Genomic DNA, 115343 nt, shown 5'->3' on the forward strand with positions numbered 1-115343 from the left:
GCCGATGCGGAATGTCGTCTATGAACGGTTCGACTATGGCGGGGTTCTGGCGGCCCGGCAGGACCGTCGCCGCACCTTCGGATTCATCAGCCTGCTTCTGGGCCTGACCGCGCTGATCGCGGTGGTCACGCGCGGGCTGGTTTGACGGGAGGAAACGCAATCACGGTGACCGCCGCGTGGAAAGAGCCACGCGAAGCTGCGTGATGGCTGTGTCACAGCCCCCAGGCGCTCAAAGCCAGGGCGCTGGAGGCGGCCGAGACTGCAAGACCTGCGATAAGCCACCAACTGAAGATCCGATCGGCATCGCGATCTGATCGGATTTGCAGGGTGTTGAGTTTCTCGAAGAGGCGCTCGAAATCCGGCATCGCAAACTCCGTTTCATAAAGGTGTTGAGCAGGTGGGCACGCAGGAGGCTCACCCGGGGCGTTCCGGAGGGTCAAAGCCCCATGGACTGCAACGCCATGGGGTTTGGTTGTCCGATCACCTGTCGGAAATTGACAAAGCCCCCTGTCCGATGTGGCGCGAATATCGGGCAGGAGAGCTTTGCCAGCTGCGGGGTCAAAAATCCGGCGAAATGTGGTTGCCTGTAACTCGCTACACGGATCACTTTAGCCAGCCGGGGGCTGGGGGCGATACCGTCGGAAACTACTTACGCGGTAGATTTGTCATGACCGTCTGTGCCTGCGTCCGTGTGATCCGGGCCGCGCTGACGATCCACGGCGGGGGAGGCTTTCGGTTCCGGGGATGTGCCCGCTTGCCGAACGGGTCAGGCGCGACTGGTCCCGACCGACCACGGAACGATCCGCGATCTGTCCGGTTGAAGGAGACAGAAGTGGAGAGAGAACATGACGGAAGACAAACAATCGACCAAGGCGTTGCGCAAGAAGAACAACGTGATTGATCAGCGCCAGCAGCAGATCGACCCGGCGGGTCATCACCGCGTTGATCCCAACGAGGCCGCCAGACGGTCGCAGAAGCAGCCGGGACAGGATCTGACGGATCCGCATCGGGTGCTTGCGTCCTCGGACGACCCCAAGCGGGACACAAGCAAGCTGGATCAGCCGGGACGCCGCGAGAATGCCCAAGGGGAACATGCCGGTTCGGCACATGCGCCTGAGGCCTTCGACAGCAAGAACCCGGAGAAGCAGGGTGTCGGCGTCAAGGAACAGGGGTCCGAGCGCAAGAAGCCCGCGCAGGACGGATAGGTTGACGCTACAGGATTGCGTGATCGTGGGCGGCGGCCCCGCCGGGCTGACGGCGGCGCTGTATCTGGCGCGGTTCCTGCGGCGCGTCACGGTGTTTGACGGGGGGGACGGGCGGGCGCGCACGATTCCGCGAACGCATAACCAGCCTGCCTTTCCCGACGGAATCCCGGGGCCGGATCTGCTTGATGCGATGCGCGCCCATGCGCTGGCCTATGGGGCCCGGATCGAGACGGGGCTCGTCGCCCGCATCGAGGCATGGGAGGGCGCTTTCCGGATCACGACGGACCGGCAGATCGTTGTCGCGCGCAGCGTGATCCTGGCCATGGGGGTTTTCAACCATCGCCCGCCCCTGTCGCGCCGGGACCATGATCGGGGTCTGGCCGGGGGATTGATCCGCTATTGTCCCGTCTGCGATGCCTATGAGGTGCGTGACCAAAGGATTGCGGTCCTGGGGCAGGGTGTTCACGGATCTGACGAGGCGCGGTTCATCGCCACCTATTCCCGCAGAGTCATGTTGATCCCGCCAGCGGGTGTGCATGTCGTCGCGCAGGGCAAGATACCCACGCCGGAGGCGCCCATGCGCTGTGTCACGCTGGAAGAGGCGGAGGTAGTCGTCACGCTGGAGAACGATGAGCACCATCGCTTCGACACGCTCTATGTGGCATTGGGCACGACTCCGCGCACGGATCTGGCCAGCCAGCTTGGACTGCGGCTGACACCGGGCGGGTATGTCGTGACTGACGCAAGGCAGAGATGCAGCCTTGACGGGATATATGCCATCGGTGATCTGACCGAGGGGCTGGACCAGATCGCCGTGGCGATGGGGCAGGGGGCGCAGGGAGCGATGGCGGTTCACAATGATTTGGGCTGACGCCTGAGCACTGGGATAAGTGCGGATCATCCCTTGGGGTGCAGATGGTTGGAAGGCGCGCCGAAGCGCGCCGTCCTGTGACCTTAGAGGTCTTTGGTCGCTTCGCAGATCTCGTCCATCTGTTCGGCTGTCACGTCCAGGACGGGCATTGCGCCATCGGTCGTCGTGCCGGTGGTCGCGCCAGTGCTGCCGGTGGCCGTGCTGTCCGTGGTCGTGGCCGTGCTGCCGGTCGTGCTGTCGGTGGTCGCGGTGGAGGTGCCGCCGCTGCCGGTTGCGCTGCCAGTCGTGGTCCCGGTGGTGGACCCGGTTGTGGTGCTTGCACTGTCGGACGACTTGGCGTGCATTTCGCAATCGCGGCGGATCATGTCCTTGTCTTCGTCAGACAGGGTTGCCCACTGGTTTGCGATCTCGGACGCGTCGCGGACCTTGGTGCCCTCATCGGTGAACAGGGCCGGACGGAGGGTTTCCGACCAGTCGCTGCCATAGGTGCCGGCACCCGAACCCGCGCCGGTTGTCGCGGCTGTCGTCTGGGCGAAGGCCGGAATCGCGGCCAGTTGGGTGGCGAGTGTCAGGATGATGAACGTGCGTTTCATGTTGGTCTCCAGATTGGTGTGAGGGGTCTTGGGCTGTGGGTGCGACGGTTGCGCGACCCACGGTGAGACAATGGCAACCTGCGTCCTTCGTTCCGGCTCGGCGCGGCCCGGGGCGGGGTCTGTCGGCGGGATACTGCCACTTGCCTGTCAGGCGCCCTGCGTAATGGGGGTATCTGTCAGAGCGGCTGGTTGGCGTTGGTCCGCCGTTCCCCGTCACGGGCCTGCCATGACGGGGCTGAGGGCTGATCCGGCGGTCAGTCCTGTTTGTGCTGCAGGAAGAAGCGGACCATCTCGCGCGAGGCGTCGGGGCCCTTGGGATCCGTATAGCTGCCGCTGGACTGCCCGCCGGACCATGCGTGGCCCGCGCCGTCGATTTCCCAGTGCTCGGCCTTGCTGTTGCCGTTGGGCAGAGAATGGCGGGTCAAGCGATAGTTGCGCCCGCCTTCGGAGACACCGTCAAGCCTGGCGCGCTTGGTTCCGGGGCGGGGGCCAAGGCTTTGGGCGATGACCGCATCCCCATTGCTGGGATGGACCGTGCTGTCTGCAAGGCCGTGAAACACGATGGCGGGAATGGATTTGCCCAAGGCCGACCCCTCGGCACCGCTGCGCATCGCGCTGAAGGCAGAGGGCATGTCGCGTGCCGCGCCGACCGGCAGGCCGGAATGCACGCCGATGGCCGCGAACACTTCGGGGTAGGCCGCGCCCATGATGGCGGCGATGGCACCGCCTGCGGACAGGCCTGCGATATAGATGCGGGCCGGATCGACCTCATGGCTGGCCAGAATGTCGGTGACGATTCCGGCGATCACGCCGGGTTCGCCCCGGTCGCGCACCTGATCCTCGGGGCGAAACCAGTTCCAGCATTTCTGCATGTTGGCCCCGTTGGTCTGGGCCGGCCAGGCGATGAGGACGCCGAATTCCTCGGCCAGCTGGTTCATGCCGGTGCCGTTGGCGAAATCCTCGGGCGATTGGGTGCAGCCGTGCATCATCACGATCAGCGGAACCGGCCCCGCGGGCAAAATGGCCGGCACATAGAGGCGATAGTCGCGGCTGCCCTGTGCGGAACTGTGGGTCAGAGACAGGAATTGAGCATCCTGGGGCAGATCCGTCGCGGCTGGGGTGCGGGAGTGTGGGTTCGCCATCCCCGCCGCCGCGATGTCGCGCAGCGTCGCGCCAAGCCGCTTGCGTGCACGGCGCGTTGCGGTTGCGACCGGAGAGGCTTTCAGCGCGGCGACAGGTTCATCAAGGCGGGTGAAGCTGCCTTCGATCGCGTCATCGCCGGTGCCTGCCGTGTCGGCAGCGGGAGCCGGCGCGCCCTTGAGCAGACTCTGGATCAGGGCGGTCGCCTCGTCCAGTTTGCCGGCACGCGTGAGATCGGTGGCCCGGGACATGCCGCGGGCGAATGAATGTTTCATGGGTCTCTTTCAGAGTTGAAGATCAGATGAGGCGATCAGCCAGTGCGGTCTTGACCGCCTCGCTGGCCTGGAGTGTGCCCAGAACGGACAGGGATGAAATCGTGTCGCGGGCCAGATCCGCCGTCACATCCGGCGCGATCACGGCCAGACCCAGAATACGGATGTCCAGCATCTCCTGAGCGGTTTGCGCCGCCAGAAGTTCGTCGCGCGTGATATGGCGCAGACCAAGATCCACGCTGCGGCGGATGACGATCTGGCGCACCGTTTCGGCGTGGCGGTCGATCTGGTTGCGGATGGCCGTGCGGATGAAGTCGCTGCGGTTGGAATAGAACCCTTCGCGCACCAGAAGTTCGATCTGGCCAAGGTCAACGAAGCCGAGGTTGATGGTGATCTTTTCGGAGTCGGGTGTTTTCGGCGCGGGGGGCGGTGTTTGGGCCAAGGGAGATCCTCCATAGACCATCTGTATGGATGGTATATGGATGTTTGAAACCCGATCACAAGGGCCAATGCTACGGACAGGGGCCATCGCCCCTGTCCAGCGCGTCATTGTCAGGCGATGAAGGCGGCTTCCCGCTCCCAGAAGCGTCCTCCTTTGCATCCGGTCAGGAAATCGCTGGTCGATGCATCATCGGACAACATGTGGAAGCCGTCATCCTGAGCCTCGGACAGGCCGCAGGCCGCGAGAAGCGGTGCCGCACTGTCGGACAGGCCAAGGTGTTTGCAATGGACATAGGCGTCCTGCAGGAAGGCTATGGCGGCGGGCGAGGCGGTCAGGCTGTCATCGCCCGGCAGGACGGCGATGGCATCAAAGAGGACGGAAGGTGCGCCGCCGATCTGGTCTGTCACGGGGTGCAGATTGTCCTTGCTGCAGATCGCCCCGCCGATCCTTGGCGCGATCACCCGCAGCAGGCCACCCGCGGCCGTAACGGCCTCTTCCAGTGCCTTGAGCAAGCCACCGTCAAAGCCGTCGCTGATCATGACGCCCAGATTCCGGCCCTTGAAGTCACCGGGAGGGTTCATCTGGATGCTGAGCGCCGCCGACGCCTGCAATTCCATCATCGTGGGGCGCGCGGCGGGGGCGGGTTCGGGCATGATGCTTATGCCGAGGCGGTCCGCCGCATCCTGCGCCAGCCATTCGTCGATGTTCATCAGATGCGCGACCATGCGGACCCGGATGTCGGCTTCGTGGCATTTCGACAGTTCAAAGACGAGGGCCGACAGCAGGTGGTCCTGTTCGGACGGTGTCTGGCTGATGTAGAATTGCCGCGCCTGACTGTAGTGGTCTGCGAAACTTTCGGGCCGCAGGCGCATCTTGGGACCGATGACCGGGGCCTTGTAGCTGACATAGCCTTCCAGCGGATGGGCGCGCGGGCCTTCACCCCAACCGTTCGGTTCATAATTGACGCGGCCTTTGCGCGCGGCGGTCTGCATATGGCCGTCCTGCTGGAAATTGGACACCGGGCAGCCCTTGGGCGCGTTGATCGGCAGCTTGGTGAAGTTGGGGCTGCCCAGACGCTTCAGCTGCGTGTCGAGATAGGAAAAATTCCGGCCCTGCAACAAGGGGTCATCGGTGAAGTCGATGCCGGGGATGACATTGCCGGTGCAGAAGGCGACCTGTTCGGTTTCCGCAAAGAAGTTGTCCACGGCGCGGTCAAGCCGCATGGTGCCGACGATCTGGACGGGGCAGTCCTCTTCGGGGATGAGCTTTGTCGGGTCCAGCACGTCAAAGGCGAAGTCATCGGCAAATTGCTGATCGAACAGTTGCACGCCCAGATCCCATTCCGGGAAGTCGCCCCGGTCGATGGCATCCCACAGGTCGCGCCTGTGGCGGTCCGGGTCTGCGCCGTTGCTTTTGACAGCTTCGTCCCAAAGCACCGATTGCAGCCCCATCTTGGGTTTCCAGTGGAACTTTACGAAGGTGGAGGCGCCGTCGGCGTCCACGAAGCGGAAGGTATGCACGCCGAACCCTTCCATTGTGGTGAAGGAGCGCGGGATCGTGCGATCGGACATCTGCCACATGACCATGTGCATCGCCTCGGGCGTCAGCGAGATGAAGTCCCAGAAATTGTCATGCGCCGATTGCGCCTGCGGAAAGTCGCGGTCAGGGGCGGGTTTGACGGCATGGACCAGATCGGGAAACTTGATCGCGTCCTGAATGAAGAACACCGGGATGTTATTGCCCACAAGATCCCAGTTGCCGGCATCTGTGTAGAACTTGACGGCAAATCCGCGCACGTCGCGCGCCAAATCGGGCGAGCCCTTGCTGCCGGCCACGGTCGAGAAGCGGACGAAAACCTCGGTCTCTTTGCCAGCGGCGGCGAAAGGGGCCGCCTGTGTGACATCGGCAAGGGCGCGCGAGCAGGTGAAGGTGCCATGGGCACCATAGCCGCGGGCATGCACGACGCGTTCGGGAATCCGCTCGTGGTCGAAGTGAAAGATCTTCTCCCGCAGGGCGAAATCTTCCAGCAGGGTCGGGCCGGGGGCGCCGGGGCGCAGGGAATTCTGGTTGTCCGCGATCACGACGCCTTGCGCGGTGGTCAGACGCTCGTCCCCTTCGGCGGCGTGCTGGTGGATCTCGCCGCCCGCCCCGGTGGCCGAGGTCAGGGCCGTGATGTCGGTGCCTTGTTGTTTCGGGGGTGTCATGTGCAAATCCTTCTGGCGCAGATTGGTTGTTGTCTGGCGATGATGTGACAACACCGGCCTCTTGCTGGCGTTCCAAGACGTCTCGTCGCGTCGGGGGCCTGTGGGGCGTGAAGCGGGAAACCGCCCAGCCGGGGGCACCGGCCGCGCCATTCTTGGCCGCTTGCGGATAAAACGCCGCCCTGCCGGGCGGTGCAGGGGAACGATTTGCCTGCGTCAGGGTTGAGTCGCTGAACATTCCCACAACAGGAAGGCAAGCGTGCCATGGGCATCATCTGGACCATCATCATCGGCTTTCTGGCCGGGGTCATCGCAAAATTCATCACGCCGGGGGACAACAAGCCCTCGGGTTTCATCCTGACGACCATCCTTGGCGTGATCGGCGCCTTCGTGGCCACTTACCTTGGGCAGGGCCTTGGGTGGTATGGGCCGGGAGAGGGGGCCGGGCTGATCGGTGCTGCGGTCGGCGCGATCATCGTCCTGATGGTCTGGGGCTTCATGCAACGGCGCGGTTGAGCTGAATTCAACCCTCGCAATATCGGAGAGATACAATGTCGAAATCCACGCCTTCCCTTCTGGCCCTGCTGGGTCTTGTGGCCGTCGCAGGCTATCAGAACCGGGGTTGCCTCAGCGATATGCTGGACGATGCCCGTCAGAACACCGGGTCCCCCGCACCCAACACCCCTGAACGGGACGGGTTTCTGACCGAGATCGTCGGGCTTTTTCAGGGCGGCAGCCCTGATGGCAGCAGCGGGGAGTCGGTTCTTTCGCGCGGGCTTGGTGATCTTGTTGGCCGATTCCGGGATGCCGGACGCGGGGAGATGGCAGAAAGCTGGGTCTCGACGCAGGCCAACCGGCCGATGAATGTCGCGGAGCTGGAGGATGCTCTGGGGCATGAGACTCTGGACGATCTGGGCCGGAAGACCGGTCTGTCGCGCGAGGAGCTGCTGCTGCGGCTGAACGTGGCTTTGCCCGAAGTCGTCAATCGCTTCACCCCGCAAGGTCGGCTGCCGACTGGTGACGAGATGCACGGGCTGACCTGAGACATGCTTTGTCGTCGGGGTCCACGATCCCGCGACACCAACCTGAAAAGGAACTTCACCATGACAGATGATGCAAAGATGACCGCCGACTTCTGGTCCCACCTCCGGTCGGACCGGACGGTCATGCTGGGGCTGGAGGACACCGCCCCGACAAGCCTGCGTCCGATGACGGTGCAGATGGACGGGGATGCGGACCATGGTCCGATCTGGTTCTTCACCTCGACCGACGCCGACCTTGTGACGCAAGCCAGGGACGAGGATCTGGCGATCTTCACCTTTGTGTCGAAAGGTCACGACATCTTTGCCACGGTGCACGGCCATATGACCCGCGTGACGGACCCTGCGGTCATCGACCGGCTTTGGAATCCGACTGTCGCGGCATGGTACAAGGACGGCAAGGATGATCCGACCCTTGCCTTGTTGCGCTTCGATCCTGTCCGCGCCGAGATCTGGCGCGACGGGTCCAGTCTTCTGGCAGGATTGAAACTGATCTTCGGCGGGGACCCGCAAGCCGATGCGCGGGACAATGTCGCGAAGGTGGCCTTGTCCTGACCCGGCAAGGTGCGGGGGCCACGGCCCTCGTGCCTGCCATTCAGACTGAAGGAGGACAAAATGGACCGTTTGAGTATTTTTCTGACCCTGGCCGTAGGGGCCATGGTGACAGGCAGCCTTGTGACCCTTGTGCTGGCGCTTGGCTGGTATTCCTGGACAGCGATCGCCGTGGCCGCCGTGATCGGTGTGCTGCTGACATGGCCGATCAGCTATCTCATCTCGCGCCGGATCAAACGGCAGGACCCGGACTGGGACGCCAAGAAGATCGACCGAGTGGACGGGGTGATCCCTGACCCGTCCGCGCCCGAGGTCTGAGCGAAACGAACACTGACCGGAAACTTTGACCCGCCTGATGGCGGATGCGTTGCAGGGCGGAGGCGCTGCGGCGGTTCAAGCCGTATCGGCGGGACTGCGCGACAAACTGGTCGTCCTGACCGCTTTCACGTGCTGAGTGATTGCTTGGCTGTCCGGCGGCCTTCGGGATCTGGTCCTACTGCCGATCCGAAGCAACTGGACAACCGGGTCATCATGCAAGGCACTGCAGAGATGAGGGACGATACTTTGCAGCGCCTCGACGTCGCAATCAGACCCGGTCGCCCAGTTGCCTGGACGTGGCGACATACAGGGACATGCCGTCAGGTGATACTAATCCGTCGGATCCGCCACAGGTAGCACCGGAAACTACCTAGGCCGCACGCCCCCCCGCGCATCCCGCGCGCCGTGCACCCTGCGCGTCCACTCTTGCGCACACGGGGGACGGATCACACGGTCATCCCAGCCTGATCGTCAGGGTGCGGGATGTGGCCGTGGGGCGCAGGATCAGTTTGCCATCCACAGGGGCCAGCGCCAGACCGTCCAGCGTGGCAGAGACGATCCCGTGACCCGTCCCGGCGCTGTTGTCGATGGTGATGGCAAGTGGGCCGTCCGGCAGTCGGATCACGGCCTTGACGGTTGGCCAGGCCTTCGGAAAGCTGGGGTTCAGGATGATGTCCGGCCCGGCGCGGGTCAGGCCGACAAGCCCCTCGATCCCGGCACGATACATCCATGCGGCGGACCCTGTGTACCAGCTCCAGCCGCCGCGTCCCACATGGGGGGCGGTGGAATAGACATCCGCCGCGACGACATAGGGTTCCACCTTGTAGATCGCAGCATCCGCCGGGGTCAGTGCGTGATGGACCGGGTTCAGCATCGCGAACAGATTCCCCGCCGCGTCGCCGTCGCCCAGCCCTGCAAAGGCAAGGATCGCCCACATGGCGGCATGGCTGTATTGCCCGCCATTCTCGCGCAGGCCGGGCGGATAGCTTTTGATGTAGCCGGGTTGCTGGTCCGACGTGTCGAAGGGTGGCGTGAAGAGCAGGGCTAGGCCGGGGTCGGGGCGGATCAGGTGCTGCGCCATCGAGGTCATGGCCTGCTTTGCGCGTGCCGGATCGGCCGCGCCTGACAAAACGGACCAGGATTGTGCGATACTGTCGATACGGCATTCGGTGGATTGGGCCGAGCCCAGCAGCGTGCCGTCATCATAGGTGCCGCGCCGATACCATGCGCCGTCCCAGCCGTCGCGTTCGATGGCGGCGGCGAGGTCCGCGCGGTGACGCCGCCACAGGGTTGCGCGTGCGGGATCGCGGACATCGGCCAGAGGGGCCATCGCGTCCAGCGTGGCGATCAGCAGCCAGCCCAGCCAGACCGAGGTGCCGCGCCCGTCTTCGCCCACGCGGTTCATGCCGTCGTTCCAGTCGCCTGTGCCGATCAGCGGCATGCCGTTGGCCCCGGTCAGGCTGATCGCCTGATCCAGACCGCGGGCGCAATGCTCGAACAGCGATGCCGTGAAAGGCGTCACATCCGGCGTGCCGAAATCGTCATGCGCGCCCGGCAGCAGGGCCGGTGCGTCAAGAAAGGGGATCTGTTCATCAAGAACGGCGGTATCTGCGGTCACGCTGATATATTGCGCGACGGCGAAGCCCAGCCAGACGCGGTCATCCGAGATACGGGTGCGCACGCCTTGGCCGGAATGGGGCAGCCACCAATGCTGCACATCGCCTTCGGGGAATTGCCGGGATGCGGCACGCAGCAGATGGGCGCGGGTCATGGCGGGCCTGAGGGCGGCCAGCGCCATCCCGTCCTGCAACTGGTCGCGAAAGCCATAGGCGCCGCTGGCCTGATAGAAGCCCGCACGCGCCCAGACGCGACAGGCGAGCGTTTGATAGAGAAGCCAGCCGTTCACCATGATGTCCATGGCCCGGTCGGGTGTCTGGATCTGGACCGCGCCCAGCAGATCGTCCCAATGGTCCTTGACGCCTTGCAGCGTGACCTCTGGATCGGCGGACCGGTGCCGCTGGATCAGGGCGCGGGCGGCCTCCTCGGACCGGGTCTGGCCCAGCAGGGCGACAAGTTCGACCGTCTCGCCGGGGGCGAGGGTCACCACCCTTTGCAGGGCGGCGCAGGGGTCCAGTGCCGGGCCCGTGCGGCCTGACAGGGGGGCGGCCCCAATTCCTGCCGGGTCGGCCATGCTGCCGCCCAGACCCAGCACCTCGGTCCGGTCGGCGCTGTGACTGGTGAGATCCGCGCCCAGATCGGCAAAGGCAATGCGGCCCGCAAAGGCGGTGGCATAGGGGTTGCGCGCCATGATCGCGCCGGTGACCGGGTCACAATGGGTGATGACATGGCGCAGGCTTGCCCCGCGCGCTGCGCCCAGCACCCATTCGGCATAGGCGGTCACCGACAGGCGGCGGGTCTTGGCCGTGTTGTTGCGCAAGGTCAGGCGCGAGATGCGGACGGGATCATCCAGTGGCACGAACTGCACCAGCGTCGCGGCGATGCCATGGGCGCTGTGGTCGAACCGGCTGTAGCCAAAGCCGTGGCGCGCCACATAGAGACCGGAGTCGCGGATCGGCAGGGCGGTCGGGGTCCATGTCTGGCCGCTGTCCAGATCATGTATCCAGAACGCCTCGCCCGCCGGATCGGTGACGGGATCGTTCGACCAAGGGGTCAACTGGTTCTCGCGGCTGTTTTCGGACCAGACATGGCCGCTGCCCAAGGCCGAGACCTGAAAGCCGAAACCCGGGTTGGCGATGACATTGATCCATGGTGCGGGCGTGGTCTGGCCCGCGCGCAGCACGATGACATATTCGCGGCCCTGTGCGTCGAAGCCGCCGGTGCCGTTGAAGAATTCCAGCGATGCGGTGTCGAAGGGCTCTGCGGCTGGGGCGGGTCTTGCCTGTTCCGGTGCAGGCGGGGTCTGCACAGGGGCAACAGGTACCGGCAGGGCGTCGATCTGCTGTGCGATGCGGCCGCGACTGCCCATCAAGACGACGCTGGCCACGGCAAGCAACATGGCCTTGGCCTCGGGGAGGATCAGATCGCTGCGCAGCACATGAATCTTGCCGACCGCAGCGCTGCCGGGCAGATCGGGTCTTGGCCGTGACCCGGCGGATCGCACGGCGGTTTCGATCAGGTTTTGCAGATCCTGCACATAGGAGGCGGCGCGGTCGTTCAGAATGACCACATCGAAGGCCATCTGGCGCATCCGCAGATATTCATGGGCGGCCAGCACTTCATGCAGGCGCGGGATGTCCTCGACATCGTCGATCCGGAACAGAAGGATCGGCAGATCACCCGAGATCCCGTGGGGCCAGAGGGCCGATTGCGCGGCCGCGCCGGCGCGGATCACCGCGTCCGGTGAGCGCAGCCGCCTGTCGGCCCGGATCAGCATGCCGCCCAGACGCTGGAAGTCAGCCGCATCGGCGCGGGTGATGCCGAGGTGACGCAAGGCGACCTGCGCATGGGTCCATGACAGGGTGACGGCGCGGCCAAAGGCCGAGGGGTCGCGGTGGCGGTCCACCAGATCCAGAAGCGTGGCGGGATCATCCGCGATCATGGTCCAGAAGGTGACGCGGACCTGGCCGCCTGCGGGGACCTGCACCGTGCGACGGATCGAGAAGACGGGATCAAGCACTGTGCCCGTGCCTTGCGACAGGGATCGCCCTGCAAGGGCGGCCTGCATGACGGTATTGCCCTGACCCAGACAGCGGGCGCGGTCCGTCTCGAACTGGACGGGGGCGGTTTCCTTGCCCTCGACCACCGCGATATGGGCGGCCCAGACTTCGGGATCGGATGGGGCGCGGCGGCGGCGGGTGGCGATCAGGACGCCCAGTTCGGGAAGCACATCGGTGACGACAAAGAGTTTCGAGAAGGCCGGATGCGCCACATCGGCCGCCATGGGGCCAAGGACCAGTTCGGCGTAAGAGGTCAACTCGATCTCGCGCGGGCGGCGGCCGCTGTTGGTCAGCGTGACGCGCCGGGCTTCGGCATCGTCTTCGGCAGAGACGACGACTTCGGTCAGGGTCGTCAGCGAGGCGGCCTTATGCGTGAAGACGGCCTGATGTTCGCTGAACACGGCCTCGTGCCGGTCTGCCTCGACGCGGGTCGGTTGCAGGGCAGAGGACCAGACTGCGCCCGTTGCCCGGTCGCGCAGGGTAATGAAGGCCCCATATTGGGGTGTCGTGGGATCGTCGCGCCAGCGGGTCACGGCAAGGCCGCGCCAATGGCTGTATCCGGCCCCTGTCGGGGTCAGCATGACGCCATAGTCGCCGTTGGACAGGACATGGGCCGTGGGCACGGCTGTTGCGGGGCTTGGGAATTGCCGAACGACAGGGGCTGAGTCCGGCTCACGGACCGGCATCGCCCCCTCTTCGGCGCGGGGCGGGGACTGGGTGACATCACGGGGCACACGTTCCTGCAAGAGCAGGTCAACCGCCATGATCATGGGTTCCGCGTGAAAACGCGCGCGCAGGCGGCCCTGCTGCACGGCATTGGCGATGGCGGTGATGGTCATCCCCTGATGATGGGCCATGTAGCTGCGCACGATGGCGAAGGCCGTCCCGGCGGGCAGGCGCGATGCGGTGAAATCCAGCGCCTCGTAGAAGCCGAAGCTGCCCTGGGCCCCCAGCGCAGCCATGCGCGCGAAGTTCTGCTGTGCTGCGGCGGGGTCCACCATGGCGGCCAAAGCGGTGGCATAGGGGGCGATCACGCGGCTTTCGCTGAGTCCGCGTTTCAGGCCCAGACCGGGCACACCGAAATTCGAGTACTGATAGGCCATTTCCAGATCACGGGCATTGTAGCCGGATTCCGAGATGCCCCATGGAATGCCGAGGTCGTCCCCATGGGCCTGTTGCCGCCGCACGATCCAGCGGTTCGTCTCGGCAAGGACCGAGCCTTCGGGGGCGCGCATGACCAGTGACGGCATGAGATATTCGAACATGCTGCCCGACCACGAGATCAGCGCCGATCCGGCCCCCATGGGCGTGGCCGCCCGGCCCAGACGGAACCAGTGGCGCGTGTCCACATCGCCTTTGGCAATGGCAAACAGGCTGGCCAGCCGCGCCTCTGAGGCCAGCAGGTCATAGCGGCTGGCGTCAAGGCGGTTGGTGGCGACCGAAAAGCCGATGGACAGGAGTTTCTGATCCCGGTCGAGCAGGAAGTCGAAATCCATCGCATTGGCCAGCCCGCGGGACAGGTCCTCGACAGCGGCAAGACGTGGGCCAAGGGACAGGTCGCGATCCGCTGCATGACCGGCCAGACAGGCATGTGCGGCGGCGATCCAGAAAGTGACCTCGGTCTGCGGGGACGCGGTATCGGCCTCAGCCATGCGGGCCTGAACGAGGGTGGGCGTGCTCAATGCCAGCAACCGGTCAAGCGGGGCGGCGGCCTTTGCGGCCTCGGACAGGTCCTTTAAGCGTGCAGCCAGTTCCCTGTCCGGGGACCGGGTTTCCTCCAGCGCCCGTTGCGCCAGTGTCAGCGTATCCAACAGACCTGCGCGCCAGTCGGCTTCGGCCGGGGAGGTGCGCCGCCATTCGGCACAGGCCTGCGCGACGGCGATCAGATGGCCAGCCAGATTGCCGCTGTCCACGGTCGAGATATAGGCAGGTTCCAGCACGCGCAGGTCATCGGTCGCATGCCAGTTGTGCAGATGGCCCCGGAAACGCGGCATCCGCTGGATCGTGGACAGGGTCCGTTCCAGACGGGAGGTGGCTTCGGCCCGGCCGATCCAGCCCATGTCATGCGCGGCCACTGTGGCCAGCAGATAGAGGCCGATATTCGTGGGCGAGGTGCGGCGCGCCAGCAAGGGTTGCGGGGTTTCCTGAAAGTTGTCGGGGGGCAGGTCATTTTCGTCCCGGGTCACGAACGTCTCGAAATAGCGCCACGTGCGGCGCGCGATCAGGCGCAGATCCTGACTGACGGGCGCGGTCAGCAGCGCGGTCTGGGGCGGTGGGCGCCTGCGGCTGACACGAAAGGCGATCAGGGGGCTTAACAGCCAGAGCAGCGCGAAAGGCCCGGCCAAAGGCGCAGCGGGCGGATTGAGCGCGATTGCCGCAGCCGCAACCGCAACGCCAAGGGTCACGCCGCCCATCATCTCGCGGTAATGCCGCAAGGCACCGGGTTGGCGACGCTGGGCCATCTGGGCCGCGGTCACCCATTCCAGCAGGTTGCGCCGCGACACGGCCAATCGCCAGCCGGTCCGCACAATGGCGTCCGCCATGCGCAGCGCGGCGTCAGGCAACAACGTCAAGTCCAGCGCGATGCGCAGAAGGGCAATCCGGGTATCAGCGGCAAGGGCGGCGATATGGCTGTGCGCGGTGATCCCCGCCCGCCCCGGCAGCAGCAGAAAGGGCAGGGGCAGCAGATAGGGAAGGGCTAGCAGGGCAACCATCATGACGGTCCAGATCGCGGCACCGGGCAGGGGCAGGAGCCAGCCTGCGGCCAGCGCGATCAGCGTCAGCGGCGCGGTCAGGGATCGGCGCAGGTTGTCGATCATCTTCCAGCGACCCAGCGCGGTGATCGGCGCCAGCGCCGCCCCCTTGCGGGGCAGCAGCCATGGCAGAAGCTGCCAGTCGCCCCGCACCCAACGGTGCTGGCGCTTTGCGATGATGTCATGGCGGGCGGGGAACTCCTCGACCACCTCGATATCCGACACGAGGGCCGCGCGGGCAAGGTTGCCTTCGAACAGGTCATGGCTGAGCATCGTGTTCTCGGGCACGCGACCGGCCAGCACGGCTTCGAAGGCATCCACGTCATAGATGCCCTTGCCGGTGAAAGAACCTTCTGCAAACAGATCCTGATACACATCCGAGATGGCCGCGGCATAGACGTCGATCCCGCCATGGCTGGCGTTGATCTGCTGGTAGAGCGAGCCTGCCGCCCCGACCGGCAAAGCAGGCGTCACACGCGGTTGCAGGATGCCATAGCCCCGCGTGACACGGCCGATGTCATGATCGACATGTGGCGCGTTGAGGGGATGCGCCAGTTTGCCGATCAATCGTCTGACGGTGTCACGCAAAAGCCGCGTATCGGCATCCAGCGTGATGACGAAGCGCACGTCCTGCGGCACGGTGCAGGGCGGAATGAAGCTGGTATCCGTGGCCCCGCGCAGCAGGCGGTTCAGCTCGGTCAGCTTGCCGCGCTTGCGTTCCCAGCCCATCCAGCGCCCCATCGCGGAATTCCACTGACGCCGACGGTGCAGGAACAGGAACCTGTCGCCGCCGGGAGAGGGATACGTGGCATTGAGCCGGGCAATGGCGCGGGTCGCCTGGGCGATCAGGGCGTCATCCTGCGGCCGGGTTTCCGTATCGGAATCCGGCATGTCCGACAGAAGCGCATAGTGCAAGGCCCCGTCCGTGCTGGACAGGTGATGCACCTCAAGCCGTTCGATGCAGGCAGCCAGATCGTCGGGGCTGTCCAGAAGCACGGGCATCGCCACCAGCGACCGCAACCCGGGGGGGATGCCAGCGGCGAGATCCAGCCCCGGCAGGCGTCGGGGGGGCACTGTGCGGGTCACCAGCAGATTGACCAGCGCGGAGGCAGCCTCGAAGGCCGGACCGATCCCCGCAAGGAACAACAGCAGCAGCAGCGGGCCTTGCACCCCTGCCTGAGCGAGCGCGAGCCCCAGAAGGGCCAGCGACAGGGTGCAGATGGCCAGCAGATATCCCCGCAGCCCCATCCGCCCGACGTGGCGTCGCAGCCGTAGCGCCAGCCCCGGACGATAGCCGATCCGGGCCTCGAACGCGCCGCGCCCCGCCCCGATCAGCGCGTGGCCGGGGTCACGCAGGGCGGGCGGGCCATCCACGTCGGCAAAGGTCAGCGCGGCATCGGCGACGGCCACTTCGGACAGATCCGCGCCGCGGGAGAGGGATTCGATCGCGGTGCGGTAAAGATTGCGGCTTGCGAAGTCCATCGCGCCGAAATCCGACCCCGCGCGCATCCTTTCATCGACGAGACTGACCTCCTCGAAGAAGTCAGGCCAGTCCATCTCGGTGATCAGGCGCATGCTGGTGACGATGTTGCGCATCGTGACGTTGGAGGCTCCCTGCCGCAACTGCGCGTGATGGACCACATCGTCCATGGTCAGGTTCTGCTGCGTCAGGCGTGCTTGCAGCCAATCCAGCAGGGGCGTGTCATTGCGGTCGAAACCCCGCAGTCGCTGGGCGATGCGCGCGGCAAAGATTTCGGGAAGAGGGGCATGTTCGAAAGCGGCCACGGCATCGGCCAGCACGCGCAAGCCGCGTTCGGAGGAGGGAGGGACATCCCCCGCCGGTCCGGGGGACAAGAGGCGGTCTACCAGATCATCGGCGTCCTTTCGGACCCGTTGCGCGGCGGTGATCTGTTCGGCCAGCCGTCGCATGTTCTCGATCAGCACGATACGAATGGTGATGGCCACGGCCCACAATTCGCCGATGGTCAGCGGATCGACGGTTTGATAGGCGCGCACGAAACGGGTCAGAACCTTACCGTTCAGCAGGCTGTCCGTATGGGCGACATAGGCCCAGGCCATGCCCAGCACGCGCGGATATCCTGCGAAGGGGCCTGCGGCCAGTTTGGGAAGCTGCCGGTAGTATCCGGGCGGAAGATCGCGCGCGATCTGTTCCAACTGGCGTTCGACCAGATGGTAGTTGTCCAGCAACCATTCGGTTGCGGGTGAGACGGTCTGCCCCGATTGCAGCGCCTTGGTGCAGCAGCGATAGGCCGACAGAAGTTCGGCGGCGTTGTCCTGCACCCTTGCGTGCAGGGGAAACACGCGCAGGGTGCGGTCGGTCACGGGTTGGGCTTTGGCCAGCGATATGGCGTGATGTTCCAGGCGTTCGGTGCCGAACAATTCGGCCCGGATCACCGTGCGATCATGCCACAAAGCGGCGGATTGCGCCCTTGTGCCACGCGGCAGCAGACGACCGAGGCCGGCGCGAAGGCCAGCGGTCGCCGCGCGCCGCGGCGATGGATCGCTCACTCGTTTGACGACAGATTACGGTCGCCGCCTGCGATCTCGGGGGGCATGGTTTCGGCCAGTTTCCGGTCACCGGCCTTGTACACGCGGCCCTTGGTATCGAGTCGGTCGATGGTGCGCGGCCCGGTCGTGCAATCGTTGCGCAGGCGCTTGGTCATGGCCACCCACTTGTCGGAAATTTGATCCCATTCCATGAAAACGTCCTTTCTGGACACGCGACCGCCATGCGCGGTGCGCTGCTAGTCCCTGAATAACTGTTGATGAGCGACAGTCGTTCCCTTGGGTGAGGGACAATCACGCAGCGGTGGCGGAGTGCGTCCATTCAGGCCCCGGAATCGCCGGACGTTGGCGTGCGGCGTGCGGTTCACCAAGGAAAACCGGAACGAATAGCGCGGTCGGCTGTTTCACTTGGACTGGGTGAGCAGGCGATCGGATGTCGAGAAGCCCCTCAACCCTGGAGGATTTTACCATGAACAAGCTGCTTTCAACCACCGCACTCGTGCTGGCGCTGGGGTTGCCGACCCTGCTTTCTGCGCAGACCGCCACACCTGCAGCGACCGACGCAACGACCTCGGCGCAGACCGAGACCGAGATGTCCGGCTTTCTGGCGGCGCGCGGCGACTCGGACCTTTATGTATCGGAACTGATCGGTGAGCAGGTCTATGCCCGCCGCACGCCGGGGGACGCCGACGCCCCTGCCGCCGCTGATGGAACCATGATGATGATGAAATCCGCCGATCTGGAGGAAATGGACAATATCGGCGAGATCAACGAGATCATCCTGACCAGCGAAGGCGAGGTCCGGGCCATTGTCATCGGTATCGGCGGATTCCTTGGGATGGGTGATCAGGACGTGGCCGTGACGATGGATCAGGTCACCTTTGCACATGATGCGGACGATCAGGCGGAGATGTATGTCGTCGTCAATACCGGTGCGGACACGCTCAAGCAGTCGCCTGCCTTTGATCGTCAAGCGGCGGTGACCGGCGGCGATACGCAAGCGGCACCCGCCGCGACCGGCAGCGGCGACACGGCGCAGACCAAGACCGATGCCGAGGAGCGGACCCGCTTCACAGCCCCCGATATGGCGCGTGACGGTTACAATCGCGTGGAAATGACGCAGGTTTCAACCGAGATGCTGACGGGAAAGACAGTCTACAGCCCGGATGAGCAGGATGTTGGCACGGTCGAGGACATGATCGTCGATGATGCCGGGAAGATCACCGCCGTCATCATTGATTTCGGAGGCTTTCTTGGGCTGGGTGCCAGTCAGGCGGCGCTTGGATTTGACGAACTGACCGTTCTGACGAATGAAGGGGACACGGATGTGCGCGTCTATGTCAATGCCACCAAGAAGGAAATTCAGGCGTTGCCGCAATATGAAGCGGCCAAGTAACGCGACCTGATCGCGCCGTGGTCCGGCGTGACTGTTCCGGTCATCCTGCGTGATGATCGGGACAACCGCCAGAAAAAACAGGCCGCACACCATAGGTGTGCGGCCTGTTTCGTTGTGTCGTGCAATGGCCCTGCCGGGTGGGCCAGCGGGCCTCTGCCAACGTCAGGGACAAGGCGGCGCGCCCTGTCCGGCACAGGATCAGCCCGCGTGGTGGGGCATCGCCTTGAGCCTGTCCTTTGTCGTGTCCAGATGGACGCGCAGATCCGTCCCGTTCGTTTCACGCAGAAAAGTCAGGTCGCTGAACGGCATCTGGACCGCATGCGCGCCCATGCCGAGGAAACCGCCGACGTCGATCACCGCATCGGTGATCTTGCCATCGGTGCCGACCTTCAGCGCGCTGATGGTGCCGATGGTTTCGTCGTCGCGGCCATAGACAGTGGCGCTTTCGACATCCGCCGTTGTCAGGTCATGCGGCAATGCGCGGTCATATCCGTTGCGGACGAAACCGTAGGCGCCGCCACCCGCGGCTGCGGGATGGTTGTATGTGTCATGTGTCATGTGATGTCCTTTGTCCCGGGTCACGGGATGGCTGGTCGCAGGGTCCCCCTGCCAGGGTGTGACCGGTCCGATGCCATCGGTCCCGCCACCCCTGCCAAGGCGCAGGGCGGGACGTCCGAAACGATCCCGGTCACATGAAAACAACGCAAGTCATCCCGCATCGTTCCTGTCGGACTGGCCCTGCGCGGTGATCTGTCGGTAGCGTTGACGGGCGGGCCTTCAGGCGCTTTGGATGTTGGCGGCCAGTGCCAGACGGACCAGCGCGGGAAGCGATCCGGCCCCGGTCTTGCGCATGACCGCCGCGCGGTGGTTCTCGACCGTGCGTTGGTTGATCCCGAGTTCATTGGCGATGATCTTGTTGGGATGTCCCGCCAGCACAAGCGTCAGAACTTCGCGCTCGCGGGCGGTGAGCTGCGCGAAGGGCTTGCGCGCGACCTTGTGGGACTGGGTCTTGGCCTCGTCATTCTGGGCGAGGTCGATGGCATGGCGCACGCTGGACAGCAGGTCGGCGGCGCTGGCTGGCTTCTCGATCAGGTCGGATGCTCCGGCCTTGAGCGCGGCCGTGGCAACCGCGGCGTCACCGTGGCCGGTCAGCATGACGACCGGCAGCGTCGATTTCTGGCTCCGCAGCAGGCTGATCAACGAGATCCCGTCCATGTCGGGCAGCAGGTTGTCGACCAGAAGGCAGGCATCGCCCTCGGGTCGGGGTTTCGACAGAAAATCCTCGGCCGATGTATAGCTGACAACCTTCCAGCCTTCGGCCTCGAACAGGCGTCGCAGCGTTTCGCGGATCATCGGGTCGTCATCCACGACGTGAACGGTCAAGCCGGTGGCCTGCAAGCTGCGGGTGGTTCCGGGCCTTGCAGAGCGCGTGTTTTGCAGCAGGTCCGAGATCATGGCCAGAAGCACCTCGGGCATGACCGGTTTCATCACGTGATGGTAGGGTGAACTGGCAATGCCTTTCAACGTGGCTTTGGTGATGTCGCCTGTCAGGATGATGGTCGGCACCGTCTCGCCCAGAACATCCGGCAGATCCTGCGCCAATTGCAGGCCCGTCGTGCCGCCATGCAGGTCGAAATCCGTCAGCAAAAGATCGGGGCTGTCCACATCCTCGCTGGCCCAGGCCAAGGCTTCCTGTGCATTGGCCATGGCGATGACGTCATGGCCTTCCTTGACAAGGACCTTGGTCATCAGATCCCGAAGCGGTTCCTCATCCTCGACCAGAAGGATCGTGCCGGTCTGATGCGTCGAGGCGGGCGGGACGGGGACGGTCTCTGTCGCCTGTTCGGCATCCAAGAGGGGTTCGACCACGGGAAGCGTGATCATGAAGGCCGACCCCTTGCCCGGAGTGGACCGGACGGACAGCGGATAATTCATCAGATGCGCAAGGCGCTGCACGATGGACAGACCAAGCCCCAGACCTTGCCCCGCCAGTGCCGAGCCCTTGTCCGCCTGATGATAGGCCTCGAAGATGGCCGAGCTTTCGGTTTCCGCAACGCCGATGCCGCTGTCGCAGACCAGAATGGTCAGCACGCCACCACGGCGCCGGCATCCCATCAGGATACCGCCCTTGGGCGTATATTTCAGCGCATTGGACAGTAGATTGCGCAGGATCTGTTCCAGAAGCTGCGGGTCCGTCTGCACCCATGCCTTGCAGGGCACCGCGCGCAGTTTCAGCCCCTTGACCCCGCATTGAGGCCGGAATTCTTCGGCAAGCCGCTGCATCAGCGGCGCGATCGCCATCGGTCGCATATTGGGGCGCACGATGCCGGATTCGATCCGGTTTACATCCAGCATGGAGTCCAGCATCTCGGTCATCGACTGCAGGGTCTGATCCAGAAGGGCGGCCAGTTTGGCCCCTTCGGTCGAGCGTTTCTGTCCACCCAGAAGCTGATGCAAGAGCGCCATGGATTGCAGAGGCTGGCGCAGATCATGACTGGCTGAGGCCAGAAAACGCGACTTCGCCTTGGTTGCGCGTTCGGCCTTGGCCATCGCCGTCACAAGGGCCGCGTTGGTGCGTTTGCGCTCGGTGATGTCGAGATAGGTGATGACCACACCCTCGACCTTTTCCCCTTCGGTGCGATAGGGTTGAATGCGACGCAGGAACCACTGTCCGCTGTCATCGACCGTTTCCCGTTCGATGGGTTCGGAGGTTTCAAGGACATGTCTGGCGTCCGAGTCCAGATCGTCGTCCTTCGCGACGGCGGCAAGGTCCGCGAGAGGGCGGCCGATATCCGTCGAGATGACCCGAAAGACGGAGCGGGCCGCAGGTGTAAAGAACCGGATGTTCAGATCCCGGTCAAGAAACAGGGTGGCGACATCAGTGCTGTAGAGCACGTTCTGAAGGTCATTCGCCGTGGTGCGGTGCCGTTCGAGTGTTTCCTGCAACTGGCTGTTCAGCGCGGTCAGTTCCTCGTTCAGCGATTGCAGTTCTTCCTTCGAGGCCAGCAGTTCCTCGTTCGTGGATTGGAATTCCTCATTGACGGACAGGGCCTCGGCCGCATCTGCGGCATGAGCCTCGACCTCTTGCTCCAGATCATGCAGGGCGTCGGACAGATCGCTTCGGGTCGCTTCCAGTTCGGATTCAAGGTCCCGTGTCTGCACCTCCTTGCCAGAGGGGCGACCGGTGGTGCTTGCGTGATCGCCGCTTGTGGCACGGGTTGTGTTGATGAAGCAGACCAGCAGCAACTGTTCGGTGCCCGCCTTGACGCTGTGGAGATCCATGTCGAAGTCGGTGACGCTTTGGATGCGGCCACCCGACACGGTCACGCGCGGGTTGGACGGTGTGCAGGATGCTGCTGCCGCCCTGAACCTTGCCCGCAGGACCTTGGGCAGCATACCCAGGACGCCGCCATCCGGGTGTCCTTGTGTGATCTTGAGGTATTTTTCCGTCGGTCCAAGGAAGTAGAGGCATTCAAGCCGCGTGTTCAACAGAACCGCGGCGGGTGCATAGTTCTCCAGCACAATGCGGCGGCACAGGTCTGCCAGCGCGTTGCGGCGCAGCGAGGGCTGGGTGTTTGTGGACGCGGCGTCCTCTTCGCGTTTGCCGATGGCGAAATGCAGATCACCGGGATTGTTGTGACCGACACGACGCCAGATGCGCGCCTGCTTGTCCTGAACGGTGAAGCATCCGTCGCCCGCACCGGGCATCTCGGCGGTGCCCAGCAGCAACAGACCGTTTTGCCGCAGGGCAAAGCAGCATTGCGCGATCACCCGCCGTTGCGCCTCGGGTCCCAGATAAATCAGGACATTGCGGCAGGAGACGAGGTCGATCTTGGAAAAGGGCGGGTCCGACAGCAGGTCTGCGACCGTGAAGACGATCATGTCGCGCAAGGCAGAGGTCACTCTCCATCCCCCGTCCTCGGCCACGAAAAAACGCTCAAGGCGCTCGGGCGAAACCGAGGTTTCGATGTCCTTGGGATAGAACCCGGCCCGTGCGGTCGCGATGGCTTCGGGATCTATGTCCGAGGCAAGGATCTGCACGCGGGTGGTGGACCCTGCTGCCTCGGCCGCTTCGATACAGGTGATAGCAAGAGAATAGGCCTCTTCGCCTGTGCTGCATCCTGCGACCCAGACCCGCAGGGGACGATCCGGCGCCAGATTGGCCAGAAGATCCAGCAGGGCGGTGGTGGCCAGATGGTCAAACACTGCGGGATCACGGAAGAAACTGGTGACATGGATCAGAAGATCCGCTGACAGCAGGGAAAGTTCCTCGGGATTTTCCTTGAGCATGGCAAGGTAGCGGTCCATCTGGTTGACGCCAAGTCCGGCAAGCGCCATGCGCCGCGCGATGCGCCGCTCCAGTGTCCCCCGCTTGTAGAGCGAAATGTCATGGGCCAGATGTTTGCCCAGAAAGGCCAGCAGGTCGTCACAGCTTGTCTTGTCGGCTGCATTGCCGGACGACGCGGCGTTCTGGTCCGCTGGCGTTGTCTCGGCCGTCTCGTCCTTGTCATGGCTGAAAGTGCCGACGAAGCCTTCAATGGCGGCGACCATCTGATCCGTGCGCAGCGTCTGTGAGACGAAACCCGTCTTGATGGCGCTTTCCGGCATGCCGGAATAGCCCGCCTCGGACGGATCCTGCGCGATGACAAGTCCGCCCGCGGAATGGATGTCGGCAATGCCCTTGGTGCCATCCGTGCCTGTGCCGGACAGAACGATGCAAGCCGAACCTGCGCCCGCATCCTTGGCCAGGGATTGCAGGAGCAGATCGAAAGGCAGTCGCACGGATTGACCGGTCTCGGGCTGACGGAGGTGGATCGCTCCATTGGTGACGGTCATGAAGACGCCCGGTGGAATGACATGCAGAACGCCGGGTTTCAGCATCATGCCCTCGGTCGCGAGCATGACCTTGAGCCGTGTCTGGCGCGACAGAAGGTCAACCACCATGCTGTCATGCGAGGGATCAAGATGCATGATCAGGATGAACGCGGCGTGCATGTCGGCGGGAAAACCGTTGACCAGCGCACGGGTCGCCTCAAGCCCGCCTGCAGAGGCGCCGATGGCGATGACGGGTATACGACTGCGTGGCGAGGTGTCCGACATTTTCGTCTCCAACCGGGGCTGAGTGCTGCGGTTAACGTGTGATCTTTTGCATCACGAGGCAGCCAGAACACGCTGATCGGAATTCATTGTCTTACAGAAACACGCTTAGCAGGGTTTGGATCCATCCGATACAGCAATTGATCCGCGCGCCTGCACAGGTGGTGCCCGCAGTGTCACGGTGAGACGGTGGCGAGAAGTTGCGCATGAGTAGATTCCGACGCTACGCACCCCGATCGCGGAAACCTAATCTGATGTCATGAAGCGATGCCTTTGAGGGGCGCGCCAAAGGGCTGGCTGGTCCGGTGACAGGATCTTGCGACAACACGTTCCTGATCCGGTTCGGGCCAGCCCCAATGTCGGAAGGACAGACCCATGAACCAGATCGTCTACATCGTCGGTGCCATCGTCATCGTGCTCGCTCTGCTGAGCCTTGTCGGCTTGCGTTGATTTCGCGTCCAAGAATGAGGAATACCACCATGATTTCTGAAAATGCACCATCCCGGCACATCACCGGGACAACGTCCTCTGCTGAAACTGCAGAAAGCTCCTATGTGGATTGGGCGGCTATTCTTGCAGGTGGCATCTTCGCACTTGCGATCTCTTTCCTGCTGGTCAGCTTTGGCGCCAGTCTGGGATTGTCCCTGGCCTCGCCATTTCGCGGTGAGGGAGTGTCCGCGGCCTGGCTTGTCATCGCGGCGGGGATCTGGCTGGCCTGGGTGATGGTCGTCGGTTTCGGCGCTGGAGGTTACTTGTGCGGCCGGCTGCGCCGCAGGGCCGGTGACGCCACACCCCATGAAGTCGAGGCCCGCGACGGCATGCACGGTCTGCTGGTCTGGGCCACCGGCGCGATGGTCGGAACGGTTCTGGCGGCGTTCGGTGCGGGTGGTTTCATCAGCGCCGGTGTGTCCGCTGCGGACACGGTCACCGAACTGGCAGGCGACGCGGTTTCGTCTGACTACTTTGCCAATGTGATGCTGCGCGGTGACGCCGGTGCCACGACGGGCGAGGGGGCCGACGCGATCAGTGTCGCACCCGCTGTGCAGCAAGAAGTGGCGACGATCATCACCCGCAGCCTGACGACGGGCGAGATGGTCGATCGTGACCGCACCTATATGGCGCAGGTCGTCGCGGCCAACAGCGATCTTGGTCAGGACGAAGCCCGCGCCCGTGTCGATGAAACCATTGCCGAGATTGACGCGGCCCGCACCGCCGCGCGTGAGGTTGCCGAGAAGGCCCGCGTGGCTGGTGTGATCTTTGGCTTCATCGCCGCCGCCACCTTGTTGATCGGCGCCGTAGCCGCCTTCTTCGCGGCGGCCGCAGGCGGGCATCACCGTGACCAAGGTCTGGGCTTCGACATCTTCACCGCGCGGCGCTGACGCGCCACGCCCCGGACCCAACTTCCAAACGGAAAGGAAAGACCCATGCCCGCATTGATTGCTTGGCTTCTTGGCGCACCGATCCTCGTCATCCTGATCATCGCGCTTCTGCTCTGACAATTCTCGGATGTCAGACCGCTGCACAATTCCAGGATAAAAGGAGATGTTCCCATGCCTCATGAAAGCCAGTCAGAGATTTTCATCCGTCTGCTGGGTGATGCCGTTCAGGCCGACCGTCTGGTCCGCACATCAAACAAGGCTTCGCAGCTCAAGGACAAAGTGAAGCGGACCCGACGGCTTTTCCAGCCGGACATCGACGACGCCATGTATGCCATCGGTCCGCTGGATTGCGTCCAATTGATGGCGGCTGGCGCGATCAACCCGCAGAACGGCTGATCCCGCGCCGCGTGGCGCAGACGACACCACGCTGTTCATCCGACGTTCCGGGGCGATCCTGCCCCGGAGCGGTCCCAGATCCGAAAAAGGAAACTTATCATGACAATCGAAACTCTGGACGACCTGTTCCTGCACACTCTCAAGGATGTGCTTTATGCCGAGCGCAAGATCCTCAAGGCGCTGCCAAAGATGGAGCGCAAGGCCACGGATCAGAAGCTGAAGACGGCGCTGCTGTCGCACCGGGACGAAACCGAGGATCATGTCGTCCGTCTGGAGGAGGTGTTCGAGATCCTTGGCAAACCCGCCCGCGGTGCCAAATGCGACGCGATGGTCGGTCTGATCGAGGAGGCCGAAGGGCTGATGGCCGAGATCAGTGATCCCGAAACCATGGATGCGGCGCTGATTTCCTTGGCTCAGGCGGTCGAGCATTATGAAATCGCCCGCTACGGCACATTGGTGGCCTGGGCCAAGCAGCTTGGCCTTCCCGAGGCTGCGGCTTTGCTGAAATCGACGCTGGATCAGGAATATGGGGCGGACAAGGCCCTGTCCAAGCTGGCGGAACAGCGGCTGAATGCGGCCGCCGCCGGGTAAGCCACAACAGGGCGCAGGGGGTGTCTTTGGCCCCCTGCGTCCGCTTTGCCGGTTCGTCCGCGCGAAAATTCAAACTGCTCCCGCGACAGGTCAAGGACGCTGCGACACGCGACCGACCCGTTTCCCGATGGTTCCAACCCGAAAGCGAGACGCAAAACATGCACGGCCAACATCCGTTTCATATCCTTCTGCCGCAGCACACGCCTTCCCTGCGACGGCGTGCGCTGAGTCTGACCTCCAGTCCGCACCGTGCCGAAGATCTGGTGCAGGACACATTGCTGAAAGCCTGGGCCAGTCGGGACAGCTTCCGGCAAGGAAGCAACCTGCGCGCCTGGTTGTTCACGATCCTGCGCAACACGTTTTTCTCTGACCTCAGAAAACATCGTCGCGAAGTCGAGGATGTCGATGGCTCATACTCTTCCAGACTGTGCGAGGAAGCCCGGCAGGAGGATGTGATCTCGCTGAAGGAACTTATCGCCGCAACAGGGCAACTGCCCTATGTCCAGCGCCGCCCCGTGGTGCTGATGGGGGTCTACGGATATTCCCAACTTGAGGCGGCCAATGCCTGCCATTGCACGGTGGGCACGATCAAAAGCCGCGTCAGCAGGGGCAGGGCCACCCTTAACATGGCTTTGTCGGAAACCCCGAGAATGAGCGGATAGCGCGGGGTCTGATGGGCAGGGCGGGCCGTCACGGCGCGGGTGTCGGCGGCGGTGAGGCCGCATCGGTCGCGGGCTCGACAGAGATGGCTTCGATGGCGCGCCCGCTGAGGAAGTTGCCGAAAGTTGCCAGCGCCGGCACGTGATCGCAGATCACTTTGATCAGCACGAGGATCGGCACCGCCATCAATGCGCCGGGAATGCCCCAGAGCCAGGCCCAGAAGATGACCGTCAGGAATACGGCAACCGTATTCAGTTGCAGGCGCGCCCCCAGCAGCATCGGCGTCAGAACCTGCCCCTCGATCGCGGTCAGCGCCTGATAGGCGATGGGGGCCAGCATGGCATAGTAGAGGCTGTCGAAATGGACGATGGCAAAGGCGCCCACCCCGATCGTGCCGATGACACCCCCCAGAAACGGCAGATAGTTGAGGCAGAAGGCCGCGAGGCCCCAGACGAAGGGGTAGGGCATATCCAGCAGATACATGGCCGCGGCGATGGCAAGCCCAAGCACGGCGTTGATCACGGTGATTGCCACGATGTAATGCGACATCCGTCTTTCGATCTCGTAGATGACCGTGAGGGCGCGCTTCTTGTCGCCGAAGCGGGGAAAGGATTCCACGATCTTGACGTAGAACAGATTGCCTGCCGACAGCAGGAACAAGGCCAGCACCAGACCCGCGGCGAGGGAGGTGACGAAACTGGCCAGATTGCTGACGGCCGTGGTCAGGAGGCCGGGTTGCTGCAACACGACGGTTGAGGCGGCTTCCTCACCGCCCTTGGCCAGATCCTCGACCTGTTTCGAGGCGTCCTGCACCGCAGCCACGGACGCGGTGATCCCGCGCAGTTTGTCGCGCAGTTCAAAGGAGATGCGTGGGATCTCGTCGAACCAGCTGGCGACCGATCCTCCCAACAGCAGGACGGCGACACCGATCATCCCGGCAAAGCCGAAGATCATCACGAAGGCGGACAGCGGCGCGGGGATACCGCGACGCGACAGCCAGCGCACACCGGGCCCCAGCGTCAGTGCCAGCATGAAGCCCAGAACAACGGGCAGAACCACGTCCTTTGCAAAGTAGACGGCGGACAGCGTCATCAGGATGACGATCGCCGTCAGAAGCCTGTTGGTTGTGGCCGTCTTGTCCATGCTATCCATGACTTTCCTCCGATGATCGGGATCGACCTGATCCATACGGGTGCGTTGCAACGAGCGGCGGGGTCATCCAACGGCCTGCGGCACGGGCAGGCCAGCCGTTCGTGTCGATGATACACGGGTTTTATCCGAACCGCGCATCATAATCCGCCGGGGCAATGCGTCTTGGCCGCAGGCCGGTTTGCCGGGATGTGCTCATGTCGGTTGCGATCGGTTACGCGCGGGGTGCGGGGCGTTGGTCGCGTCCGAAGCGTAGCGATCCACAAGAAAGCTGGTGGCCCCATGGAACAGGGCCGAGGCGAAAATCGTGTAGGCCACCAGAGCCCAGAGCTGATCCTCGTTCACGAATTCCATATGCCCGGTCGCATAGCCGACATAGTAGATCGAGCCGATGCCGCGCACCCCGAAGAAGCCGACGATCAACCGGTCACCCGAACTCATGCCACTGCCCAGCAGGGACAACCAGCCCACCAGCGGCCTGATGACCAGCAGCAGACCGAAGCCGATGAGCGAGTGGCGCCAATCCAGAACCGGCCAGAGTGCCGGCAGGATGCCCCCCAGCAGCAATAGCAGGAAGGCGGTCAGAACATGTTCGACAGCCTCGCTGAAGGCGTGCAGTCGCTTGTGAAAGTGGTGCTTTTCCTGCACGCGGCGGCACATCAGACCGGCGGTGAATGCCCCGATGAACCCGTATCCTTCTGCCAGTTCGACGACGCCGTAGCACAACAGCACAGCCCCAAGCGCCAGAACACCGGGCCCGCTTTTCTCGATCGCCGCACTTCCCCATGGGGAAAACAGGGTGCGCCCCAGAATCCACCCGATCAGGGCACCGATCACGGCCCCGACGACGATCCGGTAGAGCACGTCGCGCAGCAGCCAGTCGGCAAGCCATTCCGACGGGTTCGTGCCCTGCGCCGCGATGATCAGCCCGAGGTAGACGAAAGGAAAGGCCAGACCATCGTTCAACCCGGCCTCGGCTGTCAGGGTGAAGCGCACGGGATGTTCGCGGCCCTCCAGCGGGGGGCCGACCTGCACATCACCTGCAAGGACAGGGTCCGTGGGGGATAGAACCGCCCCCAGCATCACGGCCCCCGCGACGGTCAAGCCGGCCAGTGCCCATCCCAGCAAGGCAATGGCCGCCACGGTCAAGGGCATGGCGATCACCAGCAACCGCACCGTGGGCCGCCAGCGGCTCCAGTTGCTGATATCGTCGATCCGCAGACCCGTGGCAAAAAGCACCACGATGACCACGATCTCGCTGATGATCTCCCAGATCGCGGGCGAGACGGTGGGATCTGGCACCTTTGGCATGCCGGGGATCAGGTTGAAGATCACCAGACCCAGTATCATCAGAACCGCCGAGGACAAGGCCGTGCGGTTGAAGATGATCCGGGGCAGCAGATAGGCGATGAACACAGCCGCACCGACAGCCGCCATCAGGATGTGCATCTGCGATAGGCCGAAGAAGGGAGCGGTTTCAGACATGGACGTTCCATTTCCGGGATCGTTGGAACCAGCCGCTGTGGTTCAGGCGCATCATGCGGGGTCGTTGTTCGGCACTGACCCCGCTCTTAGCGGCTGATGAGGGGATTGCCCACCCTTTTACGGGGCGCGGGCCCCATGCCGGATTGCGGGGACTGTATCGGAGGCAGAGTGTCAGCCTTGCGCGACGAAAGCCTTCGCAGGTGCAGCCTTGCTCGGCGCAATATGCGCCGCAGCAGACTTGACCGCCGCCTGCCGCGCCAAACCTGCCTGCAGAAGGCCGTCATGCGTGCCGCAGTCATAGCGCGTGCCACTGAAACGAAAGGCCGTGATCGCCGTGGTTTCGGCATCATGGGCGATTGCGTCGGTCAGTTGGATTTCACCGCCAGCGCCTTGTTCGACACCGTGCAGGGTCGCAAATATTGCAGGATCCAGAATATAGCGGCCGACAGCCGCCAGTCGCGATGGTGCCTTGTCCGGAGCCGGTTTCTCGATCATGCCCAGAACCGACACGCTGCGCCCGATCGAGGGTCCGGCAAGTCGGAAGATGCCATAGCTTCCGGTTTCCTCGGGCTTGACCTCCATCGCTGCGATCATGTGACCTGTGCCGTATTGGGCTGCCATTTCCGGCAGGCAGGGTTCGCCCAGGATCAGGTCATCGGGCAGGATAACCCCGAAAGGTCCCGGCAGGACGTCATTCTCGGCGCAGAGCACGGCATGTCCCAGCCCCAGCGGTTCAGGCTGCTCGACGAAGACGATCTCGATGTCGTCCGGAATCTGGATATCAGCCATGGCGCTGCCCAGATTGTGTTTGCCCGCCTTGTTCAGTTGCTGGACATGGGCGCGGTGCGAGGTGAGGTATTGGCGGATCTTTCCCTTGTCGGGATGCGTCACGACGACCACGCGCTCGACTCCCAAGGCGATCGCCTCGTCCATGGCGAATTGCAGCGCGGGACGGTCATAGACGGCCAGCAACTCCTTGGGTGTGACCTTGGTGACCGGCAGGAGCCGCGTTCCCAATCCGGCGGCGGGGATCACGATTGAGCGAATTTTCTGTGTCATCTGCGGTTCTTTCCATATGGCAAGACGGTTTGTCTTGTTAACGCCCGTGCCGTGCCTTGCGTTCCGGTCGGGCAGGGCACGCGGGTGTTTTTTGCCGCTCTTTTTCGGAGGGGTTCGTCAGGATTTGTAAAGTTCAAGCGTGTGCCGGCCCAGCAGATGCGCGCAGATGCCAAGTTGAAGCGACATACGCATCAAGGCGCGCGTCCGCCGGGCGGGCCAGACCGCATGCACCGCGCCCAGCCCAAGAAACAAGGTCGCCTTGCCCATGGCCTTGGCCAGCGGGATGGCCGTGCCGCTGTGGTTGCGATCCGGCTGCGTGATCATGCCATGGGTCTGTCCGGCGCGAAAACTTCTGCGCAGAAGGAATCCAAGGCTTTCCCGCTGTCTGGGGACGTCCTCATGCGTGATGGCGTCGGGAGCATACCCGATGACCCCGCCTTGTCTGACCATGCCGTGAAAGAAGGCGTCATCCTCGCCCCCGGTGCGCCCCAGAGCTATGTCGAAGTGCCGCCCCACAAGATGGGGGCTGTCCAGACGCAGCATCACATTGCCGGTATAGCCGTTGAGGATGCGCCCGTCCTTTTGGATGACAGGGGTCGCATCGTGAAGCTGTGATCTGCGCATCCAGAGTGCCGTGTCCGCGCTGTAGACCGCCGTAACCTTGCCTAAGACAGCATCGGCGCCCGATGTCGTGATGTGGTTCAGAAGATGTCTGGCCCAGCCCATGGGGGCGACCTCGTCATCGTCGATCATGGCCAGGTAGTCCGCCCCCAGGAGACGGGCTTTCGCAAGCAGCGCGTTACGGGCGACGGATATGTTGCGTGCTGGCGCATGGACATAGTGCAAGGCGATCCCGGACTGGCCCTTTGCGTTTTCGACCAGAGGCAGGGCAGAGGGGGTGTCGTCATTATCTGCCACGATCACGCAGCAGTGCACATCCAGCGCCAGGCTTTGCTGCGCCAGACTGTCCAGCGTCTGTCGCAGCGAGGGGCGCCGAAAGGTGCAAACACCAATGGCGACGGTCACCTTGTCCCGCGCTATGCTTTGGAGCAGGGTGTCAGGCATCGTTGCGTTGCCACTGTGACGGCGCGCTGCTACGGTGCGGGGGTTCCTTGGAATTGACATTGTTTGCTGGCACCACGTCCTTGACGTTCCTTCGAAGAATAGAAAGCCGGCCATGAAGATCGTGTTGTTCATCTGCGGCATGTTGTGTGCGCTTGTCACGGTTGCGGCGGCGACATTGGCGCTGGGTTGGTCCGTCTGGTCGGTCGTTGCCATCTGCGGCGCCGTTCTGGTGAGCGGGCAACTTCTGTATTTGGGTGTGATACTCGGCGATGCGTGGTTGCGCCGCGCCAAGGGATCCGAGGACGATCGGCCCGCATCCTCGCGCAAGCATGGAACGCGGTGACATCTGGCCCGTCACGCCGCGGTTTTCGCTGTCAGACCTGCCCTTCATCCGCGTTCCGCCCGGCTGTGGCGGGGCAGGAACAAGGGCGCGGCATGCCGGTCCACCTGTCTGGGTGGGGAAGCCCGGCGCACGGCGCGTAGCCCATAGACAAGCGCCACCAGCACCATGACGGACAGCGCGTGGAATTCGAAGAAAACCGGCACTTCCACGACGGACAGGATCATCACGAAGGAAATGGCCATGAAGCCGAACATGGCGGGCGCGTGCCCGACGGTCAAAAGCCAGCGGCTGGCCAGAAGAAAAGCCGGCACCAGAAGAAGGATCTGCAACAGGACACCGATCATCCCGATCTCGACCGCGTTGGACAGAACGAGGTTGTGGAAATTGAAACCGGATCTGGACAGGATGTAGAAATCCGACCAAAGCGCCTCGGCCAGGGCGTTGCCCTCGACCCAGAAGGCACGGTAGCCTGTGCCCAGGATGGGGGCGCGTGTGATTTCGGCGACGGCGGACGCCCATAATTCGGTCCGGCCCGTCAGGGAGGTGTCTTTCCCCGTCATCTGCACGATCACACCCATGATTGCATCGCGGAACGGGATCACGATCCCCAGCACGACCATCAGAGCGCCCCGCAGTAGCATGGCGCGCGGTCTGCGGCGGGCGGGTGGCAGGCCGGACAGGCCCAGCAGGATCAGCGCGGCCACCAACACGAAGACGGATGCCAGAATGGCGCCCACCGACTGCGCCAAGGCGATCTGCGGCAGGGCAAGAGCCGCGCCGCCCAGCCCGGCAAGACGCCAGATCACGGGTTGCCCGCGATCGGCCAGAAAGGCGAAAGAACACAGGAGCAGCGCAACCATGGTGAACGCAAAGTAGTTCTTGCTGTCGAAGATCCCGATCCAGACACCATCGGCCCGGACATCACCGATCAGCACACTGGCAATCCCTGCCATCGCAAGGGCGGCGAACTGAACGCGCAAGAAGATGACCGGGGCCAGACGATTTGCCAGCGTGACGGCGATCATGAAGGTGACCAGCAACTGCAACCCGTGCCTGAGAGAGAGATCAGGATGCGCCGACCACAGGGCGCTGAGGGTGCACCACATGGGCAACAGGAAAAGCCACCAGTAGTCCTGCACCTCGCGCAGGGTCAGGTCGATCCGGCGCAGCATCAGGAAAAGTCCCGAGATCAGGAAGATCAGCACCCCTTCGCGCCCCAGATAGGACAGGAAAACCAACGCGGTGAAGACCGCCAGCGCCAACAGCACGTTCGGGCAGATGTTGAACCCTTCTGCGGTCCGGGCGTGGTTCGGCTGGTGGCGAAAGGAGCTCATTCCACGTCCTGCGACAGCGTGCAAAGGACGGAGTCCGGAAACTGACAGGCGTCGCCCAGGGCGGTGAAGGCGATCCAGTCGATATCCATCCGCTTGGGCTGATCGGGTTCGACAAAGGGCCCCATCCAGTCGGTCAGCGTGTCGGATCCCCACAGGCTGAAGTAGATCTTCTGCGGACGTTCGGGCAAGGCGGTGTCCGACACGTCATGGATCAACTGACCGTTGACATACCACCGCAGCCGTCCGGGTTCCCATGTGAAGGAATAGATGTGAAAGGCTTCATGCGCGGGCCGGGGCAGGGGCACGACGGCCCCATGCATCGGCACACCGTCCACATAGGTGTTCACCGTCACATCCTGCGGGTTGGCGGTCAGGATCTCGACGTCGATCTCGTCATGGCGTTCGCCATGCGTCGGTCCGATATAGGTAAAGAACGCGGCATTCAGACCGCTTCCTTCGTTCGTTCTGATCCGCGCCTCATAGGTGCCGTGGCTGAACCTTTGCCGGGTCTGGATTTCACCGCAGAGATAGGCATGGGCCAGGCTGTCGTGCCGAAGGAACAGCAGACCGATGTGATCCGCCTCATGCACCACGGCGCTTTCGGACCAGAGGCAGTTCTGATGGTCGCCGTTGCTCCACCCGTCCGAGACATACCAACGGTCGCGGTCGAATGTTGACAGATCGTCGAAGAAGGATGTGCCGATGCTGTCGGCCCGTGCCTGGAGTGACGTCATCAGCAGCAGGACGGCCCCAACGGTCCGGGCTGTGCGGGCGATACACGGTATCCGGCCCGAAACGCGTCGTGATCGTGGATCAGTCATCCTAAACCCCCTCATGCGGATCGGCAGGGGTGTCGCGATCCTGCGTTGTCCGGTTGGACTTGTTCAGCACCGTGCCTATGAACTTTTCATACAAAACCGGATGCGCCGACAGGATGGAGCGGAACAGAGCCTTGTCTGTCCGTCCCCATTCCAGCGCGATCACTACCGCGTCGAGACCGACAAGAACGGCATCCGCATCAGGGGCGGTGTCCAGAGGCGGCAGGTCGATGATCGTGAGGGCGTATTGCCCCCGCGCCTCGGCGATGACGCCCGCAAAGCCGGGGTCGGTGATCATCTCGAGGGCCAGAGGATCGTCCGGCGCGAAACTGGACGGAAGGACTTGCATCCCCGTCGTCGCCTCTGTGCGCAGCGTAGCGCGCCACGCGACGCGCCCGACCAGAACTTCGCGCAGACCTTGGCCCATCGTTTGACCCATCATCCGGCTGAGCCCGGCCGACCGGACGTCCGCATCCACCAAAAGGACCGAAGCCCCCGACGCGGCCACCAGCGCGGCCAGATTGGCGGCGAGGGTCGTCTTTCCCTTGCCCGGCCCGACCGATGCCACGCCCAGCACGAAGCCTTGCCCCGTGGTGGAGGCTGCATCGCAGACAACGCGGATGTTGCGCAAAGTCTCGGTGAAGTCGGAATGTGGGCTGGCAAGGGCCGGGAAATGATGCGCAAAGCCTTGCTGTGGGCCGTCGTTGCCGTCTGTCCCTTCTGTCCGGGGCTGGGGCGATGTCGCCTTGTCCGCGCGGTTGCGCGCTAGCGGTGGCAGATATCCGAAGAATGGCCGTCCGCTGATCCGCTGCACGTCGGCCTTGGTGCGGATGAACCTGTCCCGGTGAGATTGCCAGATCGACAGGGCCCCGCCCAGCATGGCCCCCAGAACAAGCATCAGGGCCAAAACGATGGATTTTCGGGGTGCTACCTGATCTTCGGGGATGTCGGCGACGGAGAGCACACGGACATTCGTGACCGGAAACGTCTGGGTCTGTTCCAGATCCTTGAGGCGTAACAGATAGGTCTCGTTCAGGGCATCAAAGATCTCGGCCTGCCGCTCCAGCCCCAGCAGGGCGACCCGCGCCCGGGCCAGTTCGACATTCTCGGCAGACATCTCGGCAATGCTGGCGCGCAACATTTCGACCTGAATGTCCAGTGCGCGCACCGCGTTCAACGAGGACTCATGCATCCGTTGCATCTCGCGTTGCAGGGCAAGGCCTTCGGCGGCGATCGCGGCGCGCAGTTGCGCGACCTCGACGTGGTCGGGGCCGTGCTGGCGTTCCACAGCCTCGCGGCGTTGCAGAAGCGTCAGCAAACGCTGCTCGCTTGCGGAAATGTCACCCTCTGGAATGCGAACCCCGGCGGCGCCGGATTCGACAAAGCGGACCGGGTCCATGTCTCGCAGCTCGGCATAGATGCTGCTGAGAGAGCGGGCCTGCGCCAGTGCGACGATGGCTGCGGCAAGATCCGTGGTCAGTTGGGAGATCGTCTGAACGGTCAGCGTTTCGCCCGAGACGGTCAGCAGACCGTTGCGCGCCCGGAATTCCTCGACCTTCAGGGTGGCGTCGGTCGAGTTTTCCTGAATGATCAGAAGTCTGTCCCTGAGCCAGTCGAGCACAAGAGCCGAGGCTTCGACATTTCCGATCAACTGGTCCGAGACGAAGGCCCGCCCGTAGGCGTTGACGATGTCCGCCGCAAGCGCCGCATCAGTTGTTTCGTAGCGGATCGAAAAGGCCGAACTGCGCCCCTCGCGCCGCACGTCGATGGCCTCGCGCAATGTGTCGGCGGCGGCCATGCGCCGCTGGCCGTCATCCGGTGCGATGTCCACGGGATCGGCCGCCGCGCCTGCACCGGGCAGCAGCGTCGCCGCAATACCCCGCATGCGTTGAACCGCAGCGCCAATCACCGAACCCTCGGGTGCCGTGAAGGCGGCCATGTCGTGCAGCGCAAGATCCTGCACCACCGCCAGCGCCAATGTCTGCGATTCCAGAACTTTCTGCGCGCTTTCCAGCATGACTTCGTTCTGACCCAGCGTTGATGGTCGCGTGAAGCCACCCGAGGCGCCCGCGACCTCGTCCACGATCATGACTTGGATTGCGGCGCGGTAGGACCGGGGCGTGAGCGTGATGTAGACCACTCCCAGGGCCAGTGCTGCCGCTGTTGTCGCCAGCATGATGGTCTTGTGCCGCCACACGGTCATCAGGGCTGTGCCGATGTCAAATCCCGGCCCTGTCACTGGCCGCCGGGGGGCGGGCGTCATGCCGGGGTCGCTGTCGCCAAATCGCAGGAGCATCCTGTTCATCGCTCCTCTCCTATCAGGGGTGGCCATTTGCGGCCACGTCCTGTCCGGTGGACTGCGTTCGCAAGAAACCGGGACCAGAAACCGAAGGACCAGGCCATCTGCATGACCGCCGCCGGAAGGCCACTGAAGGCCATGTCTATCTGACGGCTGCGCAGAGCCGTCGCCAGACCTGCCAGAAGGCAGACGGTCAGCCAAAGACCAAGGGGCAGGGCCAGCAGAGGCGTCACGATCCCCGCAACTGAGAGAAGGGCGACGGGGGCCAGTCCGATCAGCACCAGATGCCGCATGTGAAGCGTGCCCGGATGTTTCCCCGCCGTATCCGCCCGGCCAGCGCCAAAGCGGGCATATTGGGCGGCAAGGCGACGCAGACTGTCGCGGGGGAAATAGTCGATCCGGGTCGCACCTGTCAGCCAGATGCGGAATCCTGCGGCTGTCAGCCTGTGGTCAAGCTCTGCATCCTCGTTATGGCTGAACGTCGCGTCATAGCCGCCCACCGCACGGAAGGCCTGCACCCGGATCAGGGCATGGTGGCCATGATCGACGAAGCGTCCCTGGCACCCCATGCGATGCTGTGACCCGCCATTGCCGACACGCGCGTTCTGCGCGGTTGCGATGTTGCGCTGCATGAACCCGGACCCGGTCGCCCGCATGCGGACCACGACGCTGTCGGCCCCTGTCCGCCGGGCCTCGTGCAGCAGGAGATCGCAGTAGTTGTCGGGATAGCCTGCATGGGCATCGGCGCGGATGATCCAGTCCAGCTGATCCCCGAAATGCGCGACAACCAGGTTGATGGCTGCTGATTGCAGCCGTTCCGGATTGTGCAGCAACACGATACCTGGGCGCTGCGTGGCGTCGTGCTGCACAAGCTGGATCGTGCCGTCGCTGGACCCGCCATCGACCACCACGATCATGGCGTCAAGGCGCAGCGCCTGTGGGGACAGGCTGTTGATGACCGACGTGATGTGCTTGGCCTCGTTCAAGGTGGGAATGATGATGGCCACGCGGCTCATGCTGGTCTGGGCCTGCGGGCGGTCCGATTGGGTCAGGTCCCGGTGAAGAAAGGGTGACATTGTGTTCATCGGGCCGGCTCCGTTGACTGAATCGGGCTGACCTGACGCGCCTTGGCATGGCCTGCCAACAGATCGACAAGGTCGACACAGGCGTCCTGTGTCATCCGCCAGCTGCGCGGATTCTGGGCCAGGATTTCTGCGCGCAAGGCGGCACGTTTCGTATCGTCCAGTCCTGCCAGCAGGTCACCCAGACTGTCCGGGTCAAGCGACTTCAGGAGGAGGCCAAGGGTGCGCCGTTCCAGATAGCGGGCCGTCTCGGTCCCGGCCAAGGCCAGAGGGATACAGCCGTGGCCGCAGCTTTCATACAGACGATTGGGCAGCAGCCAGTCGGAATTGGCCCCGGCATCCATCCTGTCGATCAGCCAGGCGATATCGATGCCGGAATAGATAAGGGCAAGGTCCTGCGGATAGGCATAGGGACCGTGAAAGGTGATGAAGGGATTAGTGTCCACGATCCTGTGAAAATCGGGGATCGAGTCCAGGGCGGGTCGCCCCCGCAGCACCAGTTTCACCCGCCCCCCACCGCGCTGGCAGAGGTCGTCAAGACAGCGCAACGAGGCGGCACAGCGCAACACACCGAACCAGCCGATGGTGACGGACTCATCGCTGTGCCTCGATCCGCAAGGTTGCAGCGCCGGGCCATCCGGCATGGCGGGGTCCCAGATCTTGTTTTCGACCAGAACCAGAGGTGCGGTGATGCGCCCGTAACGGGCAAAATATGCCGCGTCAAAGCGCAGGGACGAGACGATCACACGCTCTGCCATGCGGCACAAACGCCCTTCGATCAGGCGCAGAATGGCGGGGATCACACCTTGCCCCAGCATCAAACGGTGAATGTCCAGAACCTCATAGATCAGTCGGGGTTTGCGCCCCTTGGGGGCCATGGCCTGAATCCGGCGGGCGAGTGGAAGCATTTCAAGACTGCGGGCCAGGATCACGTCAGGCGTGCTGCTGCCTGCGATAGCGCGCGCTCGTGTCAGCACGCGCAACGCGCCCATGGCACGATGCACGAACCTTCCGTTATGGGTCTGGCCCAGAACGGTTGCCGTCCCGGCGCGCGGTGTCGTGGCGCGCCGAAACCCGGCCAGTTCGACCTGCGCGCCACCGGCTTTGAGCATGTCGACGCGACGGCCAGTCGCCGGGTCGTCAAGGTCGTGCACGAGATAGAGTATCTTCGTCATGACCGCTTCGCTTCGGATAGGGACAGGGACAGGGGCAGGGCGATCGAGCGCGCCTCTTGGGTGACATGTTGCGATGACACGCTCTGCACGGACATGACACGCGGCACCAGCCCCAGGGCATAGGCTCCGGCCCGGTCGATGGCGATGATGTCCAGGTCATGAACACAGGACAGATGCGCCAGATAGGCCCATGTTTTTGCACAGGAAGGTGACCACCCTGTGTCTGGCGCAGCCGGAACATGGAGGATGGTTGCACCGGGATACTCCGATGCCGCTATCTGGTCGCGCTGCGCGAGAACGATCGTCTTTCGGGTCCGTGTCTCGCGGGGTTTGTGCCACCGACGGACCAAACGCTCTTGCAAGCTGCGCAGCAACGACAAGGCGCTTTGGGGGTGTCGCAGCAAGGCCCCTGCGGCGCGGCGTGTATCCCCAGCCTTCAGGGCGTCGACGATGCACACATGGACCAACTGGTTCCGGGTCAGCCGAAGCCGCCGCTGCACGGCGCGTGACAGATCCGTCATGTCGCGCGGCAACTGGCGTTGGAACCCCTCTTGCGCGGCAATCATCAGACGCAGCTTTGCCGCGCTTTGGCGGTAGGAGGCCGAGGCGGCATGGCGTCGGTAGAGATACATCGCGTCGGGGAGCAGCGAGAACGTGGCCCCCGACATCAGCAGACGCAGGTAAAGGTCGTGATCCTCGTCGATCCGCAGGGACTCGTTGAAGCGCAGGTCGCGCAAGGCCGCCCGGCGGATCAAGGGCTTGAGATAGCCCAGAGAGATGGTCCGGGCGCCATTCACGTGACCGCTGACCAGCGTCACCGCATCTATGGTCTGCGGTGCGGCAAGGGCGAGGTCCTGAAGCAGCGTCTTGTTGCGCTCCGTCGGGGACTCGCCGAAGAAGATGATATCATCTGCCACCATATCGACATCAAGAGCCACCGCCGACCGGATCAGATGGTCCAGACGTTCCGGATGGATGATGTCGTCCGAGTCGACGATGGCGATCCACGCGCCACGGGCAGCGGCAAGTGCGCGGTTGCGCGCCCCGGCCGGACCCCGTGATCTGCTGGACGCGATCAGGGTGATGCGTGGATCAAGGGCCATTTCCTGCCGGATGATCAGGCAGCTGTCATCGTCGGAGCCGTCGTCGGCGATGACAAGTTCAAGGTGCCTGTGGGTCTGGGTCATGACGGACCGGATCGCCGCTTGCAGATAGGCCTGTCCGTTGCGGTTCGCCATGATGACGGATACCAGATCCGCGGGCCGGTCCGCTGTGTGGCGCGTTGCCGGTGTGACTGTCGTCCGTGGGGTCAGCATGTCAGACATCGAGGCGTCTCTCTTTTGCGAGCAGGCGCCTCAGTTCGGCAATCTGGCGGCCTGACAGGGCGAACGCCACACAGGTATAGACAAGAACCGCCAGCGCCATCTGTGCGCCAAGACGGGCCCCGTCGCCCAGCATCGGCCAGAGCCATGGCACCGCGAGGATTGACGCGGACATGGCAAGGGTCGCGGTCAGGGGAACCAGCAGCACGTCGCCATATTGTCGCAGCGATATCCCGGTCAGCTTGCGGGCGATGAAGAAGCACCACGGCAGAACGGCAGCGTTCAGGATCACCAGACCGGTCATCACCGTTTCAAGCCCGGTCCGGATGAACACGGCAATCACGGCCACAGCCATGATCTGGCGGGTCAGATCGAAATAGAGCCACAGATCCGCCCGACCCAGTCCCATCGCCAGTGACAGGGTGGGGGAATGCAGACCCGAGAGAAAGCCGATGATCGCGAAAGCCTCGATCGCGGGCATGGCCGCTTGCCAATGGGTTCCGAACACCAGAGGAACCCCGCTGGCCGCCAACAGGTAAAGCCCCGCAAAAAAGGGGAATGTGGCAAGGGTTGTCGAATGCAGGATGTGGCGGAAGGCTGTGACATGTCTGGCGCGGTCCTGCTGGATCGAGGCAAAGAAGACGGTCGAGACCGGCTGAAGCGCGCCCGCCGTGAGGCCTGTCAGCAGTTCCAGAAGGCGTCTTCCCAGAAAGTAGAGACCCAGCGTGGCCGGTCCTGTCATGAACCCCAGAACCAACAGGTCCATTCGTAGGAAATGCAGTGCATTCGTGCCCGATTGGAACAGACCGAACCGCCTGAGGTCGCGGAATGCGCTCAGGCGCAGGGTCATGCCGGGGCGCCACCGCGCCGCCTTGAGCAATACAATCATCGACACCAGTGAGGTGATCACGGGCGCTGCGGCCAAGGCCCAGACCCCGTATCCGTTCAGCGCCATCACGACGCAGACCAAACCGCCCACGCTGTTGCCGAGGGCTGTGCGCGCGGCGATGTATTTGAACTGCATCGCCCGGATCACAAGCGCCTGCGGCACGACCGCCACCATGTCGATCAGCAGCTTGAGGCCGATGAAGGGCAGCAGCGTGGCCAGCAGTGGTTGACCGCTGATCCGTGCAATGGGGCCGGCGGCAAGAAAAAGCGGGACATACAGGATCACACCCGCCGCGATGCACATCCAGAACACGGTATCGAGGTGTTCATCGCCAATATGGAGACGCTGGATGATCGCTTCGCCGAAAGCGGCCGGGGTTGCGCAACTGATCAAGGCGATCACGCTGATGGCCAGGGCCACACTGCCGAACGCTTCGGGACCAAGCAGTCTTGACGTGATCACGAACACCATCGCCGCAATCAGGACCGCCGATCCGGTATTGATGGTGGACCAGCCGACATTGATCACGGCGCGACGCGCCTGACTGGGGGCATGCATGGTCGCCCCGGTGGTGCCCTGCGCGGGAATGCTCTGGCGGTCCTGAGTCATTCTGTGTCCATTCCGTCCGCCGCCTGCGCCCGTTCGGGTCGCGGGGTCGGCACCTTGACCTGCACCACATCGCCGGGGGCAAGGATCGTCCCGATGCCGGACAGGCGTCTGGTCTTGTCGCCGTCCTGCCGGATGATGGTGACGACCGCATCGTCACCCGTCGCGGCGGTCAGGTTCCCATCGGCAAAGAGAAGCCCGCTTTCCACCGAAGAGATGTGCCGCTGCGTTTCCAGAGTCGTCAGCACGCGGTCCAGTTCGCTTTCCACGCGTTGCAATTCGCGCCTGTCCTCAAGCCATTCCCTGTCACGCAGGGCGTCTTTTTCCGCCTCGGCCAGCGCGATGCCTTGTCGGGCCTGAAGCACCGCGGTCGATACATCAAGAAGTTGCGACTCTGTCAGCATCAGGCTGCGTTCGGTTTCGGCGACGCGTGCGCCGATCGCCAGACCTCCCTCGGCCAGAGACCGGACGTTCTCGTAGTCGCGCCGGGAACTGATCACGATCCGCTCCAGCGCCGTGGCATTGGCGTTCAGGGCCTCGATCTCGCTGCGCAGAAGCTGCACGCGGTCGTCAAGCGCGACAAGCTCACGCGCACGCCGCTGCTGGCGCAGCCTGAGCACCTCGTTCTCGCCATCGACCACTGTCTGGGGCCAATCGGAGTCCTCTGCTGTTGCGGGGATGGCAATCGTCTCACGGTCGGCGATGGCGGCCAGAAGCATCGCCCTGCGGATGGTCAGCCGCTCGCGCTCAAGGCCGAGAAGGGCAATTGTGCCCTCACTGTCCAGAAGCTCGCGTGTGTCCATCGCATCCGACGCGCGGGCCGCCTGCGCCATCAGCTGTGCCGCTGTCAGGCCGGGGCGGAAGGGATATTCGCCGGGGCTGCGCACCGCGCCCGCGATATAGACGGGACGGTAGCTCAGCACCTGAACCGCCGCATCAAGCGAGGCGGACAGGGCGAAACGCCCTTGCAGTTCTTGGGTGATCAATGCGGACAGCTGGGCCGGGGATAGACGCTGAGCCTCGATCCGTCCCAGAAACGGGATGGTCACCATGCCATCAGTATCGACCGGCAATTCCGCCCGCATGGCATCCCATTCCAGAACGCGGTTCTCGACGGGCTGCCATTCCAGCACCCGCAACTCCAGAACATCGCCGGGGCCAATCGCATAGGACTCGGCCATCGTTCCGGCGGGCCAGAGCCCAAGGCCGACAATGGTGATGATGGCTGACGCCCTCAGATGCATGGCTAAACCTGTTCGCTGGGGACCAAGGAGGGGCAGGGGGTCAATATGACCCGGTCCCATTGATTGCGACGGGCACGGTCCTGAAGATCAGGATGATGTCGGCCAGCATCGACCAATGCGTGACGTAATAGCGGTCAAAGGCGACGCGCTTCCGATAGGACGAATTGCTGCGGCCGCTGACCTGCCATAGACCTGTCAATCCGGGACGACTGCCCAGGTAGTGGCGAAGGGACTGTCCGTATCTGCTCTGCTCGGTCCATTCTATCGGGCGTGGCCCGACAAAACTCATATCCCCTGAGAGGATATTGAAGAGCTGCGGCAGTTCATCGACGCTGTAGATGCGCAGAAAATGGCCCAGGGGCGTCACCCGCGGATCATGCGTCAGCTTCTGGTTCTGCTTCCATTCACGGGCGGCCTGAGGATTGCGGACAAGGTGGGCTTTCAGCAGGTCGGACGAATCCGGCAACATGCTGCGAAATTTCCAGCATTTGAACTCGCGTCCCGAATAACCGACCCGCGTATGGCCAAAAAAGGCAGGGCCACGATCCGAAATCTTGACGGCCAGACCAACCGCCAGAAGGAGGGGGGACAGTAAGATGATCGCCATCAGGGCCAGCGCAACATCAAATATTCTTTTGGCGATACCGCCGCAGGGTTTCTCCTGATACCGAAAAGACGTCTTGATATGCGACATCCGGGTCAAGCCCGCAGAAGGCTTGTGCAGAGAGTTCTGTTGCATGTGTTATTGACCTATGCCCCGTATCTCAGGGGAATGCCTATTTTGATGAAAAAGCAGTCACATTTCTGGTCCAGAACCTGACATTCGGAAAAAGACCGCGTGGGAGATGTGAAAGGCAAAGGAAGAACGCGACGGGTCCACAGCCAATTGAACGGTATGTCCAAAAAGGATCGTCACAACCCTATCTCGACCGATTGTTTTCGGTAACCGTCGGAAAATACCTAGAGCGTCATTGAATCGCCACAATCGGATCGGGATTCGTCATTGTGTCTTTTTGCGGATCGGCGGTGCAGGCTATCCGCGCGGCATTCAGGTCAAGCGCGCTTAGATGGATGCAGGGATTGTCACGCGCATAGTCTGGCAGGCTCAGCCGCGACCTTCAGGGCGGATCCGGGGTCAGCGCAGCAGGGGGCCTTCGTGATCCAGATAGTGGATATCGAAGCCAGCAAATTCTTTCAGGCGCGCGAAGTCGTCAAAGGTGACGTGGCCTTTCTGGAAGGTGACAAGCCCTTCCTCGCGCAGGTTGCGCAGCACGCGGTTCACATGGACGGCGGTCAGCCCAAGGACATCGGCAAGGTGGTATTGGGTCAGCGGGCAGTCGTAGCCTTTATTGTCCCCCAGTCCGACCAGTTTCAGGCGCGCACCCATTTCCAGCAGGAAATGTCCCATCCGCTCGTCAGCATTTCTGCGCCCAAGGTTGACCAGATGTTCCACAACCATCGCTTCGTCGCGGGATGCGGCCCACAGAATGGCAGTCGCCAGACGGGGGGACTGCCCGAACCCGTCAAGGATATCGGCTGACAGAACCACGGACGCCTCGAGCCGCGTGACGGCCTCCACGCTGTGATCGGCGGTGCGGAAGAGAACGCTTCGCAGACCCAGAAAATCCCCCGGGATCTGGATATCCACGATCTGGCGCCCACCGTCGGGAAGGATCTTGTAGGAGCAAGCCCAGCCTTCGGCCAGAATGAAGGCCGTCTGCTTTGCCTGACCCTCGGTGACCATCTCATGCCCCGGCAAGAAGGTTTTCCGGCTCCGGTGAAAGCGGCTCAGAATGTCCAGATCAGCGTCCGAGAGGGCCACAAAGGCCGTCAGTTTGCGCGTCAGCGGGCTTTTCAAGATCGACATGGCATCTCTTTCGATGGGGTGAGGTCTTTCAGGACGAAACAAGCAACCGAAAACTAAGGGGCCGATACTGCTCTCAATCAGCGCGGCCCATCACGAACTGTTTACGATGATATCAGGTTTTCAACGCTCGGTGTGGGAACCAGAGATCCTCTGACGGAAGTGAGACGCTAAATGACCGGGTCGAACGACATCGCCGGACGGGCAGCCTTGACCATATGCGAGTCACTGTTGTTGGCCTTGAGCGAACGCAACATTCTGCCGGAGAAAGAGATCACGGGGATACTCAAGGATGCGGCGGCGTCGCATGAGTTTGTTCCTGCTGATGACCAAGCCGAGATCCATGCCGCTGTCGCTGCTTTGATCAACACGATGCTGGAACGGCGCAACATCCCGAACCGGCGCGGATAAGGGCACGCGGCAATCGGTTCCGGACGATCGACAAGGCCGTGTCGGGCTGATTGCCGTCCCGCTAGTCTGCCGATGGCAGGCGTTCGGAGGCGCATCATCCGGGCCTAGCGCATGCCAAGAGCACCCAGGATGAACAGGACGATGACCACGAGGCCGACGATATAGATGATTTTATTCATGTGTTTTCTTCACCTCTGCAACCAGTGTCTGGTCATTCGGGCCGCACAGGTATCGGGAGAGGGAATTGCAAGGACTAACCTGGATCAGTGCCGTTGATCTTTTTCTCGCATCGACTTTCCGACCGTGAAACGTGACAAATACAATACGACCGGATGTGAAACTCTGCAGTCTTTAAACCGTTCCAAAGACAGTCCGGGTATTTGAGGGTTGAGCTGATTACCGTTTCGGATCGTTGCGCAAAAAAGGTTTCAAACACAAGTTTTTCATCCACTGATTTAGATTAGTCCGCCCGAATGAAAGCTCACCTATCACACCCTTAGTGATCGAATCCTCGTTCACATCGCGGTTCTTTGCAGACACGGGACAACTTTCCGAGAAAGCCATTCGTGGCCATTCGTGGCCATTCGATATGCGGACCTTGTTAGTGCTCTGTGAAAACCCATGAAAGATTAGACATGTCCATGAAGCTTACTCTCAGCGCCGCTATTGCAGGCCTGGTTCTCACATCTGCCGCCTCTGCCCAGACCACCGCGACGGCCTGGACCGAATTGAACCTGCGGTCAGGTCCCGGCGCGACCTATGACATCATTGCGGTCATCCCGACTTCGCAGGCCGTGACGGTTGACGGCTGTCTTGACGAGTCCAACTGGTGCCGTGTGTCCTATGGCGAGAACAACGGCTGGGCGGCAGGCGACTATCTGACCGCGACCGTAGAGGCGCCGATCGTCGTTAATCGTGAGCGGCTTGCCGTGAAAACGATCACCTATGAAAAGTCCCCGGACGCGACCGTCGGCGGCGGTGCCACCGGTGCTGTTGCCGGTGCGATGATCGCGGGACCGGTCGGTGCCATCATCGGCGCAGCCGTCGGCATGACCCTTGGCGATGCGGTCACACCGGAAGAGCGCGTCACGACCTATGTTCGTGCCAACCCGGTCGAGCCGATCTATCTGGACGGCGAAGTCGTCGTCGGCGCCGGCATCCCCGAGACAGTGACACTGTCGGAAGTGCCAGACAGCGAATATTACTATGCCTATATCAACGGCGTACCCGTTCTGGTTGAGCGCGAGCAGCGCCGGGTAGTTTACGTCGTTCGGTAAATCAACGCCTTGATTGCCCAAGGTTTGGCGGTCCGGGAAACCGGGCCGTCTTTTTTGAGAAATGACGTGATGATGCGGCGGCAAGGATCGTCGCGTTTGTCGTGCCGCAAGACTGGACTGACGCCCATGATCCATTATCCCGCCCTGATTGTTCGGGATCGTCAGGACCGTTTGACCATCTCCTTTCCAGACCTTCCAAATTGCACCGCCGTGGCGGATGTCTGGGGTGACGTGCCACGGGCCGCGGTCGAAGCTTTGTCACTGTGGTTCGAGGGCAAGCCCGACATCGAACCCACGGCGATTGACGTGCTGCGGGAGCGGTCCGATCTCAGGCAGGAACTGGCCATGGGCGCGGTGCTGCTGTTGATTCCGCTGCGATCAGTAGATTGACGGGGTGGAAACGCTTATGTTTTGGCCATTTTCACCCTGATCACGGTCATGCTTGGGGCGGAATTGCGGGTGGTTTCAAACAGGATTGACGTCGCCCGGAACCACAAGGCTTGCCCCAGAGTTTATCAGCTGAATGAGACAGGAGCCGGCACAGTGATCTCCCCCGACTTGCCCCTGCGACGCGTCGCACTTTATGCGCGCACCGCGACGGATATCAGAACCCCGAACTCGGTGGAAACCCAGCTCGCCACCTGCCGCGCTTATGCGCAAAGGCAAGGCTGGGCCATCGAGATGGAACTTTCGGACAAGTTTCTTGCCGGACAGAGCGACGACCGGCCCGGATTTCAGGACCTGTGCCGCGCCGTGGAAAGCGGAGTGGTCGATATCGTCCTGTTCGTTTCGCTCGATCGCCTCAGCCGCGATCTGGGTCTTGTCCGTCTGCTCCAGCGAACCGCCACCCGCATGAATGTCGAGCTGCATCAGGTGGATTACGGCAAGGCGCAACTGCTTGACCTTGCGCTGTTGTCGGCAGGCGATTTCAAGAAACTGGCCCTGCGGCGCGCCGCGCGGATGGAAGAAGGCGCCAGGAACACAGCGACCTCTCCTTCCCGGTGACGTAGGGCCTTGACCCACGTTTGTGGCTGCAGGCCGCGCGAAGCGACTGAGTGACTGATCCTGATCAGTCTCAAACATCCTGGATCAGGCTAACATGCGCATTGTTCTGCTACATGGCGCGCGCATGCCTGCCGCACGGAACTTGCTTCATGCCTGCCCGATTTTAACGCTGACAGATTTCCGCGCTCTGAAAGACCTGCACGGCGGGCAGGAATAGTGTCCGCTTCCATCATCCCAAACCAAGGAATCCATCCATGTCTTTAGTCAATCTGGTCGTCACGCTTGTTGTTGTCGGCGTGCTTCTCTGGGTGGTGAACACCTACATTCCGATGGACCGCAAGATCAAATCCATCCTGAACGTGGTGGTCGTCATCTTCGTCATCCTGTGGATCCTCAGCGGAACCGGGCTTCTGAGTGGTCTCAACGGTGTCCGGGTCGGCGGCTGAGGCACCGGGCCACATCCCGGCGCGCTCGGACCTGACAGGGCCGATCACCTTGGCCACCTTGAGCGATAGCCGGGCCTTTCTTGACGGGATGGGCCAGCAGAGCAGACTGGACCTGTCCGGCGTCACGATTCTGGATACGGCCGGGGCTTGGCTGCTTGTCAGCTATCAGGCCGCTGGTGCGGCAGCAGGGCAGGGGGTGACCCTGGTCGGCGCAAGCCCGGCGCAGAGCCTTTTGCTGGACACTGTCAGCGCGGCCATGCCCGCGCCGCGCAAACCTGCCCGGCGTCGCCCGCATCACCGTGCGGGTGACGGGCTCGCCCGGATCGGGGCGCAGATCAGCGTTTTTGCGACCAGTATCGGCGAAAGTGTTGGCTTTCTGGGGTTGGTCATGGCCCGGATGGGCTGGATGATCCTGCATCCGTCGCGCCTGCGGGTGACGGCGTTGGTGCATCACATGCAGCACGCCGGAGTGAACGCGGTGCCCATCGTGGCCCTGATGGGGTTTCTGATCGGGATCGTGCTGGCCTTTCAGGGGGCAACACAACTCAAGCAGTTCGGAGCCGAGGTCTTTGTCGTGGACCTGATCGCCATCTCGATCCTGCGTGAACTGGGCATCCTTCTGACCGCGATCATCGTCGCGGGGCGGTCGGCCTCGGCCTTCACGGCGGCGATCGGGTCGATGAAGATGCGCGAAGAGATCGACGCGATGCGCGTGCTGGGTCTGGACCCGATCGAGCGGTTGGTGATCCCGCGCATTCTGGCGCTGGTGATCCTGCTGCCCATGCTGGGCTTCATCGCAAATATGTCCGGCCTTCTGGGCGGCGGGCTGATGGCGTGGACCCAGCTTGGCATCTCGCCGGGGATGTTCCGCACACAGCTTCTGAATAATACCGATGTCTCTCATGCGCTTGTGGGCCTGTCCAAGGCCCCGGTCTTTGCGGTGATCATTGGTGTGGTGGGCTGCCATCAGGGGATGCTGGTCAAAGGCGATACCGAGTCCTTGGGCCGTCAAACCTCGCGTGCGGTCGTCATCGCGATTTTCATGGTGATCGTGGTGGATGCGCTGTTTTCGATCTTCTTCTCGCTCTGGGGGGTGTGATGGCATCCGAGGCGATCATCACGGTGCGCGGGCTGACCACGGGTTTCGGCAAGACCGTGGTGCATGAAAACCTTGATCTGGACGTGATGCGCGGCGAGGTGCTGGGCGTGGTCGGAGCCTCGGGCAGCGGCAAATCGGTTCTGCTACGCATGATCGTGGGCCTGCTGACGCCCCGCGCGGGCCAGATCACCGTGCTGGGCACGGATGTTCTGGCAGCCGGATCGGGTGGGATTGCGGCCGTGGGCAACCGATGGGGTGTGATGTTTCAGGGTGGCGCGCTGTTCTCGTCCCTGACGGTGCGCGAGAATATCGAAGCGCCCATGCGCGAGCGGCTGGAGATTGACCCCGCCACCCGCAGCGCGCTGGCCGATCTGCGTATCGCCATGGTGGGTCTGCCACCGACGGCGGGTGATCTCTATCCTTCGGATCTGTCGGGAGGCATGCGCAAGCGCGCCGGGCTAGCCCGCGCCCTGTCGCTGGACCCCGAGATCCTGTTTCTGGACGAGCCGACCGCCGGACTTGACCCTATCGGCGCGTCCGAATTCGACGCGCTGATCGTGGCGCTGCAAAAGGCGCTGGGATTGACGGTGTTTCTGGTGACCCATGATCTGGACACGTTGCACGCCACCTGTGACCGCATCGCGGTGCTGGCTGACAGACGGGTTCTGGTGACAGGGACCATGGCCGAGATGCTGAAGGTCGATCACCCTTGGGTTCACGCCTATTTTCACGGCCCCCGCGCCCATGCCGCACAAACCGCGCAAACCGATCAAGGAGCCGCCTGATGGAAACCCGCGCCCGCTATATACTGGTCGGGATCTTCACGCTCCTGTCACTGGCCGCAGCGCTTGGCTTCATCCTGTGGCTCGCCAAGGTGCAGATCGACCGGACCTATGCACAATATGACATCGTTTTCGACACCGTGGCAGGTCTGGGTCAGGCCAGTGCGGTGCAATATAATGGCGTCGATGTGGGCAAGGTGCAGAACATCGCGCTGGACCGTTTTGACCCCTCGCTGGTGCGCGTGCGGATTGAGATCTACGCCAGCACCCCGATCCGGCAGGATACCGTGGCCACGCTGGCCTCGCAGGGGGTGACGGGCGTCTCCTTCGTGGCGCTGGCCGGGGGGCGGGCGGAATCCGAACGGCTGGCGGTGATCCCCCCGGCGGAAGTGCCGGTGATTGCCTCCAAACCCTCGGTCGTGCAGGGGCTGATCATCGACGCGCCCAACCTTCTGGCCGAAGCGATCCTGCTGATGCGCGACATCCGGGCCTTCACCACATCCGAGAATGGCGCGGCGATCACGGCGATCCTCGAAAATGTCGAACGCGCGACAGCCCGGATCGACAGCATGGCAAACCGCACCGAGGCGGTGATGGCCTCGGCCGAGGCGACACTGGATCTGGCCGATTCCGCGCTCACCGAAGCGCAGACCGCCTTTGCCAGCGCCAATATGGTGATCGGGGCAGAATTGCCCGCCCTTGTCGATCGCCTGAAGGCGGCACTTGACGAGATTGGCCGCAGCGCCACGGGGATCGAGACCTTTACCCGGACCGGATTGCCGCAATTCCGCGCCTTGGTGCAAGAGACCCGGTCCGTCGTCGCGAATATCGGTGCCACCGCCTCCCGGATCGGAAGTGATCCGGGACGTTTCCTTCTGGGCAACCAGACCCCTGCATACAGGAATTGAGCCTATGCCCCACTTTCATCCTGCCCTGATCCTTTCACTGGCGCTGACCGGCTGTGGTGCCATCAGCGCTGTCTCAGATGCGACAACCCGCATGGACGCCTATACCCTGTCGCCCGTCGCGACCGTCGCGGCACCAGCCAAGGGAACGCGTCATCTGGTGGTCGAACTGCCCACAACGTCAGGTGCTCTGATGTCGGACCGCATCCTGATCAAGCCGATCCCCTATCAGGCGCAATATCTTCCCGATGGCCGATGGACCGAACCGATGCCTGCCTTGGTGCAGACTTTGCTCGTGACCTCCTTGCAGAATATGGGTGGCTTTCGTCTGGTAGGCCGTACCGGGGCAGGGCTGATGCCGGATGCGACGCTGATGAGTGAAGTGCAGGCCTTTCACGCCGAACCGTCGCTGGCCGCAGAGGGTGCCATGACGGTACGGATCAGCGTGATCATGACCCTGATCGGCGAAACAGACCGCCGCATCATCGCCACGCGCCGCTTCACGGCGCAAACTCCCGTCCCGTCCAATGAGACCCGCGCCATCATCGCAGGCTTCGACAGCGCCCTGCGCGATATTCTGCAAGAGGCGGTCCTCTGGACAATCAACACCGCCGGGTGACCGCCCCATTCTTTCGTCGCGGAAACAGGTCAGAACCGTGATCCGCTGCTGGCAGCGGAACGAGCGAACGTGATCGAGACCAGCCATGCAGAACCGCATCAGCCATCACACCACCCGCGAAGCCGCCACCTCGCAATCCGTGAACACCTTATCGCCTGCGGTGCCGATTTTGCCAAAGACCGTGGTATGAGCCTTGGAAAGGCTGCTTCCCCACCCCGAACCATACGCCAGCAACCCACCGAAGAGGCGGATTCTGCGTAGCTAACTGGAATGATTTAAGATTTTGGCTCCGGCGGTAGGGATCGAACCTACGACCAATTGATTAACAGTCAACTGCTCTACCGCTGAGCTACGCCGGAACACGTGGGCCGTATAGCAACAGGGTTTTGCCGCGTCCAGTGGCATTTGGCATATTTTTTCAAAACCTGTGGCGGGGGGCTCAACTGTGGTGGAAACGGGCGTTCCAGGACAGGTGGGGCTCTGGGGTCACGCGATTTTTCTGCGTCAGATCAATCAGATGCGCAAAGACATTCCGGGCCGCGGCGGGTAGCAGCGGGGCGGGTGTTTCGGTGTAGATTCGGGCGGCAAGGGTCTCGGCTGTGGCGGGGCCTTGGGCGAGGGCCTCGAGGATCGCGGCCTCGCGGGCGCGGCGGTGGGTGATCAGCCAGTCCAGCCGGGCGGCAGGTGCGGTCACGGGGGCACCGTGACCCGGCAGGTAGAGCCGGTCGCCGCGGGTTTGCAGGCGCGCGCAGGAGGTCATGAAATCCGTCAGGTCCCCGTCCGGCGGCGAGACCAGCGAACTGGCCCAGCCCATCACCAGATCACCACTGAAAAGGATGTCACCCAGCCCGAAACACAGATGATTGCCGAAATGGCCCGGCGTCCAGATGGCGTCGATCCGCCAGCCCTCCCCGGTGACATGCCCCCGGTCGGGCAAGGCGATATCGGGCACAAAGCCCGCATCCACGCCTTCGCCACCCCCCGCAAGGCCCTGCGCCGCCAGATCCTGCATGATCGCGCTGCGCCCGGCCCGCGCGTCCCCGAAGGCCATGACCGGCGCGCCTGTTGCCTGCGACAAGGCCCGGGCAAGAGGGGAATGGTCCACATGGGCATGGGTGACCAGAATATGACGGATCCGCTGGCCCGGCTGGACCGCCGCCAGAATCGCCTCGAGATGCCGGGCGTTGTCCGGGCCGGGGTCGATCACCGCCAGATCGGTCTGCCCGACCAGATAGGTATTGGTGCCGTGCAGGGTCATGGGCGAGGGGTTGGGGGCAAGGATCCGGCGCACGAGGGGCGCCACCTCTTCGACCAGACCGGGCCGGGGCGCATTTTCCCTATCGGTTTGCATTCCGCTTCCTTTGCCTTGGGGCTGCGGCTAGGTTTAGCCCATGTTCTTCGCCTGGCTCAAACGCTTTTCCCCGCGCGGTCTGTATGGCCGGGCTGCGCTTATCCTGATCCTGCCGGTGGTCACCTTGCAACTGGTGGTGTCGGTCGTCTTCATCCAGCGGCATTTCGAAGGGGTGACGCGGCAGATGACCCAGACGGCCGCGCGGGAAGTGGAACTGTTGCTGCAGGATATCGCGGTCGCCTCCACCCCCGAGACGGCGCTTGAGGCTGTTGCGGATGTCGCCACGCTTTTGCAGATCGTCTTGCGATTCCCGTTGGATGATGCGGCCCCGGAATCACAGCGGCGGTGGTATGACCTGTCAGGCCTGCAGGTGATCGACACGTTCGACCGGCTTCTGCCAAGACTGCTGGCGGTGCGTCTGCCGGATGATCGCAACGTGCTTTTGTATCTGGACACACCGCCGGGTGTGCTGGAGGTGACGCTGGACCGCCGTCGTGTGTCACCCTCCAATCCGCACCAGCTTTTCGTGAACATGGTCTTTTTTGGCGGGCTGATGACGCTGATCGCCTTCATCTATCTGCGCAATCAGCTGCGCCCCATCACCCGGCTGGCCCAGGCGGCCGAGGCGTTCGGCAAGGGCCGCACCGTGACCTATCGGCCCTCTGGCGCGGTCGAAGTGCGCGCGGCGGGCAATGCCTTTCTGGACATGCGCAACCGGATCGAACGGCAGATCGAGCAACGCACCCTGATGCTGTCGGGGGTCAGTCATGACCTGCGCACGCCGCTGACACGGCTCAAGCTGGGGCTGTCGATGCTGGATGACGCGGATGCCGCCGATCTGAAACGTGATGTGGATGAGATGCAGTCCATGCTGGATGAATTCCTGAACTTCGCGCGCGGCATATCCGAGGCCGAGCCGGAACCCGTCGATCCCGCCGAACTGCTGCGCGATCTGGTCGAGGATTTTGCCCGCGCGGGCAAAGCCGTGTCGCTCGTGGCTGTCGAGGGTCGGGGCACGATCCTGCTGCGGCGTCTTGCGATGCGCCGCGCGGTCGAGAACCTGATCACCAATGCCGTGCGCTATGGCAGTCGCGCCGAGGTCTCGATGATGCTGACCGAGAAATCCCTGCGCATCCGGGTCGAGGATGATGGCCCCGGCATCCCCCCTGCACAGCGCAGCGAGGCGGTGAAGCCCTTCACCCGGCTGGACGCCGCGCGCAACCAGAACAAGGGCTCGGGTGTCGGTTTGGGACTGGCCATCGCCACCGATATCGCGCGCGCCCATGGCGGCGTGCTCCGACTGGGCCAGAGCGAGCGTCTGGGCGGATTGCAGGCCGATATCGTGATAGCCCGCTGATCCACCGGCCTCTTGTCCGCGCGCCCGGATCGGCTATATCTCGGATCAAGCGAGGACGACCTCCCCCCGGCGCGGGTGATTTTTTCCGGGACGACCCGGTCTGAACGGGAGAGCGCCATGCGCCGCACAGCCGACCGTATCCGTCACGCCCTCAGTTTCGAGCTGATCGCCCTTGCCATGATCACGCCCTTGGGTGCGATGGTCTTTGATACCCCGATGAAAGAGATGGGCGTCGTCACCGTGGTCAGCGCCACGATCGCGACCCTGTGGAACTACCTCTACAACCTGATGTTCGACCACGCGATGCAGCGCCTGCGGGGCAGCGTGATCAAGACGCCGGCCATCCGCGTGCTGCACGCCGTTCTGTTCGAGGCGGGTCTGCTGCTGGTCCTCATCCCCTTCATCGCGCTCTATCTGGGGGTCAGCCTCTGGACTGCCTTCGTGATGGATGTGGCCTTCGCGGGATTCTACCTGGTCTACGCCTTCGCCTTCAACTGGGCCTATGACGTGATTTTTCCGATACCTGGGACCGACTCTGTCACCAAACACAGCCAGGCGCAGGCAGGGTCGGAAAGATGGTAGGCCCGGAGGGACTCGAACCCCCAACCAAAGCGTTATGAGCGCTCTGCTCTAACCATTGAGCTACAGGCCCGACCTTGGGCCTTGCTAGCAGACAGGTAGGGCGCGTCAAGGGTTTCGCCTGTCACACCGGGTGCCGCGGGCTTTCAGATTGCCAAGTGACGGGCTTTGGATTAACCCGCTGCGCAAGCGATGAAAGGATTTTCCATGTCGGATGCAGAGCAGGCCAAGGGCGCGAAGAACGGGATCACCTATGCCGATGCGGGCGTCGATATCGATGCGGGCAATGCGCTGGTCGAGCGGATCAAGCCGGCGGCCAAGCGCACCGCACGCTCAGGCTCCATGTCCGGTCTGGGGGGCTTTGGCGCGCTGTTCGACCTGAAGGGCGCGGGGTATGTGGATCCGATCCTTGTCGCGGCCACCGATGGCGTGGGCACCAAGCTGCGGATCGCCATCGACACCGGTCATGTGGACAGCATCGGGATCGACCTTGTTGCCATGTGCGTGAATGATCTGGTCTGCCAAGGCGCAGAGCCGCTGTTCTTTCTGGACTATTTCGCCACCGGCAAGCTGGAGCTGGACAGTGCCACCCGCATCATCGAGGGCATCGCCGAGGGATGCGCCCGTTCGGGCTGTGCGCTGATCGGCGGCGAGACGGCGGAAATGCCGGGCATGTATCATGGCGGCGATTTCGATCTGGCGGGGTTCGCCGTGGGCGCGATGGAGCGGGGCCACGACCTGCCCGCAGGCGTGCAGGCAGGCGATGTGCTGCTGGGTCTGGCCAGCGACGGCGTGCACTCGAATGGCTACAGCCTCGTGCGCAAACTGGTCGAGGTCTCGGGGTTGGGCTGGGCCGATCCGTGCCCCTTCGGCGCGGGCACGCTGGGCGAGGTGCTGCTGACGCCGACGCGACTTTATGTGACACAAGTTTTGGCCGCGATCCGCGCGGGCGGGGTCCATGCGCTGGCCCATATCACCGGCGGCGGCCTGACCGAGAACCTGCCGCGCGTGCTGCCCGACAATCTGGGTGCCGAAATTGATCTTGATGCGTGGGAGCTTCCCGGCGTGTTCCGCTGGATGGCCGGGGTCGGCGGCATGGGGCAAACCGAGATGCTCAAGACCTTCAATTGCGGCGTGGGCATGATCCTCGTGGTGGCGCCCGACCGCGCCGAGGCGCTGGCCGACCTGCTGGTTGAGGCGGGCGAAACGGTTCATATGCTGGGCCATGTCACGGCAGGTGGTCCGGGGGTCACTTATACGGGTGCGCTTGTGTGAGCAGGCGGGTTGCCATCCTGATCTCGGGCGGCGGGTCGAACATGATCCGGCTGGTCGAAAGCATGACCGGCGATCATCCGGCGCGCTGCGTGCTGGTGGCCTCCAACGATCCGAACGCCGCCGGTCTGACCCGCGCGGCCGATATGGGGATCCCGACGGTGGCGGTGGATCACCGTGCCTACAAGGGGGATCGCCCGGCCTTCGAAGCCGCCTTGCAGGCGGAACTTGACAGGGCGTCGCCTGACATCTTGTGTCTGGCGGGGTTCATGCGGGTTCTGACGGCGGATTTCGTCGAACAATGGGCCGGACGGATGTTGAACATTCACCCCTCTTTGCTGCCAAAATACAAAGGGTTGCACACCCATGCCCGCGCATTGGAGGCGGGCGATGCCGAGGCGGGCTGCACCGTCCATCTGGTCACACCCGCGCTGGATGATGGCCCCATTCTGGGGCAGGCCCGCGTGCCTGTTCTGCCCGGCGACACCGAGTCCGATCTGGCCGCGCGCGTCCTTGTGCAGGAGCATCGTCTCTATCCGATGGTGCTGGAACGCTTTGCGCGGGGCGATCTGACGCCTGTGATGCTGTAGCGGCTCAACGCGGGATCATCTTCAGCGCCAAGGCGCCCAGCACGGCCAGACAAAGCATGGCCAGAAGCGCGGCGCTCGCGCTCCATGTATCGATCAGCAGGGCGATCCCGAACGGGGCTATGGCGGCCATGACCATGCGGACGGCGGCCAGCTTGCCCAGACGCGCGGCAAAGCCCTGCGCGCCGAACAGGACCAGCGGCACCGTGCCGCGCACGATCGAGGTGAGACCTTGTGCCAGACCGAAGAGCACGGCGAAGATCATCGCGCCGGCCAGTGTCGGCCCCGTGGCCCACAGAACCGCCAGCGCTACGATCAGCAGCAGGGTCGAGATCATCGTTGTGGTCAAGGGATGCAGGCGCAGGCCGAACAGCATGTCCAGAACGCGCACGCCGACCTGTGCGGGACCCATCAGGGTGCCAGCCGTGACAGCGGCGGCGGCGGGAAGGCCGAAGGCTGTGAGCGTCGTGACCCAAGAGGCAGACAGGGCCGAAAAGACCAGCCCCGCCACGGCAAAGGCGATGGCGACCCAGATCATGGCACGGCCATGCTGCGCTGCGGGAAGGGGGGCGAATTGCGGGGGCGGAGTGGCAGGGGCGCCTGCCACGGGCTCAAGATCCGGGGCACGGGTCAGGGTCAGGTGCAGCGGCAGGCAGACCAGCAGGTTCAGCGCGGCAAAGATCAGATAGGCCGTGCGCCAGTCGGCATGCGTCAGGATGGTCTGTGTCAGCGGCCAGAAGATCGTGGAGGCGAAGCCGCCCAGCAGGGTCATATGGGTGATGGCGCGGCGGGCGCGCGCCGGACCAAGCGCCTGCGCCAGGGCTGCGAAGGCGGCGTCATAGAGAACCAGCGTCGCCGTCACCTCGACCGCGATGAGGGCGAGGCCGAGGCTGACGAGGCTTTGGGCCTGCGAGAGAGCGATCAGCGAGAGCGCCGCCACAACCGAGCCTGCGGACATCACCATCCGCGCGCCATGCTGATCGACAAGGCGTCCCGCCGTGGGGGCGGCCAGCGCGCCCACAAGCAGCGCCAGTGAGAAGGCGGCGAAGGCTGTGCCGGGACTGATCCCCAGATCGGCCGACAGGGCGGGGACCACGCTGCCGAAGGCGTAGAAGATCGTGCCGAAGCCGATGATCTGCGTGATGCCGACTCCGATCACGAGGCGCAGGTGGAGCCAGCGGTCGGGGTTATGGGCGATGAAGGGCAGGGGCATTCGGGGGCAGTCTTGGTAGTGATTGGCTGGCCGTATCGGGGCGCGCAAGGCGGGGGAATGTCAAGGACAGAAAAGCCGCCCGCAAAGGTCATTGGTCGGCTGTCCCATGATGGGACAATTTACGGGTCACGCCTTATCAGAGGGTTACGTGGCCGTGTTCAGGACTTCTTAACGAATGTCACCGGCTTCTTCACGCTCTGCGGGCCTATCCGCCAGCAGACTTTCCTTTGGCGCAACAATGGCGTAAGACCCATTGACTTGCGCCGCGTCCCTCGTGGTGCCGCCGAGACAGGGCCATTGATGAGAACGATCACCACGACCGAAGAGCTTGCCGCCTTCTGCACCGAGGCGCGCCGCCACCCCTATGTCACGCTCGATACCGAATTCCTGCGCGAACGGACCTATTATTCCAAACTCTGCCTGATCCAGATGGCGATGCCGGGGACGGATGACAGCACCGCCGCACTGGTCGATCCGCTGGTGGATGGGCTGTCGCTGGAGCCGCTCTATGAGCTGTTCCGCGACACCAATGTGGTGAAGGTGTTTCACGCAGCGCGGCAGGACCTTGAGATCTTTTTCGTCAATGCGCGAGTCTTTCCGACGCCACTGTTCGACACGCAGGTCGCGGCGATGGTCTGCGGCTTTGGCGAACAGGCAGGTTACGAGACACTGGTCAAGAAGATCGCCAAGGCCAGCGTGGACAAATCATCCCGCTTTACCGATTGGTCGCGCCGGCCGTTGAGCGAGGCGCAGAAGATCTATGCGCTGGCGGATGTGACCCATCTGCGCAAGGTCTATGAATATCTGGCCAAAGAGCTGAAAAAGACGGACCGCGCGAAGTGGGTCGAGGAGGAGTTGGAAATCCTGACCAACCCCGAGACCTATATCGCGCGCCCGGAAGAGGCGTGGGAGCGGGTCAAGACGCGCATCACATCCGGCAAGTTTCTGGCCATCGTGCGCGAACTGGCGCGGTTCCGCGAGGAATATGCCCAATCCAACGATATCCCGCGCAGCCGCGTCTACAAGGATGATGCGCTGGTGGAACTGGCCTCGACCAAGCCGGTGACGATGAACGATCTGGGCCGGTCGCGCTTGCTGCTGCGCGAGGCGCGCAAGGGTGAGATTGCGGACGGGATTCTGGCGGCGATCAAGGCCGGGATGGAGTGCCCGCCCGAGGATTACCCGCGCCCTGACCTGAGCCGCGAGAAGATGCAGGTCAACCCGGCGCTGGCCGATCTGCTGCGGGTGCTGCTGAAAGCCAAGACAGAAGATTCGGGCGTGGCCTCCAAGCTGATCGCGTCGAGCGCCGATCTGGATGCGATTGCCGCAGGCGAGCGGGATGTGCCCGCGCTGCGTGGCTGGCGGGCCGAGGTGTTCGGCACCGATGCGCTGCGCCTGTGCGAGGGCAAGATCGCCCTGTCCGCCAAGGGCAGCGATGTCAGGATCGTCGAGCTGTAAAACGTTTTCGTTTATCGCCAAAACACCTAACGCAGCCTGAAATCATAGATTTCAACGCGTTAGGTGATATTCCTGCTTTTAGAGCAAAATCGGAACGCGGAAGATCAGCGCCGTGCCACGGTGGCGGCGTTGCGCGCGGCCACCACGCGGATGCTGCGCACGCCGGCCAGATCACTGTCGCTGACGCGGACCGCCGCCACATGGCTGCGGGCGCGTTCGGGCATGGGCACCGTGCCTGCGGGTGCGGTATAGGCGCGCAATTCATAGGTCAGAACGCCTTCGACAGGCAGGCCGTCATTCACAGGCTCGAGCGTCACGTTGAAAGCGCCCACCGTGTCGGAGACGGATGTCGCGCGGATCAGGGCGCCGCCCGCGATACGCTCGACCGTCAGGTTCGACACCTGGGCCACGAGGGGACCTGCGGGCAGTTCGACGTCGCGTCCCCGAAACAGGCCGATTCCACCGCCGCCCGCCGGGATCAGGGGATTGACCTCGGCAGTCTGGACGGGTTCGACCTGCGCGCGGCCAAACCAGTTGAACGGGTTGAAGCGCGACTCGCGCACCGAGCCGCAGCCTGCCAGTATCAGGGTCGAGACCAAGAGGGCCGAAGTTAGGTTCCGCATCCTGTGCTGCCCCATCCGCTGTGTCGCATTCTTCATCTGCCTACCTTATCGGGTGCGGCTTGAAAAGACGCAAGGCCGCACTGGACCTTTGTGTCCGGCTTGCCTAACTGATGAAGCAGTAGCAAAGGAACGGAACATGGCCACCGAACGGTTCGAGGACATTGTCGCGGATTTCGAATTCCTTGAGGATTGGGAAGATCGCTACCGCTATGTGATCGATCAGGGCAAGGCTCTGGACCCTCTGCCCGAGGCGCTGCGTGTACCCGCCACCAAGGTGGACGGTTGCGCCAGTCAGGTCTGGCTGCATCCGGTGATCGAGAATGGTGTTTTCCGGTTCGAGGGCGACAGCGATGCGATGATCGTGCGCGGGCTGATTGCGGTGTTGCGCGCGCTCTATAACGGGCTGCCCGTGGCCGAGGTGGGGCGCGTCGATGCGCCTGCGGAACTGGCGAGGCTGGGATTGAATGACCATCTGTCGGCGCAGCGGTCGAACGGGTTGCGCGCGATGATCGAGCGTATTCGTTTGGTGGCCGCCGAAGCGGTCTAGGCTTTCGCCAGAGCCGTTTCCAGATCGCCATAGCCTGTGAAGCGCCGCTCGAACGCCAGACCAAGGCGGGCGGCGCAGTCGGCCGCGCGGGCGGTCAGGGCGGGATCGTCGGTCTGGGCCTGATAGACCAGTTTGGTGTAATGACCGAAATAGGTGTCGCGCAGTTGCGGGTGGCGGTCCAGCCCCAAAGGTTCCCAGACGAAGGCATCGAACTGTCTGACAAGGAAATCGGTCAGGTAGAAGGCGGTGAATTCCTCCTGGGCCGTTGCGGCGAAGCGGGCATTGCCTTCGAAAAAGCTGTAGCAATGAGGGCCGTCCACCATCTGCACGCCCAAGCGGTCGCAGGTCGCGCGGAGTTGCCCGCCGGTGCCGCAATCGGCATAGACCACGAAGATATGCGGATGGGTGGGGCGGTGTTTCTGCACGGCCTGTTCGACGGCGGCGGGGATGCGGTCGGGATGGTTGTGCAGGATCGCGGGCAGGCAGGTCAGGTCCATATGGTCCCAGCCGTTTCGGGCGGTCAGGTCGAGGATCTCGCGCGCGAGAGCGCCGCAGGCGATGAGCAGCACACGGCCCTTGGGGGCTGCGGCCAGATCAAGGCCTTCATGGGTCAGGTGGTCGTCATCGGGCAGGTCCATGGGCGGTCCCTTCATGGGAAAAGACCCGCGCTGGTGGGCGCGGGCCTTTGTCTTTGGTCAGCGCAAGGGTGATCAGGCGCGCATCGCGGCCTGATTGTGCTTGCGCGCGACATAGGTTTTCGCGGTTTCCACCGCAACGGCGGCATCGCGGCAATAGGCGTCGGCCCCGATGGCGCGGCCGAATTCCTCGTTCAAGGGCGCGCCGCCCACCAGCACGATATAGTCGTCACGCATGCCTTTTTCGATCAGCGTGTCGATCACGACCTTCATATAGGGCATGGTGGTGGTCAGCAGGGCGGACATGCCGAGGATGTCGGGCTTTTCCGCCTCGAGCGCGTCGAGGTAGCTGTCCACGGCGTTGTTGATGCCGAGGTCGATGACTTCGAAGCCCGCGCCTTCCATCATCATGCCGACAAGGTTCTTGCCGATATCGTGGATATCGCCCTTGACGGTGCCGATGACCATCTTGCCCTGTTTGGGCGCGCCGGTTTCGACCAGAAGCGGTTTCAGGATGGCCATGCCGCCCTTCATGGCGTTGGCGGCCAGCAGCACTTCGGGCACGAAGAGGATGCCGTCGCGGAAGTCCTTGCCCACGATGGTCATGCCCGCGACCAGCGCCTCGGTCAGGATGTCATAGGGCTGCCATCCACGGGCGAGAAGGATGTTCACGCTCTCCTCGATCTCTTCCTTGAGACCGTCGTACAGGTCGTCGAACATCTGCTGGACCAGTTCCTCGTCGTCGAGGTCCGCGAGGATGATGTCGTCTTGATCGTCTGACATGTCAGTTCCCTTGGCTTGCGGCGCGCGCGCCTGCATCGTTCTGTCGTTCGCCCCATCTGGGGCTTTTGTCCACAGGCCAGTCGTCGGATTGCGACATGGGCGCAAGCGCTTCCGACAAGTGCCTCAGAATTGAGCGGTCCGTTGCGGCAAAGATGCGCTCTGGACGCGATTTCGGGCCTTATTCCCCGCGACGGGCGCCGCGGCGGCTGCGGCGCGGGGCGGCTGTGTCGTCGCCCGTGCCGTCGCCCGCCGATGAGAAGCCGCCCAGCAGTTCCGTGATCTGGTCCAGTGTCGGGCGCGGACCACGGGGGCGGGTTTCCAGCGCGCGTTTCATATGTTCCAGATGCACGGGCATGGTGCCGCAGCAGCCGCCGATGATCGTGGCCCCCGCATCGCGCGCGAGCACGGCATATTCGGCCATCAGTTCGGGCGTGCCATCGTAATGGATATGCCCGTCATGGTATTTCGGAATCCCGGCATTTCCCTTGGCGATGATGGGGCGTTCGGTGCCCTGAGCCGCAAACCCCAGAACGGTGCGCAACAGGTCTGAGGCGCCGGTGCCGCAATTGGCCCCAAAGCCGATGGGCGGGTTGGGCAGGCTTTCGACCATGTCGACCATGGCAGCGCTGGTCACGCCCATCATGGTGCGCCCGGCGGTGTCAAAGCTCATCGTGCCGCACCACGGCATGCCGGCAAGGGCAAACGCTTCGGCGGCGGCGCGGTATTCTTCGGGCGCGGAGATGGTTTCCAGCCAGAGCACATCGGCCCCGCCTTCCTTGAGCCCCTCGGCCTGTTCGTGAAAGATCTCGACCGCGTCGGCATGGGTCAAGGTGCCCATCGGCGCGAAAATCTCGCCCGTCGGTCCCACCGAGCCCGCCACCACGACGGTGCGGCCTGCCTTGTCGGCGATCTGGCGGCCCAGTTCGGCGCTGATGCGCGACAGTTCCCGCGCGCGCTTTTCCGCGCCGTGCAATTTCAGGCGGCTGGCATTGCCACCAAAAGAGTTGGTCAGGAAAATGTCGCTGCCCGCATCCACGGCGGATTTGTAAAGCGCGAGGATACGGTCGGGATGTTCCTCGTTCCACATTTCGGGCGCGTCGCCCGAGGTCAGACCCATGTTGAACAGGTTGGTGCCCGTGGCCCCGTCGGCCATCAGCCAGTCGCGGGTTTCAAGCAGGCGGGACAGCGCATCGGTCATGGGAATTCCTGTGCATGGCAAAATGGAGAAAGGTCCAGCGCGCCTGTCCTGTCATGTTTGGGCGTCGCGGGCAAATTCATATGTTTCATGATGATCGTGAGGCGATTGCATCACACCGGTGACAGGCGGGGCAGACAGGGCCGTGGGCCTTGCCTGTCCGGCCCTGTCAGAATGGTGTCAGATTTCGCTCATCAGCTGGGCCTTGGCCACGGCCAGAAGCTCGTCCATCTTGGCGCGGACGGTCGCGGCATCGGCCAGATCGGCCAGATCGGCGGCAACCTTGCGCACCACATCCTCGTGTCCGGCTTCCTCGAAATCGGCCTTGATGACTTCGCGGGCATATTCGGCGGCCTCCGCCTCGGATTTGCCCATCAGGCCTGCGGCCCAGAGGCCCAGAAGTTTGTTGCGCCGCGCCTCGGCCTTGAACTTCATTTCCTCGTCATGGGCGAACTTCGCCTCGAACGCATGTTCACGGTCATCGAAGGTTGTCATTTGTCGCATCCTTGGGTGGCGGTTTGTCCTTGATCCGATATGCACACCTGTGACCCATGGCGCAAGGGGCAGGGCGCATCTTGCGACAAACCCGCCCATGGACTAAAGGGGGGCAACTGGACGGGACTCATGCCTGTCCTCAGCACCGGAGTGACCATGGCACGGCGCAAGAAAATCTACGAAGGCAAGGCGAAGACTTTGTACGAGGGGCCGGAACCGGGCACCATCATCCAGTATTTCAAGGATGATGCCACGGCCTTCAACGCCGAGAAGCGCGATGTGATCGAAGGCAAGGGCGTGCTGAACAACATGCTGTCCGAGTTCTTCATGACCGGCCTTGCCTCGGTGGGGGTGCCCACGCATTTCATCCGCCGGATCAACATGCGCGAGCAGCTGGTGCGCGCCTGCGAGATCATCCCGCTGGAAGTGGTGGTGCGCAATTATGCGGCCGGGTCCATGTCCAAGCGTCTGGGGATCGAGGAGGGGCTGCAACTGCCGCGCCCGATCATCGAATACTACTACAAGGACGACAAGCTGGGCGATCCGCTGGTGACCGAGGAGCATATCGCCGCCTTCGGCTGGGCCAATCAGCAGGACATGGATGATATCCTGAGCCTTGCGCTGCGGGTCAATGACTTCATGTCGGGTGTCATGTTCAGCGTCGGCATCAAGCTGATCGACTTCAAGATCGAGATCGGCCGCGTCTATGACGGCGATTTCCAGCGGCTTGTGGTGGCGGATGAGATCAGCCCCGACAGCTGTCGCCTGTGGGATATCGAGACCGGGCGCAAGCTGGACAAGGACGTGTTCCGCCGCGATCTGGGCAGCCTGACAGATGCCTATTCCGAGGTCGCCCGACGTCTGGGCGTGATGCCCAAGACTGCGACACCCATGACCAAACCGACCCTGATCAACTGATCTGGCGGCACGCGGCCTCTGGCGGCGGAATGGATATTTGAAGCAAGAAGAAACAGGGCGCGCGCGCCATTGGCAGACCGGAGAGCAAGCGATGAAGGCACGTGTGCATGTGATGCTGAAGAACGGGGTTCTGGACCCGCAGGGGGAGGCCGTGCGCCATGCTCTGGCGACGCTGGGCTTTGACGGCGTGAAGGGCGTGCGTCAGGGCAAGGTGATCGAACTGGATCTGGAGGAGACCGACGCCGAGGCGGCGCGGGCCGCCGTGGCGCGCATGTGCGAGACGCTGTTGGCCAATACGGTGATCGAAAGCTACACGGTGGAGATCGGCTGATGCACGCGGCGGTCATTACCTTTCCGGGGTCCAATTGCGACCGTGATCTGGCTGTGGCCTTCGAGAAGGCCGGCGCGCGGGTCAGCCGTGTCTGGCACAAGGATACAGAATTGCCGCAGGGCGTGGATGTGGTGGGTATTCCGGGCGGGTTCTCGTTCGGCGATTACCTGCGCTGCGGGGCTATTGCCGCGAATTCGCCCATTTGCCGGGCGGTTGTCGCCCATGCCGGGCGTGGCGGCTATGTGCTGGGGATCTGCAACGGGTTTCAGGTCCTGACCGAGACGCGGCTGCTGCCGGGGGCGCTGATGCGCAATGCGGGGCTGAAGTTCATCTGCCGCAGCGTCGCGCTGACCGTGGCAACAACGGATAGCGCCTTTACCGAAGGGTATCAGGCGGGGCAGACCCTGCGTGTGCCGGTGGCGCATCACGACGGCAACTATACCGCCGGTGCCGATCTGCTGGCGCAGTTGCGCGGCGAGGACCGGATCGCCTTTACCTATGCAGAGCCCGTGAACGGGTCGGCGGGGGATATCGCCGGGGTGCTGAGCGAGAACCGCCGGGTGCTGGGTATGATGCCCCATCCCGAGCGCGCCGCCGAGGACGCTCATGGCAGCACCGACGGGCGGCAGATCTTCGCCGGTCTGGTGGGCGCGCTGACGGCCGCCTGACTTGAGCGTGGGGCCGCCTCGGCGTAGTGTCGGTCCATGATCTTTTCACGCCAGACATCCACCGCGCGCAAGGCAGGTCAGACGGGCCGTGTTCGGCGTTCGGTCACGCGCACCGGCACGGTCAGTTGGCGGGGGCGTCTGGCGCTTGGCCTGCTGATGCTGATCGCGGTGGTCACGATCGTCGTGACCAACAGGATGTTGACGGATCGCTTTACCGAGACGACCCGCAACCGGGCCGAACTGCGCCTTGCGCTGTATAGCGGCAACCTGTTGAGCGAGTTGCGCCGCAACGCCATCGTGCCGCAGCTTCTGGCGCGGGACCCGACGCTGATCTCGGCCTTGTCGTCGCAGGATTATTCGCTGTCGACGCAGCGCCTGATCTCGTTCGTCGAGGAAATCGGCGCGGCCTCGCTGATGCTGCTGGATCGCGACGGGCGGGTGGTGGCTTCGACGGATCGCAACAAGCTGGGCACGAATTTCCGGCGCGAATCCTATTTCGTGGATGCGTTGCGGGCCAGTGACACGATCTTTACCGTGCAGCGTCGGGAATCCGGCAGTTTCAACTTTTCGTATTCGCGGCGCATTTCGGACAAGGGGCAGGCTCTGGGCGTGATCGTCGTGGAGGTGGACCTGCAGAAGTTCGAGCGCGCCTGGGCGGGGATTTCGGATGCGGTGCTGGTCACCGATTCCGAGGGTGTGATCATCCTTGCGACCGAGCCGCGCTGGCGCGGGGTGACCGAGGCCGAGGCTTTGGCTGATCAGCCGCCGGAAAGCGCGATCCAGCGCGCCATTCAGGCCACGGCGGATTGGACCGCGCTGCCGGCGGATGCCTATGTGAAGGGCGAGGCCGTGATCCGGATGGAGGGGCGTATCCCGTTCCGTGGCTGGCGCATCGCCAGTTTCACCACCTATACCAGTGTGCGCGAACGCGTGAACGGGGTTCTGGCTCTGGAGATCATGGGATTCGCCATTCTGCTGGCGCTGGCCTTCTATCTGGTCAGTCGCAAGAACGCGGTCCGCATGGCGCTGTTCCAGCGCGAGTCGGCGGAACTGCGCCTGTTGAACGCACGGCTCCAGCGGGAAATCGCCGAGCGCGAGAAGGTGCAGGAGACCCTTGCGGTGGCCGAGCAGACGCTGGCGCAGAGTTCGAAACTGGCGGCTTTGGGCGAGATGTCGGCGGCGGTCAGCCATGAGCTGAACCAACCATTGGCGGCGATGAAAACCTATCTGGCGGGAGCGCGCCTTTTGCTGCGCCGCAACCGGCCCGAGGAGGCCTTGTCCTCGTTCCAGCGGATCGACGACCTGATCGAACGGATGGGCGCGATCACGCGGCAGCTCAAGTCCTATGCGCGCAAGAGCGGCGACCAGTTGACCCCTGTAAACATGGGAGAAGCACTGGCTTCGGCCCTGTCGATGATGGAGCCGCAACTCAAGCAGCGCCGCATCCGCATCACGCGCGCCTTGCCCGACAATCCGGTCATGGTGATGGGGGACCGGATCCGCATCGAACAGGTCATGATCAACCTGTTGCGCAACGCCATGGACGCCACCCAGACCGTGGCCGAACCCGAGATCGACATCATCCTTGCTGCGGGTGAGACGGCCACGCTGACGGTGCGCGACAATGGCGAGGGGATCAAGGATCTGGATAACCTTTTCGAGCCGTTCTACACGACCAAGAAGCCCGGCGAGGGCGTGGGGCTTGGCCTTGCCATTTCCTCGGGGATCGTCAACGACTTGGGCGGGCGGCTGACGGCGCGCAATGCCAAAGGTGGCGGCGCGGTCTTTGAAGTTCAGCTTCCGATCCTAAGTAATGACAATGAAATAGAAGCGGCGGAGTAAAACCTATGTCGAAGGGGATGAAGATCGCCATCGTCGATGACGAGCAGGACATGCGGCAGTCGATCAGCCAGTGGCTGGCCCTGTCCGGCTATGACACCGAGACCTTTGCCAGCGCAGAGGATGCGCTGAAGGTGCTGGGACCTGATTATCCGGGGATCGTGATTTCGGATATCAAGATGCCCGGCATGGACGGGATGCAGTTCCTCAAGAAACTGATGGGCAGCGACAGCACCTTGCCGGTGATCATGATCACCGGGCATGGCGATGTGCCCATGGCCGTCGAGGCGATGCGCGTGGGGGCTTTCGACTTTCTGGAAAAGCCCTTCAACCCGGACCGGATGAACGAATTGGCCCGCAAGGCGACCAACACGCGCCGCCTGACGCTGGACAACCGCGCTTTGCGGCGCGAGTTGTCGGATGGCGGGCAGATCATGAAGAAGCTGATCGGCACCAGCCCCGCGATGGAGCGGCTGCGCGAGGATATTCTGGATCTGGGGCAAGCCGACGGGCATGTTCTGATTGATGGCGAGACGGGCACCGGCAAGACGCTGGTGGCCCATGCGCTGCATGCGGTGGGCGCGCGGGCCGGGCGCAAATTCGTGCTGATTTCCTGCGCCGCCTATGACGAGGACAAGCTGGCCAAGCGGCTGTTCGGGCCGATGATGCCCGAGGACAGCCAGCTTCCGGCGGTCGAGGAGGCCCGTGGCGGCACGCTGGTTCTGGAGGATGTGGAAACCCTGTCCGACAGTTTGCAGGCGCGGCTTCTGAGCTTCATCAACGAACAGGGCACGCCCGCCGAGACGCGGATCGTGGCGATCTCGAACCTGCAGGAGCAGGACCGGACCTGCGAAGATGCGCTGCGCTCGGATCTTTTCTACCGTTTGGCCGCGCTGAGGATCACACCGCCACCGCTGCGCCAGCGGGGCGAGGATATCCTGACGCTGTTCACCCGGCTGTCCGAGCAGTTCGCCGATGAATATGGCTGTGATTCCCCGCAAGTCAGTGCACAGGAAGCGGCGCAGCTGTTGCAGGCCCCATGGCCGGGCAATGTGCGCCAGCTGATCAATGTGGCCGAACGCGCGGTGCTGCAATCGCGGCGGGGGTCGGGCACGATCGCTTCGCTTCTGATGACGGATAACGAGGAAATGCAGCCCGTGATGACCACCGAGGGCAAGCCGCTCAAGGAGTATGTGGAAGCTTTCGAGCGGATGCTGATCGACAATACGATGCGGCGGCACAAGGGGTCGATTGCCGCGGTGATGGACGAGCTTTGTCTGCCGCGCCGCACCCTGAACGAGAAGATGGCCAAATATGGCCTGAGCCGGTCGGATTACCTCTGACCGCTGCGCGACAGGGCAGGGATGGCGGGCGAACCTGGACCCGCCATCTCAGCTCTGGCGATACTGCTGACGATTTTCCCCATTGTCTTATGCCACCCCCTGCCGCTATGGTGACCCATGGTGTGTGGCACCTGATGTGACCCGCCATAGAGTTTCGCTGCAAATGCGATGTGTAGGATTGTCCGGCACGGCTGATGCAGACCGATTGAGCCCCGGAAACGGGACTGACGAACCCCCGAACCCCTCGTGAAAGCGGGGTGGAGAAGGCCTTGAACGGGCGCCCCATGACAATGAGGGCGTCGGAGAAGAAACGCGATGAGGCGCGCGAGAGCAACCGATCCCATCATCATGCCCCTTACAGGGCACATGCCCCTGTCGGTGGCATATCTGATGACCGGACGGTTCGCGCGTGCCATTCCCCTCGCCCCTGACAGACACATGCCGCAAGGCCTCCACCCTCCGGGGCCGGGGTTGCGCCGCTGTGCAATTGGAAAAAATGGCCAAGAAAATGCTGATCGACGCCACACACGCGGAAGAGACCCGCGTCGTTGTGGTGGATGGAAACAAAGTCGAAGAGTTTGATTTTGAATCTGAAAACAAACGCCAGCTTGCTGGCAACATCTATCTGGCAAAGGTAACGCGGGTCGAACCCTCGCTACAGGCAGCCTTTGTGGATTACGGCGGAAACCGGCATGGTTTCCTGGCGTTTTCCGAGATTCATCCGGATTACTACCAGATCCCCGTCGCCGACCGTCAGGCGTTGATGGAGGAAGAGCAGGCCTATGCCGATGCGCAGCGCCGTGAGGACGAGGATGAAAAGCCCCGGTCCAGCCGGTCACGCTCGCGTTCGGGATCGCGCAGCCGGTCGGAAGCGGTGCGCAGCGATGATGCTGTTGCCACCCGCGATGCCGAGGGCGACGAGATCGCCGGGATGGAGACGATCGACCTTGACGAGGGCGAGGTGTCCGAAGGCACGTCGCCGATGGAGATCGTGGCCGAGACGCCGGTGGAAGAGCCTGCGGACCTGTCCGACGACAATGATGACGAGGATGATGACGGCGCGGTCGAGACGATGGACCGTGACGACAGCATCGAATCCGTGTCGGATGACGATGATGCCGAGGATATCCGCCCCGTGCGCAAACCGCGTGCGCGGCGCTACAAGATTCAGGAAGTCATCAAGGTGCGCCAGATCCTGCTGGTGCAGGTCGTCAAGGAAGAGCGTGGCAACAAGGGTGCGGCGCTGACCACCTATCTGTCGCTGGCGGGTCGTTATTGCGTTCTGATGCCGAATACCGCGCGCGGTGGTGGCATTTCGCGCAAGATCACCAATGCGGTGGATCGCAAGAAGCTTAAGGAAATCGCGACCGAGATCGATGTGCCCAAGGGGGCGGGTCTGATCGTGCGGACCGCCGGGGCCAAGCGGACCAAGACCGAGATCAAGCGCGACTATGAATATCTGCTGCGTCTGTGGGAACAGATCCGCGAATTGACGCTGAAATCCGTGGCGCCTGCGAAAATCTATGAAGAGGGCGATCTGATCAAACGCTCGATCCGCGATCTCTACAGCCGCGAGATCGACGAGGTTCTGGTCGAGGGCGAGCGTGGGTATCGCATCGCCAAGGACTTCATGAAGATGATCATGCCGTCGCACGCGGTGAACGTGAAGCATTACCGCGAGCAGATGCCGCTTTTCGCCCGCTATCAGGTGGAAAGCTATCTGTCCTCGATGTTCAATCCCACCGTGCAGTTGAAATCGGGCGGTTATATCGTGATCGGCGTGACCGAAGCGCTGGTGGCGATCGACGTGAACTCTGGCCGGGCCACCAAAGAAGGCTCGATCGAGGAGACGGCGCTGAAGACCAACCTTGAGGCGGCCGAGGAAGTGGCGCGGCAGTTGCGTCTGCGCGATCTGGCCGGGTTGATCGTGATCGACTTCATCGACATGGACGAGCGGCGCAATAACGCGGCTGTCGAAAAGCGGATCAAGGACAAGCTGAAAACCGACCGTGCGCGGATTCAGGTGGGTCGGATCAGCGGCTTCGGCCTGATGGAGATGTCGCGGCAGCGTCTGCGCCCTGGCATGATCGAGGCAACGACACAGCCCTGCGCCCATTGCCATGGCACGGGTCTGATCCGGTCGGACGACAACCTTGCGCTGTCGATCCTGCGCCAGATCGAGGAAGAAGGCGTGCGTCGCCGCTCGCGCGAGGTGCTGATCAAGGCGCCCGTGGGCATTGCCAATTATCTGATGAACATGAAGCGCGACCATGTGGCCCAGATCGAAGGGCGTTATGGTCTGTCGGTGCGGATCGAAGGCGATCCCACCTTGATCAGCCCGGATTTCACCATGGAGAAGTTCAAGACCGCGACTCGCGTGGTTGTTGAGGTGCCGCAGGTGATTTCGGCCGATACCGCGCTGATGGATGAGGTGGATGGTTCAGTCTCGGTCTGGGATCTGGAAGAGGCCGAGGCTGCCGAAGAGGAAGCGGCCGCCAAGGCTGCTGCGCGCCCCGAGCGTGCCGAACGGGCGGAACGTGCCGAACGGACCGCCGAGGCCGGGGATGATGAGGCCAAGCCGAAGAAACGCCGTCGGCGGCGGCGGCGGGGCAAGTCCAAGACCGGTGCGGAAGGTGAGAGCAATGGCGATAACGGGTCTTACGACGATGACAGCGCGGATGAGGGTGATGACACCACAACCGAGGTGATCGCGGCGGAAGAGACCGCAGAGGCACCTGTCGTGGCGGCGGAACCCGCGGCTGCTGACAGCGCCGCGACAAGCGAGGCTGCGGCAGAGGCGGAAGCCGAAGGCAAGAAGCCCGCGCGCAAGACCGTGACGCGGACACGTTCGACCTCAAGCCGGACCGCCGCTGCCAAGGCTGAAACGGCCCCCAAGGCACCTTCCAAGCCCAAGGCCCCCGCGAAGCCGCGGGCCAAGACGGCAGCCGCCAAGGACGCCGCCCCCGCGGCGGAGGCCGAGGCCAAGCCTGCCAAGAAGCCTGCGACGCGGAGCAGGACCCCCAAGGCGGCCAAGGACGCCGCTGCGGAGACCGCCGCACCGTCAGACGCAGTGGCACCCGCCGCAGCCAGCACCACGGTAGAGCCTGTCGCGCCTGCGCCCGCCAAGGCGGAGCAGGTTGCTGTCTCTGAAGCTGTGCAGGCAGAGCCGGTGAAAGACGAGCCTGCCAAAGCCGAAGCGGCCAAGGTCGAGGCGCCGCAGGCCGAGGCCAAGCAGCCGGAAGAGGATGGCAAGCCACGTCGCAAAGGGTGGTGGTCGCTGGGTCGCTGATCCTCGACCTGCGAGAAGAGACAACGGAGAAACCGCCCCTCGGGGCGGTTTTTTCATGGGGGCTGACAGGTCAGGCGAGGCTCACGCGGGGTGCGCGCCCTTGCGGATGCGGTAGACGGTGTGGTCGTCCCCGTCGGCCATATCCAGAAAGTCATGGCCTGACTGCGCGCAAAAATGCGGGACGTCCACTATGGCGGCCGGGTCGCTGGCCAGAAGGCGCAAAACGGCGCCTTCGGGCAAGTCCGCAAGCGCCTTTCGCGCGCGCAACACGGGCAGGGGGCAAAGCAGCCCGATGGCGTCAATCTCGGTGTCCTGAGTCATGTCGCAGCACATAAAAGCCCGGTCACGTCCTGTCCACAAGGATGTGACAACCGCGCGCGTGACCTTGGACCTGCGATGGCGTAAGGCTGTCGCATGTTCGGAATCGAGATCATTGACGCGGGCCTGCTGCCCGCCATGTTCGTGGCGCTGCTGGCCGGGGTGATCTCGTTCCTGAGCCCCTGCGTGCTGCCCATCGTGCCACCCTATCTGGCCTATATGAGCGGCGTGTCGCTGGCGGATCTGCAAAACCAGAGCAGCGCGCGCAATCGCGCGATTTTGCCTGCACTGTTCTTCGTGATGGGCCTGTCCACGGTATTCCTGTTCCTTGGGTTCACCGCCTCGGCCATAGGGGCGGCATTTCTGCAATATCAGGGCTATTTCAATACGGTGGCCGGGATTCTGGTGATGGCCTTCGGGGCGCATTTCATCGGGATCTACCGCATCCCCTTTCTGGACCGCGAGGCCCGGCTGGATGCAGGCGACCGGGGTGGATCGGCTTTTGGGGCCTATATACTGGGTCTGGCCTTTGCCTTTGGCTGGACCCCCTGCATCGGCCCGCAACTGGGGGCGATCCTGTCGCTGGCCGCCTCGGAAGCTTCGGTCGCGCGGGGCACGCTGCTGCTGGGCGTCTATGCGGCGGGTCTGGGCATTCCCTTTCTGCTGGTCGCGGCCTTCCTGCCGCGCCTGACCGGAGTGATGGGCTGGATGAAGCGGCATATGGACCGGATCGAAAAGGTCATGGGCCTTTTGCTCTGGACCATCGGGCTGTTGATGCTGACGGGCGGGTTCTCGGCCTTCTCCTTCTGGTTGCTGGAAACCTTTCCCGCGCTTGCGGTGCTGGGCTGATCGCGGCGCGGCATCCGGTTCCGGCCTGCCAAAGGTCTTACACGAGCCCCAATGCTGCGCTACTGTCGGACCTGTAACGAGGTCCGGAAGAGCAGTATGTCCCACCATCAGGTCAAACGCCGCAGGGTGTTCTATATTCCGGGCTATGATCCGATCCACCCGAGGCGTTACCGCGAGCTTTATCGCAAGGAAGGCGCGGCGCAGGCGGCTGTGTCGGGATACGAGATCGCGCTGCGTCCCAAGGCGGGCGGCGGCAGTTATGGCTGGCAGGTCGCGGGCGATTTTGATGGCAGGGCGGTGACCGCGGATGTCGAGGTGCTGATCTGGTCCGATATCGTGCGCGACAGCATGTCGAATTCGATCCCCGCTACCTATCTGCAATTGGTGCAGACGGCTTGGGTCTATATCGCCTCGGGCGCGCTGTGGCGGTTGATGCGCTTGCGCAAGGGGCCGGTGATCGCGGCGCTTTATCCTGTGCTGTTCCTGCTGGGGCAACTGGGACTTGCGGCATTGGCCGTGTGGGTGGTGATGGGTATCGGGCGGGTAGCGATGGCCGCGATTGATCCCGGCTGGCCGGGCCTTGGTCTGATCCTGACAGCGATCAGCGTGATCGTCGGTTTGGGACTTGGCCTTGGGGTTCTGCGCTGGTTTCGCGCGCAGGATGGCCGTTTCTTCGCTTATTACCTGATGCATGACTATGCGTTTTCGGCGCGGTGGAAGGGGGCCAATCCGCCCGCACTCGAGCAGCGGATGGCTGCGTTTGGCGACAGCATTGCGGCCGCGCTGCATGAGCCGGTGGACGAGGTGCTGGTGGTGGGCCATTCCTCGGGGGCGCATCTGGCGGTGTCGGTGCTGGCCGATCTGATCCGGGCGGGTCGCGTGCCTGCGGCGGGGCCTGCGCTGTCGTTCCTGTCGCTGGGGCAGGTGGTGCCGATGATGTCGTTTCTGCCCAAGGCGCATCGGCTGCGCGGTGATCTGCAGTTTCTGAGCGAGAGTGATGCCCTGACTTGGGTGGATGTGACAGCACCGGGGGATGGCTGCGCCTTTGCGCTGTGTGATCCGGTGGCGGTGTCAGGTGTCGCGCGGGATGGCAAGCGGTGGCCGCTGGTCCTGTCGGCGGCCTTTACCCAGACCCTGAGTCCGGCACGGTGGAAGGCGTTGCGCTGGCGGTTCTTCCGCCTGCATTTCCAGTATCTGTGCGCCTTTGATCGGCCGGGGGACTATGACTATTTCGCCATTACCGCCGGACCGCTGACGCTGGCGGATCGCTATCATGGCCGGGCCCCGTCGAAATCGCGGATAGACCGGGCCGTGTCGGGCCATGTGTCGGTGGCGCCATGACTGTGTTGCCACCCAAGCCAGCGGACAGACCGGACAAGGTCTCGCTTCTGCGGTATATGCGGTTGTTCCGGCAGGACATTCTGTCGGCGCAGCCAGCGCGGCTTTACCGGGCCTGGATGGCCGAATTCCGCACGCCGTTTTTCCGGTCCTATCTGGCCAATCAGCCAGACCTTGTGCGGCTGGTGCTGAAGGACCGTCCTGGGGATTTTCCCAAATCCATGCGGGTCGCCGAAGGGTTGCGCCCGCTGCTGGGCGAGTCGGTGTTTCTGACCAATGGCGCGACATGGGAGCGGCAGCGGCGGATCATTGATCCCGCGTTTGAGGGGGGGCGCCTGCGCGATACCTTTCCGGCCATGTGGGAGGCGGCGCGGGCTTGTGTGGCGCGGCTGGCGCAACAGGTGGACGGTGCTGCGTCCGGCGTGATCGAGATCGAGGAGGTCACCAGCCATGCGGCGGCGGATGTGATCTTCCGCACGTTGTTTTCCATTCCCATCGAAAACCGGATCGCGGCGCGGGTCTTTACCCAATTCCGCTATTATCAGCGCAGCCAGCCGATCCTGAACATTGCCGCCTTCCTGCCGTTGCCGCGCTGGGTGCCACGGCTCCACCGGCGCAGCACGCGGGCGGCGGCGCGGTCGATCCGGGCGCTGATTACCGAACTGACCGTCACACATATGGAGGCGATTGCGGCGGGAACCGCGCCCGATGATCTGGCGACCAAGATCATGACCACGGCGGACCCTGAAACGGGCGAGCGATTTGATACCGGGGAAATGGTCGATCAGGTGGCGATCTTCTTTCTGGCCGGGCATGAAACCAGCGCATCCGCCTTGGGCTGGGCGCTGTATCTTCTGGCCATGTATCCCGACTGGCAGGAGCGGGTGGCGGCAGAGGCAGCGGCCCTTGATCAGGCGGATTTCGCGGTGATGTCCCGGCTGCGGGTCAGCCGGGATGTGTTCCGCGAGGCGCTGCGCCTTTATCCGCCGGTGCCGATGATGGTGCGCGAGACGTCCTGCCCGGAACGGTTGCGGGATCGCGATGTGACACCCGGCGCGCAGATCGTGATCAGCCCGTGGCATCTGCATCGCCACACGCGGTTGTGGGACAATCCCGACGGGTTCGATCCCGACCGCTGGGGGACCGAGAACGGGCGGACCTGCCTGCGCGAGGCGTTCATTCCGTTCTCGGCCGGCGCGCGGGTCTGCCCCGGCGCGGGCTTCGCCATGGTGGAGGGGCCGTTGATCCTGTCGATGCTGACGCGCGCCTTCCGGTTCGAGGTGGTGGAGGGGCGCGCACCTGTGCCCGTGGCGCATCTGACCGTCCGGGCCAAGGATGGGATCTGGCTGCGGGTCACGCGGCGTGACGCCTTGTCAGTCGTGTGAGGTGCTGCGGTAGTATCGGAGAACATAGACGCGGATTGCGGAGGCAAGTCCCACATCCTGCTCGCGCGATGCATCTATTTGTGCTGCCAAGACGTTGATAGCAATGTTTTTGTTCTGGGCAATGTCGCGGAAAGCCTGCCAGAATTCAGGTTCCAACGTGACGCTGGTGCGATGGCCGCGCAGGGTGAGGGAATGTTTGGCCGGACCGCTGTTCATGGGTCTTTGCGGTGCTGATCAAGCCCGCGCGCAGCTTGGTCGGCGCGGGCTTTATCGAGGGCCTTCTCGGCCTTGGTCCGTCCGAACTTGACCGCATTTTCAGTGGCGCGGGCCTTGGCTTCGGCCCGCGCCTTGTCTTTTCGCACACGGTTCAGATTGACCGGTGTGCTCACCCCTTGGGTCCGATCATGTCTTCGGGCCGCACGACGCGGTCGAAGGTTTCGGCATCGACCAGACCCAGACGGATCGCCTCTTCCTTCAATGTGGTGCCGTTCTTATGCGCGGTCTTGGCGACCAGCGTGGCGTTATCATAGCCGATGGTGGGCGCGAGCGCCGTGACCAGCATCAGCGATTCCTTCATCAGCTTGTCGATGCGCGCCACATTGGCCTGCGTGCCCACGACCATGTTGTCGGTGAAGCTGCCTGCCGCGTCGCCCAGAAGCTGCATGGATTGCAGCACGTTATAGGACATCATCGGGTTGTAGACGTTCAGTTCGAAATGCCCCTGCGAACCTGCGAAACCGACCGCTGCGTCATTACCCATGACATGGGCGCAGACCATGGTCAGCGCCTCGGCCTGCGTCGGGTTGACCTTGCCGGGCATGATCGAGGAGCCGGGTTCGTTTTCGGGCAGGATCAGCTCGCCCAGACCCGAGCGGGGGCCGGAGCCCAGAAGGCGCATGTCATTGGCGATCTTGAAGAGCGAACCCGCCACGGTTTTCAACGCACCCGAGAACATGACCATCGCGTCATGCGCGGCCAGCGCCTCGAATTTGTTGGGGGCGGTGACGAAGGGCAGGTTGGTGATGGTGGCGATCTCGGCCGCGACCTTTTCAGCGAAACCGACGCGCGTGTTCAGGCCGGTGCCGACGGCGGTGCCGCCCTGGGCCAGTTCATAGATGTCGGGCAGGCAGGCTTCGACCCGCTCGATTCCCTTCTTGACCTGATGCGCATAGCCGCCGAATTCCTGTCCCAGCGTGAGGGGCGTGGCATCCTGCGTGTGGGTGCGGCCGATCTTGATGATGTCCTTGAATTCTTCGGATTTGGCGACCAGCGCGGCGTGCAGCTTGCGCAGGCCCGGCAGCAGCGTGTCGCGGGCCATCATGCCGATGGCCACATGCATGGCCGTGGGGAACGTGTCGTTGGAGGACTGGCCCATGTTGCAATGGTCATTGGGGTGGACGGGTTTCTTGGAGCCCATCACGCCGCCCAGCATTTCGATCGCGCGGTTCGAGATCACCTCGTTCGCGTTCATGTTCGATTGGGTGCCGGACCCGGTCTGCCAGACGACGAGGGGGAAGTTGTCGTCGAACTTGCCCTCGATCACCTCGGTCGCGGCGGCCTGGATGGCCTTGGAGAGGGTCGGGTCCAGATCGCCGAAACCTTCGTTGACGATGGCGGCCGCCTTCTTGATCACACCCAGCGCGCGGATGATGGCTACGGGCTGACGTTCCCAGCCGATGGGAAAATTCTGGATCGACCGCTGGGTCTGCGCGCCCCAGTACTTGTCTGCCGGAACCTCGAGAGGGCCGAAGCTGTCGGTCTCGGTGCGGGTGTTCGTCATGGCTCATGCCTCTTGCGATGGATTGTTGGCCCCCTCATAGCGAAATGGGCGGCAAGATCAATATTGCATACTGTGGGATACCGGACTCGGATCAGCGGCACGGGGCCGCATCACGTTACTTTCGGAACGTGTCCAGACGGACCACCTCGGCCTCTTTGTGGCCGCCCGAGGGCGTGGTGGGATCGTCGTCATCGCCGTCATCGTCCATATCGTCATCGGCATGGGAATGCGTCTCGAAGCGCAGGCCGAATTCGACCGATGGATCGACGAAAGTCTTTATGGCGTCATAGGGGATGTAGAGCGGTTCGGGTTGATCGCCGAAATTCAGCGTGACCGAGAACCCGTCATCCGTGACATCCAGACCGTCATACCAATGCTGCATCACCACCGTCATTTCGGTCGGATAGCGGTCGCGCAGCCATGCGGCGAGTCTGGCCTGAGGATGTGTGGTGTCGAAGGTGATGAAGAAATGATGCGCGCCGGGCAGGCCGTGATCGGACACATCCTGCAACACTTCCTGGATCAGCCCGCGCATCGCCCGGTGCATCAGGTTGCCGTAATCGATGATGCGCGACATGACGTGATCCCCGGTTCAACTTCGGGCAAGCATAGGGGATTCGGGGTAAAACAAAAGACGGAGTGCGAAAAAAAGAGACGGGCGGCCGCCGTGCGGATCAAATCGGCAGAACGCTCAGGGCGAAGCCGGCCACGGCCATGACCGCAAGATAGGCCGGAAGCGGCAGCCCCAGCCGCAGATGCAGCAGACAGGCCAGAGCTGTCAGTGCGGCGGCCTGCCAGTGAAAACTGGTCCAGTCGGGCAGAGGGCCGAAACCCGTCATGGTCACGCGGGCAAAGATCACATGCAGCGCGAACCAGAGCGAAAGGTTCAGGATCACCCCCACCACGGCGGCGGTGACACTGGCCAGCGCGCCGCGCAGGCGCGGGCGGTGGGCCAGCGCGTCGATATAGGGGGCGCCGGTGAAGATCCACAGAAAGCATGGCACGAAGGTCATCCAGAGGGTGACGATCCCGGCCATGATGCCCAGACCAGCGCCGCCCTGACCGATCCCGGCGAGGATGCCGACGAATTGGGTGACAAGGATCAGCGGGCCGGGGGTGGTTTCGGCCAGACCCAGCGCGTCGATCATCTGCGCGGTGGTCAGCCAGCCGAAATCCGTCACCACGGCCTGTGTCATGTAGGCCAGCACCGCATAGGCACCGCCGAAGGTCACCACGGCGAGGGTCGAGAAGAAGAGCGCGAGATCCGCCAGAAGACCCCTTTCAAGGATCACCAGAAGCCCGAGCGGCACCAGCCAGAGGGACAGCCAGAGCGCGGCTGTGGCGAGGGTCTGCCGCAATGGCACGCGGGATAGGGGCGGCGGTGGCACCGCATCCTGCCGGCTGTGCCACCAGCCCCAGATGGCGGCAGCTGCGATGATCAGCGGGAAAGGCAGTTGCGCGAAGAAGATCGCGACGAAGGCCAGCAGGGCCAGCGCGATATCCGCCCGCCCGCGCAGAGCGCGTTTTGCCAAGCCTTTGAGCGCCATCAGGACGATCACCACGACCGCGGCCTTGATGCCCAGAAACAGCGCCTGCACTGCGGGCAGCTGTCCGAAGCTGGCATAGGCCAGCGCCAGTGCAAAGATCACAAGGGCGCCGGGCAGCACGAACAGCACCCCGGCGATCAGCCCGCCGGGAGTCCCGCGCAACCGCCATCCGGCATAGGTCGCCAGTTGCATCGCCTCGGGCCCCGGCAGCAGCATGCAGAAGGACAGGGCGCGCAGGAATTCGGCCTGATCGAGCCAGCCGCGCGCCTCGACCAGTTCGCGCTGCATCAGGGCGATCTGGGCCGCCGGGCCGCCGAAGGACAGTAGGCCGATCCGTCCGAAGACGCGGAACAGGTCGGGGAAGGTGGGGGGCTGTGTCACACTGTCATGCCTTGGCTGGGTCGGACCAAGGCATAGACGATTGGCCGCGCGCTGCAAGGTCAGGACTGCCACGAGCGCATGACACAACCATGACGATGAGATGCGACGGGGCCTAAAAATGGGGGGGAAGTGCAGGCTTCTGTTGCCAGGTGCCTGCGAACCCCGCCTTAAGCTGCTAAGCCCAAGGACTTAAGTTTCGGTATCTCCGACCGCTTACGCGGCCATTGCTACCGGAGCACGATTGTCATTTGCAATTGTACTTTTCGGACCGATAACGGTGGTACCTCACCGAGACAAAGCAAACCCCTTTAGACGTTCGTCGATCCTGTTTCAGCCCCATTGCCGCCAAATGAGCGGGTTTTGGTGGAGCTGCCGGGTACCGCCCCCGGGTCCGATCCGCGTATTACGAGCGCGTTTATGTCCATAGTCTGTTGCCAGACAGGTTGAATATAGGGCAGGGCGCGGCACATTTGAAGGGGTCAAATGCGGCGAATGCGATTAGTCGGGCGTGGCCCGTGAGTGGTCTGCGGCGCGGGTGGAGCGGGCGGCCATCACGTCACGCCCCAGCGTCATCGTGTAGTCGGCCAGTTCGCACAGGGCCGTGTCGGCAGATCCGGCGTCTTGAGCCTCGATCGCGTCGGTGATGCGACTGTGCAGGTCAATGATCGCGCCGCGCGACCGGGCGGTGAAGGTGATCATGTTCATCAGGGGCTGCATCGCCTCGACCGCGCCGGCCAGATGGTAGGAGAGGACCGGATTGCCTGACCCATCCACCAAGGCCCGGTGCAACGCCACATCCGAGGCGCAGAAATCCTCGTCCGACAGGGCCGGATCGGATTGCCGCGCAATCTCGCGCCGCATCTGTGCCAGATGTTCGGGACGCCGACGGGCCGCCGCGAGGGGGGCGCAGGCCCGCTCCAGCGCGAAACGCGCCTCGCAGGCGACATCGAAGCTGACCGCGTTCATGGACAGCAGCAGGGTCGAGGTGGTGATCTGTTGGCCATATGCCTCTTCGAAGGACAGGCGGTTCACGAAGGCCCCGCCCGTGGCCCCGCGCTGGGTGCGGATCAGGGATTGCGCGGCCAGACGTTTCAGCGCCTCGCGCACCGTGGGGCGGGAGACGGCGAAATGTTCGGCCAGTTCCGCCTCGGACGGCAGGCGCGCATCGACGATCAGCTTGCCCGACATGATTTCATCCCGGATCGCAGCCGCGATCTGGGCAGAGAGGTCCTTGGAGCTGTCGGGGTCGCGTTTCATATGTCTGACATTTGGGGGTTTACGAGGAAGCTAATTGTCTGACAATTTATTTTCAAGCGAAAGGCGAGGCGTTGAGTCGCGGTTTCGGAGCGAGGGGGATCATGCTGTCAGACCGGATCAGAGCGATGGGCGCGCCGCATTGGCTGGCGCTGTTCGGGCTGATTCTGAGCGCGTGGGTCATGCTTTACGCCATGGCGCTGCCTGCGGATCTGCGCGCCTCTGCCCGCATTTTTGGAGCGGAGTTCTGGGAGAGCCTGTGCACGGTGACGCCGGATGCGGCGGGGTTCGGGCGCGTGGTGCTGATGTGGGCGCTGATGGCGGCGGCGATGATGGCACCCACGGCGCTGCCGGCTTTTGCGACCTATGAGGATCTGGGCCGCAGCACGCAAGTCAGGTTTGGTGCGCTGGTGGCAGGCTATCTGATCGTCTGGCTGGGATTTTCGCTACTGGCGGGGGGCTTGCAGATGGCGCTGTTCGGCGCGGGGCTGGTCAGTGCCTTTGGCGACAGCCTGTCGGTCTGGCTGTCGGCGGGGTTGTTGATGATTGCCGGGCTTTACCAATTCTCGCCCGTCAAGGAGGCGTGTCTGAGCAAGTGCCGCGCGCCGCTGACATTCTTCATGGCGCATTGGGACGAAGGACCGTTGCGCAACGGGGTGCGGCTGGGGCTGGTCTGTCTGGGCTGCTGCTGGGCCTTGATGCTGCTGGCCTTTGTGGGAGGTGTCATGAACATCGCCTTCATGGGGCTGGCGACGCTGATCATGGTGATCGAGAAACTGCCCGCTTATGGCCGCCTGCTTACGCGGCCATTGGGGGCGGTGCTGATCGCTGCGGGATTGTTTCTGGCGCTTGGCGCCATCTGAGGGAGGAAAAGACATGGCTTTGGATCAGAACGCGGTGGGCACGGTGCCTTGGGCGATCAAGGGAGAGTTGATCCTGAACTGCAACTGCACGGTGTTCTGCCCCTGCGTCGTGTCGCTGGGCAAACATGCGCCGACGGAAGGCTATTGTCAGGCATGGTCGGGGATCCGCATCGACGCCGGCCATTATGGCGACGAGGATATCTCTGGGTTGAACGTGGGGCTGCTGCTGGAGATCCCCGGCCTGATGTCGCGCGGCAACTGGAAGGCGGCGGCCTATATCGACGAGCGCGCCTCGGATGCGGCCTATGAGGGGTTGGTCAACATCTTCTCGGGTGCGGCGCGGGGCACGACAGGGTTGTTCAAGGTGCTGGTCAGCGAGTTTCTGGGGGCGGAACGCGCGCCGGTGATCTTCGAGACCGAAGGCAAGGCGCGCCGCCTGATGGTGGGCAAGGCCATTCAGGGCGAGGTGATCCCCGTGGCGGGCAAGGACCCGGATCAGGAGATCGTGGTGACCAATACGGAATACTGGATGGGACCCGACATCACGGTCGCCACCGCCACCAAGGGCCGCGTGCGCGCCTTTGGGCGGGTCTGGGATTTCGACGGGCGCAGCGCCGAGATCTGCCAGATCGACTGGCACGGGCCGCGCTGAGGCGGCTGCAAGGGCAGGGGGTGCAGATGATCAATCCGGGGTATGTGCTGACCATGGCGCGCTATAATGCGTGGCAGAACAAGCAGATGATGGCGGCCATGGAAGGGCTGGGCGATGCGGCGCTGCATGAGGATCGCGGTGCCTTCTTCGGGTCGATCCTGGCGACGGCGAACCATATCCTGTGGGGCGACGGCATGTGGATGGCGCGGTTCCAGGGGCAGGAGCCGCCTGCCGTGACCATGGAGGGCTCGACCACGCTGCATCCGACCTTTGCGGCGTGGAGCGCGGCGCGGTTCAGGATGGACGGGCGTATCCTGCTTTGGGCCGAAAAGATCAATGCGCTGGATCTGGTGGGCGATCTGACATGGTATTCGGGTGTCATGCAGCGGCAGGTGACCAAGCCGCGCGGGGGGCTGATCATGCATATGTTCAACCACCAGACCCACCACCGGGGCCAGATCCATGCGCTGCTGACGGGCGCGGGCGTCAAGGCGCCCGTATCGGATCTGTTCTTCATGCCCGAGGACGGGCCTTGGCTGTAATGGCCGGGTAATTGGATATTTGAAGCAAGAAGAAGGCTGGGGCGCGGTCCTGGCCTGTCAAACAGAGGAGTGAGGCCATGTTCAACGCGTTGGTTGTCGAGAAGGACGAGGACGGCAAGACAAGCGCCGCCGTGCAGCAGATCAGCGAGGCGGATCTTCCGGAGGCCGAGGTGACGGTGGCGGTCGAATATTCGACGGTCAATTACAAGGACGGGCTGTGCATCGGGCCGGGCGGCGGGTTGGTGCGGAATTATCCGCATGTGCCGGGGATTGATTTCGCGGGGACGATCGAGGCGTCGTCAGATGCGCGGTACAAACCCGGTGACAAGGTCGTGCTGACCGGCTGGCGCGTGGGCGAGGCGCATTGGGGCGGCTATTCGCAGAAGGCGCGGGTGCGGGCGGACTGGCTGGTGCCGCTGCCTGCGGGTCTGACCACACGGCAGGCCATGGCGGTGGGCACGGCGGGCTTCACCGCGATGCTGGCGGTGATGGCGCTGGAGGATCACGGGTTGAAACCGGGGCATGGCGAGGTGCTGGTGACGGGGGCAGCGGGTGGCGTCGGCTCGGTCGCGGTGGCGATCCTGTCGGCGCTGGGGCATGAGGTGGCCGCCGTGACCGGGCGGCCCGAGACGGAAGAGTATCTGCGCGGGTTGGGCGCGACGCGGATCGTGCCGCGCGCGGAGCTGGCCGAGACGGTCAAGCGGCCCCTGGAGAGCGAGACATGGACCGGCTGCGTCGATGCCGTCGGCGGTGCGATGCTGGCGCGGGTGTTGGGGCAGATGAAATACGGTGCCTCGGTCGCGGCTGTTGGTCTTGCGGGGGGGGCGGGTCTGCCTGCGACGGTGGTGCCCTTCCTGCTGCGGGGGGTGAATCTGCTGGGGATCGATAGCGTCATGCAGCCCTATGCCAATCGTCTGCGGGCCTGGGAGCGGATTGCCAAGAACCTGCCGATGGACAAGCTGGAGGCGATGATCCAGCCTGCAACGCTGGCCGATCTGCCGGAACTGGGGGCGGAGATCCTGAACGGGCAGGTGCGCGGGCGCGTGGTTGTCGACGTAAACGCCTGACCTTACGGCAATTCTACCATCGCGCCGTCCCGTCAGCTTGACGCGGGGCGGCGCGGGCCGCAGTCTGGACGCAAAAGAACCAATGGGGGACAAAATGCTGCTGGATGTGGATTTCGTGCGTGGGCAGTTTCCGGCCTTTGCCGTGGACAGCCTGACAGGGCAGAGTTTCTTCGAGAATGCTGGTGGCTCTTACACCTGCGGCGCGGTGATCGACCGGCTGACGCGGTTCTATACCGAGCGCAAGGTGCAGCCTTACGGCCCTTATGGCGCGAGCCGTCTGGGGGGCGAAGAGATGGACGAGGCGCGGCGGCGCTTGTCCGCGATGCTGGGGGTCGAAGGGGATGAGCTGTCCTTTGGTCCATCCACCACGGCCAATACCTATGTTCTGGCGCAGGCATTCCGCCAATGGATGAAGCCGGGCGAGGCGATCATCGTCACAAATCAGGATCATGAGGCGAATTCCGGCCCGTGGCGGCGTCTGGCGGCGGATGGCATCGAGATCCGCGAATGGCGCCATGATCCCGAGACCGGGCATCTGAACCCCGAGGATCTGGAGCCGCTTCTGGACGAGACTGTGCGGCTGGTCTGTTTTCCGCATTGTTCCAACGTGGTGGGCGAGATCAATCCGGTGGTCGAGATCACGGCCATGGCCCATGCTGCGGGGGCCTTTGTCTGCGTGGATGGCGTCAGCTATGCGCCGCATGGCTTTCCCGATGTGGGGCTGATGGGGCCGGATATCTATCTGTTCTCGGCCTACAAGACCTATGGGCCGCATCAGGGGATCATGGTGATCCGCCGCGCGCTGGGGAGCCAGTTGCCCAATCAGGGGCATGTGTTCAACGGCGAGACGCTCTACAAGCGGTTCACGCCGGCCGGTCCTGATCACGCGCAGATTGCCGCCTGCGCGGGCATGGCCGATTACATCGACGCGCTGGCCGACCATCATGGGCTGACAGGCAGCCCGGCGCAGCGCGCGACGGGGGTGCATGACCTGATGCGCGGCCACGAGGTGCGGCTGCTGCAACCGCTGCTGGATCATCTGGGGGCCAAGAACTCGGTCCGGGTGCTGGGGCCGCGCCGGGCCGAGGACCGTGCGCCTACGGTGGCGATCGAGACGCGACATCAGGGGCGCGAGCTGGCCGAGAAGCTGGCCCCGCTGGGCGTGATGGCGGGGGGCGGCGATTTCTATGCGGGACGCGCCTTGCAGGGGATGGGCGTTGATCTGGGCAAGGGGGTGCTGCGGCTGAGTTTCGTGCATTACACCGATCAGGCCGACATGGATCGCCTGATGACGGCGCTGGACGAGATTCTTTAATCCGATCAGCGCGCTGGCCCGTATCGTTATCAAAGCAATAACAAGGCAGCAGCCGTGTCGGACTCCCCTCCCGTTCTTCTTTGGCTTCGCCGTGACCTGCGGCTGAGCGATCACCCCGCCTTGGCGGCGGCGGTGGCGCGGGGTGGGCCGGTTATCCCGGTGTTCATCCATGACGAGAGCGTGTCCGGGCTGGGCGCCGCGCCCAAGTGGCGTTTGGGGCTGGGGCTGGAGGCGCTGGACCGGGCGCTGCGGGACAAAGGCAGTCGCCTGATCCTGCGGCGTGGTGCGGCGCTTGACGCGTTGCGCGACCTGATCAGGGACACCGGCGCGCGGGCCGTGTTCTGGACCCGTCTCTATGACCCTCAGGCGCAGGAGCGCGATGCCGCCGTGAAAGAGGCGCTGAAGGCCGAGGCGATCGACGCGCGGTCGTTTGGCGGTCATCTGATGTTCGAGCCCTGGACGGTCGAGACCAAGACGGGTGGGTATTACAAGGTCTATACCCCGATGTGGAACGCGGTGCGGGGGCGCGAGGTGGATATGCCTCTGGCCGCACCTGCCAAGATCCCCGCTCCGGCGACATGGCCCGCGTCGGAATCGCTGTCGGACTGGGCGATGGGCGCGGCCATGAACCGGGGCGCGGATGTGGTGCGCCCGCATGTGCGTCTGGGCGAGCAGGCGGCGCAGGACCGGTTGGCGGAATTCATCGACACATGGGTGGCGCGCTATGACATGACGCGCGATCAGCCGCATGTGGCGGGCACCTCGCTTCTGTCCGAGAACCTTGCCTTGGGCGAGATCAGCCCGCATCAGTGCTGGCATGCGGGCCAGCGCGCGCTGGCGGAAGGCAAACAGGGGGCTGAGACCTTTCTGAAAGAGTTGGTCTGGCGCGAGTTCGCCTATCACCTGATGTATCACACCCCGCATATCCTGAGCGGGAACTGGAAACCCGATTGGGATGCCTTTCCGTGGAACACGGATGCGGATCATCCCCATGTCGTGGCGTGGAAACAGGGGCGGACGGGGATACCCTTCGTCGATGCCGCCATGCGCGAGATGTATGTGACGGGGCGGATGCATAACCGGGGGCGGATGATCGTGGCCTCTTACCTGTCCAAGCATTTGCTGACGCATTGGAAGATCGGCTTGCAGTGGTTCGAGGACTGTCTGATCGACTGGGACCCGGCCTCGAACGCGATGGGCTGGCAATGGGCGGCAGGGTCGGGGCCGGATGCGGCCCCTTACTTCCGCGTGTTCAACCCTGTGACGCAACTCGACAAATTCGACAAAAAGGGTGAATATGTGGCCCAATGGATCGCCGAGGGGCGCAGATCGCCATCGGACACGGCGTTGTCCTATTTCCGCGCCATTCCGCGGCATTGGGCCCTTGCGCCGCATGATCCTTATCCCGCACCCGTCGTGGCGGCGGATGCGGGACGCAAGGTTGCTCTTGCTGCCTATGAGAACCGCGGATTCTAGGTAATTTTGTCCGAGTGTGAACCGAAACTTGAGCGGGCGTGCCCGCGTGTATAAGAAGACGAACCGCCATATGGAGACGCGGATGATCCTGACGAGTACAGACAACCAGACCAACCTGCCGCGCTATTTCGCGCGCGGCTTTGCGGTGGCGCAACGCCTGACCAACGGGCGGTTGGATATTGTCCTGCCCGATGGTCGCATCTTCCGCGCCGAGGGCAAGAACCCCGGTCCGGTGGCCGAGCTGCACATCCACAATCCCGATTGCTTTGCCCGTCTGATCCGCGAGGGCGATCTGGGGTTCAGCGAAGCCTATCTGGATGGATGGTGGAGCACGCCGGATCTGATGGCCTTCATGGACCTGATCCATGCGGATAACGATGCGATCTTTGACGGCTATCCCGGCATGGTCTTTGTCCGCGCCTTTGAACGGCTGCGGCATTTCCTGCGGTCGAACACCAAGAAGCAGGCCCGCAAGAACATCAGCTATCATTATGATCTGGGCAATGATTTCTATGGTCTGTGGCTGGATGATACGATGACCTATTCCAGCGCGCTTTTTGAAAGCGGGCAGGAGAGTCTGGAAAAGGCACAGATCGCGAAATATGCCTCGATGGTTGATCAGATGGGGGCCAAGGCGGGCGATCACGTGCTGGAGATCGGCTGCGGCTGGGGCGGGTTCGCGGAATATGCCGCCAAGGAACGCGGGCTGCGGGTCACCTGTCTGACCATCTCGAAAGAGCAGTTCAACTATGCCGTAGACCGCATTGAAAAAGCGGGGCTTTCCGATATGGTCGAGTTCAAGTTGCAGGATTACCGCGACGAAAAGGGGGTGTATGACGGCATCGCCAGCATCGAGATGTTCGAGGCGGTGGGCGAGAAATACTGGCCCGTCTATTTCGACACGCTACGCGAACGTCTGCGTCCGGGCAAATGCGCGACCTTGCAGATCATCACGGTGCAGGATCACCGCTTTGAACTGTATCGCAACGGTGTGGATTTCATCCAGAAATACATCTTTCCGGGTGGCATGCTGCCGTCGCCTGCCGTGCTCAGGCGCGAGGTCGAACGTGCGGGTCTGACCTTCTCGCGCTCGATCGAATTCGGCGAAAGCTACAGCCAGACCCTGCGCCGCTGGTATGACACGTTCAACGAGAAATGGGAGCAGGTCGCCGATCTGGGCTTTGATGACAGGTTCCGCCGGATGTGGAATTATTACCTGACCTCTTGCGCCGCGACCTTCCATAGCGGAAATTGCGACGTGACACAGATCACAGTGACAAGGCCTGCATAGATGTTCACAGCCCCCCGATTGGTCGCCGCCCTTCTGTTGGCCATCGTGGGGTTTGCCGCCTCGGAACTGATCAAGCCTCTGATGCCGGAGGGCACGCAGTTCGGCTGGTTTTCGTTCATCAATGCCGGTTTGGGTGCGATGGTGGGCTGGATCGTGATCGGCACACGCATCGGGCGCGGGATGTCGGCGGCGATCAGCAATGGCCTGACAGGCGCGGCCGCGCTGATCTTCTGGGGTCTGTTCTCGCAGGCCGGTTACGAGATGTTGCGCCTGTCGTTGCGGCGACGCTATGACGGCCCGGTCGAAGCCTTGGGCGACCTGTTCCGTATAGCCACCGAATACGCGATGACGATCGCGACGGCGCCGGTTCTTGGCACCTTGTTCGTGGGCGGTGTCATCGCAGCCATGCTGGCGGAAATCGCGTCCGGGCATTGGCGCTGAACGCAATGGAACCCCTTTTCGTTTATGGCACGTTGCGGCATCTGCCGCTGCTGGAGGAAGTGATCGGGGCCACCTTGCCTGCGGCGCAGCGCCAAGAGGCCATGATCCATGGATATCAGGCCCGCTGGGCCGAGGGGCAGGCCTTTCCATTGCTGGTGAGAGAAGCCGGCGCAACAGCCGCGGGTCTTCTGCTGACCGGTCTGGATGCCATGGATATGGCACGCCTGAATTTCTATGAAGGGGGCTTTGGCTATCATCTGGCCCCGGTCGAGGTCGAGACGGGACATGGCACCATCGCGGCGCAGGTCTGGTTTCCCGACGCGGATCTGTGGCACCCCGGCGCGGTGTTTGACTTTGCGGACTGGCAGGCGAAATGGGGTGAGATCAATGTCGCGGCGGCCGCCGAGATGATGACATTCTTCGGCCAGCGCAGCCCCGAGGAGATTGCGCGGATCTATCCGATGATCCATGCGCGCGCCGCCTCGCGCGTGGCGGCGATGCGGGCCGGGGTGTCACGTGATCCGGCCCTGCCCGGAAGCGGGTTCAGCCGCGCGGATGTGACCGAGGAGGCTGTGGCGCGGCCCTATGTGGATTTCTTCGCGGTCGAGGAGCATCACCTGCGCTTTCGCCGCTTTGACGGCTTGCAAAGTCCTGTGGTGAAGCGGGCGGTATTCGTCGCCTCGGATGCGGCCATCCTGCTGCCCTATGATGCAGCCCGCGACCGGGTGCTGGTGATCGAACAGTTCCGCGCCGGGCCCTGGGCGCGCGGGGATCATGCGCCCTGGCCGCTGGAACCCGTTGCAGGTCGCGTCGATCCGGGCGAGACACCCGAAGAGGCCGCGCATCGCGAGGCCGTCGAAGAGGCGGGGCTGGTGCTGCATCGGCTGGAGCGGGTGAGCGGCAACTATCCCTCGCCCGGCTCTACATCCGAGTATTTTCACATCTTCGTGGGACTGTGCGATCTGCCGGATCGGATCGAGGGCACGGGCGGTGTGGCATCCGAGGATGAGGACATCCGCAGCCATGTCCTGCCCTGGGCGCAGTTTCAGGACCTACTGGACCGCGATGTGCTGACAGTGGGGCCGCTGATCCTTGCGGGACACTGGCTGGCGCGGCACCGGGAACGGCTGCGCGGCGCGGCGCGCTTCCCCTGAAAAACCGCGAGGCGCGCCGTGTTGCGGCCCCGTGCCTGCGCGCCGCACCTTGAGTTCCGGGCTCTGGATGCCTACTAGATGTCAGGAACGGGCAGTGGCCCCAACGATCTGACGATCTGACGAGCGGGAGACAGGCGATGCGGATAGCACATGATCTGGCCGAGGCAGTGGGACATACGCCCCTGATCCGGCTGAAGGCCGCGAGTGAAGCGACGGGATGCGAGATTCTGGGCAAGGCCGAGTTCATGAATCCCGGCCAGTCGGTCAAGGACCGGGCCGCGCTGTTCATCATCCGTGACGCCGTGGCGCGCGGCTTGCTCAAGCCCGGCGGCACGATTGTCGAGGGCACGGCGGGCAATACGGGCATCGGTCTGGCGCTGGTGGGCGCCTCGATGGGGTTCAAGACCGTCATCGTGATCCCCGAGACGCAGAGTCAGGAAAAGAAGGACATGATCCGTCTGGCGGGCGCGCAACTGGTCGAAGTGCCGGCGGCCCCCTACAGGAACCCCAACAACTATGTGCGCTATTCCGGCCGACTGGCCGAGGCTTTGGCCAAAACCGATCCGAACGGGGTGATTTGGGCCAACCAGTTCGACAATACCGCCAACCGGCAGGCCCATATCGAAACCACCGGGCCGGAGATCTGGGAACAGACCGGCGGCAAGGTGGACGGGTTCATCTGCGCGGTGGGGTCGGGCGGCACGCTGGCCGGGGTGGGCATGGCCTTGCAGCCCAAGGGCGTCAAGATCGGACTGGCGGATCCCGACGGGGCCGCGCTGCATTCCTATTACACCACAGGCGAGCTGAAATCCTCGGGCGACTCGATCACCGAAGGGATCGGGCAGGGGCGGATCACCGCCAATCTGGAAGGGTTCACCCCCGATTTCAGCTATAACATCCCGGATGCCGAAGCCTTGCCCATCGTCTTTGACCTGCTGGCGCATGAAGGGCTGTGCATGGGCGGCTCGACCGGCGTAAACATTGCCGGGGCCATTCGCATGGCGCGCGAGATGGGGCCGGGACACAGGATTGTGACGATCCTGTGCGACTATGGCACGCGCTATCAGTCCAAGATCTTCAACCCTGAATTCCTGCGTGAAAAGCGCCTGCCTGTTCCCGGCTGGCTGACGGAGGCCGGACGCGCGGTGCCGTCCGTATTCGAAGAGGCATGATCGCGAGGGCGTTGACAGGCGCGGGGATTGCCGTGCTGCGGCGCGCTCTGGCGGTTTTGCTTGTGGCGTCGCTGGCCGTGGTGCTGTGGCCTGCGCCGCAAGCCGTGGTCGCGCAGCAATCCGCCCCGTCCGAGACGCAAGAGGCGGCAGGCCCGGATTATGCCGCTTGGCAGATCACGGCCGAACGGGCCGAGGAGTCCATCGAACGGGGCCGCGCCTCGAATGTGGCGCTGGAGGAATTGCGCGCCGAGATCGTCGGCTGGCGGGAATCCCTGCTGGCGGCGCAATCCACCAACAGCTCTCGGATCGCGACGCTGCGCACGCAGATCGAAGCCTTGGGGCCGGTGCCGGAAAGCGGCAATGAATCCGAGGAAATCGCTGCCCGCCGCGCCGAACTGAACGGTCAGCTGGCCCGTTTGCAGGCCCCGGTTCTGGCGGCCGAGGAAGCCTTTACCCGCGCCAATGGGATCATTTCGGAGATCGACAGGATCATTCGGGAGCGGCAGACCGACGCGCTTCTGACGCTTGGGCCAAGCCCGTTGAACCCGGTCCTGTGGGGGCGTGGCCTGCGCGAACTGGGTGCCACCGTCACCGAACTGGTCGCCGAAGTGTCCGAGGCATGGGCCAACCCCTCGCAACGGGAGGCGACGACGAAGGATCTGCCGGTCATCCTGCTGCTGACCGCTGTCGGTCTTGTGCTGATCATGCGCGGGCGACGCTGGGCCACGCGGCTTGGCGTGCGGCTTTATGATCGCTGGAACAGTGGCAAGGATGTCTGGGGCTTTCTGGTCTCGTTGACGCAGGTGGCGTTGCCTCTGGTCGGTCTGTTCGTTCTGACCGAGGCGCTTTTCGCGACCGGTCTGATCGGGTTGAAAGGGTCGGAGATCGTCAGTGCCCTGCCGATCTGGGGCGCCACGCTGCTGGGCGCGCGCTGGCTGGCGGGGCGGTTGTTTCCGGCGCGTATGTCCGCCCCGCCCTTGGCGGTGCAGCCCGAACGCCGGGGCGAGGCGCGCTCCTATACCACGCTGCTGGCCGTGCTGATGGTGTTGCAGGGCGTGATCGGCCTGCTGAGCGAGGTTGGCGATTTCAGCGACGAGACCGTTGTCGTGCTGAGCTTCCCCATCATCGTGATGACCGCGCTGGTCCTGTTCCGTCTGGGCCAGTTCCTGACCGGTCAGATGACCACCCATGCGGAAGAGGGCGGCGATGTCGGCTATCGCAACCGCGTGGTGCGGGTGCTGTCGCGTGGGGCGATGCTGGTCTCGGTCGTGGCACCTGTTGCGGCGGCCATCGGGTTCACGGCGGCAGCCAATGCGCTGATCTATCCTTTCGTGCTGATGCTTGCCCTGCTGAGCGCGGTATTGCTGCTGCAAAAGCTGGTCAGCGACATCTATGCGCTGGTGACCCATTCGCCCGACGGGCAGGCCGATGCGCTGATCCCGGTCCTGATCGGTTTTCTGCTGACCCTGGCCGCGCTTCCCTTCCTTGCGCTGATCTGGGGCGCGCGTGTGGCGGATCTGACCGAGATCTGGGCGCGCTTCCGCGAGGGGTTCTCGCTGGGCGGCACGCGAATTTCGCCGACGGATTTTCTGGCCTTCGTCCTGATCTTCACATTCGGCTATGCGCTGACGCGACTTGTGCAGGGGGCGCTACGCACCTCGGTTCTGCCCAAGACCAAGATTGATCCGGGCGGACAGAACGCGATCGTCGTGGGGCTGGGTTATGTCGGTATCTTCGTCGCCGCACTGGTCGCGATCACGAGCGCCGGGATCGACCTGTCCTCCATCGCCATCGTGGCCGGTGCCTTGTCGGTCGGGATCGGCTTTGGCCTTCAGACCATCGTGTCGAACTTCGTCTCGGGGATCATCCTGCTGATCGAACGCCCCATTTCAGAGGGCGACTGGATCGAGGTGGGCGGCCAGCAAGGCTATGTACGGGACATTTCCGTCCGCTCGACCCGGATCGAGACCTTCGACCGCACCGATGTGATCGTGCCCAACGCCGATCTGGTCAGCGGCACCGTAACCAATTTTACCCGTGGCAATACGGTAGGCCGGGTGATCGTGCCGGTGGGCGTCGCCTATGGCAGCGACACGCGCCGTGTCGAAGCCATCCTGCGCGAGATTGCCGAGGCGCATCCTATGGTGCTGGCGCAGCCCGCGCCCGCTGTGCTGTTCCAAGGCTTCGGCGCCGATTCGATGGATTTCGAGATCCGCGCGATCCTGCGCGACGTGAACTGGATGATGGCCGTCAAATCCGAGATGAACCACCAGATCGTCAAACGTTTTGCCGAGGAGGGGATCGAGATTCCCTTCGCACAGCGCGACGTCTGGATCCGCAACCCCGAAGCGCTGCGCGAGGGGGGCGGGGCTGCGAAACCCGAGACGGGTTCGCCATCGCGGCCAGCGGCCGTTGCACAGACAGAACAGACAATCACGCCACCGTCCGACACGATCCGCGATGTCGAGATGGATGATGCCGGGGATGACCCCGGCGGCGAAGGAGATAGATGACATGACTGACCCCTTGTTCCGCACCGATGCCTATCTCAGACAGGCAGAGGGGCGGGTTGTGGCGCATACGGCCGAGGGCGGTGTGATCCTCGATCAGAGCCTGTTCTACCCGCATGGTGGTGGCCAGCCCGGAGACAGCGGCAGGATCACATGGCCGGGCGGCAAGCTGCTGCTGTCAGATACCCGCAAGGGAGAGGCGGGGCAGATCGTCCTGATCCCCGATCCGGCCCATGCGGGCGCGCCGCTGCCCAAGATCGGCACGCAGGTCCAGCAGCTTCTGGATTGGGACCGTCGCCACCGGCATATGCGCGTGCATACTGCCCTGCATCTGTTGTCGGTGATCATCCCGCTGCCCGTCACCGGCGGGTCCATCAGTGCCGAGAAGGGACGTCTGGACTTCGACATGCCCGAAGCCCCGGACGATCGCGACGATCTTGAGGCGGAACTGAACGAATTGATCGCCCGCGACCTGGCGGTGACCGAGGACTGGATCACGGATGCGGAGCTTGAGGCCAATCCCGGTCTTGTGAAAACGATGTCGGTGATGCCGCCCATGGGTTCGGGCCGCATCCGTCTGGTGCGGATCGGGCAGGGTGCGGATCAGGTCGATCTGCAACCCTGCGGCGGCACCCATGTCGCGCGCACCGGCGAGATCGGCCCCGTCAGCCTTGGCAAATTCGAGAAGAAAGGCCGTCAGAACCGCCGCATCACGCTGTTGCTGCAGGACTGACCGCGCGCCCCGCCGATCAGGGCGCTTGCAGCGCCACGTTCACTTGCCCGCCGTGCTGGATTTGCGAGACAATCCTGTGGGCAGGCGGGGCAGGTCCTGTTCGGTATCCGGCAGCCCCTCGCGGGAGAGCAGCACCGCCAGCCCGCGCAATTCGGGGATATGGCTGCAGATGATCATCAGCGCCACCATGATCGGGACGGACAGGAACATGCCTGGAATGCCCCAGACAGCCGCCCAGAAGGCAAGGTTGATGATGATTCCGAAAGACGACAGCCGCAGCGCATGGCCCATCAGCATCGGGTCGATGACATTGCCGTTGAGAAACTGGATGGCCGTGACGATCAGGAAGATCGCAAGCGTCAGAGACGGGTCCTCAAGCTGCACGAAGGCAATCAGTGCCACCACGATGGTCGCCACAATCGAGCCGATATTGGGAATGTAGTTCAGCACGAAGGTCAGGATCCCCATCGCGACGGCCAGATCCAGCGAAAACAATTTGCACACGCCAAAGACCATCAGCCCGGTCACGATGCTGACGGCTGTCTTGACCAGCAGGTAATAGTTCACGCGGTGGATGATCGACCCGATGATCCGGCTGACATGTTTCGCCTGCGCCTCGTCGCGGAAGAAATTCGTCAGCTTGGTGTCGAACCAGATCCGCTCGGCGAACAGAAAGCCCACGAACAGGATCACCAGCACGGTGGCTTGCAGCAGATTGCCCGCCTGTGCCGCCATCTGGCGCAGATAGCCCGAGATTTCGGCAGTGCGCACCGTATTGAGGATCGAGGCTTCGATATCCTCGCCCAGCCACGCAAACAGCGCCGCAATCGCGAAGGGGGCGCGCTCGGTATAGGCCAGTGCGGTGGACAGCACCGTGTTGATCTGACTGAGGATGATCGAGGTCAGTGTCAGCAGCGCCGCCGAGATCAGCAGCAGCGCCGCGATACTTGCCAGCCAATTCGGAATCCGGAACGGCCCGATCTGCAATCGCGCGATGACGTTGATCGCATCCGAGGTCAGGCTGAACAGCACGATGGCCGTCGCCAGCGATACCAACAGGAATTGCGCCTGCACCAGCAGGAACAGCACCACGGCGAAGGCGATGATGATCAAGGCCGTGGTCTGGATGCGCGAATACTGGCTTGCCTCGATCCGCGGACCGGGATTTGCCTCGGTCCGCGTGGCGGACAGGGCAGGTTCCTGCGACGTGGAGGGCGGTGGTGAGCTGTTCATATGTGGCGATGGCCTTGTTGCATGTGAAATGGTGTCCTCAACGGCAAGGACACACGCTTTAGACGGTCTTTCCCCCAACTATGTGGCATCCCCGTTCAAGGTTCAACGTCCGCGCGACGCTTGCGCCACCTGACAAAGCCCTGAATGCCGAAAACTGTCGCACAGAGGGCTATTCCGGGTCTTGCAATCCGCCGCGAGGTGAGGATAGAAGGCCAGCTAACGGAGAGGTGGCCGAGTGGTCGAAGGCGCACGCCTGGAAAGTGTGTAGGCGGGAGACCGTCTCCAGGGTTCGAATCCCTGTCTCTCCGCCATGATCCCGAAAGACCCCGATCCTGATATCTGCCCGGAAGGTGAAGGCGGGTTTCGCCTCAGCCTCGACTCCGGGCATGGATGCGGCTAGGTCTGTGCCCTGCGATTGGCAGGATGGGATGCGTTCGGGTGCTGGGTCATCATTTCCATGAATACAGACACATGACGGTCACTGTTGACGCATTGGTCCGGGACGCGGCCTTGCCTGTGACCTGCGGGGCCGGATCATGACCCCGGCGGCACGTCTGGCCGCAGCGGCCGAGATTCTGGACCAGATCCTGATCGGTGAACCCGCCGAGAAGGCCCTGACCGGTTGGGGGCGGCGCAGCCGCTTTGCCGGGTCGGGCGACCGTGCGGCCATCCGGGACCTGGTGTTCGATGCCCTGCGCTGCAAGCGGTCCTTCGCGGCGCGCGGGGGCGCGATGTCGGGACGTTCTCTGATACTGGGTCTGTTGCGCGCCGAAGGACGCGATCCCGCAACGCTGATGACAGGCGAGGGGCATGCCCTCGCCCCCCTGACGCCCGAAGAGGTGAATGCTGGGACCACGCCCGCGCCGGGGGCGGAAGCCTGCGATATCCCCGACTGGCTCTGGCCCGCGTTCACGCAAAGCCTTGGCCCAAGGGCCGAAGCGGTTGCGGCTGTCATGCAGGCGCGCGGTCCGGTGATGCTCAGGGTGAACCTGCGCAAAGGCACGCGAGAGTCTGTCCGCGCTGCTCTGGCGGCGGAGAGGATCGTGGCCGTCCCCGATGAGATCGCCTCGACCGCGCTGCGTGTTCTGGACGGTGCGCGACAGGTGGCCCGATCCCAGGCCTATCTTGGCGGGCTGATCGAGCTTCAGGATGGATCCAGCCAGGCGATCATGGATGAGCTTCGCCTTCCAGATCACGGAAAGGTATTGGATTTTTGCGCAGGCGGCGGCGGGAAGGCGCTGGCGATGGCGGACCGCAGCACGGCTGAACTGCAGGCACATGACGCGCAACCTTCCCGGATGAAGGACCTTCCGGCGCGGGCCGCGCGGGCGGGTGTGCAGATTGGCTTGACCGAAACCGCGGCCTTGGCACATGAGGCGCCTTTCGCGCTGGTGCTCTGTGATGCGCCCTGCAGCGGGGCGGGGGCATGGCGGCGGTCGCCCGAGGGAAAATGGGCGCTGACCGCCGACCGATTGACGGAATTGACCGCCATCCAGGAGTCGATCCTGTCTCAGGCGGCCCCGCTTGTGGCGGCGGACGGGGTGCTGGCCTATGCCACCTGTTCCGTGCTGACTGTGGAAAACGAGGCGCGCGTCGAGGCGTTTTTAGCCGCAAATCCCGAATGGCTCTTGGTTGCCAGCAGACGCTGGGACCCGGGCCCTTCGGGTGACGGATTCTTTCTGGCGCAGTTTCAACGGCGTTGATCCTCGATAGCTGACGAAAATTAAAGACCGCTTAACGGTTTCCGAGTCACTCTTGGCCATCGCGAATCGCAAGAGCGGGTCTTGGTGTGGTGTTTTCAGTGCTGTCGCGCAGGTCTGTGGCGCGGGTTTCGGACAGGATCGCCGGTCATCGACCGGCACTGGCCGCCGTGACCGGTCTCGCCGTTGTTTTGGCGCTTGCCGTGACCGATGCGCGCTTGTCCCTGATGCTGATGGCGGCGGCCTCGGTTTTGGGCTCGACCGTGCTTCTGGGATGGTGCGCCGGTCTTCTGGCAACGTGGCAGGCTGCGCGCCGCATGTCGGCCATCCGCGACCTTGTCGGGCATGACCAGTTGCCATCCATTGTCACTGACCCCGCAGGCGAAGTGATGTTCCGCAACGATGCGGCGCTCCACCGCTTCGGACAGGCGGATCCGCCGACGCTGGCGGCCCTGCTCAAGGGGACGCTTGCCGCCCCGACACCTATCTTTTTCAGGTTGCAGAACAAGGCACACGCCCTCGGCGCGGCGCGCGAGGATGTGGTGACGCGCAGCGGTCATCTGCGGCTATCGGCGTACAGGTTGGCATCGGGCGGTTTTCTCTGGCGGATCGAGGATCTTCCTGATCCCCCTGCCGAAATCCGGGCGCCCCGCCGCGGCGCTGGTCTGGATATCGCGATGCTGACGGTTGGTCGTGGCGGCACGATCCTGTCAATGAACGAAGCCGCCCGCCGCCTCATCGGGGAACGCCCGAAATCTCTGGACCGGCTCTGCGCGGATCTGCCGCTGCGACCGGGGCAGATCCATCAGATCAGCACGGCGCGCGGGTCTTTGCCCTGCCTTGCGATCGAATCCGAGCCGCTTGCGGGGCGCAAGGACATCTACCTCTTTCCGATGCCCGCGGGGACAGCGGCTGACAGCGGCGTGACCGATCTCAACGAAAGCTGGCGCTTCTTTGAATCCTTGCCGGTGCCGCTTCTCAAACTGGATCCGTCCGGCGCGGTCCTGATGTCCAACCGTCCGGCGCGGGATCTTCTGCGGTTTGGCCATGGCGCGCAGACCCGGCTGTCCGATCTGATGGAAGGGTTGGGGCGCGCCATCAGCGACTGGTTGGCCGAAGCCTCGGCGGGAAGGGTCGGGGCGCATTCCGAATTCCTGCGCCTGACCCGCTCCGACAGCGAGGTCTTCGTTCAGGTCACGCTCAACAAGGTGCATGACCGTGGCGAACCCGCCCTGATCGCCGTTCTGAGCGATGCGACAGAGCTCAAGACGCTGGAGGCACAGTTCGTCCAGAGCCAGAAGATGCAGGCCATCGGGGAACTGGCCGGCGGGGTCGCCCATGATTTCAACAATCTTCTGACCGCGATTTCAGGGCATTGCGACCTTTTGCTGCTGCGACATGATCAGGGCGATCCCGACTATGCCGATCTTGTGCAGATCCACCAGAACGCCAATCGCGCGGCCGCGCTGGTGGGTCAGCTTCTTGCCTTTTCGCGCAAACAGACTCTCCGCCCGGAAGTGCTGGATCTGCGCGACACATTGTCGGACCTTACGCATCTGCTGAACCGTCTGGTCGGCGAAAAGATCACGCTCACATTGACCCATGAACCCGTCCAGCAAGCGATCCGCGCCGACAAGCGGCAGTTGGAACAGGTGCTCATGAATCTGGTCGTGAATGCCCGCGACGCGATGCCCCGCGGGGGAGAGATCAGGATAGAGACCGAAGGCGTCCTGTTGCGCGAGGCCACGGAACGGGACCGCGTGACACTGCCGCCCGGTTCCTATGTCTCCGTCAGGGTCTCGGATCATGGCCACGGTATCCCGGCGGACAAGTTGCAGAAGGTGTTCGAACCATTCTACACGACGAAACGCACGGGAGAGGGCACGGGACTCGGCCTCTCTACCGCCTATGGCATCGTGAAGCAAAGCGGCGGGTATATTTTCGTGGATAGCGTTGTCGGGCAGGGGACATGCTTCACCCTGCTGTTCCCCGGCCATGATCTTGTGCCGGTCGTGTCCGAACAACCCGCCGCGCCTGTCAGCCGCAGTTCCGGGCCACGTTATGGCGACGGTGTCGTGCTTCTGGTCGAGGACGAGGCGCCGGTGCGCGCCTTCGCCTCGCGCGCGCTGCGCCTGCGCGGCTATACGGTGATCGAGGCGGCTTCGGCCGAACAGGCGCTGAAAACGCTGGAGGATTCCGATCTCAGCGTCGATATCTTCGTCACCGATGTCATCATGCCCGGCATGGATGGACCAAGCTGGGTGCGTGAGGCTTTGAAGACGCGGCCCGATGTGCGGGTCGTTTTCGTTTCAGGCTATGCGCAGGAATCCTTCGGCGACGCGCAGGCCAGCATTCCCAACTCGGTCTTCCTGCCAAAACCCTTCTCGCTCAATGACCTGACCGAGACCGTCAAGCGGCAATTGCACTGATGGCACGCATCATGAAGTCACGCACCGCGGAGCGGGATACTGTCCCACAAAGCGAATTCCTCGGCGCATTTGCGGCGCAGACGTCGTTCGACCTCGGCCGACAGCGTCAGATCCATCGCGGGCGAGACATTGCTGCGTGGCAGCTCGATTCGCAGACCAAGCCGGTTTTCCAGAAAAGCCAGCAGCCCGGCCTGATCCTCGTAGCGGAACAAATGGTCAACGGCCGTGCCATTGGGCCGCGGCTCGAGAAAGCGCGCCTGGCTTCCGACATTGGCATAGTCCGGCGGATTGCCCTGCATGTATCCGGTCACGAATTCATCGAAACTGATGTCGAAGGTCGCGTTCTTCTTGCCCTGCATGAAGGGGCGGCGGCGGAACCTGTACCAGCTGCCAAGCCAGCTCACAGGTTCGCGCACAACAGCCAGTGTCTCGACGGGATTGCCCTGACCGACCTTCTCGAACATCGGGCGAAAGAAGCGGTTATACCGGTAAAGTGGCGCATGTTTCAGATCAGGCGGGTCCAGCACAGCGATCGACGCGTGGGGGGCCAGCGCCTCTTCCCAGGCGGTCGTCCCGGTCTTGGGGACCGACAGAAAGACCAGACCTTGCTTCCAGAAAACCAGCATCGCGCACCTTTCCCCGTCAAAGACCAACACTGCCTGCACCCATAAACTACTCCTTAACCTGTTTGGGCAAGAGTGGAACCACAAAGAATCTACTTGATATGTTCTTGTTTTGATCTCATAACGGCACACAAGAACAAGACAGGAACACAGGCAAACGTTGCCGCCCGCGACAGGGTGTGGAATAAGGGGTCAGAACAATGGCAATGGCAGATCTTCTTTCAATGGACAGCAAGAAAAACGCGGACAAGCAGAAGGCGCTCGACAGCGCGCTGGCACAGATCGAGCGGCAGTTCGGCAAGGGCTCCATCATGAAGCTCGGCGGTGAACATGTCATGCGCGACATCGAGGCGACGTCGACCGGCTCTCTCGGTCTGGACATCGCGCTGGGAATCGGTGGCCTGCCCAAGGGCCGCATCATCGAGATCTACGGCCCCGAAAGCTCGGGCAAGACCACGCTGACGCTGCATTGCGTGGCCGAAGAACAGAAGAAAGGCGGCATCTGCGCCTTTGTCGACGCAGAACATGCGCTTGACCCGCAATACGCCAAGAAGCTTGGCGTGAACCTGGAAGAGTTGCTGATCAGCCAGCCCGATACGGGCGAGCAGGCGCTGGAGATCGTCGACACGCTGGTGCGTTCGGGCGCGGTCAGCATGGTTGTCGTCGACAGCGTTGCGGCCCTGACCCCGAAAAGCGAGCTTGAGGGCGACATGGGCGACAGCAATGTCGGCGTGCAGGCCCGCCTGATGAGCCAGGCGATGCGCAAACTGACCGGGTCGATAAGCCGGTCCAATTGCATGGTCATCTTCATTAACCAGATCCGCATGAAGATCGGCGTGATGTTCGGCAGCCCGGAAACCACCACGGGCGGCAATGCGTTGAAATTCTACAGCTCCGTCCGTCTGGATATCCGCCGTATCGGTGCGATCAAGGACCGGGAAGAGGTTGTCGGGAACGCAACCCGCGTGAAAGTGGTGAAGAACAAGGTGGCCCCGCCCTTCAAGCAGGTCGAGTTCGACATCATGTATGGCGAAGGGATTTCCAAAACCGGCGAATTGCTGGATCTGGGGGTCAAGGCCGGTGTGGTCGAGAAATCCGGTGCCTGGTTCAGCTATGGCGACGAACGCATGGGGCAGGGACGCGAAAACTCCAAGCAGTATCTCAAGGACAACCCCAAGGTCGCGCTGGAGATCGAGGACAAGATCCGCGCCTCGCACGGGCTTGATTTCAACATGGGGGCCGAAACCTCTGACGAGGCGGATGTGGTGGAGTAACCGCAACTGCCCCGCCGATCCTGTGACAAGGCCCGCCCCTTATGGCGGGCCTTTTGCATTTGAAACCGCCGTAGCGGCAAGCGCCTGTGGACAGCCGCGCCTGTGCCCGTTACATCAGCGCAAACCCCCGTGACTTTTCCGGAAAGCCCGCCAATGCCCACGTTGAACGATATCCGATCGACCTTCCTGACCTATTTCGCCAAACAGGGGCACGAGGTCGTGCCCTCAAGCCCCTTGGTGCCACGCAACGATCCCACGTTGATGTTCGCCAATTCGGGCATGGTGCAGTTCAAGAACCTGTTCACCGGGGTCGAGCATCGCGATTACAAGCGCGCCACGACGGCACAGAAATGCGTGCGCGCGGGTGGCAAGCATAACGATCTGGACAATGTCGGCTATACCGCGCGGCATCATACTTTCTTTGAAATGCTGGGCAATTTCAGCTTTGGCGATTATTTCAAGACCGAGGCGATCCCTTTCGCATGGGAGCTTCTGACCAAGGAGTTCGACATCCCGAAGGACCGTCTTCTGGTCACGGTCTACCATACCGATGACGAGGCCGCGAATATCTGGAAGAAGGTCGCCGGTCTGTCTGACGATCGGATCATCCGCATCCCGACCAATGACAACTTCTGGATGATGGGGCCGACCGGGCCTTGCGGCCCTTGCACCGAGATCTTCTTTGACCACGGGGATCACATCTGGGGCGGCCCTCCGGGCAGCCCCGAAGAAGATGGCGACCGCTTCGTCGAGATCTGGAACCTTGTCTTCATGCAGTATGAGCAGTTCGAGGATGGCTCCCGTCGCGAGCTGGCAGCGCAATCCATCGACACCGGCATGGGGATCGAGCGGGTGGCCGCGCTGTTGCAGGGCACGAATGACAATTACGCAACGGATCTGATCCGGAGCCTGATCGAGGCCAGCGCCAATGTCACCTCGACCGATCCGGATGGGCCGGGCAAGACCCACCACCGTGTGATCGCGGATCACCTGCGCTCGACCTCGTTCCTGATTGCGGATGGGGTGATGCCGTCGAATGACGGGCGCGGGTATGTGCTGCGCCGGATCATGCGCCGGGCGATGCGCCACGCGCATCTTCTGGGGGCGAAGGACCCGGTGATGCATCAACTGGTGCCCGCGCTGGTGCGCCAGATGGGCGCGGCCTATCCCGAATTGTCCCGCGCACAGGCCCTGATCGAGGAGACGTTGCGGCTGGAGGAGACGCGCTTCAAGCAGACGCTGGAACGCGGGTTGCGCCTTCTGGATGATGAACTGGCCGGTCTGCCCGAGGATGCGGCGCTGCCGGGCGCGGCGGCGTTCAAGCTTTATGACACATTCGGTTTCCCGCTGGACCTGACGCAGGATGCACTGCGTGAAAAGGGGCGCAGCGTCGATACGGCAGGGTTCGACGCCGCCATGGCCGAGCAGAAGGCCAAGGCCCGCGCGGCCTGGTCGGGCAGCGGCGAGGCTGCGGATGCGACGATCTGGTTCGATGTCGCCGAGGCGCATGGGGCCACGGATTTTCTGGGCTATGACACGGAGATCGCCGAGGGCCAGGTGCTGGCTCTGGTCCGCGACGGGGCCGAGGTCAAATCCGCCAAGGCGGGTGAGGCGGTCCAGATCGTGATGAACCAGACGCCGTTCTACGCCGAAAGCGGCGGGCAGGTCGGGGATACCGGCTATCTGCGGGGGCCGGACATGCTGGTGCGGATCACGGATACGCGCAAATCCGCAGGCGTGTTCATCCATTTCGGCGAAGTGGTCGAGGGCGAGATCGCCAAGGGCAGCCATGGTGCGCTGGAAGTGGATCACGCGCGGCGCAGCGCCATCCGCGCGCATCATTCGGCCACCCATCTGCTGCATGAGGCGCTGCGCGAGACGCTGGGCGATCACGTGGCACAGCGCGGGTCGCTGAATGCACCGGATCGGTTGCGCTTTGATTTCAGCCATTCCAAGGCCTTGACGGCGGATGAACTGGCCCATGTCAGTGCGCAGGTGAACGCTTTCATCCGGCAGAACAGTCCGGTGGAGACGCGGATCATGACGCCGGACGATGCCCGGGCCATCGGGGCGCAAGCGCTGTTTGGCGAGAAATACGGCGATGAGGTGCGGGTCGTGTCGATGGGGCGCGCCGATACGGGCAAGGGGCATGATGGCAAGGTCTGGTCGATCGAACTGTGCGGTGGCACGCATGTGGCGCGCACGGGCGATATCGGTGCCTGCGTGATCCTGGGCGACAGCGCGTCAAGCGCCGGGGTGCGCCGGATCGAGGCTTTGACGGGCGCAGCCGCGATGGAGCATATCCGTCTTGAAGCGCAGCGCCTGGCGCAGGTGAGCGAGGCGCTGAAGGCGCAACCCGCCGATCTGGCGGATCGTCTGCGCGCGTTGCTGGACGAGAGGCGGAACCTCTCGAACGAGGTAGCGCAACTGCGCCGCGAATTGGCGATGGCAGGCGGCGCAGGGCAGGGGCAGGCGGCAGCGGCCAAGGAGATCAACGGCGTCGCCTTCATGGCGCAGGTGATGTCGGGCGTATCGGGCAAGGATCTGCCCTCGCTGATTGACGAGCACAAGCAGCGGCTTGGGTCGGGTGCCGTGTTGCTGATCGCGGATGCGGATGGCAAGGCCGCCGTGGCCGCAGGTGTGACGCCAGATCTGACCGGCCGGATCTCTGCGGTCGAGATGGTGCGCGCAGCGGTGGCGGAACTGGGCGGCAAGGGGGGCGGTGGTCGCCCCGATATGGCGCAGGGCGGCGGCACAGATGCGGCCAAGGCACCCGCCGCCATCGCAGCGGTCGAGAAATTGCTGAGCGCCTGAGGGAGGACGGAGCATGACAGCCTATATCATCGCGCGGATCGAAGTGACCGACCTGGAGGATTACAAGACCTATGCCAGCCAGACCGTCGCTTTGGCCGAGAAGGCGGGCGGCAACTTTCTGGTGAAGGGTGGCCCCATGACCCAGGTCGAAGGCTCTGGCCCGGATCGGCATGTGGTGATCAGCTTTCCGACGCGGGAACAGGCGCTGGCGTGGTATCACTCGCCCGAATATCAGGCGATCTTGCCCATCGCCCTGCGCAGCAGCACACGCGATCTGGTGATCGTGGACGGCATTTGAGAAAGGAAAATATCCGATGAGCGCTCTGTGGATTGCCCATGTCACCGTGACCGACGCAGAGGCCTATGGCCGTTATGCCGCTTTGGCCGGGCCAGCCATCGCCAAGCACGGTGGCGTCTTCATCGCCCGTGGCGGCCGGTTCGTGCAGCTTGAAGGGAAAGAACGCCCGCGCAATGTGGTGGCGCGCTTCCCGTCGCTGGAGGCAGCCGAGGCTTGCTATCACTCGCCCGAGTATCAGGACGCGCTGGCCCATGCGCGCGGCGCATCCGAACGCGACCTGGTGATCGTTGAGATCACCGAATAACGCGCGACAGACTGGATCGCGCGCCACCATGGCCTAGGTCTCGGCAGGAACCCTAACCGAGAGCTTGGCTGATGTTTTTGCGTCTGTTGGTCTGTCTTGTCTGTCTGCTGCCGGCATCTCTGCTGGCCGATGATTGGGATGCCCTCAAGCAACCGGGGGCCATCGCCCTGATGCGGCACGCGCTGGCACCGGGCGGGGGCGATCCGGAGGGCTTCACGCTTGGCGATTGCGCTACGCAACGCAATCTTGATGCGCGCGGCCGGGATCAGGCCCGCCGCATCGGTGCGGCGCTGCGAAAGCAGGGCATCCGTTTCGATCTTGTCTGGTCGAGTGCATGGTGCCGCGCCGAGGAGACGGCCCGTCTGATGGAGCAGGGCCGTCTGGAGATCCGCCCATCGCTCAATTCATTCTTCGCGGGACGTGGCGACCGTTTGACACAGACGGCAGAGACACTGAACGCCTTGTCCGCCTTGCCGGACGATAGCCGCGCGCTTCTGGTGACGCATCAGGTCAACATCACGGCCCTGACGGGAGTCATGCCCCAATCCGGAGAGATCATCGTGGCGCGGATGCGAAATGACGGAACGCTGGAGGTGACAGGGCGCGTGAATATCGCGCCCTGACCATTTGATATCAGGCGGTTTTCGCGTGACGCTTGCGCTCGTGCGGGTCCAGATAGCGCTTGCGCAGGCGGATCGCGTTCGGCGTCACTTCGACCAGTTCGTCATCGTCGATATAGGCGATGGCCTGCTCCAGCGTCATGGTGATCGGGGTGGTCAGGCGCACAGCCTCGTCCGTGCCCGAAGCCCGCACGTTGGTCAGCTTCTTGCCCTTGAGCGGGTTCACATCCAGATCGTTGTCGCGGCTGTGTTCGCCGATGATCATGCCCTGATAGACATCAGCCTGCGCACCGATGAACATGCGGCCCCGCTCTTCGAGGTTCCACAGCGCATAGGCGACCGAGGTGCCGTTTTCCATCGAGATCAGAACGCCTGCGCGACGGCCCGGAATCGGGCCCTTGTGCGGGGCCCAGGTGTGGAACACGCGGTTCAGAACGCCGGTGCCGCGCGTGTCGGTCAGGAACTCGCCGTGATAGCCGATCAGACCACGCGAGGGGACATGGGCGATGATGCGGGTCTTGCCGACGCCTGCGGGCTTCATCTCGACTAGTTCGCCGCGACGGGGACCGGTGACCTTTTCGATCACGGCACCCGAATATTCGTCATCCACGTCGATGGTGACTTCCTCGATCGGTTCCAGCCGCTCGCCATCGGGGCCTTCACGGAACAGAACCTGCGGGCGCGAGATGCTCAGCTCGAATCCCTCGCGGCGCATGTTTTCGATCAGCACGCCCATCTGGAGTTCGCCGCGACCGGCCACTTCAAAAGCTTCGCCGCCCGGTGTGTCGGTGACCTTGATGGCGACGTTGGATTCGGCTTCCTTCATCAGTCGCTCGCGGATGACGCGGGACTGCACTTTCTTGCCGTCGCGGCCCGCCAAGGGGCTGTCGTTGATGCCGAAGGTCACGGTGATCGTGGGCGGGTCGATCGGCTGGGCGGGCAGGGGCACATCCACCGCCAGCGCGCAGATCGTGTCCGCCACGGTCGCCTTGGTCATGCCCGCAAGGCTGACGATGTCACCGGCCACGGCCTCGTCAATGTCCTGCTGGCTGAGGCCGCGGAAGGCCTGCACGCGGGTCACGCGGAATTGTTCGATCTTCTGGCCGATGCGCGAGAGCGCCTGCACGGTGGCACCGACCTTGAGGCGGCCCGATTCGACGCGGCCCGTCAGAAGGCGGCCCACGAAAGGGTCAGAGCCCAGCGTGGTGGCCAGCATGCGGAAGGGTTCGTCCGCATGCTTTTGCTGCTTGGGCGCAGGCACATGGCGCACGATCAGGTTGAACAGTGCGGACAGGTCCTTGCGCGGCCCGTTCAGATCGGCATCGGCCCAGCCGGAACGGCCCGAGGCGTAGAGATGGGGGAAATCCAGCTGGTCGTCATTGGCGCCAAGGTTGGCGAAAAGGTCGAAACATTCGTCCAGCGCGCGGTCAGGTTCGGCGTCCGGCTTGTCCACCTTGTTCAGCACCACAATGGGGCGCAGGCCCAGCGCAAGTGCCTTGGCCGTCACGAATTTCGTCTGAGGCATCGGGCCTTCGGCCGCATCGACCAGAAGGCAGACACCATCGACCATCGACAGGATCCGCTCCACCTCGCCGCCGAAATCGGCGTGGCCGGGGGTGTCCACGATATTGATGCGCGTGCCTTTCCATTCGACCGAAGTGTTCTTGGCCAGAATGGTGATGCCACGCTCGCGTTCCAGATCGTTGCTGTCCATGGCGCGTTCGGTTGTCGCCTGGTTCTCACGGTAGGTGCCGGATTGCTTGAGCAGCTCATCCACCAGCGTCGTCTTGCCGTGGTCCACATGCGCGATGATGGCGATATTTCGCAGGTCCATTGTCTGTCCTTAAGGGGATGTTTGGCCGGGGCCTACATCGCATTTGCCAAAAAGGCCAGATGGAAAGGGTAACAGCGTCCCGACCTGTGGCATTTTTCTGCACTGCGGCGCGACGCAACAGCCCTTAGCGCATGTCCCGGCTGTGCAGGATCATGAACTCGCCCAGGTTCTCGCGACTGACATAGCCCAGCGCCCGCCCATCTGCGGTGCAGACAGCAACCGCGGCTGCATTGTGCTGATGCATGAGATCAAGCAGTTCCGTCAACGGCGCCGTTATCGCGATGCAGGGCAGCGGGTCCAGCGTGACGGCGCTCAGACTGGTCATCTGCCCCGCCGGATCGTTCAGCGCGGCGAAGATGTGGTTGCGCGTCAGAAGGCCGGTGGGCCGCCCGGCCGCGTCCAGCACGGGAAACTCGGCCTGCGTGGTGCGGATCAACGCCTGTCCGGCGGCATGCAGCGTATCTTCGGGGTGCAGGGCCTCATAGGTGGTGATCATCGCGTCGCGGGCGGCAAAGCGTTTGGACAGGCTGCGCATGGAGACGTCCTGCGCCTCGGCCCCGGCGGCGATGAAGATGAACACACCGATCAGGATCAGCACGGGATTGCCCGACATCAGGCCCAGAAAACCCATGCCGAAGGCCAGAACCCGCCCGGCGCCTGCGGCGATTTCGGTGGCCCGGACGCGACCCATCCGGGTTGCCAGCGCCGCACGCAGCACCCGGCCACCATCCATGGGAAAGGCGGGCAGCAGGTTGAACACCGCCAGAAACAAGTTCACACCGGCCAGCCGCGCCAGAAAGCCCTCGAGCGTGCCACCTGAGGACACCATATCGTCAAGCGGCAGGCTGCGCCCGCCCAAGGCCAGCATCAGAACGGCCCAGATCACGACATTGACCGCCGGACCGGCCAGCGCAACCGCGATTTCCTGAGACGGCTTTTCCGGCATGCGTTCCAGACGGGCCAATCCGCCGATCGGCAGCAGCGTGATATCCGGCGTGCGGATCCCGTAGCGTCGGGCCGTCAGGGCGTGCCCATATTCATGGGCCACGACACAGGCAAAGAGAGCGAGGATGAAGAGGACATTCTCGACGGCGGCTGCGGGGCCGCCTTGGGCGTAGCCGGCCCAGCCGATCCAGATCAGGATCAGGAAAAACGTGGCGTGAACCCGCAACTCGGAACCGAACAGACGCGCGATGGGGAAAGACCAGGCCAAGCGTCGCACCTCTCGTCAGACAGTGAAAGGGCCCGTTGTTGCGGGCCCTGCGTCCCGATCAGAACGGGATTTCGTCGTCGATATCACGCGAGGGGGCACGACCGCCGCCACCGCCGCCGCCGCCGCCCTGCGATGGGCCGCTGTCATAGCCGCCGCCGTAATCGCCGCCGTAATCGCCACCCGAGGGACCACCATAGGACCCGCCGCCACCAGCGCCGCCGCCGCCGCCGCTACCCGATGGGCTGTCCAGCATCGTCAGGTTGCCATCAAAGCCCTGCAACACGACTTCGGTCGTGTAGCGATCAGCGCCGCTCTGGTCCTGCCATTTGCGGGTTTGCAGCTTGCCCTCGATATAGACTTTTGAGCCTTTTTTCAGATAGCGCTCGGCCACGCCGGCCAATGCCTCGTTGAAAATGGCGACGCTGTGCCATTCGGTGCGCTCCTTGCGTTCACCGGATTGCTTGTCTTTCCACGTCTCGGACGTGGCAATCCGCAGATTGCAGACCTTGCCGCCGTTCTGGAAGGTGCGCACCTCGGGGTCGCGCCCCAGATTGCCGACCAGAATTACCTTGTTCACCGATCCGGCCATGCCAATCTCCCGTCGAATCTCTGTTGTGCCAGTGTTCTTGTGGAACACGTCCCCTCTTGTGATGCAACTTGGTTAACACGGACCTAAGGCCCGACAGAAACGAAAAACCGCCCAGCAGGCCACAGCGCGGCAGCGGTGGCGGCGACAAAGACTGGAATATCCGGCCCAAGCGGATATAGTCGCAGTCTGAAACCTTCGGGACGGTGACGACATGATCAGGATTTTGACGGGCGTGGTCGTGCTGGCCATTGCAACGGCAGGTAGCGCGCAGGCGGAGATTCTGTCCAGTCAGTCACGGGTCAAGCTGTTCTCGTCCCAGACGCGGGTTCTGGATACACGTGCCAGCCAGCAATACAACGCCTCGGTCCGTCTGCAGCCCCCTTCGGTCAACACCCCGACGAAATGGGGCTCGGGTGAGGGTGCCACCTTCACCGGACGCTATAATGGTCCCTATCTGGCGATGGCGCGGGACGCGGCGCGGCGGCATGGTGTGCCGGAAGACCTGTTTCTGAAGCTCGTGCAGCAGGAGTCTGGCTTCAACCCCAAGGCCGTGTCCAGCAAGGGGGCACTGGGTCTGGCGCAGCTGATGCCCGACACCGCGCGGATCCTGCGGGTCGATCCGCTGGACCCCTATCAGAATCTGGACGGGGGCGCGCGCTACCTCATGCAGCAGTATCGCGCGTTCGGGAACTGGCGGTTGGCCCTCGCCGCCTATAACGCAGGACCCGGTGCCGTGCAGAAACATGGGGGCGTGCCGCCGTTCCGCGAGACGCAGAACTACGTCAAGGTCATCTTCGGCGGCTAACTGCGCACCGATGCCCGCCCGTCCGGGCCGCTGTAGTGGCGTTCGACCTTGGCCACGCGCAGCCTGTAATGCGTATACCAACGATCCTGACCCAGTTGCTGCGCGACCAGATGCTGCGCATCGGCCTTCCACGCAAGGATCGACGCCTCATCCTGCCAATAGCTGACGGTGATGCCGAAGCCGTCTTCGTTGCGGGTGCTCTCCATGCCCAGACAGCCCGGACTGGCCAAGGCCATCTCGCTCATCCGCGCGGCCATGGCCGCGTATCCGCGATCCCCATCCGCGCGCTGTGCCGTGAAGATCACCGCATAATAGGGCGGTTGGGGCAGGGGGGCAAAATCCGGGGTCATGTCATTCGGCGGCAATCTGGATCACCGGTTCCATCGTGGCAAGTTCCGCATCCGACAGGTGGCATTTGATCTGATGCCCCTCGGCCAGATGGCGCACGGGCGGCACTTCACGCTCGCACAATCCCCCCGGCACCTTGGACTTCCACCCGCAGCGGGTCTGGAACGGGCAGCCGGGCGGCGGGTTCATGGCCGAGGGAATATCCCCCTCCAGCACGATATGTTTCTTCTGCACGCGCGTATCGGCGATGGGCACGGCGGACAAAAGCGCCTCGGTATAGGGGTGATAGGGCGGGCTGAAGACCTGATCGGTGCTGCCCAGTTCCACCACATGGCCCAGATACATCACCATCACGCGGTCGCTGAGGTAGCGCACGATGGACAGGTCATGGCTGATGAAGAGAAGCGTCGTCTTGTGCTGACGCTGGATTTCCATCAAGAGGTCGGTCACGGCAGCCTGCACCGACACGTCCAGCGCCGAGACCGGCTCATCCGCCACCACGATCCGCGCGTCCCCGGCAAAGGCGCGGGCGATCCCGACGCGCTGTTTCTGCCCGCCCGACAACTGGCGCGGCATCCGGTCGGCAAAGGCACGGGGCAGCTTCACCAGATCCAGCAGTTCCAGCATGCGGTCCCGCCGTTCCGCCTCGGAGGATCCCACGCCGAAGATCTCCAGCGCGCGGATGATCTGTCGCCCCACGGTCATCGAGGGGTTGAGCGTGTCGAACGGGTTCTGGAAGACCATCTGCACATCCGCCACTGTCTTGGTGTCGCGGTTCTGGATCGGGACATCGCCGATACTGCGATTGTCCAGAAGGATCTGCCCATCCGTCGCAGTCTCAAGCCCCATCAGCACCTTGGCGAAGGTGGACTTGCCACAGCCGGATTCGCCCACAATGGCCAAAGTCTCGCTTTCGCGGGCCTCGAATGACAGGGTCTCGTTGGCCTTGACCACTTTCATCTCGCCACCGCCGAACAGTTTGCTGGCGGACACCTGATAGTATTTCTTCAGGTTCTCCATCTTGAGAACGACCTTGCCGATCTCGCCCTTCTGCTTGACCTCGGCTTTCGCGGGCGGGGCCGCCCAGTCGATCTCGTCGAACCGCAGGCAGCGCGTCTCATGCGTGGCCGCCGCATCGACGGGAGCCATCGAGATATAGCCCTGATCGCAGCGCCCGGCCTCGAAGTAATTGCAGCGCGGCCCGAAATTGCAGCCCTCGGGGCGTTCATGCGGCAGGGGGAAGTTGCCCGGAATGGCGATCAGGGGGCTTGCGTTCTTGTCCGCGCCCGGCAGCGGAATCGACCGGAACAGCGCCTGCGTATAGGGGTGGCGCATCTTGTCGAAAACGTCGGTGATGCTGCCGCGTTCCACCGCCTCGCCGGAATACATCACGCAGATCCGGTCACAGGTTTCCAGCACCAGCCCAAGGTTATGGCTGATGAACAGCATCGAGGTGCCGTATTTCTTGCCCAGATCCTTGACCAGTTCGACAATCGCCGCCTCGACCGTCACATCCAGCGCGGTGGTCGGCTCGTCGAGGATCAGAAGCGCGGGCTTGGACATCAGCGCCATGGCGATGACGATCCGCTGCTGCTGCCCGCCCGACAGCTGATGCGGATAGGCCCGCATGATCCGCGCGGGGTCAGGCAGTTTCACATCGCGGATCACCTGCAGGGCACGCGCCTCGGCCTCGGATTCCGAGATCTTCTCGTGGATCATCGGCACTTCCATCAACTGCTTGCCGATGCGCATGGCGGGATTCAGGCTGGCCATCGGCTCCTGATAGATCATCGCGATCTCATTGCCGCGGATGTCGCGCAGCTCTTCCGCCGACATCTTCCCCAGATCGCGGCCCTTGAACTTGATCGACCCGCCGACGATGCGCCCGTTAACACCCAGATCCTGCATCACGCCCAGCGCCACGGTGGATTTGCCGCAGCCGCTTTCACCCACCAGACCCACGGCCTCGCCGGGTTGCACGGTGACGGAAAAATCCATCACCGCCGGGATTTCGCGCAGCCGTGTGAAAAAGGAAATCGACAGCTTGTCGATCTCGAGGATCGGCCCGTCATGATCCCATTTCGCCATCGCTCAACTCCCGTTGCGTCGTTTCATCTTGCCGTAAATACTCCGGGGTGCGGGGCGGCGCCCCGCTCCACCTGTTCTCAATCGCGCAGGCTTTCCTCGCGCAGGCCGTCCGCCAGCAGGTTCAGCCCCAGCACAAGGCTGAGCAGCGCCATCGCAGGCGGCAGGGCCGGATGCAGATAGATCGACAGAAGCTTGCGCCCCTCGTTGATGGTCGACCCCCAATCCGGGCTTTCGGGGCTGAGGCCCAGACCGAAGAAGCCTAGCGTCCCCAGAAGGATCGAGGTATAGCCGATACGCAGGCAGAAATCGACGATCAGCGGCCCGCGCGCATTGGGCAGGATCTCCCACAGCATGATATACCACGGCCCCTCGCCACGGGTCTGGGCCGCCGCCACATAGTCGCGGGTTTTGATGTCCATCGCCAAGCCCCGCACGATGCGGAACACGGTGGGCGAGTTGACGAAGACCACCGCCACAAAGACCACCAGCAGGTTCGGCGGAAAGCTGATCAGCCCCAGGGGGTCGGCATCCCATGCGATGCCCAGATAGACCCAGAACCCGATGGCCAGGGTCAAGGCGACATAGATGTTGCGCTTGGACGGCTGCGTGAAGAAGCGGGAGTTGAACAGGATCGTCAGGAAGATGATCGGGAACAGGAACAGCACCCCCGCCATGTAGACGGGAATGCCCGTCAGCACGATCTCTGGCGTCACAAGCAGATAGAACAGCAGGATCACCGGGAAGGCGAGGATCAGGTTCGCCAGAAAGGACAGGAACGTGTCCAGACGCCCGCCGTAATAGCCCGCAGGCAGGCCCAGCGTAATGCCCACCATGAAGGCGAAGAGCGTGGCGAAGGGGGCGATCTTCATCACCTCCCAGGCACCGACGATCATCCGGCTGAACACGTCGCGTGCCAGATTGTCGCCGCCCATCAGGTAATAGGGGTATAGCCCCAGCGCCTCGGCATCCGGGACCGGAATCCCCGGTTCCTTGTTCTTCAAACCCGAGATCTGCGTCAGCACGTCATGCGTCACGATCCAGCCGAAACCACCGCCGAAAATGCCGGTGAAGACCCAGAACATCACCAGAGCAAAACCGAACATGCCGATCACGCTGTCGAACAGCTTGCCGTAAAGCCCCAGCCTGCGTTTGAAGGTGACCGAGACGGCAAAGGTCAGCCCCAGTGCGATCCAGACAGGGATGAACTGGATCAGGATGCGGGTGATGATCTCGCCCCAGCCGAGAGGGTCCATGTGCCTGTCCTTTAACTGATATTGATACGCGGGTTCAGATAGACATAGCCGATATCCGAGATCAGCTGCGTCACCAGAACCACGATCACGGAAACGACCGAAACGCCCAGCAGCAATTCGATGTCATTGTTGCCGGCCGCCTGCACCAGCACCCAGCCGAAACCTTTGTAGTTGAACAGCGTCTCGACGATCACGACGCCGTTCAGCAGCCAGGGAAATTGCAGCATGATCACGGTGAAGGGCGCGATCAGCGCGTTGCGCAGCGCGTGGCGGATCACGATGTCGCTGAACTTCACGCCCTTGAGGCGGGCGGTGCGGATATATTGTGCGGTCATCACCTCGGCCATCGAGGCGCGGGTCATCCGCGCGATATAGCCCATGCCATAGAGCGCGATGGTCAGCACCGGCAGGAAGAAGTTGTTGAAACTCGCATCCTCCATCGCGCCCGTGGCCGTGCCGTTGAACCATTTCAGGCCCACCGCTGACGAGGCAAAAACCGCGATCAGGATCACGCCCGAGACATATTCCGGCGTGGCGGTGGTGGTGATCGCGAAGGTCGAGAGGGTCCGGTCGGTCCGTGACCCTTCCCGCATCCCCGCCAGAACGCCCAGCAGCAGCGCCGAGGGCACCATCAGCACCATCACCCAGAACATCAGCTTGGCAGTCAGACCCAGCCGGGTGGCGATGATCTCGCCCACCTCTGTCTTGAAGACGGTGGAAGTGCCCCAATAGCCCTGCAGGATGCCGCAGAAGGTGGGCGCTTCGGCCAATGCCTCGGCGGTCACCGTTCCGGTCACGCAGCGCCCGCGCATTCCGCCGGACACCTCGACCGTCCAGCCCGGCAAGACGCCCAGCCATTGCCCGTATTTCACCGGCATCGGTTGCAGATAGCCATTCTGGCCCAGATAGCTGGTCACCTCGGCATCGCTCATGCGGAAGTTGCCCTGGGTCTTGGCCAGCTTTTCAAGGTTCGGATAAAGGTTCGTCATAAAAAAGACGATGAAAGTCAGGAAGATCGCCGTGAGGATCATCACCCCCAGCCGGCGCAAGATGAACAGGCCCATGCAGTGCCCCCTGTCGGTCAGGCTGTGGCAGGTCTTGGTGACCTGTCCTTATCGTTCGTCAAAACAGCACGAACACGGCGCGTCGCCGGTCCGCGAGAGAGGCCGCGCCCTGTGACAGGCGCGGCCCTCCGATCCGTGGATCAGGCCGAAAGGCCCCATTTGTAGTGATGATGCTCGAAGGCGATGTGCATGTCGGTGCCCACCAGACCTTCGCGCATGTGGCGATAGAGCGAGCGCCAATAGGGCTGGATCGTCACACCTTCCTCCTGCACGAGGGCCTGCATCTTGGCGCTGACCTCCCGGCGCTTGTCGGCGTCGGCAATGGCCAGTGCTTCTTCCAGCAGGGCATCGAATTCGGGGTTGGACCAGCCGAATTCGTTCCACGCTTCGCCCGAGCGATAGGCGACCGCGTAGATCTGCACGCCCAGCGGACGATGGTTCCAGTTGGTCGCGCTGAACGGATATTTGGTCCAGTCGTTCCAGAAGGTCGATCCGGGCAGGATCGTCCGCTTCACGTTGAACCCGGCGTCGCGCAGCTGCGCCCCTACCGCGTCGCAGGTGTTGCGCATCCAGTCGTCATCCAGCGAGATGATCTCATGCTCGAAATCCGCCATGTCGGTTTCGTCCAGCAGCGCCTTGGCGGCGGCGGGGTCGTGCTTCATGGGGGGCAGTTCGGCATATTCGGGATGAACGGGTGCGACATGGTGGTTTTCGGCGACAACGCCAAGGTTGCCATAGCCCAGCTCCAGACAGACCGCGTTGTTCACCGCCATGTTGATGGCCTGGCGCACGCGCTTGTCGGCATAGGGTTTCACGCCGTTCACCTCGGCCAGCTGGTTGGGCCGGATCACCACGGTGGCGCCGGTCACGACCTCGGACTTCACAAGGCCCAGACCGTCCATGATCTCGATGAACT

Annotated in this window: 103 protein-coding genes, 3 tRNA genes and 1 other RNA gene (1 of these 107 running past the window's edge); 57 read left to right on the forward strand and 50 right to left on the reverse strand. The window is 63.4% G+C overall.

What is annotated here, in order from left to right:
• Window positions 1-212: 212 nt before the first annotated feature.
• On the reverse strand, window positions 213-365 hold the full coding sequence (locus tag PVW27_RS07345; RefSeq protein WP_274556459.1) for a hypothetical protein: 153 nt from the start codon (window positions 363-365) through the stop codon (window positions 213-215).
• A 480-nt stretch (window positions 366-845) separates the two neighbouring features.
• Here PVW27_RS07345 and PVW27_RS07350 point away from each other — a divergent pair, with 480 nt between their 5' ends.
• Both PVW27_RS07350 and PVW27_RS07355 read left to right on the forward strand, forming a co-directional pair.
• Window positions 846-1205, forward strand: coding sequence for a hypothetical protein (locus PVW27_RS07350; protein ID WP_274556461.1), 360 nt, complete (start codon window positions 846-848; stop codon window positions 1203-1205).
• Between the two features lies 1 nt (window position 1206).
• Window positions 1207-2076: an NAD(P)/FAD-dependent oxidoreductase gene (locus PVW27_RS07355; protein ID WP_274556463.1), complete on the forward strand. Its 870-nt coding sequence runs from the start codon at window positions 1207-1209 to the stop codon at window positions 2074-2076.
• Between the two features lie 83 nt (window positions 2077-2159).
• On the opposite strand, the gene PVW27_RS07360 is transcribed toward PVW27_RS07355, so the two are convergent.
• The 4 genes from PVW27_RS07360 to PVW27_RS07375 all read right to left on the reverse strand — a co-directional run bounded on the left by PVW27_RS07360 (window position 2160) and on the right by PVW27_RS07375 (window position 6727).
• The gene (locus PVW27_RS07360) at window positions 2160-2669 is read right to left on the reverse strand and encodes a hypothetical protein (RefSeq protein ID WP_274556464.1); all 510 of its coding nucleotides are present in this window, start codon (window positions 2667-2669) and stop codon (window positions 2160-2162) included.
• A 254-nt stretch (window positions 2670-2923) separates the two neighbouring features.
• Window positions 2924-4084, reverse strand: coding sequence for an extracellular catalytic domain type 1 short-chain-length polyhydroxyalkanoate depolymerase (locus PVW27_RS07365; protein ID WP_274556466.1), 1161 nt, complete (start codon window positions 4082-4084; stop codon window positions 2924-2926).
• Between the two features lie 22 nt (window positions 4085-4106).
• The gene (locus PVW27_RS07370; protein WP_274556468.1) at window positions 4107-4523 is read right to left on the reverse strand and encodes a CopG family transcriptional regulator; all 417 of its coding nucleotides are present in this window, start codon (window positions 4521-4523) and stop codon (window positions 4107-4109) included.
• A 110-nt stretch (window positions 4524-4633) separates the two neighbouring features.
• Window positions 4634-6727, reverse strand: coding sequence for a catalase (locus PVW27_RS07375; protein ID WP_274556469.1), 2094 nt, complete (start codon window positions 6725-6727; stop codon window positions 4634-4636).
• Window positions 6728-6988: 261 nt separating this feature from the next.
• Between PVW27_RS07375 and PVW27_RS07380 the strand changes: the two genes are divergently transcribed.
• The 4 genes from PVW27_RS07380 to PVW27_RS07395 are packed head-to-tail and all read left to right on the forward strand — an operon-like array spanning window position 6989 to window position 8634.
• Entirely contained in the window at window positions 6989-7240 is a 252-nt protein-coding gene (locus PVW27_RS07380) for a GlsB/YeaQ/YmgE family stress response membrane protein (protein WP_274556471.1), read from the forward strand.
• A 35-nt stretch (window positions 7241-7275) separates the two neighbouring features.
• Window positions 7276-7767 (forward strand): YidB family protein, encoded by a 492-nt coding sequence (locus PVW27_RS07385; RefSeq protein WP_274556473.1) that lies wholly within the window; start codon window positions 7276-7278, stop codon window positions 7765-7767.
• Window positions 7768-7827: 60 nt separating this feature from the next.
• On the forward strand, window positions 7828-8319 hold the full coding sequence (locus PVW27_RS07390; RefSeq protein ID WP_274556475.1) for a pyridoxamine 5'-phosphate oxidase family protein: 492 nt from the start codon (window positions 7828-7830) through the stop codon (window positions 8317-8319).
• 60 nt (window positions 8320-8379) lie between these two features.
• The gene (locus tag PVW27_RS07395) at window positions 8380-8634 is read left to right on the forward strand and encodes a hypothetical protein (RefSeq protein ID WP_274556477.1); all 255 of its coding nucleotides are present in this window, start codon (window positions 8380-8382) and stop codon (window positions 8632-8634) included.
• Between the two features lie 454 nt (window positions 8635-9088).
• On the opposite strand, the gene PVW27_RS07400 is transcribed toward PVW27_RS07395, so the two are convergent.
• Both PVW27_RS07400 and PVW27_RS07405 read right to left on the reverse strand, forming a co-directional pair.
• Window positions 9089-17593, reverse strand: coding sequence for a GH36-type glycosyl hydrolase domain-containing protein (locus tag PVW27_RS07400; RefSeq protein ID WP_274556479.1), 8505 nt, complete (start codon window positions 17591-17593; stop codon window positions 9089-9091).
• The gene (locus PVW27_RS07405) at window positions 17590-17784 is read right to left on the reverse strand and encodes a hypothetical protein (protein WP_274556480.1); all 195 of its coding nucleotides are present in this window, start codon (window positions 17782-17784) and stop codon (window positions 17590-17592) included. The genes PVW27_RS07400 and PVW27_RS07405 overlap by 4 nt, the downstream gene beginning before the upstream one ends.
• Window positions 17785-18059: 275 nt before the next feature.
• On the opposite strand from PVW27_RS07405, the gene PVW27_RS07410 reads away from it, so the two are divergent.
• Complete coding sequence (locus tag PVW27_RS07410) at window positions 18060-18986, forward strand: PRC-barrel domain-containing protein (RefSeq protein WP_274556481.1); 927 nt, start codon at window positions 18060-18062, stop codon at window positions 18984-18986.
• 198 nt (window positions 18987-19184) lie between these two features.
• On the opposite strand, the gene PVW27_RS07415 is transcribed toward PVW27_RS07410, so the two are convergent.
• Window positions 19185-19544: a PRC-barrel domain-containing protein gene (locus PVW27_RS07415; RefSeq protein WP_274556482.1), complete on the reverse strand. Its 360-nt coding sequence runs from the start codon at window positions 19542-19544 to the stop codon at window positions 19185-19187.
• A 219-nt stretch (window positions 19545-19763) separates the two neighbouring features.
• Window positions 19764-24086, reverse strand: a complete 4323-nt coding sequence (locus tag PVW27_RS07420) for a chemotaxis protein CheB (protein ID WP_274556483.1) — start codon at window positions 24084-24086, stop codon at window positions 19764-19766.
• Between the two features lie 476 nt (window positions 24087-24562).
• On the opposite strand from PVW27_RS07420, the gene PVW27_RS07425 reads away from it, so the two are divergent.
• The 4 genes from PVW27_RS07425 to PVW27_RS07440 all read left to right on the forward strand — a co-directional run bounded on the left by PVW27_RS07425 (window position 24563) and on the right by PVW27_RS07440 (window position 27111).
• Window positions 24563-25462, forward strand: a complete 900-nt coding sequence (locus PVW27_RS07425) for a hypothetical protein (RefSeq protein ID WP_274556485.1) — start codon at window positions 24563-24565, stop codon at window positions 25460-25462.
• 171 nt (window positions 25463-25633) lie between these two features.
• The gene (locus PVW27_RS07430) at window positions 25634-25858 is read left to right on the forward strand and encodes a hypothetical protein (RefSeq protein WP_274556487.1); all 225 of its coding nucleotides are present in this window, start codon (window positions 25634-25636) and stop codon (window positions 25856-25858) included.
• Between the two features lie 99 nt (window positions 25859-25957).
• Window positions 25958-26449: a YciE/YciF ferroxidase family protein gene (locus PVW27_RS07435; RefSeq protein WP_274556488.1), complete on the forward strand. Its 492-nt coding sequence runs from the start codon at window positions 25958-25960 to the stop codon at window positions 26447-26449.
• Window positions 26450-26607: 158 nt separating this feature from the next.
• Window positions 26608-27111, forward strand: a complete 504-nt coding sequence (locus PVW27_RS07440; RefSeq protein ID WP_274556490.1) for a sigma-70 family RNA polymerase sigma factor — start codon at window positions 26608-26610, stop codon at window positions 27109-27111.
• Window positions 27112-27139: 28 nt separating this feature from the next.
• On the opposite strand, the gene PVW27_RS07445 is transcribed toward PVW27_RS07440, so the two are convergent.
• The 4 genes from PVW27_RS07445 to PVW27_RS07460 all read right to left on the reverse strand — a co-directional run bounded on the left by PVW27_RS07445 (window position 27140) and on the right by PVW27_RS07460 (window position 31867).
• Window positions 27140-28261, reverse strand: a complete 1122-nt coding sequence (locus PVW27_RS07445; RefSeq protein WP_274556492.1) for an AI-2E family transporter — start codon at window positions 28259-28261, stop codon at window positions 27140-27142.
• Between the two features lie 192 nt (window positions 28262-28453).
• Complete coding sequence (locus tag PVW27_RS07450; RefSeq protein WP_274556494.1) at window positions 28454-29743, reverse strand: cation:proton antiporter; 1290 nt, start codon at window positions 29741-29743, stop codon at window positions 28454-28456.
• Window positions 29744-29914: 171 nt separating this feature from the next.
• Window positions 29915-30802 (reverse strand): UTP--glucose-1-phosphate uridylyltransferase, encoded by an 888-nt coding sequence (locus PVW27_RS07455; RefSeq protein ID WP_274556495.1) that lies wholly within the window; start codon window positions 30800-30802, stop codon window positions 29915-29917.
• Window positions 30803-30919: 117 nt separating this feature from the next.
• Complete coding sequence (locus PVW27_RS07460) at window positions 30920-31867, reverse strand: glycosyltransferase (protein WP_274556497.1); 948 nt, start codon at window positions 31865-31867, stop codon at window positions 30920-30922.
• A gap of 112 nt (window positions 31868-31979) precedes the next feature.
• Here PVW27_RS07460 and PVW27_RS07465 point away from each other — a divergent pair, with 112 nt between their 5' ends.
• Window positions 31980-32210 (forward strand): hypothetical protein, encoded by a 231-nt coding sequence (locus tag PVW27_RS07465; protein WP_274556498.1) that lies wholly within the window; start codon window positions 31980-31982, stop codon window positions 32208-32210.
• 44 nt (window positions 32211-32254) lie between these two features.
• On the opposite strand, the gene PVW27_RS07470 is transcribed toward PVW27_RS07465, so the two are convergent.
• The 10 genes from PVW27_RS07470 to PVW27_RS07515 all read right to left on the reverse strand — a co-directional run bounded on the left by PVW27_RS07470 (window position 32255) and on the right by PVW27_RS07515 (window position 44846).
• Window positions 32255-33544 carry an O-antigen ligase family protein gene (locus tag PVW27_RS07470; RefSeq protein ID WP_274556500.1) on the reverse strand — a complete coding sequence of 430 codons (1290 nt, stop codon included), beginning with the start codon at window positions 33542-33544 and terminating at the stop codon, window positions 32255-32257.
• Window positions 33541-34365 carry a family 16 glycosylhydrolase gene (locus tag PVW27_RS07475; protein ID WP_274556502.1) on the reverse strand — a complete coding sequence of 275 codons (825 nt, stop codon included), beginning with the start codon at window positions 34363-34365 and terminating at the stop codon, window positions 33541-33543. Before PVW27_RS07475 ends, PVW27_RS07470 begins: the two co-directional genes overlap by 4 nt.
• 1 nt (window position 34366) lies before the next feature.
• Window positions 34367-36667, reverse strand: coding sequence for a GNVR domain-containing protein (locus PVW27_RS07480; protein WP_274556504.1), 2301 nt, complete (start codon window positions 36665-36667; stop codon window positions 34367-34369).
• The gene (locus PVW27_RS07485) at window positions 36664-37746 is read right to left on the reverse strand and encodes a glycosyltransferase family 2 protein (RefSeq protein WP_274556505.1); all 1083 of its coding nucleotides are present in this window, start codon (window positions 37744-37746) and stop codon (window positions 36664-36666) included. The genes PVW27_RS07480 and PVW27_RS07485 overlap by 4 nt, the downstream gene beginning before the upstream one ends.
• Window positions 37743-38918, reverse strand: a complete 1176-nt coding sequence (locus tag PVW27_RS07490) for a glycosyl transferase (protein WP_274556506.1) — start codon at window positions 38916-38918, stop codon at window positions 37743-37745. The genes PVW27_RS07485 and PVW27_RS07490 overlap by 4 nt, the downstream gene beginning before the upstream one ends.
• Entirely contained in the window at window positions 38915-40243 is a 1329-nt protein-coding gene (locus PVW27_RS07495; protein WP_274556507.1) for a glycosyltransferase family 2 protein, read from the reverse strand. The genes PVW27_RS07490 and PVW27_RS07495 overlap by 4 nt, the downstream gene beginning before the upstream one ends.
• Window positions 40236-41738 (reverse strand): lipopolysaccharide biosynthesis protein, encoded by a 1503-nt coding sequence (locus tag PVW27_RS07500; RefSeq protein WP_274556508.1) that lies wholly within the window; start codon window positions 41736-41738, stop codon window positions 40236-40238. The genes PVW27_RS07495 and PVW27_RS07500 overlap by 8 nt, the downstream gene beginning before the upstream one ends.
• Window positions 41735-42979, reverse strand: coding sequence for a polysaccharide biosynthesis/export family protein (locus tag PVW27_RS07505; RefSeq protein ID WP_274556510.1), 1245 nt, complete (start codon window positions 42977-42979; stop codon window positions 41735-41737). Before PVW27_RS07505 ends, PVW27_RS07500 begins: the two co-directional genes overlap by 4 nt.
• Window positions 42980-43019: 40 nt before the next feature.
• A complete protein-coding gene (locus tag PVW27_RS07510; RefSeq protein WP_274556513.1) occupies window positions 43020-43718 on the reverse strand; it encodes a sugar transferase in 699 nt (232 codons plus the stop codon).
• A gap of 396 nt (window positions 43719-44114) precedes the next feature.
• Window positions 44115-44846: a Crp/Fnr family transcriptional regulator gene (locus tag PVW27_RS07515; protein ID WP_274556515.1), complete on the reverse strand. Its 732-nt coding sequence runs from the start codon at window positions 44844-44846 to the stop codon at window positions 44115-44117.
• 171 nt (window positions 44847-45017) lie between these two features.
• On the opposite strand from PVW27_RS07515, the gene PVW27_RS07520 reads away from it, so the two are divergent.
• The 9 genes from PVW27_RS07520 (at window position 45018) to PVW27_RS07560 (ending at window position 51387) form a co-directional block, all read left to right on the forward strand.
• Window positions 45018-45254 carry a hypothetical protein gene (locus PVW27_RS07520; protein ID WP_274556517.1) on the forward strand — a complete coding sequence of 79 codons (237 nt, stop codon included), beginning with the start codon at window positions 45018-45020 and terminating at the stop codon, window positions 45252-45254.
• Window positions 45255-45889: 635 nt separating this feature from the next.
• On the forward strand, window positions 45890-46531 hold the full coding sequence (locus PVW27_RS07525) for a DUF1236 domain-containing protein (RefSeq protein ID WP_274556519.1): 642 nt from the start codon (window positions 45890-45892) through the stop codon (window positions 46529-46531).
• A gap of 126 nt (window positions 46532-46657) precedes the next feature.
• Window positions 46658-46921 (forward strand): type II toxin-antitoxin system HicB family antitoxin, encoded by a 264-nt coding sequence (locus PVW27_RS07530; RefSeq protein ID WP_274556520.1) that lies wholly within the window; start codon window positions 46658-46660, stop codon window positions 46919-46921.
• 153 nt (window positions 46922-47074) lie between these two features.
• Window positions 47075-47536 (forward strand): recombinase family protein, encoded by a 462-nt coding sequence (locus PVW27_RS07535; protein ID WP_274556521.1) that lies wholly within the window; start codon window positions 47075-47077, stop codon window positions 47534-47536.
• A gap of 254 nt (window positions 47537-47790) precedes the next feature.
• Window positions 47791-47982, forward strand: a complete 192-nt coding sequence (locus PVW27_RS07540) for a Thivi_2564 family membrane protein (RefSeq protein WP_274556522.1) — start codon at window positions 47791-47793, stop codon at window positions 47980-47982.
• Window positions 47963-49081: an MlaE family ABC transporter permease gene (locus PVW27_RS07545; protein ID WP_274556523.1), complete on the forward strand. Its 1119-nt coding sequence runs from the start codon at window positions 47963-47965 to the stop codon at window positions 49079-49081. The genes PVW27_RS07540 and PVW27_RS07545 overlap by 20 nt, the downstream gene beginning before the upstream one ends.
• Window positions 49081-49866: an ABC transporter ATP-binding protein gene (locus PVW27_RS07550; RefSeq protein WP_274556524.1), complete on the forward strand. Its 786-nt coding sequence runs from the start codon at window positions 49081-49083 to the stop codon at window positions 49864-49866. The genes PVW27_RS07545 and PVW27_RS07550 overlap by 1 nt, the downstream gene beginning before the upstream one ends.
• Window positions 49866-50771, forward strand: a complete 906-nt coding sequence (locus tag PVW27_RS07555) for an MlaD family protein (RefSeq protein ID WP_274556525.1) — start codon at window positions 49866-49868, stop codon at window positions 50769-50771. Before PVW27_RS07550 ends, PVW27_RS07555 begins: the two co-directional genes overlap by 1 nt.
• Window positions 50772-50775: 4 nt before the next feature.
• Window positions 50776-51387 (forward strand): ABC-type transport auxiliary lipoprotein family protein, encoded by a 612-nt coding sequence (locus PVW27_RS07560; RefSeq protein ID WP_274556527.1) that lies wholly within the window; start codon window positions 50776-50778, stop codon window positions 51385-51387.
• 284 nt (window positions 51388-51671) lie between these two features.
• Here PVW27_RS07560 and PVW27_RS07565 read toward each other — a convergent pair.
• Together PVW27_RS07565 and PVW27_RS07570 are read right to left on the reverse strand one after the other, a co-directional pair.
• Window positions 51672-51746 (reverse strand) — tRNA-Asn (locus tag PVW27_RS07565).
• An 80-nt stretch (window positions 51747-51826) separates the two neighbouring features.
• Entirely contained in the window at window positions 51827-52738 is a 912-nt protein-coding gene (locus PVW27_RS07570) for an MBL fold metallo-hydrolase (RefSeq protein ID WP_274556529.1), read from the reverse strand.
• 40 nt (window positions 52739-52778) lie between these two features.
• Here PVW27_RS07570 and PVW27_RS07575 point away from each other — a divergent pair, with 40 nt between their 5' ends.
• Both PVW27_RS07575 and PVW27_RS07580 read left to right on the forward strand, forming a co-directional pair.
• On the forward strand, window positions 52779-54095 hold the full coding sequence (locus PVW27_RS07575) for an ATP-binding protein (RefSeq protein ID WP_274556531.1): 1317 nt from the start codon (window positions 52779-52781) through the stop codon (window positions 54093-54095).
• A gap of 117 nt (window positions 54096-54212) precedes the next feature.
• Window positions 54213-54677 carry a PACE efflux transporter gene (locus tag PVW27_RS07580; RefSeq protein ID WP_274556542.1) on the forward strand — a complete coding sequence of 155 codons (465 nt, stop codon included), beginning with the start codon at window positions 54213-54215 and terminating at the stop codon, window positions 54675-54677.
• Here the strand turns inward: PVW27_RS07580 and PVW27_RS07585 are convergent.
• Window positions 54672-54747: transfer RNA gene (locus tag PVW27_RS07585), tRNA-Ile, on the reverse strand. The genes PVW27_RS07580 and PVW27_RS07585 overlap by 6 nt on opposite strands.
• A 134-nt stretch (window positions 54748-54881) precedes the next feature.
• Between PVW27_RS07585 and purM the strand changes: the two genes are divergently transcribed.
• Together purM and purN are read left to right on the forward strand one after the other, a co-directional pair.
• Window positions 54882-55949, forward strand: coding sequence for a phosphoribosylformylglycinamidine cyclo-ligase (gene purM, locus PVW27_RS07590; protein WP_274556544.1), 1068 nt, complete (start codon window positions 54882-54884; stop codon window positions 55947-55949).
• Window positions 55946-56536, forward strand: a complete 591-nt coding sequence (purN, locus tag PVW27_RS07595) for a phosphoribosylglycinamide formyltransferase (protein WP_274556546.1) — start codon at window positions 55946-55948, stop codon at window positions 56534-56536. Before purM ends, purN begins: the two co-directional genes overlap by 4 nt.
• Window positions 56537-56540: 4 nt before the next feature.
• Here purN and PVW27_RS07600 read toward each other — a convergent pair whose 3' ends face one another.
• Window positions 56541-57746 (reverse strand): MFS transporter, encoded by a 1206-nt coding sequence (locus tag PVW27_RS07600; protein ID WP_274556548.1) that lies wholly within the window; start codon window positions 57744-57746, stop codon window positions 56541-56543.
• A gap of 300 nt (window positions 57747-58046) precedes the next feature.
• Here PVW27_RS07600 and rnd point away from each other — a divergent pair, with 300 nt between their 5' ends.
• Complete coding sequence (gene rnd, locus PVW27_RS07605) at window positions 58047-59204, forward strand: ribonuclease D (protein WP_274556550.1); 1158 nt, start codon at window positions 58047-58049, stop codon at window positions 59202-59204.
• Window positions 59205-59308: 104 nt separating this feature from the next.
• Here the strand turns inward: rnd and PVW27_RS07610 are convergent, their stop codons facing one another.
• A complete protein-coding gene (locus tag PVW27_RS07610) occupies window positions 59309-59863 on the reverse strand; it encodes a hypothetical protein (protein WP_274556551.1) in 555 nt (184 codons plus the stop codon).
• Between the two features lie 100 nt (window positions 59864-59963).
• On the opposite strand from PVW27_RS07610, the gene PVW27_RS07615 reads away from it, so the two are divergent.
• Window positions 59964-60374 carry a SufE family protein gene (locus PVW27_RS07615; protein WP_274556553.1) on the forward strand — a complete coding sequence of 137 codons (411 nt, stop codon included), beginning with the start codon at window positions 59964-59966 and terminating at the stop codon, window positions 60372-60374.
• Here PVW27_RS07615 and PVW27_RS07620 read toward each other — a convergent pair.
• The 4 genes from PVW27_RS07620 to PVW27_RS07635 form a co-directional block, all read right to left on the reverse strand.
• A complete protein-coding gene (locus PVW27_RS07620; RefSeq protein WP_274556555.1) occupies window positions 60371-61012 on the reverse strand; it encodes a DUF1638 domain-containing protein in 642 nt (213 codons plus the stop codon). The genes PVW27_RS07615 and PVW27_RS07620 overlap by 4 nt on opposite strands.
• 72 nt (window positions 61013-61084) lie before the next feature.
• A complete protein-coding gene (locus PVW27_RS07625) occupies window positions 61085-61792 on the reverse strand; it encodes a corrinoid protein (RefSeq protein ID WP_274556556.1) in 708 nt (235 codons plus the stop codon).
• Window positions 61793-61970: 178 nt separating this feature from the next.
• Window positions 61971-62990, reverse strand: a complete 1020-nt coding sequence (bmt, locus tag PVW27_RS07630; protein ID WP_274556558.1) for a betaine--homocysteine S-methyltransferase — start codon at window positions 62988-62990, stop codon at window positions 61971-61973.
• Between the two features lie 177 nt (window positions 62991-63167).
• Entirely contained in the window at window positions 63168-63482 is a 315-nt protein-coding gene (locus tag PVW27_RS07635) for a DUF1476 domain-containing protein (RefSeq protein WP_274556560.1), read from the reverse strand.
• A gap of 156 nt (window positions 63483-63638) precedes the next feature.
• Here PVW27_RS07635 and purC point away from each other — a divergent pair, with 156 nt between their 5' ends.
• From purC to PVW27_RS07665, 6 genes are all read left to right on the forward strand, one after another.
• Window positions 63639-64400: a phosphoribosylaminoimidazolesuccinocarboxamide synthase gene (purC, locus tag PVW27_RS07640; RefSeq protein ID WP_274556727.1), complete on the forward strand. Its 762-nt coding sequence runs from the start codon at window positions 63639-63641 to the stop codon at window positions 64398-64400.
• Between the two features lie 91 nt (window positions 64401-64491).
• On the forward strand, window positions 64492-64731 hold the full coding sequence (gene purS / locus PVW27_RS07645) for a phosphoribosylformylglycinamidine synthase subunit PurS (protein ID WP_274556562.1): 240 nt from the start codon (window positions 64492-64494) through the stop codon (window positions 64729-64731).
• Window positions 64731-65399: a phosphoribosylformylglycinamidine synthase subunit PurQ gene (gene purQ, locus PVW27_RS07650; protein ID WP_274556563.1), complete on the forward strand. Its 669-nt coding sequence runs from the start codon at window positions 64731-64733 to the stop codon at window positions 65397-65399. The genes purS and purQ overlap by 1 nt, the downstream gene beginning before the upstream one ends.
• Window positions 65400-65555: 156 nt before the next feature.
• Window positions 65556-67241, forward strand: a complete 1686-nt coding sequence (locus PVW27_RS07655; protein ID WP_274556729.1) for a sensor histidine kinase — start codon at window positions 65556-65558, stop codon at window positions 67239-67241.
• 5 nt (window positions 67242-67246) lie between these two features.
• Window positions 67247-68581, forward strand: a complete 1335-nt coding sequence (locus PVW27_RS07660) for a sigma-54-dependent transcriptional regulator (protein ID WP_274556565.1) — start codon at window positions 67247-67249, stop codon at window positions 68579-68581.
• A gap of 496 nt (window positions 68582-69077) precedes the next feature.
• On the forward strand, window positions 69078-71870 hold the full coding sequence (locus PVW27_RS07665; protein WP_274556567.1) for an Rne/Rng family ribonuclease: 2793 nt from the start codon (window positions 69078-69080) through the stop codon (window positions 71868-71870).
• Between the two features lie 81 nt (window positions 71871-71951).
• Here the strand turns inward: PVW27_RS07665 and PVW27_RS07670 are convergent, their stop codons facing one another.
• On the reverse strand, window positions 71952-72191 hold the full coding sequence (locus tag PVW27_RS07670) for a sulfurtransferase TusA family protein (RefSeq protein WP_274556569.1): 240 nt from the start codon (window positions 72189-72191) through the stop codon (window positions 71952-71954).
• Window positions 72192-72284: 93 nt separating this feature from the next.
• Between PVW27_RS07670 and PVW27_RS07675 the strand changes: the two genes are divergently transcribed.
• The 3 genes from PVW27_RS07675 (at window position 72285) to PVW27_RS07685 (ending at window position 75760) form a co-directional block, all read left to right on the forward strand.
• The gene (locus PVW27_RS07675; RefSeq protein WP_274556570.1) at window positions 72285-73037 is read left to right on the forward strand and encodes a cytochrome c biogenesis CcdA family protein; all 753 of its coding nucleotides are present in this window, start codon (window positions 72285-72287) and stop codon (window positions 73035-73037) included.
• Window positions 73038-73133: 96 nt separating this feature from the next.
• Complete coding sequence (locus PVW27_RS07680) at window positions 73134-74378, forward strand: hypothetical protein (RefSeq protein ID WP_274556572.1); 1245 nt, start codon at window positions 73134-73136, stop codon at window positions 74376-74378.
• Window positions 74375-75760, forward strand: coding sequence for a cytochrome P450 (locus tag PVW27_RS07685; protein WP_274556574.1), 1386 nt, complete (start codon window positions 74375-74377; stop codon window positions 75758-75760). Before PVW27_RS07680 ends, PVW27_RS07685 begins: the two co-directional genes overlap by 4 nt.
• Here the strand turns inward: PVW27_RS07685 and PVW27_RS07690 are convergent.
• From PVW27_RS07690 to PVW27_RS07720, 7 genes are all read right to left on the reverse strand, one after another.
• Complete coding sequence (locus PVW27_RS07690; RefSeq protein ID WP_274556575.1) at window positions 75749-75976, reverse strand: ribbon-helix-helix domain-containing protein; 228 nt, start codon at window positions 75974-75976, stop codon at window positions 75749-75751. The two genes, PVW27_RS07685 and PVW27_RS07690, sit on opposite strands and share 12 nt — an antisense overlap.
• Window positions 75973-76149 (reverse strand): DUF4169 family protein, encoded by a 177-nt coding sequence (locus PVW27_RS07695; protein ID WP_274556577.1) that lies wholly within the window; start codon window positions 76147-76149, stop codon window positions 75973-75975. Before PVW27_RS07695 ends, PVW27_RS07690 begins: the two co-directional genes overlap by 4 nt.
• On the reverse strand, window positions 76146-77540 hold the full coding sequence (gene fumC / locus PVW27_RS07700; protein WP_274556579.1) for a class II fumarate hydratase: 1395 nt from the start codon (window positions 77538-77540) through the stop codon (window positions 76146-76148). The genes PVW27_RS07695 and fumC overlap by 4 nt, the downstream gene beginning before the upstream one ends.
• A 115-nt stretch (window positions 77541-77655) precedes the next feature.
• Window positions 77656-78117 carry an SspB family protein gene (locus tag PVW27_RS07705; RefSeq protein WP_274556580.1) on the reverse strand — a complete coding sequence of 154 codons (462 nt, stop codon included), beginning with the start codon at window positions 78115-78117 and terminating at the stop codon, window positions 77656-77658.
• A gap of 97 nt (window positions 78118-78214) precedes the next feature.
• Window positions 78215-79468, reverse strand: a complete 1254-nt coding sequence (gene chrA, locus PVW27_RS07710) for a chromate efflux transporter (RefSeq protein ID WP_274556582.1) — start codon at window positions 79466-79468, stop codon at window positions 78215-78217.
• A 128-nt stretch (window positions 79469-79596) separates the two neighbouring features.
• Window positions 79597-79947, reverse strand: a transfer-messenger RNA (tmRNA) gene (ssrA, locus tag PVW27_RS07715).
• A 19-nt stretch (window positions 79948-79966) separates the two neighbouring features.
• Window positions 79967-80725 (reverse strand): FadR/GntR family transcriptional regulator, encoded by a 759-nt coding sequence (locus tag PVW27_RS07720; RefSeq protein WP_274556584.1) that lies wholly within the window; start codon window positions 80723-80725, stop codon window positions 79967-79969.
• A gap of 125 nt (window positions 80726-80850) precedes the next feature.
• On the opposite strand from PVW27_RS07720, the gene PVW27_RS07725 reads away from it, so the two are divergent.
• The 12 genes from PVW27_RS07725 to PVW27_RS07780 all read left to right on the forward strand — a co-directional run bounded on the left by PVW27_RS07725 (window position 80851) and on the right by PVW27_RS07780 (window position 93938).
• A complete protein-coding gene (locus tag PVW27_RS07725; protein WP_274556586.1) occupies window positions 80851-81585 on the forward strand; it encodes a DUF2182 domain-containing protein in 735 nt (244 codons plus the stop codon).
• Window positions 81586-81598: 13 nt separating this feature from the next.
• Complete coding sequence (locus tag PVW27_RS07730) at window positions 81599-82237, forward strand: DUF1326 domain-containing protein (RefSeq protein WP_274556588.1); 639 nt, start codon at window positions 81599-81601, stop codon at window positions 82235-82237.
• A gap of 26 nt (window positions 82238-82263) precedes the next feature.
• Entirely contained in the window at window positions 82264-82779 is a 516-nt protein-coding gene (locus PVW27_RS07735) for a DinB family protein (protein WP_274556590.1), read from the forward strand.
• Window positions 82780-82856: 77 nt separating this feature from the next.
• On the forward strand, window positions 82857-83846 hold the full coding sequence (acuI, locus tag PVW27_RS07740; RefSeq protein ID WP_274556592.1) for an acryloyl-CoA reductase: 990 nt from the start codon (window positions 82857-82859) through the stop codon (window positions 83844-83846).
• Window positions 83847-83940: 94 nt separating this feature from the next.
• A complete protein-coding gene (locus PVW27_RS07745) occupies window positions 83941-85161 on the forward strand; it encodes an aminotransferase class V-fold PLP-dependent enzyme (protein WP_274556731.1) in 1221 nt (406 codons plus the stop codon).
• Window positions 85162-85215: 54 nt separating this feature from the next.
• Complete coding sequence (locus tag PVW27_RS07750; protein ID WP_274556594.1) at window positions 85216-86637, forward strand: cryptochrome/photolyase family protein; 1422 nt, start codon at window positions 85216-85218, stop codon at window positions 86635-86637.
• A gap of 82 nt (window positions 86638-86719) precedes the next feature.
• Entirely contained in the window at window positions 86720-87928 is a 1209-nt protein-coding gene (locus PVW27_RS07755) for an SAM-dependent methyltransferase (protein WP_274556732.1), read from the forward strand.
• Window positions 87929-88369, forward strand: coding sequence for a TrgA family protein (locus tag PVW27_RS07760; protein ID WP_274556595.1), 441 nt, complete (start codon window positions 87929-87931; stop codon window positions 88367-88369).
• Between the two features lie 5 nt (window positions 88370-88374).
• Entirely contained in the window at window positions 88375-89523 is a 1149-nt protein-coding gene (locus PVW27_RS07765) for an NUDIX domain-containing protein (protein WP_274556597.1), read from the forward strand.
• A gap of 137 nt (window positions 89524-89660) precedes the next feature.
• A complete protein-coding gene (locus PVW27_RS07770) occupies window positions 89661-90695 on the forward strand; it encodes a cysteine synthase A (protein WP_274556599.1) in 1035 nt (344 codons plus the stop codon).
• On the forward strand, window positions 90692-93208 hold the full coding sequence (locus tag PVW27_RS07775) for a DUF3772 domain-containing protein (RefSeq protein WP_274556601.1): 2517 nt from the start codon (window positions 90692-90694) through the stop codon (window positions 93206-93208). Before PVW27_RS07770 ends, PVW27_RS07775 begins: the two co-directional genes overlap by 4 nt.
• Before the next feature lies 1 nt (window position 93209).
• A complete protein-coding gene (locus PVW27_RS07780; RefSeq protein WP_274556603.1) occupies window positions 93210-93938 on the forward strand; it encodes an alanyl-tRNA editing protein in 729 nt (242 codons plus the stop codon).
• A 39-nt stretch (window positions 93939-93977) separates the two neighbouring features.
• On the opposite strand, the gene PVW27_RS07785 is transcribed toward PVW27_RS07780, so the two are convergent.
• Window positions 93978-95171, reverse strand: a complete 1194-nt coding sequence (locus PVW27_RS07785; RefSeq protein ID WP_274556605.1) for an AI-2E family transporter — start codon at window positions 95169-95171, stop codon at window positions 93978-93980.
• Window positions 95172-95392: 221 nt separating this feature from the next.
• Between PVW27_RS07785 and PVW27_RS07790 the strand changes: the two genes are divergently transcribed.
• The 3 genes from PVW27_RS07790 to PVW27_RS07800 all read left to right on the forward strand — a co-directional run bounded on the left by PVW27_RS07790 (window position 95393) and on the right by PVW27_RS07800 (window position 99300).
• Window positions 95393-95482, forward strand: a tRNA-Ser gene (locus tag PVW27_RS07790).
• A gap of 225 nt (window positions 95483-95707) precedes the next feature.
• On the forward strand, window positions 95708-96874 hold the full coding sequence (locus tag PVW27_RS07795) for an RsmB/NOP family class I SAM-dependent RNA methyltransferase (protein WP_274556607.1): 1167 nt from the start codon (window positions 95708-95710) through the stop codon (window positions 96872-96874).
• A 224-nt stretch (window positions 96875-97098) separates the two neighbouring features.
• Window positions 97099-99300 carry an ATP-binding protein gene (locus PVW27_RS07800; protein ID WP_274556734.1) on the forward strand — a complete coding sequence of 734 codons (2202 nt, stop codon included), beginning with the start codon at window positions 97099-97101 and terminating at the stop codon, window positions 99298-99300.
• Between the two features lie 17 nt (window positions 99301-99317).
• Here the strand turns inward: PVW27_RS07800 and PVW27_RS07805 are convergent, their stop codons facing one another.
• Complete coding sequence (locus PVW27_RS07805; protein ID WP_274556608.1) at window positions 99318-99926, reverse strand: gamma-glutamyl kinase; 609 nt, start codon at window positions 99924-99926, stop codon at window positions 99318-99320.
• Between the two features lie 197 nt (window positions 99927-100123).
• On the opposite strand from PVW27_RS07805, the gene recA reads away from it, so the two are divergent.
• The 5 genes from recA to PVW27_RS07830 all read left to right on the forward strand — a co-directional run bounded on the left by recA (window position 100124) and on the right by PVW27_RS07830 (window position 105236).
• Window positions 100124-101197 carry a recombinase RecA gene (recA, locus tag PVW27_RS07810; RefSeq protein WP_274556610.1) on the forward strand — a complete coding sequence of 358 codons (1074 nt, stop codon included), beginning with the start codon at window positions 100124-100126 and terminating at the stop codon, window positions 101195-101197.
• A gap of 153 nt (window positions 101198-101350) precedes the next feature.
• A complete protein-coding gene (gene alaS / locus PVW27_RS07815; protein WP_274556612.1) occupies window positions 101351-104011 on the forward strand; it encodes an alanine--tRNA ligase in 2661 nt (886 codons plus the stop codon).
• A 13-nt stretch (window positions 104012-104024) separates the two neighbouring features.
• Window positions 104025-104309, forward strand: coding sequence for a DUF1330 domain-containing protein (locus PVW27_RS07820; RefSeq protein ID WP_274556614.1), 285 nt, complete (start codon window positions 104025-104027; stop codon window positions 104307-104309).
• Between the two features lie 16 nt (window positions 104310-104325).
• Window positions 104326-104613: a DUF1330 domain-containing protein gene (locus PVW27_RS07825; protein ID WP_274556616.1), complete on the forward strand. Its 288-nt coding sequence runs from the start codon at window positions 104326-104328 to the stop codon at window positions 104611-104613.
• A 71-nt stretch (window positions 104614-104684) separates the two neighbouring features.
• Complete coding sequence (locus PVW27_RS07830) at window positions 104685-105236, forward strand: histidine phosphatase family protein (RefSeq protein WP_274556618.1); 552 nt, start codon at window positions 104685-104687, stop codon at window positions 105234-105236.
• Window positions 105237-105246: 10 nt separating this feature from the next.
• Here PVW27_RS07830 and typA read toward each other — a convergent pair whose 3' ends face one another.
• The 3 genes from typA to ssb form a co-directional block, all read right to left on the reverse strand.
• Entirely contained in the window at window positions 105247-107067 is a 1821-nt protein-coding gene (gene typA, locus PVW27_RS07835; protein WP_274556620.1) for a translational GTPase TypA, read from the reverse strand.
• A 124-nt stretch (window positions 107068-107191) separates the two neighbouring features.
• Window positions 107192-108280 (reverse strand): site-2 protease family protein, encoded by a 1089-nt coding sequence (locus PVW27_RS07840; RefSeq protein ID WP_274556621.1) that lies wholly within the window; start codon window positions 108278-108280, stop codon window positions 107192-107194.
• Window positions 108281-108338: 58 nt separating this feature from the next.
• Window positions 108339-108869 carry a single-stranded DNA-binding protein gene (ssb, locus tag PVW27_RS07845; RefSeq protein ID WP_274556623.1) on the reverse strand — a complete coding sequence of 177 codons (531 nt, stop codon included), beginning with the start codon at window positions 108867-108869 and terminating at the stop codon, window positions 108339-108341.
• A 211-nt stretch (window positions 108870-109080) separates the two neighbouring features.
• Between ssb and PVW27_RS07850 the strand changes: the two genes are divergently transcribed.
• On the forward strand, window positions 109081-109674 hold the full coding sequence (locus tag PVW27_RS07850) for a lytic transglycosylase domain-containing protein (RefSeq protein WP_274556624.1): 594 nt from the start codon (window positions 109081-109083) through the stop codon (window positions 109672-109674).
• Here the strand turns inward: PVW27_RS07850 and PVW27_RS07855 are convergent.
• The 5 genes from PVW27_RS07855 to PVW27_RS07875 all read right to left on the reverse strand — a co-directional run.
• Window positions 109671-110024 carry an antibiotic biosynthesis monooxygenase family protein gene (locus PVW27_RS07855; protein WP_274556625.1) on the reverse strand — a complete coding sequence of 118 codons (354 nt, stop codon included), beginning with the start codon at window positions 110022-110024 and terminating at the stop codon, window positions 109671-109673. The two genes, PVW27_RS07850 and PVW27_RS07855, sit on opposite strands and share 4 nt — an antisense overlap.
• Before the next feature lies 1 nt (window position 110025).
• Window positions 110026-112110: a dipeptide ABC transporter ATP-binding protein gene (locus PVW27_RS07860; protein WP_274556626.1), complete on the reverse strand. Its 2085-nt coding sequence runs from the start codon at window positions 112108-112110 to the stop codon at window positions 110026-110028.
• Between the two features lie 77 nt (window positions 112111-112187).
• On the reverse strand, window positions 112188-113363 hold the full coding sequence (locus PVW27_RS07865; RefSeq protein ID WP_274556628.1) for an ABC transporter permease: 1176 nt from the start codon (window positions 113361-113363) through the stop codon (window positions 112188-112190).
• Window positions 113364-113374: 11 nt separating this feature from the next.
• Window positions 113375-114427 carry an ABC transporter permease gene (locus PVW27_RS07870; RefSeq protein WP_274556630.1) on the reverse strand — a complete coding sequence of 351 codons (1053 nt, stop codon included), beginning with the start codon at window positions 114425-114427 and terminating at the stop codon, window positions 113375-113377.
• 140 nt (window positions 114428-114567) lie between these two features.
• Window positions 114568-115343 carry the end of an ABC transporter substrate-binding protein gene (locus PVW27_RS07875; protein ID WP_274556633.1) on the reverse strand. The gene runs 886 nt beyond the window's last position, so the window shows 776 of its 1662 coding nt (coding positions 887-1662); the start codon falls outside the window, past its right edge — the gene reads right to left on this strand; the stop codon is at window positions 114568-114570.

It is taken from the genome of Seohaeicola sp. 4SK31 (assembly GCF_028802875.1).
In the GTDB taxonomy this organism is placed as follows: Bacteria; Pseudomonadota; Alphaproteobacteria; order Rhodobacterales; family Rhodobacteraceae; genus Seohaeicola.

Coding starts and splice junctions, on each gene's coding strand:
- PVW27_RS07345 (WP_274556459.1), bottom strand. CDS start 365: ATGCCGGATTTCGAGCGCCTCTTCGAGAAACTCAACACCCTGCAAATC.
- PVW27_RS07350 (WP_274556461.1), top strand. CDS start 846: ATGACGGAAGACAAACAATCGACCAAGGCGTTGCGCAAGAAGAACAAC.
- PVW27_RS07360 (WP_274556464.1), bottom strand. CDS start 2,669: ATGAAACGCACGTTCATCATCCTGACACTCGCCACCCAACTGGCCGCG.
- PVW27_RS07365 (WP_274556466.1), bottom strand. CDS start 4,084: ATGAAACATTCATTCGCCCGCGGCATGTCCCGGGCCACCGATCTCACG.
- PVW27_RS07375 (WP_274556469.1), bottom strand. CDS start 6,727: ATGACACCCCCGAAACAACAAGGCACCGACATCACGGCCCTGACCTCG.
- PVW27_RS07380 (WP_274556471.1), top strand. CDS start 6,989: ATGGGCATCATCTGGACCATCATCATCGGCTTTCTGGCCGGGGTCATC.
- PVW27_RS07385 (WP_274556473.1), top strand. CDS start 7,276: ATGTCGAAATCCACGCCTTCCCTTCTGGCCCTGCTGGGTCTTGTGGCC.
- PVW27_RS07390 (WP_274556475.1), top strand. CDS start 7,828: ATGACAGATGATGCAAAGATGACCGCCGACTTCTGGTCCCACCTCCGG.
- PVW27_RS07395 (WP_274556477.1), top strand. CDS start 8,380: ATGGACCGTTTGAGTATTTTTCTGACCCTGGCCGTAGGGGCCATGGTG.
- PVW27_RS07405 (WP_274556480.1), bottom strand. CDS start 17,784: ATGGAATGGGATCAAATTTCCGACAAGTGGGTGGCCATGACCAAGCGC.
- PVW27_RS07410 (WP_274556481.1), top strand. CDS start 18,060: ATGAACAAGCTGCTTTCAACCACCGCACTCGTGCTGGCGCTGGGGTTG.
- PVW27_RS07415 (WP_274556482.1), bottom strand. CDS start 19,544: ATGACACATGACACATACAACCATCCCGCAGCCGCGGGTGGCGGCGCC.
- PVW27_RS07420 (WP_274556483.1), bottom strand. CDS start 24,086: ATGTCGGACACCTCGCCACGCAGTCGTATACCCGTCATCGCCATCGGC.
- PVW27_RS07425 (WP_274556485.1), top strand. CDS start 24,563: ATGATTTCTGAAAATGCACCATCCCGGCACATCACCGGGACAACGTCC.
- PVW27_RS07430 (WP_274556487.1), top strand. CDS start 25,634: ATGCCTCATGAAAGCCAGTCAGAGATTTTCATCCGTCTGCTGGGTGAT.
- PVW27_RS07435 (WP_274556488.1), top strand. CDS start 25,958: ATGACAATCGAAACTCTGGACGACCTGTTCCTGCACACTCTCAAGGAT.
- PVW27_RS07440 (WP_274556490.1), top strand. CDS start 26,608: ATGCACGGCCAACATCCGTTTCATATCCTTCTGCCGCAGCACACGCCT.
- PVW27_RS07445 (WP_274556492.1), bottom strand. CDS start 28,261: ATGGATAGCATGGACAAGACGGCCACAACCAACAGGCTTCTGACGGCG.
- PVW27_RS07450 (WP_274556494.1), bottom strand. CDS start 29,743: ATGTCTGAAACCGCTCCCTTCTTCGGCCTATCGCAGATGCACATCCTG.
- PVW27_RS07455 (WP_274556495.1), bottom strand. CDS start 30,802: ATGACACAGAAAATTCGCTCAATCGTGATCCCCGCCGCCGGATTGGGA.
- PVW27_RS07460 (WP_274556497.1), bottom strand. CDS start 31,867: ATGCCTGACACCCTGCTCCAAAGCATAGCGCGGGACAAGGTGACCGTC.
- PVW27_RS07465 (WP_274556498.1), top strand. CDS start 31,980: ATGAAGATCGTGTTGTTCATCTGCGGCATGTTGTGTGCGCTTGTCACG.
- PVW27_RS07470 (WP_274556500.1), bottom strand. CDS start 33,544: ATGAGCTCCTTTCGCCACCAGCCGAACCACGCCCGGACCGCAGAAGGG.
- PVW27_RS07475 (WP_274556502.1), bottom strand. CDS start 34,365: ATGACTGATCCACGATCACGACGCGTTTCGGGCCGGATACCGTGTATC.
- PVW27_RS07480 (WP_274556504.1), bottom strand. CDS start 36,667: ATGAACAGGATGCTCCTGCGATTTGGCGACAGCGACCCCGGCATGACG.
- PVW27_RS07485 (WP_274556505.1), bottom strand. CDS start 37,746: ATGAACACAATGTCACCCTTTCTTCACCGGGACCTGACCCAATCGGAC.
- PVW27_RS07490 (WP_274556506.1), bottom strand. CDS start 38,918: ATGACGAAGATACTCTATCTCGTGCACGACCTTGACGACCCGGCGACT.
- PVW27_RS07495 (WP_274556507.1), bottom strand. CDS start 40,243: ATGTCTGACATGCTGACCCCACGGACGACAGTCACACCGGCAACGCGC.
- PVW27_RS07500 (WP_274556508.1), bottom strand. CDS start 41,738: ATGACTCAGGACCGCCAGAGCATTCCCGCGCAGGGCACCACCGGGGCG.
- PVW27_RS07505 (WP_274556510.1), bottom strand. CDS start 42,979: ATGCATCTGAGGGCGTCAGCCATCATCACCATTGTCGGCCTTGGGCTC.
- PVW27_RS07510 (WP_274556513.1), bottom strand. CDS start 43,718: ATGCAACAGAACTCTCTGCACAAGCCTTCTGCGGGCTTGACCCGGATG.
- PVW27_RS07515 (WP_274556515.1), bottom strand. CDS start 44,846: ATGTCGATCTTGAAAAGCCCGCTGACGCGCAAACTGACGGCCTTTGTG.
- PVW27_RS07520 (WP_274556517.1), top strand. CDS start 45,018: ATGACCGGGTCGAACGACATCGCCGGACGGGCAGCCTTGACCATATGC.
- PVW27_RS07525 (WP_274556519.1), top strand. CDS start 45,890: ATGTCCATGAAGCTTACTCTCAGCGCCGCTATTGCAGGCCTGGTTCTC.
- PVW27_RS07530 (WP_274556520.1), top strand. CDS start 46,658: ATGATCCATTATCCCGCCCTGATTGTTCGGGATCGTCAGGACCGTTTG.
- PVW27_RS07540 (WP_274556522.1), top strand. CDS start 47,791: ATGTCTTTAGTCAATCTGGTCGTCACGCTTGTTGTTGTCGGCGTGCTT.
- PVW27_RS07550 (WP_274556524.1), top strand. CDS start 49,081: ATGGCATCCGAGGCGATCATCACGGTGCGCGGGCTGACCACGGGTTTC.
- PVW27_RS07555 (WP_274556525.1), top strand. CDS start 49,866: ATGGAAACCCGCGCCCGCTATATACTGGTCGGGATCTTCACGCTCCTG.
- PVW27_RS07560 (WP_274556527.1), top strand. CDS start 50,776: ATGCCCCACTTTCATCCTGCCCTGATCCTTTCACTGGCGCTGACCGGC.
- PVW27_RS07570 (WP_274556529.1), bottom strand. CDS start 52,738: ATGCAAACCGATAGGGAAAATGCGCCCCGGCCCGGTCTGGTCGAAGAG.
- PVW27_RS07575 (WP_274556531.1), top strand. CDS start 52,779: ATGTTCTTCGCCTGGCTCAAACGCTTTTCCCCGCGCGGTCTGTATGGC.
- PVW27_RS07580 (WP_274556542.1), top strand. CDS start 54,213: ATGCGCCGCACAGCCGACCGTATCCGTCACGCCCTCAGTTTCGAGCTG.
- purM (WP_274556544.1), top strand. CDS start 54,882: ATGTCGGATGCAGAGCAGGCCAAGGGCGCGAAGAACGGGATCACCTAT.
- PVW27_RS07600 (WP_274556548.1), bottom strand. CDS start 57,746: ATGCCCCTGCCCTTCATCGCCCATAACCCCGACCGCTGGCTCCACCTG.
- rnd (WP_274556550.1), top strand. CDS start 58,047: ATGAGAACGATCACCACGACCGAAGAGCTTGCCGCCTTCTGCACCGAG.
- PVW27_RS07610 (WP_274556551.1), bottom strand. CDS start 59,863: ATGAAGAATGCGACACAGCGGATGGGGCAGCACAGGATGCGGAACCTA.
- PVW27_RS07615 (WP_274556553.1), top strand. CDS start 59,964: ATGGCCACCGAACGGTTCGAGGACATTGTCGCGGATTTCGAATTCCTT.
- PVW27_RS07620 (WP_274556555.1), bottom strand. CDS start 61,012: ATGGACCTGCCCGATGACGACCACCTGACCCATGAAGGCCTTGATCTG.
- PVW27_RS07625 (WP_274556556.1), bottom strand. CDS start 61,792: ATGTCAGACGATCAAGACGACATCATCCTCGCGGACCTCGACGACGAG.
- bmt (WP_274556558.1), bottom strand. CDS start 62,990: ATGACCGATGCGCTGTCCCGCCTGCTTGAAACCCGCGACTGGCTGATG.
- PVW27_RS07635 (WP_274556560.1), bottom strand. CDS start 63,482: ATGACAACCTTCGATGACCGTGAACATGCGTTCGAGGCGAAGTTCGCC.
- purC (WP_274556727.1), top strand. CDS start 63,639: ATGGCACGGCGCAAGAAAATCTACGAAGGCAAGGCGAAGACTTTGTAC.
- purS (WP_274556562.1), top strand. CDS start 64,492: ATGAAGGCACGTGTGCATGTGATGCTGAAGAACGGGGTTCTGGACCCG.
- purQ (WP_274556563.1), top strand. CDS start 64,731: ATGCACGCGGCGGTCATTACCTTTCCGGGGTCCAATTGCGACCGTGAT.
- PVW27_RS07655 (WP_274556729.1), top strand. CDS start 65,556: ATGCTGATCGCGGTGGTCACGATCGTCGTGACCAACAGGATGTTGACG.
- PVW27_RS07660 (WP_274556565.1), top strand. CDS start 67,247: ATGTCGAAGGGGATGAAGATCGCCATCGTCGATGACGAGCAGGACATG.
- PVW27_RS07665 (WP_274556567.1), top strand. CDS start 69,078: ATGGCCAAGAAAATGCTGATCGACGCCACACACGCGGAAGAGACCCGC.
- PVW27_RS07670 (WP_274556569.1), bottom strand. CDS start 72,191: ATGACTCAGGACACCGAGATTGACGCCATCGGGCTGCTTTGCCCCCTG.
- PVW27_RS07675 (WP_274556570.1), top strand. CDS start 72,285: ATGTTCGGAATCGAGATCATTGACGCGGGCCTGCTGCCCGCCATGTTC.
- PVW27_RS07680 (WP_274556572.1), top strand. CDS start 73,134: ATGTCCCACCATCAGGTCAAACGCCGCAGGGTGTTCTATATTCCGGGC.
- PVW27_RS07685 (WP_274556574.1), top strand. CDS start 74,375: ATGACTGTGTTGCCACCCAAGCCAGCGGACAGACCGGACAAGGTCTCG.
- PVW27_RS07690 (WP_274556575.1), bottom strand. CDS start 75,976: ATGAACAGCGGTCCGGCCAAACATTCCCTCACCCTGCGCGGCCATCGC.
- fumC (WP_274556579.1), bottom strand. CDS start 77,540: ATGACGAACACCCGCACCGAGACCGACAGCTTCGGCCCTCTCGAGGTT.
- PVW27_RS07705 (WP_274556580.1), bottom strand. CDS start 78,117: ATGTCGCGCATCATCGATTACGGCAACCTGATGCACCGGGCGATGCGC.
- PVW27_RS07720 (WP_274556584.1), bottom strand. CDS start 80,725: ATGAAACGCGACCCCGACAGCTCCAAGGACCTCTCTGCCCAGATCGCG.
- PVW27_RS07725 (WP_274556586.1), top strand. CDS start 80,851: ATGGGCGCGCCGCATTGGCTGGCGCTGTTCGGGCTGATTCTGAGCGCG.
- PVW27_RS07730 (WP_274556588.1), top strand. CDS start 81,599: ATGGCTTTGGATCAGAACGCGGTGGGCACGGTGCCTTGGGCGATCAAG.
- PVW27_RS07735 (WP_274556590.1), top strand. CDS start 82,264: ATGATCAATCCGGGGTATGTGCTGACCATGGCGCGCTATAATGCGTGG.
- acuI (WP_274556592.1), top strand. CDS start 82,857: ATGTTCAACGCGTTGGTTGTCGAGAAGGACGAGGACGGCAAGACAAGC.
- PVW27_RS07745 (WP_274556731.1), top strand. CDS start 83,941: ATGCTGCTGGATGTGGATTTCGTGCGTGGGCAGTTTCCGGCCTTTGCC.
- PVW27_RS07755 (WP_274556732.1), top strand. CDS start 86,720: ATGATCCTGACGAGTACAGACAACCAGACCAACCTGCCGCGCTATTTC.
- PVW27_RS07760 (WP_274556595.1), top strand. CDS start 87,929: ATGTTCACAGCCCCCCGATTGGTCGCCGCCCTTCTGTTGGCCATCGTG.
- PVW27_RS07765 (WP_274556597.1), top strand. CDS start 88,375: ATGGAACCCCTTTTCGTTTATGGCACGTTGCGGCATCTGCCGCTGCTG.
- PVW27_RS07770 (WP_274556599.1), top strand. CDS start 89,661: ATGCGGATAGCACATGATCTGGCCGAGGCAGTGGGACATACGCCCCTG.
- PVW27_RS07775 (WP_274556601.1), top strand. CDS start 90,692: ATGATCGCGAGGGCGTTGACAGGCGCGGGGATTGCCGTGCTGCGGCGC.
- PVW27_RS07780 (WP_274556603.1), top strand. CDS start 93,210: ATGACTGACCCCTTGTTCCGCACCGATGCCTATCTCAGACAGGCAGAG.
- PVW27_RS07785 (WP_274556605.1), bottom strand. CDS start 95,171: ATGAACAGCTCACCACCGCCCTCCACGTCGCAGGAACCTGCCCTGTCC.
- PVW27_RS07795 (WP_274556607.1), top strand. CDS start 95,708: ATGACCCCGGCGGCACGTCTGGCCGCAGCGGCCGAGATTCTGGACCAG.
- PVW27_RS07800 (WP_274556734.1), top strand. CDS start 97,099: ATGCTGATGGCGGCGGCCTCGGTTTTGGGCTCGACCGTGCTTCTGGGA.
- PVW27_RS07805 (WP_274556608.1), bottom strand. CDS start 99,926: ATGCTGGTTTTCTGGAAGCAAGGTCTGGTCTTTCTGTCGGTCCCCAAG.
- recA (WP_274556610.1), top strand. CDS start 100,124: ATGGCAATGGCAGATCTTCTTTCAATGGACAGCAAGAAAAACGCGGAC.
- alaS (WP_274556612.1), top strand. CDS start 101,351: ATGCCCACGTTGAACGATATCCGATCGACCTTCCTGACCTATTTCGCC.
- PVW27_RS07820 (WP_274556614.1), top strand. CDS start 104,025: ATGACAGCCTATATCATCGCGCGGATCGAAGTGACCGACCTGGAGGAT.
- PVW27_RS07825 (WP_274556616.1), top strand. CDS start 104,326: ATGAGCGCTCTGTGGATTGCCCATGTCACCGTGACCGACGCAGAGGCC.
- PVW27_RS07830 (WP_274556618.1), top strand. CDS start 104,685: ATGTTTTTGCGTCTGTTGGTCTGTCTTGTCTGTCTGCTGCCGGCATCT.
- typA (WP_274556620.1), bottom strand. CDS start 107,067: ATGGACCTGCGAAATATCGCCATCATCGCGCATGTGGACCACGGCAAG.
- ssb (WP_274556623.1), bottom strand. CDS start 108,869: ATGGCCGGATCGGTGAACAAGGTAATTCTGGTCGGCAATCTGGGGCGC.
- PVW27_RS07850 (WP_274556624.1), top strand. CDS start 109,081: ATGATCAGGATTTTGACGGGCGTGGTCGTGCTGGCCATTGCAACGGCA.
- PVW27_RS07855 (WP_274556625.1), bottom strand. CDS start 110,024: ATGACCCCGGATTTTGCCCCCCTGCCCCAACCGCCCTATTATGCGGTG.
- PVW27_RS07860 (WP_274556626.1), bottom strand. CDS start 112,110: ATGGCGAAATGGGATCATGACGGGCCGATCCTCGAGATCGACAAGCTG.
- PVW27_RS07865 (WP_274556628.1), bottom strand. CDS start 113,363: ATGGACCCTCTCGGCTGGGGCGAGATCATCACCCGCATCCTGATCCAG.
- PVW27_RS07870 (WP_274556630.1), bottom strand. CDS start 114,427: ATGGGCCTGTTCATCTTGCGCCGGCTGGGGGTGATGATCCTCACGGCG.